This window comes from Pandoraea morbifera (assembly GCF_902459575.1).
Taxonomy (GTDB): domain Bacteria; phylum Pseudomonadota; class Gammaproteobacteria; order Burkholderiales; family Burkholderiaceae; genus Pandoraea; species Pandoraea morbifera.
This window is the reverse complement of record NZ_CABPSD010000001.1, coordinates 516,505-629,970: the sequence shown is the minus strand read 5'-3', so window position 1 is coordinate 629,970 and position 113,466 is coordinate 516,505. Positions and strand designations below refer to the sequence as shown.

Genomic DNA, 113,466 nt, shown 5'->3' with positions numbered 1-113,466 from the left:
ATTTCGGCAAGACATCATCTATTTAGCAAGCGGAAATGACACGATGATTTCAAGGCCGGTACCCGGCCGGACGTTGCGCAGCGTGGCGAGGCCCTTGTAGCGGCTGGCGATGCGCTGGACGATGGCCATGCCCAGCCCCGTGCCGTCGGCTTTCGTGCGGGCGGTGTCCACGCGATAGAACGGACGGAACACCAGCCCCAGTTGTTCCTCGGGAATCCCGGGTCCGGTGTCGCGCACGCGCATTTCGACGCGCTCGCCGATTACGCGCGTGGAGATGTGGACGTTGGCGATATCGGTCTGTTCATCGCGTCCGTACTTTCGAGCGTTCTCGATCAGGTTCGTGAGCAGGCGCTTGAGGTCGGTGCGTTCGGCGAGCACGGGGGCGCTGTCGGCCAGATCGGTGGTCAGGCTCAGATCCTCGCGGCCTTCAAAGGCGGATGCCGTCTCACGGGCGATGTCGGACAAATCGAGCGACTGCATCGTGCGAGAGGCGGGGCGTGCGTAATCGAGGAAGCGGCCGATGATCTCGTCCATCTGTTCGATGTCGCTGATCATGTCTCGTTTGACGGACTCCTCGGACGGGCTCATTTCGGTTTCCAGCCGCAGTCGGGCCAGCGGCGTTCGCAGGTCGTGCGAGATGCCGGCGAGCATCAGCGCGCGATCCGCTTCCAGGCGCTCGAGCTCCTGCACCATCTGGTTGAAGCTGCGATTGGCCTCGGCGGCCTCGCCCATGCCGCGCTCGGGCAGCGGGTCCGGACGGTGTCCCTCGCCGATGGCGCGCGCCGCGTGCGCCAGTCGCGCGAACGGACGGTTCACGAGTGCCGTGATGAACGCCGCGCCAATGAGCGAAAGCGCAAGCGCAAAGGTGCCCCAACTGAAGAGTTGAAGTCCGGTGGCCGTGTCGATCCGGTCTTGCTCGATGGCGACCCAATAGTCATCCTCGTCGATCTTGAAGCTGATCCACATGGCGGGGATTTCATTGACCGACGCGGCGATGACCGTGTCGGTGCCCAGGCGTCGCTGAACGTCGCGCACGATCAGGTCCTGCACCACGCCGCCGGGCTGCTTCTCGATCTTGTCGGCGGGCTCGCGCGGATATACGCGAATGCCCTCATTGCTCTCGAGATCCTGTAGAAGCGCCCGGCGCAAATCGGGCTCGGAGTAGAGGAGGGCGGTGCGCGTGAGTTTGACGATCGACACGAGCTGTTGCGCGACGCGCTGCGCGCGAGGCTCGCGCTCGATCACGCGAAAGCTCTGATACCAGGCGGCGAGGCTCACGCCGATGAGCAGGGCGATGAGAAAAAAGGTACGCCAGAACAGACCGCCGAACAGCCCGCGTACCATCCGGATCGGATGCATGGGGTTGCTCCGCTAATGCGTGATTCGGACCTGTCGACAGTTCCCGGGGGCGCGACGGCACAAGTGCGTGCGCGCGCCCGGGAGAGACGGATGCGGCATGTCATCGGCCGGCATTGGACCATGCACAACGCCGGTGCGCGCGAGACTCGCGACCGGCGTTGTTTTACGGCGCGAGACGTGAGCGGGGACGATCACGCGCCGCCGTCCGGAATGAACACGTACCCGAGACCCCAAACGGTCTGAATGAAGCGCGGGCTGCCCGGGTCCGGCTCGATGAGTTTGCGCAGACGGGAAATCTGCACGTCGAGGCTGCGATCAAAGACTTCGTATTCGCGTCCGCGGGCGAGCTCCATGAGTTTTTCGCGCGAGAGCGGCTGGCGCGGATGACGCGCAAAAACCTTCAGCACCGAGAATTCGCCGGTCGTGAGGGCGATTTCCTGTCCGTTCTTGGTGAGCGTGCGTGTGGCCAGGTTCAGGGCGAAGTCGCCGAACTCGAACGTCTCCATGGTTTCGCTGGGCGCACCGGGGAGTTCGGGCGGCGCCTGGCGGCGCAGCACGGCGTGGATACGGGCGACGAGTTCGCGCGGGTTGAAGGGTTTGGGCAGGTAATCGTCCGCGCCCATCTCGAGTCCGACGATACGGTCGACATCCTCGCCTTTGGCCGTTAACATGATGATCGGCGTGCGGTCATTGGCGCCACGCAGACGGCGACAAATCGAAAGACCGTCTTCACCGGGGAGCATCAGGTCCAGCACGAGCAGATCGAAACGCTCGCGCACCCAAAGCTTGTTCATGGCCGTCGCATTTTCAGCCACGAAGACATTGAAACCCTGTTCCCCGAGGTAACGACGCAGCAGGTCGCGCAGGCGCGGATCGTCGTCGACAACCAGAATTTTGGGAGAGTTTTTGTTTTCCATGCCACGTATCTTAGCCCGAAATGTTGCGAACTGAGGAGGCCGCCAAAGCGGGTTACAAAGGGTTACACAATTTACCCTACGGCTTGTGCGCTGACCATAGGCAATGGGTACACTTGCACGCCTGCCAGGGCGAAAACCTGTCGTACGGCATGAAGGACACACGCACAAGATGAGATGGGCTGCTGAGTTGACGCTACTGTTCGGGGGAATCATGCTCTGGGGACACCTGGGCGTGACGTATGCCCGTCCCGTCCCCCATTTCAGTGCGCAATCCCATGGCAGCAGTGCGGCCCGGGTGCAGCACTCGGCGCCGGCCCAACGCAACGGCGGCAAGGCCGCCCCGGCGAGCGACGCCGCCGCCGAGCGCCGTGGGGATGAACTGCCCAACCCGCCGCCGGGCCGTCGCCCCAACGGCCACATGTCGGCAGATGATCGCCGTCTGCTACGCCAGCATATTCAGGACGCCGTTCGCGAGCTCTACAGTCACTAGCCGACAGACGGCGCGTGCGCCGACACATCGCCGACGACATGCGCCCATCGCTTCTTACCCAAACGCCACTGATGTCACTTTGACGCGAGCGTCCCATGAAGCCGAATCGAAATCCGCCAGCCTCTGCCGACGCTGGCTTTTTTTGTGCTCGCCGCCTGCCCCCCGGGGCGTCGATGCTGGCGCGCCGATCCGCAAGGCCCCCCGCGCCACCGCCCTCGGGATTGCCGACGCATCGCCGGATGCCGCGCCGCGTCCCGCGCCGCCTTGCCTTGCTTGCAGGACTGGTGGCCACCGCGCTGAGCACGACGCCGGTGGCGTTTGCCGCCGGGGCGAAGCATGGCGCCGCCGCGCATGCGCCGCGCGCCAGTGCGCGCAACGTCGATGTGTCGACGCGCCCGCTTACCGAAGGCGACGCCCGCTACCTGCTCACGCGTACAGGGTATTCCCCGGATGCCCGTGAGCTTGCCCCGTTCGTCGGGCTCACGCGGGCGCAGGCCGTCGACCGATTGCTCGATGAAACGCGGCGTACCGCTGTGACTGAGCCGCCGCCGTGGACTGCGGATCCGCCGCTCTACGACGCGCGCGTCAAGCGCATGAGCGCCGAGCAGAAGCGCGACCTGAACCAGCGGCGCAACCGGATGCAGGCGTCGCTTGCCGCCTGGTGGGCACAGGAGATGGCGACCACGCCGTCGCCGTTGACCGAGCGCATGACGATGTTCTGGCACAACCACTTCGTGTCGAGCAGCGACAAGGTGCGCGAACCTGTCGTGCTGTACCGGCAGAACGTGCTGCTGCGCGCGAATGCGCTGGGTAACTTCGGCACCTTGCTGCATGCCGTCTCGAAAGATCCCGCGATGCTGATTTATCTCGACGGTGCGGGAAGTCGGAAGGGGCGTCCCAATGAGAATTTTGCGCGCGAGGTGATGGAGCTGTTCACGCTCGGGGAAGGTCACTATACGGAGCAGGATGTGCGCGAGGCCGCACGCGCCTATACCGGATGGAGCATCGACCGTCCGACGATGACCTATGTCTGGCGTGCCAACTTGCACGATACCGGCACGAAGACCGTGCTGGGTCGGACCGGCGATTTCGATGGCGACCAGGTGCTCGACATTTTGCTGGCGCGTCCTGAGACGGCCGCGTTCATCACGGGCAAGTTATGGCGGGAGTTCGTGTCGCCCACACCCGATCCACAGCAGGCGGCGCGCGTGGCGGACGCATTTCGGGCGAGTGGCTACGATATCCGTGTCGCCCTGCGTGCCTTGCTGCTCACGCCGTCGTTCTGGGATCGTGGTACGCGTGGCATGCTCGTGAAGTCGCCTTCCGAGTTCGTGACGGACACGGTGCGAGCGTTCGATATCGGCTACGACGATCCGCAGATGCTCGCGCGGCAGATGGGCGTGCTCGGCCAGGCCCTGTTTCGTCCACCGAATGTGAAAGGGTGGCCCGGCGGCGACGCCTGGATCGACAGCAGCACCTTGCTTGCGCGCAAGCAATTCGTCGAGCGCATGTTCCGGGCAACGGAGAAGGCGAACGCCGGCGCCGCGTCGATGGTGCCGTCGATGTCCATGCGTGCCGACGTGCGCCGCACGGCGTTGACGATGGCCCCGTCGATGCCGAGGACGGTGGCGGGCGTGCGTTTCGATCTGGCGCGTTGGCTGCAACCGTACGCGTTGGGGCCGGTGGATGTACCGGACGCGCGTGCCCGAGAGGCACTGCAACGGGCGGTGTTGCCGATGGCTCCCGCTGCGCCGCAGACGCCCGGTGACAACAGCGCGGCGTACCTACAGGCGCTGTTGATGGATCCGGCGTATCAATTGAAGTGAGACGACGGGCCTGGCGGCAAGACGTCGGGCGCGGGGGTAACGGCGATGGCTGATGACCGATGGCAGATCGCCAGTGGGCGATGCCGACAGCCGAATGGATGGCACGCAATGCGAGGTGTGAAATGCGTCGACGCGATTTTCTGAGTTTCGCCGGGGGGCTTGGGGCGGCATGGCTCGCGCCGTGGCCGGCACATGCTGCGGCACGTGATCTCTCCGGGATGATGCCGGGCGGCGGGGCAGGCGCAGGCGGCGCAGGCGGCGATTACGGCAATCTATTGATCCTCATTGAACTCAAGGGCGGCAATGACGGCTTGAATACCGTCATTCCCTATGCCGATCCGTTATACGCGAGTCTTCGCCCGAACATTGGCGTCAAGCGTGACCAGGTGGTGCAACTCGACGCGCATAGCGGCCTGCATCCCGAGCTGCGCGCGCTGCTGCCGATGTGGCAGGCGAAAGAATTGGCGGTGGTGCAGGGCGTGGGGTATCCGGAGCCGAATCTCTCGCATTTTCGTTCCATCGAGATCTGGAACACGGCGTCGCGCGCCGACGAATACTTGCGTGACGGTTGGTTGTCGCGCGCGTTCGCCGAGCGGCCCGTGCCGACCGGGTTCGATGCGGACGGGGTCATCGTCGGCAGCGCGGAGCTCGGACCGCTGGGGGGGGGCGCGCGTGCGGTGACGCTGACGAATCCGGTGCAATTCCTGAGGGAGGCGGGGCTCGCGTCGGCGAATGCGGCGCGGGTGAGCAATCCGGCGCTAGCGCATGTACTGCGGGTGGAGAACGACATCGTGAAGGCGGCGGATGGGTTGCGTCCTCGTCAGGGCCAGTACATCTTGCGCACCCCTATGCCTGCGGGGGCATTCGGCAATGTGGTGAAGACAGCGTTACAGGTCGTGGCTGCCGCCGACTCATCGTCAGGCATGCCGCAGTCGGGGCGCGGGGTGGCTGTGCTCAGGTTGACGCTCAACGGATTCGACACGCACCAGAATCAACCGGGGCAGCAGGCAAATCTGTTGCGTCAGTTGTCGCAGGGGATGATGGCATTGCGCTCGGGGCTGATGGAGCTGAATCGTTGGCAATCGACGATGATCGTGACGTATGCCGAGTTCGGGCGTCGGCCGCGCGAGAATCAGAGCAACGGTACGGATCACGGCACGGTGGCGCCGCACTTTATCGCGGGCGGTCGTGTTCGTGGTGGTCTTTACGGCGAAGCGCCGCGACTGGATCGACTCGACGGCAACGGCAATTTGCCGTTCGCCGTCGATTTCCGCGACGTGTACGCGACGGTGTTGCAGCGCTGGTGGGGGTTGAATCCTCAGCCAGTGTTGGGAGGGGTGTTCCGGCCGTTGGACGTATTGCGAGCCTGAGCGACATGCGCACCTGGCGGATTCAGCGTGCGCGCCAGGCGCGCCAGAATTTGCGCAAGGGTGTGAGGTCGATGCGCTGGTGCAGTATCTGGTAGTCGCTGGTGGCGACTTCATCCATGAGGGCCAGTTGCAGGGATGCGAGTGCCAGCAGGGGCTTTTGCTTGCGGCGATCCGTTTGGGGAATGGCGCGGGCGGCGTTGGTGATCGCCTGAGTGGCGCGCTCGTGCTGGAACTTCATCAGTTCGACGAATGCCGGGGAGTACCTGCCGTTTTGCAGGTCGGCGGCGGTAACGCCGAAGCGCTGCAGTTCGTCGATGGGGAAGTAGACGTAGCCGGCACGGGCGTCGACACCTGCGTCGGTCACGCGTCGGCCGAGCGTGATGGCGTGGCCGAGTGCGCGGGCGAGGGCGGGGGTGCTGTCGTCGTCGAAACCGTAGATGTGCGACGCGAGTTCGGCCGGGGCGCCGCCTGCCGCATCGCAATAGTGCGACAGGCCGGCGAAGTCGAGGTAGCGCATCTGCGAGAGATCCATTTCGGCGCCATGCAGGACGGCCTCGAACTGGGCGCGGTTGAGCCCTGCGTTGTCGATGACGGGGGCGAGTGCGCGTGCGACCGGATGGGCGGGGGCACCGGAGAAGAGGCGGGCGAGTTCCTGGCGCCACCAGTCGAGCTTGGCGTGAGCGACGCCGGGGTCGTGCACGGCGGCATGAATGTCGGCGATTTCCTGGCAGAAGGCGTGGACGGCGTAGGCGGCATCGCGCTTGGACGGCGGGAGCTGAAGGAGCGCGTAGTAGAGCGCGGAGCCTGGCGGGCCGGCTTTCTGCCGGCAGTAATCGTTGGCCTGAGCGGGGCTGGCAGGGGTGCCGGTGCTTTGGTTGGCGTTCTCGGCGTTGTCGTGGGGTTGCATGCGAATGGGGTATCGGTTTGGTCAGGTGCCCGGATGCCGGTGCGCGGGCGCGCAGTCGGGGCAACTGCCATGAATTGGTGCGAATTTTAGCATTGCGCGACGAGAAGACGGGCCGGGTGCGCGGGCAGGCTCGGGTTGCCGGGGAATTTGCCGGTGAAAATCACTTCGTGTAGAATGCTCGCCTGCTTTGACGCGTGCAACGGGGCGACAAGTCGCCCCTTTTCATGTCCGACAGGATGCACGACGTCAACCCGATGCCGGGATGCCGTACCTTACCCAGGTCACGGCACCCACGGGCTGCGAGGATGGCGAAATTGGTAGACGCACCAGGTTTAGGTTCCAAATCGTCTGCTTTTTGCCACATTTTCGCCAAGCCGCCTGCGGTGAGGGTTTTGACGGAAAACGCCTGAAAATCAAGTGCTTGCGGCTTGCAGTAGTAGCCCTCGTAGTTCAGCGTAGTTCATCCTGTTTCCTGCAATTTCACGTCATCAGTTTGGGGCGAGTTTGGGAAGGTTTGGGATGGGACGCGCCGGACTTTGGGGACAAAACACGGCTTTGCCGTGGTAGAATTTGTGGTTCCGCGAGGGTGGCGAAATTGGTAGACGCACCTGGTTTAGGTCCAGACGCCAGTAATGGCGTAGGGGTTCAAGTCCCCTCCCTCGCACCATTTTCCCATGCCTTTTAACGCGAAAAGTGCAACGCTTTTTGTGGCGTGGAGGTAGCATAGCAGCGACCTAAAAATAAGCTTGCTATGTCCGCTCATCTTCCCATTCTCACGTCTATGTTTCCGAGCAAAGTCTTGCTCGATGTGGACGACATTGCAAGTCTTCTGCATGTCAGCAAGAAGCACATTTACAACCTCTCTTCCGCCAAGAAGCTGCCTTTTCGGCTCGTAGAGACTTCGGACAAAATTTTGGTGTCTGTGGTTGAAATGGCGCGCTATCTGGATGGTGAGATAACCCCTAAGCAGGAAGTCAAGAAAGACCCGCTTGAAGGTGCCGTGGTGGTGCCGAAGAAGCGCGGGCGTCCGCGTGGTGCTGGTCTTGCAAAAATCACTCTCGCGTTTCAATCTGCTCTTTCTATCGCAATCATCAAGGAAGAAGCTCGCAAGGCTTTCACTGCTCTTTTTGAAGGCATTGACGGCGTTGAGAGCGAACAAGCTGGTCAAGAGGATAAGCAAGCTGCGAACTATGATGAAATGCGCGACTTGGCAGATCAAGCTCGGGTGAGGCTGGAAAGGTCTTTCATGGACGTTGGATTGAACGTCAAGAAGACAAGTGGATGGCGCGGCAAGATATGAATAAAGCCCCTTGATTGGGGCTTTTTCTTTACTGCTTTTGGTTTGCAACGTAGAGGTAAGGCGTGCTGAGTTTTGTTATATGCATGAATAGCTCGTCAAGCGATATTTCACCTTTACGAAACTTCAAGCAGATCCCTTCGATTGCGGCAAGCGTAATTTGCTCGTATTTGACGCGATTTGCTTTATCGTTAAGCGATGACTTAACATGACTTGCAGCGTTGATGAAGTCCTTGACCTCCGCTTTTTCAAGCTTGATTGTGAAAAGGTTGATGTCTGTGCTCATAGTGTCTCCGTTATTGTTGTAGTTGTTGAGCGTTTGTGTAGAACTTGAAGGCTTCGCTTGCATTGTCGAGCATGCCGTTTGTCATCTTCTCTGTGAAGCTGTGCGCTGCTGTTCTCGCAAGATTGGCAAAACACTGTTCACGGTCTTTTAAAAGCGTTTGAACGCGCTTGTGCTCGCCCTTACTGAACTCCAAAAATAAAACCTTAGGCGGGCTTTGGTTCGAAAATTTCTTGACGTGGTGCTTCGCGGAATACAAGCCGAGTTCGTAGGCAACAATCAGTTGTATCGCCTTCGTGTTGGAGATAGAGTAAACCTGCGCTACGCCAGAGATAGCCTTGGCGGTTTTTGGGTGATGTGTAAGTCGAATTGATAATCTCATAGTGCTCCTTTCAGATTGACTTCTTTGCTGTTGAAAGGAACTGGTCGATAGCGAATCTGCTGCCGTTGCCTTTGTCGACTTCCTCGCTTACTACGCTTTGCCAGTCGCTATCATCTAACGGGGTCATCAAAACCGATTGAATAGCTTCAAGCTCACTCTTCGCCTCTACCGTCTGCGTCGTCTCTTCCAAGACAACTCGGATACGTCTTATCGTTATTGTGTGTTGTTTCATGGTGTCTCCTTGTTGTAGTTATTGTTGATACTGCGTGTCTTATATGCCTATTGGGTTCGTCACAAAATTAAATGATGATAATGGCAAGTTAAGGGTATTCCAAAATGCGGCATAAATTGCTTGCACAAGCCAAGTGCTGGTATTTATCACGCTATCTTGTGGAAATAAGAGCCAAGTAGCCATTGAGAGGATGACGGCGAGCAATACGTAGGGGAACTTGCTTATAGTGTGGTTCATTTGCACGTTGCCTTGCTCAACGAGAAGGAAGGTTCGAATATAGCCAAAGACCATATTAAATATGTGATATTGAATGTAGAGTGCACCCCAAGGTGGCAGCGCACAAAGAATTGCCGTTTTATCTAATGTTGCGAAAGTTGGAAAGCCCGCTTTTTGTTTTTCTGTTGTCATGTTGTCTCCGTTTTTGTTCTGATACTAAAAGCGTATCAAAATAAAATTGTTTTGCAAGCAAAAAGCACTGTTTTATCTTGACATTTAAACTGCAATATGCAAATATGATATTAAATCGCTAATCAAGGAGCCAAAAATGAAGATAATTCCAAGCATTCAATTAACCATCCCTGTTGTTCAAATGACGCCTAAGACTATGGGGCGTTTCATTGCTCTCGGGATGGGTTGCATCTTCGGTGGCATCTTCGCTTTGGCTACTCACGGTTTGCTCGTTGAGAACAACCCCGAAATGTGGGCGGTGGCTCCCTATACCCCTTACATGACTGGCGCTCTTTCTGTAGCGTCATTCGGCGGTGCATTCGCTGCGTTACGTGGTCTATTCAAGACTGCAACGGGAAAAGACACTGCTAAGCACGAAGCAAAGACATTACTGAAATCCGCTAACAAGGGACGTGCCATATAATCCTTTTACTTGCCTCGTTAGTGATTGAAGCCTCGCCCTGTGCGGGGCTTTTTCTTTTGTGCTCCTGCTTTTGACATGCCGCCGTTTTTTGGTATCGTATTTAGATAACAACAACAATAGGAGATACCTATGGCAGCAGAAGAAAAAGAAGACTTATATACGAAACAAACGAAACTCGTCATCCTTCGCATGGAAGAGGCTCAGAAATGGAATAAGCCTTGGATTAGTCCCGACATGCCTCCTCCATACAATCCAGAAACAGGCACGTTTTACAAGGGCATAAACTACGTCTCACTTGCGAGCGCTGGCTTCGATGACCCTCGCTTTTATACGTTCAACAACATTAAAGCACTTGCTGAGCGCACTGGCTTACCCTTGAAGCTGCGCAAAGGCTCTAAGGGCAATGCAGTCTACAAAGCGGTTCAGATTGAACTCAAAGAGAAGGACGCGAGCGGCGCACTCGTGCCGGTGATGGATGGCGATGAGCCAAAGAAGATATGGGTTCAGGCATACGCAGGCACGGTCTTTAACGGCTCTCAGATAGAAGGCTTGGAGCCATACGTCAAGAAGACCCTGACACCTATCGGACTCAACGAGCAAGGCGAAATGATGCTCGATGTAGCGCGCAAGCAAATGGGCATCCCGATTGAGCACGGTGGCAATAGAGCCTATTACAGTCCTTCGCAAGACCGTATCCAGCTTCCCCATGCGCAAGGCTTCCGCTCTATCGAAGACTACTACTCAACGGCGCTGCATGAAGTGGGACATGCAACGGGGCATTCCTCACGTCTTGGGAGAAAGATGGAAGGCACGTTTGGCACGCCGAGCTATGCTTATGAAGAGCTTGTTGCCGAGCTTTCGAGCATTTATACCGGCGCGCACCTCGGGATGCCGTATAACCCTGCAACGCACGACAACAACGCGGCATATCTCAAAAGCTGGATTAAGGTCTTGCAAAACGACAAGAAGTTCATCTTCAAAGCTGCATCCGATGCTCAAAGAGCTACTGAATATCAACTGCAAGCAAGAGCGGAATACATAAAGATGTTAGAGAAAGAAAAATCGGTGAAGAAAGTAGCAGAAAAAGAGCAAGCGAAAACGAAATCGAAAGGTAAGGCGAGCGAGAAAGAAGCCGTTCTTGCGATGTAAAATAAAAGCCCCGTCGTGGGGCTTTTTCATTACTTGTGCTTCGCGTTCGTCTCTATGTTGACTGGCTGAATTGCCGCGAACCCGTGGGCGTGTAGCAAATCGCGTTGCTCTCTTGCAAGATGTGTTATTTCTGCACTTAAAATCTGCTGATTAAAAGCCAAGTGTTCAAACTGCTGACGCATACTTGTTGCTTCGTTCATCGCTGCAATGTTCGAGAACGTGTATGCGATAAAAAGCCCTGCCAAAAATCCAAGAACAATGTGAGCGTTGCGGCGGTTCTTTACTTCATCATGTCTATCAAAACTGTTCCTCATAGGTTTTCCTTTTATTTTTGTGGTTGTTCTTATACCGTAACCTAAAATCGAGCTTTGTCAATCTGATAGCAGGTGAATATAACAACGGCCTTGCGGAAAAAGAAAAAGCCCTAATTAAAGGGCTTCTGTGTCAGAGTGTTTTTTCTCGCTCTGACGTTCTCTCCTGCATTTTGACCTTCGCACGTTCTTGAAGCTTCTGAGCGTATGTGTCGCGCTGTCTCTGTTCCGCTTCAAGCGTGTTTTCTTTTTGGGGCTGCGGTGCCTGCTTGGGTTGATAGTCGGTGAGCTTGCTCAGCTTGTATTTGCTATCAAATCCGAGGAATTTCATAACCCCCACAGGAAAGCGCTCTTTGATGAGTTCTGCACGGTTACGCAACTCTTTAGCTTCCAAGAGGTTTTGCGTTGGAATGGCGCGAAAGTAGCGCACGTCATCACGATTTCGGGCGTCACCCATGAGCACATAGAACTCAGTCGCCTTGACCACTTCGCCCGCAACAAATGAAGGCTTTACTTTGGCCTTACCGTTTTCCATGACGGCTGCGCCGTTGGCATCACGTAGCTTTTCGACTGGCACACCCCAATTAAAGAAAGTCGAGAAGAGCTGACCGTCTCTATCCCATGACTTTTGATGAGATACGTCATCTGCGTATTTCTTCAACTCCTCAAACTCACGCTGCTTGTTCGTGTGTCTGCTGAGCATTTCTCTGAATAGCTGATTGAACTTGGTTGTATTTGCAGGCTCGTTCAATTCGCTTAGAGGCTGATTGATGGCGAAAGTAATAGTGTTTTTGTCTTGCGCAATCTTCGTTGCATAGTTGATGTTGTTCGCTCTATCGAGCTTGAAGTAAAGTGAATTGAACACGTCATAGTCGTTGGGTGTCGTCACAATCACGCGGTCGGCCGCTTTATCAATTTTTACTGAAAATCCTTGGTCATTGTTGAATTCTCTTATCATGATGCCTCCATTTTTATTGTTGTTATATTCAAAGCATACAAGACGAAATCATTAAGTCAAATGGCCTCCCCGTGGTGAAGCCTTGCTTTTGGTTTTAATTGTCTTATAGTAAAGAGATATAACAACAATAGGAGTGTTTATGGAGGACTTGACATTTTATGAATTAGATAGTGCGGGGGCTTCTACCGTCACGGCGCAAGACGATGGCTTTGAGCCTGAGGTGGATACCTCGCAAGGACTGGTTGTCTTCACGTCGAACAACGAAAAACTAACGACAGAAGACTTGATGGAAGAAATGCGCCAGCGCCTTCATCGCGTGTTGACCTTTTTGCCCGCGAGCAACGGCAACATGCTTTTGAATATCCTCGCTATGGTCGAGGACGACAAGCGCGAACGCTTGATGTATTACCTTGAACGTGAAGAAATCTTGAGCAACAAGACTGTGCTCATGACGTTTCTCGGAATGATGGCAAGCGTCAATGTGCTTGAGGACGCGATAAGCGCCGGTGACAAGATGGAAGCGCACTTAACTACGCGCTTTCGTGCTGTGTCAAACTTGCTTGTCGATGAGTTCGAAACGCGACTCATCAAGGCACTCATAGATGCCAGTCAGCATGTCGATAATCTGGCATTCAAGATAAAAGATGAACTGAAAAACGCACACAACACATTCAAAGATAGCGTTGCAATGTTTGCCAAGACGTATGAAGTGGAAGCGGACAAGAGCTTGGAAGCGCTAAACAACAAAGTCATTGAAATGATGACGGGCATCGAAGTAAAACGCTTGCAAGCGGAAAAGAAGATTTTGCAATCTCAAAGCGCTGACCTGAAAGCGTATATCAGGCATGCGCTTACGATGGCGTTCTTTGCCACAATGGGCGGTGTCACATTGCTGCTGATAGCCTTCAAACTTTTCTTCTAATCGAAGCCCCGTAATGGGGCTTTTCATGTCCTCAACTTAAAAGGCTTAGAGCCAGTGTTTTCGACTTATCTCGTCCGATAGGACAAGCCTTGCTTCGTCAAGGCACTCTTTCAAGTAAGGTTTTCGATTGCAAAGGTGGCTGGCCTTATCGTCATTGCTATTGCAAAGTCGAGATATTTTGATACGCTTTTGATATAAGAACAAAAATAGGAGGCGTATGAGTGGTAGAAAACCGAAAATAAGATGGCCAGGGTCAAAAGTCTTGATTGATGGTCCCTATATAGATGTGGGGAATGTGCTGTGGACATTCGTTAGCGTCTTCTTCTTGGCGCAAGCGGTCTTTTTCCTGCTGCTGTGGCATCAGGTGACTGTGGCGGGGCATGTGCTCTTTCCTCTACCAAACACGGCGGATAACAACCCTCTGACGCACCTTGTCTACTTCTACAAGATGGCGCTCGGCGCGCTGGTGCCGTTCCTGCAAGGCAATGACTATCACCTCTACCTTAGACACATGTATTGGCTCCAAAGCGTCGGTGAGTTCTCCCGTTTAGGTGTTCGCTGGGTATTCTCAATCGTGTTCGGCTTGCTCTCTGCGCTCTATCTCGCAAGAGAGACATGGAAGCGTCCAATCAACAACGAAGAGCAAGTGCGCGGTGTCGTGCTGCATGAAGGCGAAGAGGCATATCACAAGTTGAGCGCGGACTTTCGTAACCAAGTGAAGATGAGTGGTGCGGACTTCGTGCTTGCAAGTATTTTTGGGCTGCATCCTGACAAGCCTGAAACGTATGCCGAAGTGGAGAGTCAAGACACGCTCGCTTTCCCAAACTCTCAACGCAAGCTGCACTTTCAAATTGTCGCTGGCACACGTCGCGGCAAGACCATGCTCATCATGCTCATTGTGGAGCAACTTCTAAACCGTATGCGCTGGTGTCGTGATGGCGGCATGAAGGGCATCCTTGGCAAGCTCGTAAGCAAGCTCGCCGTATGGTTCAAAAGGCTGCTGCACAAGCCCGTGAAGATGCTCATTATCGACACGCCTAAGGGCGATTACTCGCGCTATGTCGAGCCTGAGCTATCACACACAATCGGACCTCAAACCGAGGGCACGAGTGCATGGGCAATCGCACGCGATCTGAATAGCAAGCAAGCTGCTTTCCAGTATTGGAGCGGTAAGGTTGTCGTGAACGAGAAAGACCCCTTTTGGGGTGAGAGCGCACGCGGCATCGGCACTGCCTGCACGGCTGAACTCATCGCAACATGCGGTGACGACTGGAGCTTTAACAACCTTGTTGGCAACTTGAAGCTGACCGCGAAAGAGTTGGAACCCATCGTGCGCAAGTATTACATCGAGAGCTTGCAATCTATCCAGATGGGCGAGAACGCCGTTACCTCGGTGCTTGGCACGTTAGAGTCAAACACGGCTGATATTGTGTTTCTCGCGGAGAAATGGGACGGCTTTGAATACAAGACGGGCATCGCGCAAATGTCCTCACGTCTGCTCAAAACGAAATACAAAGACAATCATGAGAAGTTCGCAACGGCGCTCTTTCCGCTGCTCGACTACGAGAACCTGACAAAAGACGGCAAGCCTGCTGTCATCCCTCAAAACATCGTGCCGCATGCGCTCATCAAGGCGCTGGTGCTCGGCATGAATGCGAAGTTCGCAACAACGGACAACGGCATTTGGACGTGGGCAGAGTTCGAAGCGCAGCTACGCAAGCCGTTCAATGAAACCCTCGCGCTCATGGGGCAATACATCGAATGGGAAGTGCTCAGCGAGCAAGTCTTGGTGCCAGAAGTCAGAAAGCCTATTGCGGACTTCGCAGCGCTCATGGCTGACGCTGGCGTTAGCTTCGATGATGACGCGGCCATGTGTGAGTATCTGAGCGAGCACGAAAGCCTCAAAGACCGCACGGTGGCGCAACTGATGCTGCGTGCGTTGCTACGTCGCATAGGCTTCAAAACACCTTGGAAAAAGCTCTATAAGCTCGTTGCTGATGTGGTTGATAACGGCGAGAAAGCCAAGCAAGTGTTTGGTGTGTTCGTGAAGCACGCCATGCACGATGAAGCATGCAACCTGAGCAAAGACCTGCATATTGATTTCATCTTTGGCTGCAAACCCATCTTCGAGAACTTTGAAATTTGGGATAGATTTGAGAGCAAGCATCGTATTTCGTTCAAAGAATGGCTCATTGACGAAGACCCTGATAAGCCCGTCTTCATCATCAAAAACGACACTGAGTTTGGCGCTTACATCGCACCATTGATACGCGGTATGTTGTATTACGCAAAGGGCGTCATTGGCAACGACAACTTTGTGGACAAAGAGCGTCACTTCTATATGCTCATGGATGAGTTTCAGGCGCTCGGCAACGTCAAAGAGTTCGTCTCTGCCGGTATGGAAATGTTCGCCTCGAAACAAGTCACGCTGATGATTGCCTATCAAGACCTCTCGCAGATGGTGGCGTTATACGGGCAAGACTTCTTGAACTTCCTCATGTCGAACACGGGCAACAACTTTTTTGTCGGGTTCAACGGTGGCGAGTCCTCCAAGAAAATTTCCGAACTACTCGGCAAGAAATACATCTCCAAGCTGCATACGTCAGTCAGTCGAAGCGAGAGCGGTCTATCGTCGTCTCAAAACTTCCAAGAGCATGAGGGTGTCGTGATAACGGAGGACGAAGTGAACAGCAAGCTCGGTCTGGACGTGAACAAGGAAATTGAGCAAAGCTGGTTCGACAAACTCATGCGCAATCCTAAGAAGATGCCCATGATGCGCTTTCTGTATCGCGGCTCAAACATGAAGGACGCGTATATCCTTCACACCCCTCTTTGCACCTATGAAATCAAGCGCAAGTCCGTTGCGGCGAAGTGGGTCAATGACCCAAGACCTGAGAAGTCCCGCGTGTTCGATTTGGAGGCAATCATTGGGTCAGCAAACGGCGGCAAGAAGTATGTGCCCGGTGTTGCGACATGGGACGAAGACGGCGATACGAGCGAAGAAGCTGTGCCAGACTTCATGACCGGCGATGACGCACCAGACGCCACAAAAACGCACCATAGCGAGCCTGAGACGCACGATGAGGGCAAAGAGTTAGCTGAGGTGCTTGACGCACTGGAAACGCCTCAAAGCGATGTAGCCGATGACTTCACTGCGAAGCTGCAAAGAGCGATGCAGGAAAGAAAAGATAACTGACCAAGAAGCCCCGTGGGTGGGGCTTTTTTATTTCATGATGAGTGGTTGACTTGCCAGACAAAGGACTGCCTTTCTCTATTGCCTTTTATCATTTCGGTTGTAGAGTAAGAGCATGAACAGCAAGATTGGAGTCGCTAAGCTCAGCATAAGACAGGTTTCCACTCAAAGACGCTTGCACGCTCACAGGCATCAGATTGCGCTCAGGTGTCGACTCTATGCGAAGCGTGAAGCCCTGCGTTTTCTTGTAAAGTGCGTATGCGAAGTGCAGCGTATTTAAGTCAGCTTCTTCATCCATCCAATCCGCTTTGCTCATTTCGAATATTTCGCGCTCTAAGGCGTGCTTCGCTTCGACCTTACGCACTATCTCATCGTCGCACGATGCAATGGCACCAATGCGCTCTTGTTCATGGACGTGCTCCATCGAGAACAATGCTTGCGTCATCACGTTTTCGACTTCTGGCTTCCAGAATTGCCAGCAATCTTGATAGAGGTTGAGCACCCCAATAGCGAGGTCATTGCTGGTTGGGTTACTCTTCACAACAGCGTAATGAAAAAAGTTTCGAAGGCGTGAGCCTGTTAGCTCTATGTTACCTTCGCACTCTTGTTGAATAGTGTTGAGGGCATCGACTGAGAATTCGTCAAGGTTCAATTCGCATTCAATCTTGACGTTGTGCTTCATGGCATAAATGTTGACTTGCATACCCGTCGCCTTGGCGGCGTCGCCCACGATGACGCAAACCAAGAGCACGCCAAGCGTGAAGAGAACTTGCATATCCCTCGCTCGGGCATGGCTATCTCAGGCTCTTATGAGAGTGTGCGAAGTCGCGGGATGATTAAGTCAAGTGACGGCAAGCGAGACATTGACGTGCGCAACGTCTTCTTTGATAGCGGCGATAAAGGCATGTCCTTGCTCGGCAGGGGCGGCAAGTTCAAGTAAGACTTAGATGCGCTTTATTAACTCGGCAGGGTCAACGTTGCAGGCTTCGCACCATTCAACAAAGTCCATGAGGCTCAGGTAGCGCTCGCCAAGCTCGATCTTCGAGACATAGGCTTGCCGCTTGCCCAATTTTTGGGCAAGAGCGTCTTGCGTGAGTTCGGCTTCTACGCGTGCTTCACGTATCGCTTTCTTCACGCGCTCATAACGTTGACCATAGACCATCGCCCCATGCTATATTCCAAACCGGATTACTCCATTTCGGATTACTCCATTCTGGAATAATCCAAATCGGATTATTTTTCAAGCCTTTTTGGAGCCTTTGCTATGATCCTGAACCGACACCTTGTAGTTGCCGCCGTTCTGACGCTCTCGGCGCTGAGCGCTGCTGCTGCCCCTCAGCCCGACCTCAAAACCCCGCTGGAACGCTACGAACCCCTGCAAAGTGGCAATCAAGTGATGTTCCAGTATTACGCACTCTCGGGCGTGCCGCTCGATTACCGCACGGTGGCTGGCTACATGTCGAGCGACTACCGGCTGACTTCGGACGGGTTTCGTCAACAAGACATACTCAACGGCTTGCGTCCTCGCATAGATGCTGCCTTTGCAAGCGCCAAGGCAAACCATTACTTGCGGCTGGATGTTGACTTGTCAGGTAGTAGCAGGCTCTCAGGGTATGACTTCCAAAAGAAAGGCTTTACGATTGATACGGTCTTTGATGAAGGCTCAACACGCTTTTTTAGCGACAACCAGCACTATCAGATTTCATTTACGAATGGCACGCGTTATCAGTTCATCCCTGTCCCGAACGAAGCGGCGGCAAGAGCTATCGAAACGGCGCGCTCAAACCGGCAAAACATTGCGTTGCGCGTGTATGCATACGCCAATGAGGTGAATAGCTTCAATGAGCAAACCAAGGTCGTCGTCACGCGTGTTGAGTTCATCGGGCAAGGTGGCAAGGTCTTGGGTAGCTATTCCGGTGCGCTTGCACCTGAGGTAAAGAAGAAGGAAACCGGCATCGGGGCGTCACACGGCTTCTTCTAACTGCTCGCTGCAAGGGATAAAAAAAGGGGCGTAGCTTGATGGCTACGCCCTTTTTCTTTCAAGCTCCTGCCTTAGTCGTCGTCGCATGAGTCTAAGTCTAACCAATCCAAAATAATTTGCTGAAGCGAGGATATGAACAAGCAAGCAAGATAAACTTGAAGAGACAGTGTCAAATAAAAGAAAATTTCAGACAGTGCGTAAGCTTGGCTATCGCCCTGTAGTGCGTTCATCATAGAAAAAAGACTATCTGCAAGCGTGTTTGCGCCAATGTAAATCGCTCCGAAGGAAAGAAGCAGGCATACCATCTTCTTATAAGGTAGATGTCGCATTCGCTGCCACATTGAAGGCTTGGCGGGCGCTGGTATGCGGGACCTGAAGAAATCGAAGTCAGGCGCTTCGTTAAGTTGCGCTCCTTCTGACTTTGGAAAAAAGTTAAATTGCTTTTCTTGTGTGTTATTGTTCATCGTTGCTCCTTGTCATCTAAGATTAACTTACGAGCAACGTGATAAAACGCAATAGAAAAAAGCAATCTATTTGACGCGATGTTGACTTAGCCGATAAACGGCAGAAGAAAAGACGGGGTGGGAATGAACGCCGTGACGCCTCATGGCTTTGCCCGCTGCGGTGCGTTTATCATCAAGTAGATGCTTGAGCGTCCGTCAGGACAAGAAGCCCCGTAGGGATACCCTCAAAAAGAGCCTTCACGGCGATTGAGTGCGTAGATGAGGGGGTAAGGTCTGCGGACAAAGAAAAAGCCCCTCGCGGGGCTTATCGTCAAAGTTGTTTTTCCGTCTCTTTGGTTTTTGACTTGTCGATGGCGGTTTGTATCTGTTGCTGCTGCTCTCGCACCTTCTTGCGCACTGCTGCCTCTTTGAGCTTGTCGCGTGCTCGTAGCTGCTGCTGTTGCTCTGCGCTCATCTGTTTCTGAGCCTGCGCGGCTTTGGTCTTCGTCTTGGACTTGACGGGTTTCTTCACCTTTGGCTGTTTGACAACCGGCGCTGGACTCTCGATTTCGGCACGGCGCGCTGCTTTGGCTGCTGCGTATAGGTGCTGCTGCGTGTTGTCGATGAAGTTAAAGTCAAATGTCGATTTCTTGAAACGCGCCTGACTCATGCGCTTGATGACGTGCATGAAGCGGTCCAGTGGGTGCGGTGGTGCCTTGGCGTCCGTCTCAATGTAGTTCGCATGCTCGTTGAGGTATGCGCGCACGTGTTTGAATGACTCAACGTTAGGCATGTCGCCCTTGACCTTGGCATTGATGCGCTCGGCAAGCGCAAGCATTCTCTCGGTGGGTTGGCCGTCTGGCTCCTGACGCTCCAGCTCCGCTGCCATTTCGTCACTGAGATAGACCTTGACGTGCTCCTTGTGTCGAGACATGGCGACATACGCTGTGTGCATGCTTTCAAGGCTCGCGCTTGGCACGAAGTAGTTGTTCACGTAGGTCGCCCCTTGGGACTTGTGAACAGTGCCTGCGTAGCCGTATTTGATGGGCTGCGGGCGGTTCGTATTCACCCATACCTGCTTGCCGTTGTCGAGTTGCACGCGCATTGCAACGATGCTGGTTTTCTTGGTGAGCCTGTTGAGTTGGCTCTTGAACTCAATGATGGTGCCGGTATCTGAGTTGAAAACGCGCTGCTGCTCAACGTCATCGCTGTTGAACTTTTTGGAAAAGAGCACACGATCTCCGATTTGGAAGCGACGTGTGAAGCCCTTGTTGTCCTGCAGCGTGATTTCGTCCTCAGGTTTGTCCGAGAGTTTGCCTTGGCGTTTTAGCTCTTCGCGCACGGCGTTGTTGATGTCTTCAACTTCCTTGTTGGTGCCTGCAACGATGAACTTTTGCGCCATGCTGGTAGGGTCTTCAAGGTAGTCTTTGGCAACTCGGGCGGTCTTCTGGTTGTCCGTCTTCTCGATGGATACACTGCCTTCTTCGTAATAGAAATACATGCTTTCTTTGGCGTTGCCGCACGCGAAGTTCTCAACCATCTCGCGATGCTTGGCGTGCTTCTGACGATTGATTTCAGTGATGCGCTCGGCGTGAAAATGTTCAGTGAGCACGCGAAAGGTCGCGCCGTGGCTCACGCTCTGGATTTGCTCGGCTTCGCCAACACTGATTAGCTTTGCGCCTGCGGCGTTTACATGGGCTACAAGGCGGTGGTAGTCATCAAGACACGCCATGCCCATTTCATCAGCGAGAATGACCATATCGGGGGTGAGCTTGCGCTTGCCAAGGTCTAAATCCAGAAGTAGTTGTGAAAGGCTCGAAACGTCCTTCTCTTCAAAGAGTGCGTCCTTGCCCAAGCCGTGTGCTGCCTTGTTCGTCGGTGCCGTTGCAATGACCTGAAAGCCGCGTGCCTCGTAAGCTTCCTTGATGCCACGTAGGGCGAATGATTTGCCACTGCCAGCACGCCCTAAAATAGCTGCATGCGCGCCGTTTTTGGATAGGCTCATCATCATGGCACGGCGCTGTCCTTCGGATAACTTCACTTCCTTGCCCATCAAAGCGCTCATGCGAGCTTCGTAGGCAAGAACCATGTCCTTCGCTTCGTTCTCTGAGAAAGCAAAGTGCGCGTCGTTTTCGCGGGATTTGAAGCCTTCGAAGATTTCGCGCTCTTGCTGCAACACACGGCGAGTTGTGAAACGCACTTCGCGCAAGTAGCGGATTTGCGCCTGACGCTCTTCGTGTGGGTTCTCAATCGAGCCTGCCAAGAAGCCTTCGAACTCGGCTGATTTCTCTTTGGATAGCATCTGCAAGCACTCTTTTTCAAAGATGCGTGCCGCTTCACGCTCGGCTAACTCGGGGTCGTGCGTGTGCAAAAGCTGCTTGATGATGTGTGCGCGAAACTGGCTTTCTGTAAAGCAAACCTCCTTGTGCTTACGCATAAACTTGTCGACCAAAGCTTGGTCTGCCTTGTCCTGTTCAATCTTCGCTGCGATGCTTTTGGGGTCGAGCACGGTAGAGAGCAACGCTTTCACATGAGGGTCAGTGATGCCGGCCGCCGCGTCCTCTTTGGTGATTGGCTCCGGTGAGATATAGAGAACTTGACCACGTTTAGCAATCTGCTGCTCTTGGTGCTTGCGCACGAAGTTATCGGCTAACTGCTCGTCGCTGATGCTCTTCGTGTTGGGCTTTGTCTGATTGAAGTTCAGACGCTTTTTGATGCTCTCAACGGTGAAGCCGAACGCATCCATTTTTGTCTTCCACAAAGCGAAAAGCGCCTTGGGTGAAAAGTCGGTTTTGTCCTCGCGCTGGGAGAAGCGTTGAAGCTCGCGTGCATCCGCTCCAAGCCCGCCTGCAGCGTCTAATATTTCTTGACGGCGTTGCCCAAAGTGCTCGCGCACGTTCTCAGGTATCCATGAGTCGGGCAAGTCGTAAGAGCAAATGTTGCGCTGCTCGTCTGTGAGGTATTCATTGTGCTTGTCCTCTTCAAGATAGACGGGCGCGAACTCGAAGCCAAATTTGTTTTCGAGCACGGGCATGAAGTGGCGTTGAAAGAGCGCTGTGTATTCGTCTTTCTTCGCGCAAATGTCGCCCGCGTATAGCGCGTAGAGCTTGCCGTCATTGCCAAGGGCGGTGTTCATGAGGTCAAGGTGAAAGTGGACGTATGGCGCTGGCTCGCTCGTCTCCGTGCCTCTGTTTTCGATGTGCATGAAGCACGCTGCAAAAATCTCGCGTGCGCCTTGGATATTCACGCCATTGGTGCCGGTGCGGATCTGGGCGTCTTCGAGCATGGCGGGGATGATGTGCTCTTCGAAAACGCGCATCGCCTCGTTGCGTATGTCGGTCAACACTTGTGGGTCTTCGGACGCTAAACGCGCCACGGTGTTGCTGAAATTTTCACCCATGCCAAAGACAAACTCGGTGCCGATCGCTCGGTCTTTCTCAGGCTTCTTGTAGGTGCCGTCCTCGTTGATGCTGCTGACGTTTTTCGTGAGCGCAATCATCTTGCCTCGGGGCGTGTCGAGCACTTCAAAGTCGTTCGCCTGCATCGCGGCGTCGGACACGAAGCTTGCGGGCACATAGCCGTTGGTAATGTCCTGCCAAACGTCTAGGCTGAAATATTGGTCTTTCAAGCCAAGCGTCTGCGAGAGCGTGCCCATGAGGGCTGCGGTGAACGGGTTGTTCTCGATGATGTGGCGATACTTGGGGTCGCCCAGGTCAGGCTCTACATCATCGGGAAAGGCTTCTTTGATGGCAAGTTTGATAGCGGTCTGGTTGTATTCAAACTGCATTTCGTGATACTCGCCATCTTTCATCGTCATAAAGTCAATGCACATCATGGTTGCGCTCTCCTGTGTTTTTGTTCTTGTTGTTCTCAAAGCGCAACTGCTTGATTTCGCCGTGCTGGCGCTCGATGAGCTTGTGAAGGCGTTCAAACTCGGCTGCAAAGACCTTGTTCGCGTCTTCCTGCGTGCGATATTTACGATAGAGGCGCAAGGCTTCTGTGTAGATGGTTGAGCGCTTGACTTCCTTCTTGCTGGCGCGTTGGCGCTCGGCAATTACGCCGTCTATGTCCTCTTGTATGTCCTCGGGTTCGCGGTAGGTGGTTCTCATGCTGTCCACCTCAATGACACACGGGCATGACGGCAACGGAGCCAAGTCTCATGCCAACAAAAAATAGACCGATGGCGATAGCAAACCAAAGATAGTTGAAGCCGGTTGTCTGCTTTTCGCGCTTTTCGCTCTGTGTGATTTCGTCAATCAGGCAATCGTTCTTACGCTCTAAAAGTTCGTTGCGTTTAGCGTAGTTTTTGACTGTCTCTTGGCAGTATTGAAAAAACTCTGGACTCATGATGCGCTCCTTTTTATTGTTCTTATTCTTCTAAGGTAGCACTAAAACACGCCTTGTCAATTGTCTGACATTAGCTTTTGGTCAAAAAAGCCAGAAAGCCGCATCAATAAAGGCGTAGCCGGTAGTTGACCACCAAACCACATTTTAATGTAATGGGTGCTCTGAAAAATAAAACCTTGAAAAAAGACACGGTTTTAGTGGAAAGTCGGCGTATGTCGGCTTAGGTCGTTCAAAGACGTTCAAAGACGTTCAAAGTCGATGAAAGTCGGCTTTAGGCGTCAAAAGACGGCGCAAGTCGTCGCGCTTTTCAGGTCCTTGGCGTTTTCTGTTGCGATGGCATCGCATAACGAAAACGTAGAGAAAGCAAGGCATTGATTTCGATGGCTTAATGACTTTTAGGTTTGATTAGTTGACTTTTGCGAGGCTTTTGATTTAATAAATAAGTGCGATAAGAGTTTTTTATTTGAGGCGCGCATCATCGCTGCAAGAGGTGGTGGCGCAATAAGGTTTTGCGTAGCTTGTTGGCGCTCAGGTCGTAGACACCGAACCGCAAGCTATAAGGTTGTGATAGCGAGTAGATAGAACAACCCAATGACGAAAAACGTGAGGCTCCCATATCGGACATAACTACAACAATAGATAGGAGAATCCTCATGGATGAAATCAGGCAACTCTCAAACGAAGCAATAGCAACAACAAAGGAAAAGTATGCCTCCACCATTGCCGAGCTTCCACTTCGCCAAATTTTCAGACAAGAACTTGTGCATTGGGAAACGAACTTGAAACCGTTTTGCCCCCTAAATGAATACTACGGCATCATTCAAGAAATACTTCACAAATCGGGCAAAGGTAAAGTCTCTCATACAAGCATCGGCTACCACTTGTCGAGCGTGGCAAAGGAATTAGGCTTTGACCGCTCAGGCAAAAAGAGTAAGTGAGAGGTCACGCTATGTATGATGATATTAGACAAGCTACGGAGAACTCGATTGCTCGCATGCGTGCGCTACCCATCAAGAGCGCTCGTCATATTGTCGATAGCGAATTAGATTACTGGGAAAAAGAGGTTTTCCCCGTTCTCGAAGCGCTTGGGGAAAACTGCTATGACTATTTATTGAATAACGTGCTGCTCGTGCTCGATGCTCAGAAGTATCGGGAACTGACAAGCAAGAAGCTCAAAGATACGGTCTACCGTGTGCGCCAGTCCAGACACAAGCAAGGCATCGTGTCGGCAAAGCCTGCAAGAGATAGCCAAATTCTGCTGCGCCGCCCCGTTGAACCTGTGGCAACCCCTATGGCGTCCACACCATCAAAACAAGCTCCTATGGCGCTCAAAAAAACCGTAGGTGTGGTCGAGATAGATTGGAACTACTATGACGTGTTAAATCGCCTAAAAACGCGAGAAGATGCTGAGCAATGGACTGAGCAAGATGAGCGAATTTTTACGTTCATGAAGCAAAAGGCGGCTGAGAACTTCGTGGACATTGCAAGCCAGTTCTATGAAGTGGAGAAGCTATTCACCTCAAGCACGTCAAAGCAAGTTGTGAGCAAGCTATATGACAAGAGAAAGCGACTGTGCTCGAACGTATGACGGCGCTCCTGTGCCGTGCTTGGCGCGATATAATGCTCATCGTTGGCAATCAAACCATAACCTACGGGGATTTGCACGCGTGAGCAACATCTATTGGCCGGTCTTTCGCAATCTCGAAAAGAGCGTTGATGATTTGGCGTTCGCTATCCATATTGATGATGCACAATTGAATGTGTATTCATCGCGCATTACTGACCTTATCCTTCGTGCGGCGGCTGAAATTGAGTCGCTTGCAAAAGAGCTTTATCGAGCGCATGGTGGCACGAAAGCGAATGATAGTATCAAGTTTGATGATGACGCTATCAAGCTTTTGAAAACACAATGGTTGCTGGAAGAAAAGAAAGTCATCCTTAGTTCATCTCATTGCTTTCAGTCTAACCGCGTGCTCATGCCGTTTGTAAAGAACGAAGCCCGCACGTCTTCTGCTACGGGGAAGATGACTTATAGCTGGAACAATGCCTATCAGAACTTGAAGCATGACCGTGGCAACTCCATGACGTTCGGCAGTGTTCGTTACCTGTTCGACATCATGGCAGCGCTCTTTGTGTTGAACGTTTATCACCGCAACGAAACGATTAAGCTTGGTAAAGACCAAGCAGGATTGAGCTTTCCGCTCAACTTGGGTTCTTCTCTGTTTAGTATCGAGCTATCAAACAATCCAAGCCATGGACCTCAGGGCGAGTTTATCAAGAAACCGGATTTCGCTTCGTCAATCTACTACGTCGACAGAACGCCCGAAAGCGGGAAGATATTTCAAGACTCGATTGCCGCCTTTAACGTGGCGCAAAGCGAGGTCTTTTCGAGGCATCCTAAGATAATCGAGTTTGTTTCAAAAAATGATGTATCAAATTATCAAGGTAATCTTGCATGGGAAGTTCTTGGACAAGACGAATGCTTGCGTATCGTGCGTCAAGTAATGAGCGCAAATCCCATTGCAGGCGACAAGCTTGAATACGTCGCTTTGCTCAACAAAAACGTAGTGTGAAAGTTAGCAATACGAGAAAGCCCCATGACGGGGCTTTTTTGTTGCTGATTTCTTAGTCGCATTCTCCGAATTCAGGGATAAGACCGAATTTGTCTGAAATCCATCGCTGTGCATCGGAACGGCTCTGCTTGTAGGCATCAAAGAACTCGTCATCGCTCAAGTAGTGCGTTGCAACGACTTTTTTGCACATCTTGGTTGATACATGACCGTTTAGGTTGATGACGCGGTATAAAGCTCCGCCTTCGTCATCCCAAACGTTATAGTCCATTCTCGTGACTTTTGCCTTGCCGTTCACATAATAGTGCTCTGTGTCAATTGCTGTGATAGTTGTCATGGCTTTCTCCTATTGTTGTTGTCCATGTTTTTAATATACGAAAAACGTGATAAAAGGCAATAGGGAAAGCCAGTTTATTTGATAGGCGGTAGACCTTCCGATAAGCGGCACAAGAAGACGGCAGTATTTTAATTTGAGGACTTTTTCCGTCTTCCTGTAAGACCAATTTTGAGATTGTTGCCATGACGCATGGCTTGCCCCTGTGGGGCGTCCTTGCTCGGTAGGTGGGTTCCGTAGGATAAGCCCTGAGGTTTCAGGGCATACCTTCAAAGAAAAGCCTTCACGGCGATTGAGTGTGTGAGTGGTGCGTAGAGTCCACCAGCAACGAAAAAGCGCCGCTATGGGGCTTTGGTTCATATCTTGCGCTGCTTGGTGTGCAGTTTTTCTTGTCCCTTGGTGGGTAGCTCGGCTTGCAAGCGTTGCTCAAGCTCCACGGTGTTTTGAGCACGTTGTAGGTCTTCCGCAATATGGTCTTTCATGAACGTCTCAATGGGTAGCTTATGTTCGTTGAGATATCTAACCATGTCGATGAGTTCAAGAGCGGGGTTTCCTGCGAGGCGAATGTTTCCGTGCTTGGCTTTGGCTACTGTGCCCTCAAAGTAGGTCGGGTGCATCTCACTTTTCAGTCTCACGCGGTCGAAGTGCTCATGCGCGACTTTGGGTATGTCGTCCATACTGGCAATGCGATTGTTTGAGCAATCGAGTTCGGCAAGCCTCGGTGGGCAACCCTTCAAGTCCGTGAGCATGTTGCCTGCGCAATACAAGAGCCAAGCGCGGTCGAGATTGGCGGGCGATTGCAAGCTGGTGAGCTTATTGCCGGTGCATGCAAGTCCCCATCCAATTTCGGTGTTCAGGTCGGCAAGCGTCGTGAGGTTGTTGTAGGCGCAATCAAAGGTCTGGCGAACGTATGCGGGCGCGCCTTTGAGGTCGACAAGCTGGTTGTGCGAGGCGAAGAAGTTGCCCGTCACTTCACGGGGCGAGCCTTCGAGTGTGGTCAATGAGTTGTTGGATACGTTGAACGTTCCGCGAACCTTGCCAAAGCGCACGGGCAGGTGCGTGAGCTTGCAGTATTCAAGGTCTACGCTGTCGCTAACGTCCACGGTCAGGTCATCGCTGATGGTGTATGCGTCAATGTCGTTGCTATCGAGCCATTGCGCGATTTCTCGCTTTGTCGTGAGCATTCTGTTTTGCATGGTGCCTCCATATCGTTGTTGTTATCTCTTCATCGTAGCGGTGCGCTGCTGTTTTGCAAGAGCGGTGGCAGGATGGCCAAAACGGAAAAAGCCCCGTATGGGGCTTTCATCTGTTGGCGGTGCGTGCGCTCAGTTGAGCGTGAAAATATCCGTCTGCGGGTCATACGTCGCCATGCCTTTGGCTACAAGCCGCTGCCACATGGCTGTTGCATGAGGCGTGCGATAGACGCCGCCTGTTCCGAGTGTCGGACTTGATTGAACGGTCACGCCAAGGTCACGGCTGACGATGGGAAGCAGCGCATCGGCAACGCCTTTTCTGATGTAGGCAGGCTCCAAATAGCTGTTAATCATCACGATACGCACAAGCGAGACCGTGAGGTGTTCGACTTCCAAATCGAAAAAAGCACCACTGGCGAGCGGCGGATTGGCGGTCACGCGAAAGGTCACGTTGTTGCCGTTGTGGATGGTCTTGTAATCGAAGTCGTGCGGGTTGCCGGTTCTGTCTACGGACTGGAAAGTGGGCATTGCTCGTGCGCTTGCTGGTTGAGAAATAGGCTCATATTTTATGCTTGGGCGTTGCTCGCTTGGTAGGAAGCTGCGAGAGCGTGGCGTGCTGCTCAATCGTTGCAAGCGAAGCGTCCAGTTCCGTGCGTTGCTCGGGCGTGAGCTTGTCCAAGAAGGTCTTTCTTGCCCTGCGATAAAGCTGGTCGCACACGGCGGCAAACTTTTCTTCGTATCGCGCTGGCATCGAATAGATGCCGCTGTGCTCGTCGCATCGGCGCGTGATGAGAGCACTTTCGTAGTCGTTCGACGTGCTCGGGTCGATGGCAAGGGCTATCTCGCGCTCCATGTTCCACCTGACAATGACGGTGTATATGAAGCCGTCCAAGACTTCGGCTGCTGCCGTGGCGTAGCTCTTCATCATGTCGCTGCGCTCGTTGTGAAGTGGTGCCGCTGGCTGGCTTTGGAGTTCGGCTAATAGGTCTGCATAGGGCTGTATCTTCATCGTATCCACCCCTGTGTTATCAAGCGGTCGTGCTTGTCATAGTCCATCAGTGCCAAGCGGGTATAGAGGCGAGGCACAAAGGCGCTTTCGGTGCAAATCGCGGTCATCAGGCATAGGTCAAAGGAAAGCCTCTCACGCATGGCATTGCGCTGCCCGATACTCGCCTTGGCAACGTCACGATGCACGCGAGCATACCGCGCGTCTGGCGTGGTCGCTCCGCTCATTCCGATGGCGTATTGCTTCCAAAAATTGATGGTCACTGATGCGGTCACGGCAACGAACGCTGCCAGCGCTATCAGGACGTATTTCATGAGTCGTGTGTTCATAATTGTCTCCGTGAAGCTGCCCCTCTGGATGCGGGGCATGCGGTGTTATTTTTTGGCTTGTGGGTTCGCTTTGAAATGGGCGGGGTCTACTCTGAGAATGTAGAAATAGAGGTCGGCGGTCTGTCTGCCAAACTCGTTTGGTGTGCACCACATCTTTGAAATGCACTCGCTCTTCTCGAACTCTGCGCGCTTTGCCCATAGCTCGGCGTCGCTCATCTTGGCGTATTTCGCTGCGAGCGCTGCGCCGTGATTTTCGATTTCCTGCGTGGTCGCATACTTGTAGGCGCTCCACAAACCAAAGGCTACGCACCAAATCAGCAATAGCACGGCGAAGATGCGAAGCATTATCTTGGGTATCTTTGGCAAGCCCTTGCGCTTGGGTGGACTGCTCTCGGGCTGCTGCTCAATGAAGCTTTCGTCTGTCGTTGTCATTGTTTGCTCCTATTCTTATGGTTGTGATTTCAGCATAACGACCAAGCGATAAAAGGCAATAGAGAAAGGCAATTTATTTGATGGGCGGTAGACCTTCCGATAAACGGCAATAGGGAAAAGAAAAAGCCCCATGAATGGGGCTTTGGTGGTACAGAAGAAGCTTTACTTTTCGTGGCTTGTCTTTATGCGCGGGGTGGCTCGCCAATGCTTTTTAGAAGAGAATTGTATTGCTCAGGATCGGTCGTATAGATTCGGTCCAAAACGAAATTAGCTACCTTTGCAATTTCTGGTATCTCTACTGGCTTGAAGCCTCTATCTGGAATTGACTCAAGGTGCGAGAACTCATTGTTCAGCCGGTTCAATAGCGCGATTGCAGTCGGGTCTTCTTCACCGAAGAACTTTCTTATGCGTTCTAACGCATCGTTCTTGTCGTCATGGTGTGGAAATTTGAAGAACAAAAATGCTTCGAGAAATTTGCGAAGATTGTTACCAAAGCCGTAAAACGGCTCGTGTCCCACTTGCACCACGTTCTGATTCTTACACTTGTAGATCTGGTGAAAGAGATAGTTGAATTCAGTGATGTAATCCCGCAGGTAAGACGGCATCAAGGATATCTTGCTTGAGCCACCATTTCTCTCGATGATGAAATTTTGGCTTCCCCCATGATTCTTGCCATTGGGAAGTGATATTTTTTTCAGATATTTCAGGAAGTCGAGGTTGTGCGTAGAAATGAATAGCTGCTTATATCGATAGCTATTCGTTCCATCTTGGTTCTTGACTGGCCTTGCAATCATGCTCTCGATAAGGCTAAACATGAAGAAAATATGATTGCCATCCAAGCTGGAGATCGGATCGTCTATGTAGATAATCAAATCTCGACCCTTGCTATTCGGCTCTTCGAGTTTGGCAATGAAATAGCAGAACGCTATGAGGCTGCATTCGCCTTCGCTGAGGTTGTAGGCTGACTTGCCTTCACGGGTAATTTCAAAACGCACGGCGGTCTTGTCGACGTTGTCTTTCGCCTCAAGCTTGATACCGTCATGACCGAAAAAGTGATTCAGCAGGGTGTTGACCCTCTCAGCACCTTTGCGCTCATCCTTCTGCTGGCTCTGTAAGGCGATGGCGTCAGATTCAAGCTTGACGATCTCGGAGTTGGCTTCGGTATGGGCGGTGTTAGCGCTAGACGCTGCGGTATCAAGTTCACCAATACGGGTCTTTTCTGCGTCGTAGGTGATGTCCGCAATGAATGAAGCCACGTCGGTTAGGCGAAGCGCCTCGCGTGCGGCAACTTTGTCCTGTTCAAGTGATGTGGTTTTGCTGTTGTTCTTCGTAATCAGCGCGTTGAGGTCATCAACACACTGCTGAATTGCTGCGGAATCGTATGTGAACGATGGCATCGCAACAGGCTGAAAGAGGCTATTTTTTCGTGCTTCCAGTGCGGCTTTGACCGCTTCCAGATTTTGCTTGTAGAGCTTGAGGTGTCCGGAAAGCGTTCTCGTGTGCTCTTCGAACAGGGCTTTTTCTTCGGCATAGAACTTGTCGCCAGTCAGATTCACGAAACCGGGGATGCGCTTCATCTCGTTGTCAACGGAGGTGATGCATGAATCAAGTGCGGATTCGAGAGCCGAGGATTCTTGGCTGAAATGAGAGTCCAAGACCTGCCAAAGGTCGTGCGGCAAACTCTGGCGGCAGAAAGCACAGGTTTCGCGCTTTTCTCGATGGAGCGGCATGCCCTGTTTTACCCACAGTTGAAGAGCGGCATCGCTAAGAAGCTCGCTAATCGCTTGTGTCGGCTTGACCTGCCTCGTCAGTAGTTCTTTCGCAACACTTGATATTGTCTCCATCTTTAAGCTGATTGAGACTGTGTCCGTTATATCGGATAAAGCTTCCTGTTTTAGCAGATTGACCTTAGCAGCTTGCTCGTCGGTCGTTAGAGGCGTAAAGCCAGCCTTCTTAACAGTCGTTATGTCTTTTTTTATACTTTCGATATTGTAGACAGCGGGACCGTAGGTGCGATTTTGCTTTATCTTGTCGTTGGCATGCGTTCTCAGCCTCGTTTCAAGCGAGTTGAAAGCAGTCTTATGGTTGTTACTGGTTCTGTCCCGTTCTTTCCGTTTTTCTTCTAATTCATGGCGAAGACCGGTCTTGTCTTCGACACTACCAAGCTTCTTTTCGATAGCGGCAATGGCATCCTCAATCTCCTTGTTTTTTTCTCCAACGATGGCGAAGGTCTTGATTTCGCCGTCCTTCGTTTGATTGACAAGGAAGCTAAGGTTGTCGCTTACGAAATCACGGTTGTAGACGCGAACGTCATAGGCATGAGTCCCAAGAGTGAGATTGGTAGCATTCCCTTTGTCGCCGTGAACGGTAAATGAAGAGCCTGTATAGCTGGATGGGAGGCGTCCTATCTCTAAGGCTCGGAAGATCCGCGATAGAGTGGTCTTACCAGAGTAGTTGCGACCATACAGGATATTCAGGCGCATAAAATTCTGCGGATTGTTTCCTGCGTCCCGAACGTGTTTTTTCCAATCAAGACCAGCGAAGCTACCGAAGCTGGCTATATCAATCCCCGTGATCATCGCGTATGCCCCTTGCATGTTGTCGTTATGCAGGAGCAGTCTACTCGAAAGCGGCGCGCTCCGGCTTCCGGTCGAAGGTGAAACGCTACGCGGTTGGGGCTTATCTATATTTTGATATTTGGCATGTAGTCTGTCAGTCCGAAGACGGCGCGAATGAAGGCGTTGCGATAGACAAAACTTGCTGGCACGTCGATGCGCTCGGCAACGTGCTTGGGCGAGAAGTGCTCACGCTCCGCTTTGAGTTCGTAGTAGGCACGCTTGATGGCCGGCTCAACGTCGATGACGCGGATGGTTTGTTGTTCGTCGTTCATGTTGTCTCCTGTTTTCGATTGTTGGTGAGATTGTTCGGTGTCACTGCTTCGCGCTCGCTACGCATGCGCTCAATGCTCTGCCTAAGCTCGTTGTCGGCAAGGTGTGTTTCATGCGCTCAGTGAGAATTGCTTTGGTCAATCCTCCAGCTGAGAAACCGGCTCTGTGCAACGGCGTGCCGCGTTTGCTCATGTGAAGCTCGGCGGATTTGTAGCGGCTGTTGCTGACTGTCACGGCAAGTTCATAGCCATGCGCGATGAGATAGAGGTAGTCGGCGTTGGTGGGCGCGTCGGTCGTGTTCAGACGCTTGGTGAGTGCGAAAGCGAACTCATGCTGATGGCGGTAAAGCGTAGGCGCTGGGATGCCGGTAAGCCGCGCCACGGCGGGCACGCTCACTACGCTGCCCTTGGCGTTGAGCTTGGCAATGGCTTTCTCGATTTGTTTTCTCTTCTCGTGCGCGAAGGGTGCGACGATTTTCTTGTAGGTGTTCATAGTAGTCTCCGATAAATGCCCGCTTCGTGCGGGGCTTGTTGTTGTGGTTGCTGCTTTACTGCATGACGCGGGCTTTCAATGCTTCTACCGTGTCGTGGGTTTCGCTTGGCACGAAGTCAGGAAATAGCTCAGGCTCTTCGTATGCGAAGGCGATGCGGCGGCTGAGTTCTTCAAGTTCGTTGAGCAAGTCATCCATCGTCGGTTCTGCAATGACGCTGACGATTTGCCCCTTGAATGAGGCAACGGCATAGATAAGCTCGTTGCTCTTGAAGACTTCCACCTCAGGCGCTTGGACATTTAGCAGGCTTGCGATTTCGTTTAAGTAGGCAATTGCGCGTTCGCGCTCAACTGCTAAATTGCTGTGGGATACAAATAGGCTTTTCATCTTTGACTCCGTTTCGTTGTTCATATCTCAATCTACAAAGCGGACGATAAAAAGCAATAGAGAAAGGCAATCTATTTGACGCACTGTTGACTTAGCCGATAAATGGAAAAAGCGAGCGAAGAAACATGGCTTTCAGGCTTTTTAGTTCAGGACATAAAAAAAGCCCCATGTGGGGCTTTGGCTATATCGACATGAGGTTAGTAACTCATCTGCCCTGCTGGTAGCTTGATTACGGGGCTGGCAGGATAGTAGGTATCAAGTAGGAATTGCACGTAGGCTTCGAGTTCTTCGTGGTGCGTATCAAATAGCTCAGGCTCGCATACGACAACTGAAAAAGCGCGATTTGGTGAGCGAGTGTCATCGTAGAGGATTTTGTCACTCATCAGGTTCACGTCTGCAATGTGGGTCAAGACGTTGCCTTGCCCGATGGCGACAAGGCGTAGGTGTGTTACTTCAAACTTGCTGAGCGTTGGGGTGGTCACGATTTCGCTACCGAGTTCAACGCGGGTAAAAAATAGTTCTTGTTCCATGTTTGGCTCCTATGTTCATAAGAGCACTGTAATAGCAATTTGCTATCACACAAGGCTTGAAAGACCAAATGCAACTTCGAGCGATAAATGAAGAAAAGCCCTTGTGTATGAGGCTTTTTTCTGCTCGGGTTGCTTCGCTTACTTCATGGACTCAACTATTGATGCCCATTCCTGCAAGAAGCCTTCGAGCGCGATTTCATGCTCCAAGGGAAGGTTGCCGCTCTGGAAGGTTTCGAGCCAATTATTCACGGCTCTTTGTTCGTCAGGCTTGATGATTTCCGCAAAGCCTTTGTTGAAAATGGTCTTCACTTCTATGACGCGAGCAATGCCTTTGCCACTCAGGAAAGTGATTGTCTCGTTGGCGTGCGCTTCGCGCAGCACTGCCTTTACGTTCTCGCAAAGGGAGTGCGCAACGACGAGGACGAATTGTAAGCTCACGTCCATCGTATTGTTGTCGTAGAACATGCGCTTAATCTTCTCGATGGACTTGATGCACTTGTCGGTGTCGACAAGGGGCATGACGAAGACTAACTTCGTGCCTGTGCTCTGGAACGCTTTTAGGAACGTTGCGGGGCTGTCGAAATACTTTGGTAGCTCGTCAATGGATGCGGCTGGCATGTCAAAGACTTTGTATTTCGATGGGCTACGAAGTTTCGAGACAAGTTGCTGTCCGTCTGTGCGAATATTGAAGTAAGACGCGCCGATGGTGGGGTTTTGCTTGGCGCTATCACTGTCTTTGTTGTCGTCGTTCTCAGACGGTAGCAACTCGCCTGAGGCGTCACGCTGCCCGAAGTATTCCATCACTTGCTGGTGGTCGGCGTCGCAGCAATAAATGTCTGTCGGTTCGCTCATTGCGCGAAGGAACGTGCCCGTTGCGATAGCGGCCGTGCTCTTGCCGCCGTCGCCTCGGTCGCTGATGTAGATGTATGCCGTGTTTTCAGGCTGTGCAACGACTTTGCGCTTGATGAGTCCTGCCATTGATGGTGCAGGCGCTGCGGGTGCGGTGCTCTGCGCTGGGTGGTTTTTGGTCGCCATGTAGTTCTCCTATTGTTGTTTTTGTCTTATTGGCTTTTTACTGATTACTGCTTGTGTCGCTTGTGAAAACTTAGCTTCTTCTCGTCGTCGTATGTGTCGCACTTATCCAAAGCTGCTCTAACAATAAACTCTTTGATAGATAGTTTGTTTGCGTTAGCGTTTTTCTTGAGGTGCTTGTGCAAGCTCTCAGGCAACTTGATTTGCAATTTACTTTGCTCTTCTTTCATGGTGTCTCCTTTTAAAGTGGTATAAATTTAATCTATCGAAAAGAAATTCTTTTGTCAAGAAAGGCAATGTCTTTTAATTGAAAAAGCCCTGTGAGGGGCTTTTGATTATCTGCCAAACGCTTTCTGTATCACGATGATTGGAACCGCTGCAGCGTAGAATGCCGCTCTGTATATGAACTCAAAAAATTGACCTTCTTTGAGTTTTTCGTAAGTGATGGCTGCGCCTACGCAAAAAATGAGAATGGCAAAGATGAAAGCTACGAATTGAATGAATTGCATGATTGTCTCCTGTTTTGTTTGTTCGTGTCTTTAATATACAGGCAGCGCGATAAAAGGCAATAGAGAAAGGTATTCTATTTGACGATTGGTAGACTTTGCGATAAACGGCACAAGGGTGCTGCGCCAGTGTAGAATGTCAATAAACTTAACGTGGAGCGGGGATATGTCTTTTGAGGGCTACGTAGAAATTGGTCAAGATGGCATGGGTATCATTGAGGCGGATGATAATGCAAGAGGTATCTTTACTGCCAATGTTCAAACATGCTATGTGGCGGTCTTTGTGTGCAAGAAGGCAACCATCCTTTTGCATGACTCAGGACAAATAAAGCTCACTAAAATACTCACGCTCATCAAGAAGTATGGAACGGTGCGTAAAGTCGTCTTTATCGTTCGTCCAGCGTATGACGGTCGGCATGATGAGCGTTTTGAAGAGATTGCCAAGGTCGCGGGCGCGTCGGGAAACCAGCTTGTCAGGGAAACGGCGAGCACTGGAACGTTTGCCGTTCTGTGTGCGGCTGATGGCAGGTATCAGGTCATCAACAATGTGGTGCCTGTCGGTGTGGCTTTGCTGCCTGAACGCGACAAGCGGCAGGCTGTGTGCGAGGTCAACAACTTTTTTTTGGAACCCAAGGCACGCACGCTTCGCCTCGATGTTCAGTATCACGCGGGTAAGCATGGCAGTGTGATAGGCGTGGACAAGTCGCTGGCTGAACTGCTGAAAACGGTCAAGGCGCAAGCGAAGTATTTCTTCCCCAATGTCGCGGTGCTCGGGGAAGCGCACAAGCAAGGGCTGCTGGAACTGCCTGAATATCTGCTCGGTTTGCATGAACGGCTGAACCTCGGGCGCTTCCGCTCAGTAGAGCTAACGCATTCGGATGCTCTTGACCAAGCGCGGGAGCATGCGCTGTATGTGCGCTCTCTGGCGTGAATGCCTGTCTTGATGGATAGAAGCCCCCATGCGGGGCTTTTTTACTGTCTGCCTGCCTTCGGGGGTGTCCCGCTGGGAATGTGCGCCATGACGCCTCATGGCACGCCGCTGGGCGGCTTCCTCTGCCTCGGTGTGCGGTTCCGTAGGACATGCCCTGCTGCGTCAGGGCATACCTTCAAAAAGGAGCCTTCACGGCGATTGAGTGCGTGAGTGGTGGGTAGACTCTACCGGCAAAGGAAAAACCCCTCTGCGGGGCTTCGGTTCTATCTTCCTGAGTGCACGGCACAGTTGGCGCATTTAAGCGGCTTGCCTCACAACTTGCATCTTGACTGTCTCTACCTTCTTGTAGACATCGACTTCGGCTGCGGGGTCTTTCATCAAGATTGACTCAATCAGTGCATCAAGCTCGGTTTCGCTCATAACACTCTGGTGCTTTCCCTTGACCACAATGAGCGCATAGATAACTTCAGGCGCTGTGGCGCGGTTAATATCCTGCGCTGCCTTAATGTATGTGTTAGGCTGAGTCAAATGCGGCACGATAATCTTGTCTTTAATGAGCAGATTGATTGCCTGTTGCAAGACGCCACTATCCGTATCGAAACGGTCATTTTTGAACGATTTGCGCACGTCATCAAGATTTTCGTGATGCTCGAAGTAGCCATCTTTCAGAGTTTCGATATAGCTATCGAGTAATGCCGCTTTCTTTCTGCTTTCGCGGCGGTTGATGTGCTGACGCATCAGTGGGTGGTTATAGACGATAGCTCGCGTCAATCCACTGTATTCTGAAACGGTGGTGGGGTTGATTTTGATTTTTTCGCCCTTGGTGATGCAATCTTGCAAGAGACTGATTGCGTCTTTGATGCGGACTGCGTGTTCTGGATTTCGTGTCATTGCCATGGTTTCTCCTAAGTAAGTTCGATGTTCATAAATTACAATCATTGTGATAAAAAGCAATAGTAAAAGTCAGTTCTTTTTCCGCTTGGCGATGGACGGTAAAAAGGCAAGACAAAAAACACTTTTTTCTATCTTCTTGATTGTTGTTGGAATTGTCTTTCTTTGCGCTGACAGTCAACAGACCATCTAAGAAGTCTGAGAAATTTGAGCTTTTCTCAGATGGTCTTGACATCATCGCTTTGCCGTGCTCTCAAATCTTGCCGCGAACTACTGCAAGCTTTCTGGCCGGCTCATTGACTGGAAGCTTGCTTGTCAAGCGGTCTTGAAGTCTTTCGGCACTATATGCACGCTCCAATTCTTCATGAACACGACCTTTTTCGGGGCTGTCGGGCTTGACTGTCATCTTGCACATGAAGTCTGCGTAATGACCCGCAAAAACGGTCTTTCCGGTTGTGTTGGTGATGGCGTGGTAGTCGCCGCTGCGGTGGTAGTTAAAGTCGCTAAATGTGAGGTCTGTCTTGTCCTTGAAAAAGCGGGTTAGTTGTGAGTCTGTGAGCATGTTTGTCTCCTGTGGTTAATGGTTGTTGCCGGTCACTTTGCAGTTCCAGCGCTCGTTATTTGTGAACTTCGTATTGAGAAAGGCGAACTCGGGGCGATTGAGGTAGGTCAAGTCAAGCTGCCAAACGCCTTTTCGTGCGCGCACCGTGTCACGGGCTTGCTCAACGTAGGTGTCTGCCTCGCCTTCGCTCAACTTGTTCACCTTCATCAAGTGGACTTTGGTTTGCTCTTCATAGCCGTCTGCCGTGGCTTTGCCGAAGTGATAGACGCGGTGGCATGCGGGGCAGATACTGAGCAAGCCAGCAAGGCGCTGTATGCGCTCTTCGGCGTCGAACTCCCAAAGCTCATGACACTCCACGGGATGAGGGCGATAAGGCTTTTGCTCGTCGCCTCGCTCGCCGCAAATCTCGCAACGGTATTGGTCGGGGTCTTTGGTGCGGGAAGCTGCTTGGTGTGTTATCTGCGCGACCTTGCGCCATTGGCTCTCAGAAATGCGAGAGCGCACGTTGTAGGCATGCATGTCATAGGGGATAAGGTCAATCTGGATGCGCTCGACCTGGCGGCCGCGGTTGCCTTCGGCAAGCTGCCACAAGCAATATGCCGCTCCGATGCCGCTGGTGGTGTAGACAAGTAGCTCAATCATCGTGCAAGCCCCTCAATCTGCTGCGCGACAAAGCGATAGTTCGCTTCGCTCAGGGCATTGCCGTTGCTGTTCATAAAACGTGTTGGGATGACATAGAGCCTGTCGACGTCGCTGCTCCTGCGCTGCTTGGCGTAGTCAACGAGTTGCGCATTGCTCTCAGGGATCGCCCAAATCACACGTTGCGCGGTGATGATGCCGCGTAGCCATTGGGCGTGATATGCGTCGGCTGGCGAGGTAAATGAGCCAAGCGAGACAATCACAATGTCGTCTATGAAGGCTGAGTTGGATTTCTCATGGGCGCGCTGGGCGTCCATGTATGGCTCAGTGAAGTGCGTGCAAGCGGCACTCAGATGACGGGCTATTCCATCCGCTGTGCGGTCGCCGATAACCGTGCAACCCGCGTGGGCTTGGGATTGCACGGCAAGCGCTATGACTGCGCTCAGTAACATTGTTTTCGTTTTCATTGTCGCTCCTTGTTGTTATTCTTATGAGAGCTTGACAAGCTGCATAAATGGCTTATAACTTGCTTGTTAGCATCAAAGATTGGTTCCTATTGTTCGTTGTAAGAAAAGGCTCGCGTAAGCGGGTCTTTTTTATTCTGCGAGTCTCACGGCTGCTGATACTCACAAGTCTCATGTCTGAGACAACCCTCATCATCAAGAGACCGTAATACGCTTGCTTACAGTCTTTTTAATAGTCGTGTAACGCTCGTCTTGCTCATTCTGTCCAATCAAAACGGTGGCATTGAATTGAGCATACTTACGATTGTTTGCGTAGGTTGTCCATGCGAGTCGTGCGTTTATCAGATATACGTTCATGTTTCCTGACTTGACAACGGAGATGAAATTGTTGTCTCTAAGGTATTTGAGCTTCCTATCGACGGTAGGAAGTGAAAAGCCAAGTAGCTCGGATAGTGTTTCGCGGGAAACGACAAGGGAATTGTTCTCCCCCATGTGCTCAGCCATAGTGAAAAGCATGCAGCATGCCTTTGGGTCTTTGGATGCCAAGGCTCGCATGCTCTTCATTTCTTCACGAAAGAACATCACAAAGTTGTGGTTCTTTGGCAATCCCTTCTCTGTCAATACTTCGCCTGTATTATTGTCAACTATCTGCCTCGTTAATTCCGCCTCGCTTCTCATGTTATTCTCCTATTTGATTGGCTAGCCTATCATTGGTGATAAAGGTCTTATCAATTAAATTAACCATTTTTTTGCGTTTGTCAATACCGCAAAAACAACTTTTCGCTGATTAAACGGTTATCAACGGCGATTGTTTAGGCTATCAAATGCGCTTCAACCTATCGCAAAACGTGCTCAAAAAATAATCAACTACCTATCACCCAGGGTGATAGGTTAGCCTATCATCTATGTGATAGGTAGTTTGAGAAAGTGCCCTTGTAAATCAAGGGTTTGCGGGCGCGCTCCTTCTTATTTCTTATTTAACTGCTCTCGCAGTATCTTCTTTTCTATTTTCATCTCTCTTCTTAATCGGTTGGGCGCTTAAAGCGCATTTAACTATTGAGATGATATGAAGGCATGCCAGTTGTGTGTGCGGTGGCAATGTCTTTTTGTCTGACGCGACGGCGCTAATGCGCTCGTAGGCGCGTCGTATGTCTTTGGGTGGGTGTTGGTAGCGTCGAGGACGCCATGAGCCTGTATGAGTGGCTTTTAGTCTGTCTTTAATGCACTCAAATGCCGTGCGGGCTGTTTCCTGGGAATGTGCGCCATGACGCCTCATGGCTATGCCCCTGTGGGGCGAAGACTTGCGAGTAGAAATTGGTTGCGTAGCTGAGCGTCCGTAGGACAAGAAGCCCCGAAGGGACCTCAAAAAGAGCCTCCACGGCGATTGAGTGCGCAAGAAGGAGAACAATTCAGAAAATCGCAAGCAATGCAAAAAACTCGATTTAAGCGAATTTTTATGGTGTTGAGCCATATCCATTAGATAATGATAGAAACGGCACAAAGCGCGAATTAAGCATGTTTTCTTGACAGTGGCTGATGTGGCGCTAAGCCACTAACCTATTAAGAGCAAGAGCAAGAGCAAGAGCAAGAGCAAGAGCAAGAGCAAGAGCAAGAGCAAGAGCAAGAGCAAGAGCAAGAGCGTAGCGGGAAGAAAAAGCCAACAAACCATTAAGGAAAGATAGCGCGAAGTACGGGATAAAGTCTACATCCGATTAAGAGTTAAAAATGGGCGCAGGGTCGATTTGACAAATGAATTGAATTTTGTTTTGCTATGAAGACATTGATAGGATGGTGACGTGGCTAAGAACAAAAACAAGAGAGGTGGCAAAGTAAAAGTGGCGCGTCCGCGCATGGATGATTTTCTTGCTTACTTCAAGGCATTTGGGGACTTTGATGAGGCAACTCCCGATTGCTTCGTAAAGCGCTACTCATGGAATGGGTATGAGCTTACCCATTCGGAATACGACATTGACAGTAGCGAGCGCGCAAGTCTGTTCAAAACAGGAAGTGCGCGTGAGCACATCGGCGGCTTCATGCGATATAACACAAGCGGCATAGAGCGCCGATTTGTCGAACAAGGTCAAGAAGAGATTTGGCAGGAAGTCGAGGTGATGGTGGGACTAAAAGCCAAACTGCAAGGAAAATTGCCCGTTAAGGGCTATCGAGTAAGCAGAATAAAGATTTGAAGCGAGCGCGCAAAAAAAATAGCCCCGAAACGGGGCTGTTCGCTTATTTTTAGCGCTTGCATTAGTTGACAAGCTTAAGCTTGCTGTATTTGTATAGAAGCTCCAGCTTTTCAAACGAGAGCTTATCATCTTCCCCCATCAATTCCTTTTGTAAGTTGTGAGCCGCAGCAGATGGTGACTTGCCCCATGCCTTGAGTTTGTACGTCTTTGAGTTCGTGTAGTCGCCCAGCGTGAGAATTATCGTAAATGGCACGTCGAATGGTTCTTCGGTCGTCATATTCATGTCTTACTCCTTCGTTGTTGTGGGACGCATCGTGTCGGCTTCTTGGTTTTGTCAACAGGGCATGTGAGAAGTCTGTAAAATCTGAGCTTTTCTTAGATGGTCTTGACAAACGCAAAAAGCGCGCTTATGTCTTGACAAGTCGAAAAATCCATGAGGCACGAAAACTGGTCGAAAGACTTGGCGTGGCTGCGCACTCGCTATTGGGCGCGGGAAGTCATGTTCGAGGCGGGGTATGGGGATAAGGCGGCGTTTCTGGCTGCGTGCCGCTCGTCCACGGGGAAGTTGGCAAGGCTCGCAATCGAACCCGATGTGTGGGCGGATTACCTCGCTGGTGAGCGTGCGCCACTGAGCAAGACGGTGGATGCCGTAGAAGCGGTGTTCGCTGGCACGGCTGAGCGCTTCTATACAGGCATTGAGGGCATCCCCCTTTGGTCGGTCTTCTCAGGGGACGCGAAGGTGTCCAAGGCGCTGTTTTATGGCTTCATTGACGCGACGTATGGGCAACCCGATTGGGACTTTGCTCAACGCGCCGTAGCGCTCTCTGTGCTGTTCGTGCCTGAAGACTTCGCGGAAGGCTTTGATAAGCCGCCTGAGGGCTTTCCTTCGCTCGATGCGCTGCCGGTCGGGCGTCGAAGTCACCAGCTATGGTTTGAGCGCGTGCTGACTATGCGTGAGGGTGCTGCAGCGATTGCCAAGGCGTATGAGGACAAGCAAGGTTTTTCGGTGCCTGCAATCTGCTCGGTGTTCGCGCTCTACATGCTGGCAAAGGCGCAAGACAATGGACACATGCGACAGTTTGCGCGCTACCTCATTGAGCGCTTGCGCGAGGTGGCGATACCTTTTGAGTTTGAAAGTATGGGAAGCGATCTGAAGGAGTTCTTGATGCGCTGGAAGTGAAGTAACAAGGGCGCGGGCGGGTAGCATCCCAGAAAGAACTTAATGACGATGATGCTGGTGGACTGTCACCAGCCAAACAGATAAGACGGATATATGCCAACACTCCATTGGGTGGGGAAAGACAAGGTGGTTAATCACCACTACGACGTACCTTTTCGCTTGCTAGACAAGAAATACAGTTTTATCGCCAAGGATGGCGCTCCTGCCAACTCCACGGGCAATCGAATCATTCATGGCGACAATCTTGAGGTGCTGAAAAGTCTGCTACCAGAGTTTGAGGGCAAGGTGAATTGCATCTACATTGACCCCCCCTACAATACTGGCAATGAAGGTTGGGCTTACAACGATGCGGTAAATGATCCGAAGATTAAGAGGTGGTTGGGGCTGGTGGTGGGTAAGGAAGGCGAAGACCTAAGTCGACACGATAAATGGCTTTGCATGATGTATCCGCGTTTGAAGCTATTGCATCGACTTTTGGCTTCTGATGGAGTAATTTTTGTTAGTCTGGACGATAACGAAATTTTTCACTTCCGCTTGATGATGAATGAGATTTTTGGTGAGTCAAATTTTTTGGCTCAGATCATCGTTCAATCCAATAAGCGCGGACAAACCTACAAGCAGATTGCCAAAACTCATGAGTATCTTCTCTGCTTTGGTAAGACAAGTCTTGCTGAACTGGGTGAGTTGTCGACCGAAGGAACTAACCTGCCTGAAAGAGATAGCTTTGGTAGCTATTCATCAAGGGAGCTTCGCAACCGAAACCCTAAATTTGGTCGATTCAATCGTCCGAATCTCTTTTATCCCATCTATGCACGCCCAAGTGAGGTTGATAAGGATGGAAACTATCTTGTTTCATTGGAAGAGCATGAAAACTCTTTTAAGATTGAGCCATATAACAGCGAAGGCGTTGAGAGTTGCTGGCGCTGGGGAAAAGATAAGTTTGTCCTAAAGACCAAAGACAAGACAACTGAATTCTTGTATGCCCGGCAGACCCGGGAGGGTGCATGGCGCGTATTTGAAAAGTACAGGAAAGAAACGGTGAAGGCGAAGTCCATTTGGACGGAAACCAAGTACATCAGCGAGCAAGGCACAACTGAGCTTGGTCGTCTCGGTCTTGCTACACGCTTTGAATTCCCTAAGCCTGTCGACCTGATTGTTGACTGTTTGGAGCTTTGTGACAACGACGAGGCAATCATTCTTGACTCCTTCGGCGGCAGTGGCACAACAGCACAAGCTGTTCTGAAGTTGAATGAACAAGACAGTGGTCGTCGCCAGTTCATCCTTTGTGAAATGATGGACTATGCGGAAGACGTGACAGCGGAGCGTGTGCGTCGGGTCATCACCGGCTACGGTGAAGAAGCGAAGTTCGTTCAAGGCACGGGCGGTGGTTTTGACTTCTTTGAGCTGGGTCCTACGCTGTTCAAGGAAGACAAGAATCTGAATGAGGATGTAGGCGAAGCGGCTATACGAGACTATGTTGCCTACACAGAGAGCATCCCGGCTTCGCAACAGTTTGCCAAAGACAACGCAATTAGCCCTTATGCTTTGGGGGCAACCGACACTGCCTTTTGGGTCTTCTACTATGAGAAAGATCGAGTCACGACACTTGATATTGATTTCCTTGCTGCTCTGAACATCAAGAGTTTGCCTTCCAGACCTGAGCAGTTCGTGATCTACGCGGACAAGTGTGCCTTGGACAAGGAGTTTCTGTACAAGCACTCGATCACGTTCAAGCGTATCCCACGTGACATCACGCGATTCTGAGAAGAAATATGGAACTCAAAGATTATCAAGCTGAAGTTCTGACAGATCTTGGCAAATATTTAGATACGCTGCTGGAATGTCAGGGGCACTTGACTAAGGCTTTTACAAAGTATTGGCAAGACCGGGGCGTTCTGAACCAGATCTATAAGAACAACGTCAAGGAAGTCCCCCACGTGTGCGTGAAGGTGCCTACTGCTGGAGGCAAGACTTTCATTGCGGTCAACGCGCTGGACAGAATCTTTTCGGCATTTGCGGAATACAACCCAACACGCTCAAAGTTTGTGGTTTGGCTGGTCCCTTCGCTGACGATCCTAGAACAGACCGTCAAGAACCTATCGAACATCGATCATCCCTACCGTCAGCGGTTGAATGACTTGTTTAATGGCCGTGTTCAAATTTATGAGAAGGCTGATGTGCTCCAAGGTGCTGGTTTCAATGCCGACACAGTGCGCGAGCAGCTTTCCATTGTCGTCATGTCGTTTGACTCACTGAAAGCTACTAATAAGGAGAACCGCAAAGCGTTTCAGGAGAATGGCTACCTTGCCTCATTTCTCAATGATGATAGTGAGGTGGTTGAGCCACTGGAAGGAACCGACCCTTCTGCTCTCATCAATGTCATGCGTAGCCTCAAGCCGGTGGTGGTGGTTGACGAGAGCCACAATGCAGAAAGCACGTTGTCCGTCGACATGCTTCGCAACTTGAATCCGAGTTTCATTTTTGACCTGACTGCGACGCCACGCGAGAACAGCAACATTATTAGCTATGTTGATGCGCTGCGCTTGAAAAAGCAGAACATGGTCAAGCTTCCCGTGATCGTAGCTAACCAGCGCACTCAGGAAGAGGTAATTATGGCGGCCCTGAACATGCGTCGTCAGTTGGAAGAATTTGCCAAGAAAGCTGAAGCTAAAGGCGGCGGCTATATTCGTCCTATTGTCTTGTTCCAAGCGGAGCCGAAGAACAAAGACGATACAACCACTTTTACGAAAGTCCGTGAAATTCTTCTGGACCTGAACATTCCTGCTGAGCAAATTGCAATTAAGACTGCCAACCTCAACGAGTTAAAAAAAGACGTAAACTTGTTGGATCGTAGCTGTGAGATTCGCTACATCATTACCGTAAATGCCCTAAAAGAAGGCTGGGATTGCCCGTTTGCATATGTGCTTGCGACGTTGGCAAACAAGTCATCGGTAGTTGACGTCACTCAGATTTTGGGGCGTGTGCTTCGTATGCCATACACGCGAAAGCACAGCACTGAATTGCTCAATCTGAGCTATGTTTTCACTTCATCCAACCACTTCCAAAACACGTTGAATCAGGTTGTAGCCGGTCTAAACAAGGCTGGTTTCTCCAAACGTGACTACCGGGAAGTGGATCTGTCGTCGCTTGCTCTGGAAGACGAGGCTGCCGTTCCAGGCACCCAGCACCAGCTTTCTCTTACGTCAACTGCTGAAACTCCAGAGGGCGGGACTGTTTCCGAGTCCTCCGCAGACACGGCGATTGAAGTAGAGAAGAGCAAGCTGAACCCAAATTGGGAAGAGCAGGCCATCCAACAAGCGGCAGGGGATGCGGCTACCAAAAGCGCGATTGACAGTGCTGGCGATACTACGGCTGTTGAGGAAATCAAGGCGCAAGCGCTCGCACAAGCTCAACAGTTTGAGCAACAAGCGAATGCCACCACTGGCGATAGTTGTCCTGACGAACTCAAATCGTATATGAACGAGCACAAAATAAAACCAATGTTCGAAGAGTCAGCAAAGGCTATTGAAATTCCTCAGTTCTTCATCAAACTTCCTTCTGATGGAGGCTTCTTCGACAGCGGCGACGAGTGGCACAAGCTTGCGAAGGAGAATTTGCTGTCCAACTTCGTCTTGGCAAATCTCGATGCGACGGTGAATTTCACCGCGATTGAGGCTGATGTGTATGCCGTGGATGCTGAAGAGATCGGAAAAGGGGAAAGTGCGCCAGCTTTTAAGGCAGTGAAGAAAGCTGAGAAGGAACGGCTCAACAATATCATCAAAAGCCAAGTACCATCAGGGCAAATCACATCTATTGTTGGGCGGCTGTTTAGTCTCATTGGAAAGAACGCCTTCTACCCTATCGAGGACAACGACGTAAAGCACTACCTCAGACGCATAGTTGAGGCGATGAGTCCTGAACAAAGGTCAGATTGCCTTGAGCGTGACTATGCCTATGTGAAGCTGATCAAGGACAAGGTTCAGAGCTTGGCCAATGAGTATGCGGAGAAGGAGTTTGGTCATTGGCTGACGACTCAAAAAATCACGCTTCGTCCTGCGTTTTCCCTCCCTGCAAGCATTGCTCCAAGCGACAACGCGCCTGCGATCAGCAAGAGTTTATATGTCACTGAAGGCGGTATTAACAACTTGGAAGCGAAGGTTATCCGGGGTGTAGCTGATTTGGAAAATGTTGTCTGGTGGCACAGAAACCTTGAGCGCGGCAAGGGATTTGTCATCAACGGCTTTCTGAATCACTACCCTGATTTCGTAGTGCTCACGAAGAACAACAACGTAATCATTGTGGAAACTAAGGGCGATGACAGGGATAACTCAGATTCGAAGGGTAAGCTGAAACTTGGGAAAATTTGGGAGTCTCAGGCGAATCAGCTATCTCATGAGACGGGCTACCGCTATCACTATATGATGGCATTTGATACGAACCGCATAGACGGCGCGTATGCAACGGGAGAGCTTCTAAAGATTATCGAAGATCTGTGATGCTTCACTCCCTAAAGAGACTGGCAATTATTTCCAGTCTCTTTATGTCGAATGATTCGTGCGCGATCTAATGAAGTTTCCGTCACACGAGCATCAGCGGGTCGCTGTACGTGTTTTTGCATTATGTTGAGGGTAAGCTCGAAAAAGCACTCGTCGCACCGATGGCAACAACGCATAACGCAATACTTAGCTCGATGCAAGACAAGCCTCTTTGTCTTGTTTTTGTTTTCATAAGGATCCTTTTTATTGTTTTTTACTCAGTATATTGATTGCCTTTTGATAGTCAACTGATATTAGATTGAATTGGCCGTCAATGAAACGCAATGCCTTTCGTTGACTTGATGGAAAAATGCGTTAATCTAATTTAAGTAGGACATAACAATAACAAGAGGAGACTACAATGAAGAAGAAAACTTCTGGCTTTACACTTATAGAATTGATGGTGACTGTCGCCATCGTCGGCGGTCTTGCTGCCATAGCGATACCTGCTTATCAGGACTATTCAATACGCTCACAACTATCTGAGGGCATCACGTTGGCGGCTGGCGCGAAGCCTGTCGTTGCCGAATATTATGCAAATCATGGTGAGTATCCTCCGAGCAATCAAGATGCGGGTTTTGCCGGTGCATCTGGCAAGTTCATCACAAGCGTTGAAATCAAAAGCGGTGGATTGATTGTTGCGACGCTTGGCAATCAGGTCAATGAGAAGATAGCGGGCAAGGTCGTCGTGCTCACACCTCAAGTCAATAGCGGCACTGACATTTCGGTTGCTGCTGCGTCCAGCATGGTCGACAAGGTCTTGGGCATCAATAGCGCAATGGCGGCTGATGTAGCTGGATGGGCTTGCTACTCGAACGCCGACGCAAAATATCTGCCTGCAAGTTGTGAGGTTCGCACAATCAGCAATGGTGCGACGGACGGAGGAAGTGGCACCCCAACAGAGCCAGAACAGCCAACTCTCGATACTTGGTCATCTACCACTGGCTCACGTTGGACTTTCGCTATATCGGGTCGTTATTCAGATATTGGCACGATCAGCTATCAAGACATAATCAGGACGCTAACAATTGACGGCGTGGACTATACACAAGCGTTTATGACCTCGGATGGCACACAAGTATTCAAGCCTGTCAATGGGTCTTCTGATTATGATTTCATCGCTCTGGGTGGCTTAACCTCTTCATTGGGTACTGGTAGCTTGATTTATGAAAAGAAGGGAACTAATCAAATGATCGTCTCATCAACTAAAAATTCTTCCGGTGTGCAGACAACACCACAAAAGACGGTGGACCCTTCCACTTATCCACAATGGATGAAGGACTATTTAGCTTCAACTCAATTCAAAAGCGGTGCAATGTAAGTGATGGAGAGAAAAGCCCTCTTGATTGGGGCTTTTTTGTTTTGGCCGTTGTGATAGCTGTTGACTATTTGAATGCTTGATGTTTAATGGAAGATAGAACAATAAGAAAAAAGGAGCTTCTATGAAAAAAATAATGATGCTGCTCATGTCACTTCTGGCATCGAGTAGCGCCTTCGCGGACGGGGTGTTGGGTGGCAATCTCTTTGACCCTGCTCCTGATAGCAAGGCACTTTGGGTATTAAAGGGAGTTTTTGGGGGATTGCTCGGTGGTGGCGGCGACCCGCTCAATACCGCAATCAGTATGTTCAATAGCTGCATCTTGATTGTAGGTGGCGTGCTTGCTGCTTACGTCATGTTTAGTGGCATCTTGAACACTGCTCATGAAGGTGAGATTTTCGGCAAAAAGTATTCAGCGGCTTGGATACCTATTCGCTATTGCACAGGAATTTCTCTCATCGTTCCTTTTCTTAATGGCTACTGCGTCATCCAAGCGATTGTGATGTGGGTTGCGGTGCAAGGCATTGGTTTAGCTGACAAGGTTTGGTCTGAGACCATGAGCGGTCAAAATCTTCAACAATACGTCTCCACCGGCTTAACGCGACCTGAGGCAATGCAGCTTGGCTTGAAGATTTACGAAAGCGAACTTTGCATGGCAATTTTGGAAAATGAGAAAACCACACCAGACGGCGCAACCTTGGGTTACAACGGCGTTCAACTCGGGATTACAACAAACGACACCGGCAACGACGTTGTTCTCAGTTTCGGCGCAACGAACGATGTGATTGCAAGACCTGACACATGCGGAACCGTCACTATTCAGAAGTTCACCGCTCCTGCTGTTCCTACGACCTCATTAGTTGGCTTTAGCGCATTAACGCTCACTGGCGACGCGCTGCAAAGAATGGTAGCCATCAACCAAGACAATATTCAGCAAGTTAGCGTCTTAATCAACGCAATCGCCCCTGTGGCAAGCAAAGACGTTGCGAACGTTTTGAGGGGCGGAAAAATTACTGATGTGTCGGGTGTGCGCACTGCGGTGGACGCATATGAAGAGCATTTGCGTCAGAAGGCATCTGAACTTGTTCTTGCAATGCAAAACAACAATGAACTGAGCCAAGCTGCGACGCAAGACGGTTTCATTACGGCTGGCTCGTTCTACACCAAGCTTTCGTCAGTCAACGACATGGTGAACCGCAGTGCGGCGAGCATCCCAAACGCAACGGGTGCGGGTGGAATGAATTTATCGGCCACGGCTGATATACAAGCAACCGTCTTCAAGCAAGTGCAAGAGGTCTACAACTCCACCAAGGGCGCGGGCACGATTACTTTCGGGGTCGGTAAGCAAGAAGGCGGTAGCGAAAGTGGATGGTGGCAGACAGTCAAAGACGCCGTTGCAGGTGGTCTTGACCCTCGCGTGCTCGCTAAAAAAGCATTTACTGATACTGCTGGCTTCGTGCTCAATGATGGCGAAAATCCCGTCATGGCTGTTCAACGCATGGGGCAATATAGTCTTGGCACGGCATCTACTGCGTCCGGTCTTTTGATGCTTGCAAACGTCACAACTGGTATTACCCCCGGTATCGCAAACACGATTTCAGACATCCTCAAAATCGTCATTCCTCCTATGCTGCTCGTCGGCATGACGCTGGCATATGTCATCCCCATGCTGCCAGCCTTTATCTTCTACATGGCTGCATTCGGTTGGGCGGTGTCTGTCTGTATGGCTATTGTCGCAAGTCCCCTGTGGATTGTGGCTCATCTCTCGCCTGAGGGGCACGACATGATGGGTAAAGGCGTTGCGGGCTATCAGTTGGTCTTGTCTCTGCTGCTGCGCCCCGTGCTGATGATTTTCGGCATGCTGTGCGGCATTGTGCTTGTGAGCGTTTTTGGTCAATTGCTTAATCGCATCTTTGCCGATACGTTCATCATGAGTCAAAGCGATAGCGGTTTCTTCACGCTCATTTTTGGCGAGTTGATTGCTGCTCCGATCCTCTACGCTTGCTTTGTGGTCATCCTGCTCAGAAAGTCCTTTGGGCTTATCCACGAAGTTCCAGACCACATCTTGAAGTGGATTGGTGGGGGTGACTCATGGGGCGCATACGGTCAAGCTGGTGGTGCAGAAGGTGCGTTTGCGGCTGCGGGTGCCGGTATGCAAGCTGTAGGTGGCGTCGCAAACAAACTTGGCACGCCAAACGGCAAGCAGGACGTTAAGAACGAAGGTCAAGGCAATCCGTTCCAAGACCTCAAAGACCGTGCATTGGCAGGTGGCGTAGGCGAGAAAGATGGTCTGAATGGTGGTGGCACTGGCGAGGAACGCAGTCTGTCCGATATTCAAGGCGAGGCGCAACAAGCGCAGCAGGAAGCCAATGAGGGCTATCTGAACAACGCTGTTGAGGCGATGGGTGGAGAAGGCTCCAAAGAGGCTGAAAGCATGCTCAAAAACGTCGCTGCGTCACGCGAGAAAGACCCCTCAACGCCATTTAACAAACACGTCGACAACGCTGTCGCACGCGAGCTAAATCACAAATACGGTGCCGGTGTTGCTGCTGCGGTTCACGCGATGGGCGGCGGGTTCTCTGGCGAGAAGTTCCAAGACGCAATGAGCACGTTTGCAGGCAAAGCGAGCGAGCTTGACCAAGCGGGCTTGGGTAGTGGGGAAGTCAAGAAAGCGTTCGCTGGTGCCGTGGCTGACGCGAAGAAAGACTACACCGCACACAAAGCAGAAGCGACAGAGAAAGGCGAACAAGTGAAGCCATTCGGTCAGTTCATGCACGATAGCCTTGGGCGCATCAATACGAGCAGCGAGCGAATTGACTGAGCCAAATAGAAAAGCCCCAATCGGGGCTTTTTTTGCTCTTGGGGGTTGACAATGGTGGCGCATTTTGTAAATTGAATAATAAGTGACACTGATTACCAAGCTCTGAGTTTTCAAGCCTCCTATTTGTTCATCAAGCCTTGGTTTTCTCTCTATTTACTCTCTCAGTCACGATAAAGAAAAAGCCCCTGAAAAGGGGCTTTCTCATTTCCGCGTGCGTCGCTTTAGGCGGCTTTTTTCTTCTTCTTGTAAGCGGAGTATTCCTCAACAGTGACCTCGCCAAGCTGCTCGGGCTTCGGTGCGCCGCCATATTTCTTTTCAAGCGCATACAAGAAACTCAGCTTCTTCGCCTTATCGCTCGGGTCTGCAAGCCAAGCGTCAACGGAAGTGCCTGCCTTGTAAGTGGTGTTGCAACCTTCGGCTTCGATAAATGCGGGCGGGTGAGCGAGCCAAACGCCAGTCTTCGAGCCGTCCTTGGTCGATTTGAGCGGGTGGCTCATGGTCTTGCTGCCCGTGCCGGTGGTTGCCTTGGTCGTGCCGGTGGCAATACCAAGCTCCCTTGCGGTGAAGCCGTAGCGAGCGACGAGCGCCTTTGCCTGTTCAAGGGCGGGTTCACGCTCGGCTTGAACAAGTTCGTCTTTCTTCGCGGCTGCTGCCTTCAAGAGCGCGTCAAGGTCGTCAATGCTCAAACCATTGAGGTCGGCGGGAAGTGCTGCGGCTGCCTTATTGGAAGCCTTCGGTGCGGTCTGTTGGTCTGCCATGTTTTTCTATCCTCAAAAAAGTTCGTCTTGCTCAGTTCAGTCGCTCAAGGTCTTCCCTTGGCGGGGCGTCCCGATGGGACAAGTGCGAAAGCACACAATCTTTGCTAAGAGCCTTCACGGCGATTGAGTGCCAAGAAAGAGGGAACGTTTTTGCTGTTTCGTAGTGGGTTAGAAGTTGCGACGGGTCAACTGTAAGACATGACGATAAACTGAGTCAACAACAATCTATCAAGATGAAGGTAAGACGATGCACTTGATGATAGTGAACATGAAAAGCATGAAAAAAGCCCCGTTTTTGAGGCTTCATGGGTCACTGCAAGACTGGCGCTGCTGTCTGTTTAGTTCCAATCAGAAGCGTGTTTATGTCCTCAGTTTCCTTGACCATTATGAGAAAGCGCAACATATCTTCAAAGCCAAGCTCTCGCTTGAGAGCAAGCACGCCTCGCCCCTCAATGGTCGTTGCATCTGCAGTTGATAGCATTGCTTGCAAGTCCTCCATTGGAACTGCGTAATAACGCTCTGCGAGTGTTTTGAGGTCTTTATGCCCCGTAATCTTTGAGAGCATGATTGCGTTGGGGACTTTCTTTGATATGTTGTAAGTAGCGATTTTACGGCATGAGTGAAAAGTCAGGTTTTCAATCGGTGGTTCGGCTTCTTTGCAGCAATCTGAAAAAGCGTGCGTCACTGAATTAACCGTAGCCGAAAAAACAAGCCCTGTTTTCGTTTCTGACTTTTGATAAAGGTCGAGCAAGATTTCACGCATACGCTCGGTCATCGGAACAACTCTGCCTTTTTCCTCGGTGTTCTTCTTTTGCCAATCGTTTTTTTCTTGGAAGAGGCGAAGCGTATTACGCTCAAAGTCTACGCCTTCCCAAACCAATCCACCTTTCAAGCCTTGAGCACGCTTCTTCTTTGCCGGTTGAACAAGCTCGCCGCGCCTGAATGACATTTCAAGTGATAGCTCAATGATAGGGCGAAGCCAAGGGCTGCGCTTATCAACGATTTTGAAAAGACGCTCGCGCTCGTCGCCATTAAATTGCCGGTTTTTCGCATTTTGTGGCTTGGCAAGCTTAATACCTCGGGCGTGGTTATCAATCGGGAAAAGCCATTCGCCCTTAGCATGTTGCAATGTGCGTGAAATGACCGCAAAGAAGTTGCGAATAGAAGACGCGGAATAGGTTTCCGCTTTCAAGGTATCGCGTAAGCGCAGCATCTTTTCGCTGTTAAGCTGGCGCAATAGCGTATCTTCGCCAAGTATCTCAACAATCTTAGGGATACGGTGCAAGTTCTCATCAGCAGAAGCGCGTCCCTTGTAGTGTTCTTCCCAGCACTTATCGAGCGCTTGCTTAACTGTCATCGTCTCAAAGTCGAGATTGAACGTGCCGCCATTGACGCGCAAGCTTTTGATGGCTTCTTCTTCCTCTTTTGCCCATTTTTCTGCGGCTGCGTAGGTCGAATGCGTGGCTGAGCGCGCGACGGTGTTGCCCTTATCGTCTTTGAGCTTGATTTGGACTTCGAAGGACGTTTCAAGCTGGCGCATCTTTGCGCGTGGGTTAGCGAGGCTTGTGAGGTATGCTTGTGCCTGACTTTTGAGGCGGAATTTTTGGTCTTCCTTGCCCGATACGCTCACAACCCAAGGTGAGCGGTTTGCGATGTTTGCCATGTCGTGCCGGTGCTCTGTTCGTCGTTGTGGACGGTCTGGAGCTTAGCGCGTAACGGGGCCAGTTTGGGAAAAAGTTTGGGAAATTGGCTTTTACCGAGTTTGGGAATTTAGAAAAATGCTTTGAAAACAGTTGCTTATAATTTTTGTGTGCGATGCGAGAATTTGGGTTTAGGTCCTGACGCCCGCAAGGGTGTAGGGGTTCGAGTCCCCTTCCTCGCACCAACTCCCCGTTTTGGCATCGGTTTCGTGGATCTCACTTCTTCCTGAAATATCTCGCAAACGCTCGCCGACCTAGAGCACTCCCTCCCACAAGCGCCGCTGATCGCCTGCGGGGTCGTCCTCGACGCGGTTCTCACCGGCGGCCAGAAGCATGGTCGGGCGCTGCGTCAGTTGGAAGCGTGGCCAGGACGGCAGTGCGCTGTGCGAGGGCCGGCCGTCGCGCATGAAGGCGATCCAGGTTTCGTGAACCACTCCGGCAAACGCATCCAGTGCGGGCGTTTCGCGATACAGCATGGAGAGAAATGGCTCGTGGAAATTCTTCCAGACCATCGGCAACTCCGACGCATGCACGGCGAAGCCCCGGAAAGGGGCCTCCACTGATACCTGATCGTAGCGGTACATGTAGCTCTCGCCACCATTGCGGGCATGCGCCTCGGCCAATCTCAGCATGGGCACCCAGTATTCCTCGGCGCTCAGCAGGTCGATACGTCGCAGGAACGCATGCTGATCAGGGAAGGCGTCGCGATAGCGCTGGGCCATGCGCTCGATGGTGGGCACGTCGAGCTGCGCCATCTCGCGAGCCGCAATCGGCGCAGTGGTGGCCTCGCCTTTGCGATAGGCAGCCAGCAACTCGGGACGGAAGAAGATCAGCGATTCGTTGCGGTTGCTGCCGACGAGCAGGCGCAAGTGGCTTGCGTGGCCCTGTTCCAAGCTCAATTGCGGCGAGCGCGGCACGAAGTCGCCATCGATGACCGTGCGGAATGCGAAGTTGCGCGGATAGGCGGCAGCCGTGGCGATCTGCGCCTTGATCAACTGATCCGCCGGCAGGCTGAGCAGGCGCGCGCGAAGTGCCTCGCCGCGGCCATTCGGCTGCACCTGCTCGGCAAAGAGGTGCGCCACCTTGTACGCCTCGTCAAGCGAATGCGTGGTGAGGGCGCCGCCACTCTCGATGATTGCCTGCTGGAATGTGCCGCGCGCCGCCGGCAGCGTCAGCAGCGTGGAGACATTCTTGCCTCCGGCCGATTCGCCTCCCAGCGTGACGCGCTTGGGATCGCCTCCGAACGCCTGGATATTCCGCTGGACCCATTGCAGCCCCATCACCTGATCACGCAGGGCATTGTTGCCGGAGCCGCGATAGGACTCGCCCAGAAGGTCGCCTAGTTCGAGGAAGCCAAGCGCACCGACGCGATACCCGACGGTCACGCACACGACGCCATTGCGCGCGAACTGCGTGCCGTCGTAGATCGGCTGGCTGGTGGCACCGAACATGTTGCTACCGCCATAGATCCAGACGAACACGGGATGCGGGCCCGGCGTGTCCGGCGCCCACACGTTCAGATAAAGACAGTCTTCGCCCTGTCGCGCATCCCCGAGGAAATTGCGGCCGGTGCCGGCCTGGATGCGCACCGGCTGCATCGGCGCAGGACCGAAGGAGAATGCATTTTGCGGCTGGGTGAATCCGGGATGCGGCTGCGGTGGGCGAAAACGCAGTTCGCCCACCGGCGGCAGCGCAAACGGAATGCCCTTGAACACTCGCACCTGATCTTCCACCGCACCACGCACCGGACCTGCCGGCGCATCAATTGTGATGGCCCGACGCAACGGCTGCGGTTCTCGTGTCGACCGGGCGTGTGTAAGCAACGGTGCCAAGCTCCCCAATGCTGCCAAACTCGCGCCTTGGGCGATGAATCGTCGACGTCCTGTCTGCATGCTTCGTTCTTCCAGCGGGTTGAGGGATTGGTGTGACCTTGGGGCCAAGGTCTCCGGCACATTGTTGACGGCCGCCGCACCAGTGACCAATGACGTCTATTTGCGGCGCGGAGCCATGCGGGCCTCGGAATGCGTTACCGCCTGATTGTCGGGAGAATCCGTCAGGAATCGCACGCGGGAAGTGTAGCCGACGCTCGACGCGCAGGCCACGGGAAAGGAACCCGGCAAGACGTGTTACAGCAATGCGGGGATGGCATCGACCAGGAATTGAATGCCCTTGTAAATCTGGTACGTGCCGTAGGTGGCGCCGGCCACGAGGGCACCTTTGCCTGCCGCGACAATATATGGAATGGCGGGGATGAACATCATTTTGGCCTCCGTTCGTCAGCGCATTTATGCCCGGAAATTGGTGTTGCCCGAGCGGTGACGCCAGAGTATCAACGCGAGCCGTCGCGGTCACCTGTGATAAATCGCAGCCACATCCGCGCCGCGCCCCCAGTAAGACTGTGCCGCGGACGCGGGCCGATTACCCATCCGACGTGCCGATCCGACGCGCCTCGAAATGCCTCCCCATGGTCAGGTGAAGATCTCCATACGCCGATGCCACGCTGTAGCGTCGAGCCCCCGCGTTAATCGACGTCGCTTGCATCGCGCCCGTCGGCGCGCGGGAGGTTCCACTGGTAGCGCAGCGACAGGTAACGAAGTGCGAAGCATGCCGCAAGCGCGAACCAGGTCCTGCCGCTCGAAACCCACCCCATGCGTTCGCCGACAACCTCGATGCCCGCGCCGACAAGTGCCGCGGACGCATAGATCTCGCGCTGCAGTATGACGGGGACACGATTGAGAAGCACGTCGCGCGCCACGCCGCCGCCAACCGCGGTGGCAACGCCCAGCAGCACCGCCACCTCGGCATTGTGGCCATAAATCATGGCTTTCTGCGCACCCGTCACGGCAAACAGCCCCAGTCCGATGGAGTCGAACAGGATCACCGGGTGGGCAAGGCGCACCACCAACGGGTTCGCCGCGATCGCCATGAATGCCGCAGCCATCGAAACCGCAAGGTAGCGCCAGTCGGTCAACCCGCCCGGCGGCACCGCGCCGATGCACAGGTCGCGCAGAACGCCACCGCCACACGCGACCGTAAACGCGATAACCATCACACCGAACCAGTCGAGACCCCGGCCTCGGGCCGCGACCGCACCGCTGATCGCGAACGCGAACGTGCCCGCCAGGTCAAGCGTTGTGAAGAGTCGATGGTCGTTCAGGCCGGCTAGCGCCAATTCATGAACGTTCATGGATTCGATTCAGACGGCGACATCGGGGGGACACAGCCAGGCAGCGGCGGCAGTCAGCATGGCTTGCAAGCCCGTCTCAAGCGTGGGGTGAATCTGTGGCGCGAATTTCGGCGAGTGATTGCTGGGAATTCTGTTGACAGCCCTTTCCCGCTGCGCCGTGGCAAACACCGTGGGGTCGGTGCCGCCGACGAACCAAAACACGTACGGCACACGCCAGGTACGTCCGAAGACGCTGAAATCCTCACTGGCCGACGCCGGGCCTGGCGCCAGCGTAGCGTTCTCGCCAAATTGCCGGTTGAATGCCTGTGCCACCCATTCCGTCGCCACGCGATCGTTTTCGGTCAGCGGATAGCTGTTGATGGTGGTGAACTCCGGGGGGCGCTCGGCTCCAGACGCATCGCACTCTGCGCAGCATATGCGACGGATGGACTTGAGCATATAGTCGCGCGTATCTTCGCTGAACGTGCGCATGTTCAACTTGATGGTGGCATCGTCGGGAATGATGTTTTCCTTGGTGCCGGCCTGCAGGGAACCGATCGTAAGCACAGCCGGCTCGTTCGGCGCGATCTCCCGCGACACGACGGTCTGGAGCCGCAGCGTGGTCGCCGCAGCCATGATGACCGGATCGATCGAGGTCTGCGGCTGTGAACCATGCGAGCCGCGCCCGAAAAGCTTGATCTTCAGGCTGTCGCCGGCAGACAACGTGACACCGGGACGGTAATTGACGGTGCCGGCGGGCCCGACCATCACATGCTGTCCGAGGATGATGTCGGGCTTCGGAAAGCGGCCCTCGCCCCAGTCCCGCACCATGGCGTTCGCGCCCTCGGCGGTCTCCTCGCCGGGCTGGAACACGATCATGAGCGTGCCCCGCCAGGCGGCGCGATTCGTGGACAGGACGCGCGCCGCGCCGATCATCCACGTGACGTGCATGTCGTGGCCGCACGAGTGCGCCACCCCAACCTCGACGCCGTCCGCATCGCGCGCTTTGACGCTGCTGGCATAGGGCAGCCCCGTGTTCTCGGCCATGGGCAGCGCATCCATGTCCGCACGCAGCATCACGGTCGGACCGTCGCCGTTCTTCATGACGCACACCACGCCGGTCACGCCGACCTCGCGTGTTACCTCGTAGCCAAGGTCCTGCATCGTGTCGGCAACGATTTTCGCCGTACGCACTTCCTGCATCGATAACTCGGGATGCTGGTGAAGGTCCTTATAGAGCGCTTCAAGGTCGGCCATCAGGGCGGGTGCGGCGGAGTCGAGCGCTTGGGTGAGGGCATTCATGGTAGCTCCAGAGGGGCCAAATCACGTTGAGCGAGATCGGACGGAGCGCTCGCGAGGCAAGGGTCTCCGCAGCGTTCGGTTGACGTGCATCCATGCCGACTTTGCAGCGCACGGCTGCCGACATGTTGCGTTCTACCCGCCGAGCGCCCGGAAAGCGATGGCGTCCACAACAATGCCGATTCTGAGTCGGCGATGGCATCCGTGAGCCGCATCGCGATGAGGCGTCCGGAGCAAGACGGAGGAGAGCGTCGGCCATGGGAGAGCGCTTGGAATGCGGCCTGATCCGGGCCGTCGAAACACCATACGCCTCTCGCAATCGCCGATCAATGAGGGGATTGCTGATGCAATAGCCAAGTTTGGCGGGGCGGGCTGAAGTGAACCTTCCGATGGGTTTCGTGCCGCCCGATGCACGGCGCATGGTCGAGCGCCTCGCAACGCGTGCGGCCGCCGCGGCGTTGCCGCGCGCCTGCACGACGGTGGCGCGCCCCCAGGCGCCGACGCGCAGGCGCCTGCTCTGCTTCCAAGTCCCGGGACGGTCGGCAAAGCAGCGTCGCGTCGCCGGAACATCTCATTTCCTTTCGATATGGTTAGGATGCCAATACATCAAGCGCTGAGATCAGGCATGCCCTCTGCGGCCATCGTGGGTTCCCACGCGATGATCTGGTAGCTTGCCACTCCGGCCTGACGAAAGGGGTCTTCCGAAATCCATTGCGTGACGTCGTCGAGCGTGTTGGCTTTGGCGAGAATCACGCCGCCGGTTCGCGGCGACTTCCGGCCCGAGAGCAGGAAGTGCCCCGCTGCGTAATGGCGATTCAAAAAAGCGCGGTGCGCTTCCATGTGGGTATCCACTTCGGATAGCGGACGAAGGTAGTCGAGAAGGATGAGAAACAACATGAGGGTCCTCGTTGGGTTGGCTCAGGGGCGCAGCAGCATGGCACCTGCGGTTTGCCCGGCTTCCAGCCGGCGATGTGCCTGTGCCGCCTCGCTCAATGGCAGGATATCGCCGATCGTCGGTCGCAGCCCCGCCTGAAGTTGCCGGATCGTGGCAAGTGCGCCTTCGCGGTAACGGGCCCCATCCGTCATGAAGCGGAACACCCCCGGCCGGGAGAGCGCCACGGAGCGCGTCGGGCCCAGCAGCGACAAATCGAGCGGTCCGGAGTCGCCAGCCACCTGACCGACGTTGGCGACCATCCCGTAGGGGCGCACGCAGCCGAGGGTGTCGACCAGGGTCTGTCCGCCGATGCCGTCGACAGCGTAATCGACGCCTCGGCCGTCGGTCAGCCGCATGACCTCCGTCACGAAATCCGTCTCGCGGTAGTTGATCGCATGGTCGAGGCCGTGTTCCATGGCAAGCACTGCCTTGGCCGGCGAGCTGACGGTGCCGATGACGCGGGCGCCCAAAGCCTTCGCCCACTGCAGCAGCACCAATCCCAGACCGCCGGCCGCCGCGTGCACGAGCACGGTATCGCCTGCCTTGAGCGGGTAGACGTACGAGAACAACATGTGCGTGGTGATACCCCGCAGCAGCAGGCTGGCCACCGCGTCGTCGGATACGTCGTCGGGCAGCACGATGGCCCGGTCGGCCGGCAAGTTGCGGGCGCTGGCATAGCCGCCGGTGGGCGGGCCGGCATACGCGATGCGCTGCCCCGCACGCACCGAGTCGACGCCCGGCCCGAGCGCCTCGACGACTCCGGCCGCCTCGACCCCAAGCACCGCGGGAAGCGACGGCAACCGGTAGAGACCGGTGCGGTGATAGATGTCGACGTAGTTCACGCCGATCGCGGTGTGCCGCACGCGTATTTCACCGGCCGCCGGCGCGGGCAACGTGTCTTCCAGGACGGTCAATGCCGAAGCATCGCCATATTGGCCGATGACGATCCGGGAAACGGCGGATGTGTCGGGAAAGGATTCGCGCTGGGTCATGATGTTCTCCTGAGGAATGAGCTTGCAAGCGCAGCTTACGTTGAGCAAAATGACTCAACAATTCTCAAGAATTTGACATTTATTGTGCAAAAAAACACAGATGGCGATGCGGCCCGTGCCGCCGGGAAGCGTGCGCTGCAATGGGATGACATCCGCTACTTCCTCGAACTGGCGCGCACAGGCAGCCTGTCTGGCGCGGCACGGCGACTCAGGGTCGAGCATTCGACCGTGGCAAGGCGTGTCGAGGCACTGGAGCAGTCGCTGGGGATTCGGCTTTTCGACCGATTACCCAAAGCCTGGTCGTTGACGGCGGAAGGCGAGACGCTGGTGGCTCAGGCGGGGCGACTCGACGATGAGGCGCAGGCGTTCTCGCGAGTGGCGCTAGGTGTCTCATCCTTGCAGGGGACGGTCCGGCTCTCGGCGCCGCCAGCGTTCGCCGGTCATTTTCTCGCACCCCGGCTTGCCGCCATGCGCGGCAGATGGCAGAACATCGACCTCGAGGTAATCGGGGAAACGCGCGACGCCAATCTGGCGCGGGGCGAGGCGGATCTGGCGATCCGAATGTCCCGGCCCACCGCGGCGGGCCTGGTGGCCCGTGCCATTGCGGACATGGGGTATGGACTTTACGCAGCCCATGGCTATACCCGCCGACCGGCCGACGCGTGGGAGTTTCTCGGTTACGACGACAGCCTCGACCAGGTGCCGCAGCAGCGCTGGCTGGCCGAGGTCGCAGGCCATCGACGCTTCGTGTTCAGGAGCAATGACCTCACGGCATTGCTCAATGCCACACGCGTCGGCCTCGGCATTGCGGTCCTGCCCCATTTCCTGGCCGCCAACGACGACGCACTGGCATGGGTTCCCGACCCCGTGTGTCCCACCGTACGGAAGCTATGGCTGGTAATGCATCCCGACGTCAAACGCTCGCCACGTGTGCGGTTGATCGCCGATCTTCTTGCGGAAGTGGTCGTCGAGGCGCAAGGGCTGATACCGGGCAATGTCGCGGGATGATGCCGCCGCGCCGCCGCCATTCGGCAATCGCTCGCCATGGCGTCCGGCGTTGTCCTGTCGCCAGCCTGCCGGTTATCCACGACGACGGGCGAGACAATTGGCGATCAAACTGCTAATATACGTTCCGTAGCTATTTCGTATATATGGAGCCCGCCACATGGGTATCGTGAAGATTTCGGAGCAAATGCACGAGGCGCTGCGCAACACCAGCGGCGCGCTGAGTCGCTCCATCAACGCGCAGGCCGAGCACTGGCTGCGCGTGGGCATGCTCGCCGAGCTCAACCCGACGTTGAGCTATGGCGAAATCTGCCGCCGTCTCATCGAATCCGATGGCGCCACGGTCAGCGAGACCGCGGCAGCCGTTCCTCCCGCAACCGGTGCACCCGTCACCGCATTGAACAAGGTGGCCTAATGGTGCGCGAACGCGTTGTCATCCGCTCGAAAGAAGAAATCGCGCTGTCGCGCCACGCGGGGGAGTTGGCCGCACAGGTGCTCGCAATGATCGGCGAGTACGTCAGGCCTGGCGTCACCACCGACGAACTCGACCGGATCTGCCACGACTTCATCGTCAATGACCTCAAGGCGATTCCGGCCAACATCGGCTACCACGGGTACCCGAAGACAGTCTGCGCGTCGGTGAACCACGTCGTGTGCCACGGCATTCCCGGCGACAAGAAGCTGCATGACGGCGACATCGTGAACATCGACGTCGCGCTGATCAAGGACGGTTGGTTTGGCGATACCAGTCGCATGTACTATGCGGGCAAGCCTAGCATTCTCGCCAAACGCCTGGTCGACACGACCTACGAGGCGATGCTCGCCGGCATTCGTGCCGTACGCCCCGGTGCCACGCTGGGCGACGTGGGCTACGCCATCCAGTCGGTGGCGCATCGCGAGGGTTTCAGTGTTGTGCGCGCCTACTGCGGACACGGCATCGGCACCACGTATCACGATGATCCGCAAGTGCTGCACTACGGTCGTCCGAGCACCGGTCTCACGCTGCGCCCGGGCATGATCTTCACGATCGAGCCGATGATCAACGCCGGCAAGCCCGACACGCGACAACTCGCTGACGGTTGGACGGTCGTCACGCGCGATCGCTCGCTGTCCGCTCAATGGGAACACATGGTCGCTGTGACGGAAACGGGATTCCAGGTGCTAACGCAGTGGCCCGATGGCCTCGGCGAGTTCGCCCGGTATGGGGCGGTCGACGGCAGCATCGCTGTCACCGCGACCACGGCCGGCATCGCGAACGTCAACGCTGCCTGAGCGGCGGACGAATCGAAACGCCCCCCCGACCCCGAGCCGCGAAGTCCGCGCCTCAGACGTCGTCCGGGGCGTCTTCCAGCGTGAGCAGGCGATCGGCAAAGCGCCGGTAAATCCAGGCCGAAACGCTCGACGCGAGTGCCACCCAGGCAATGGAAATCACGGTCTGTAGGACCAGCGTGCCAAGCACCACCGTCGTGGCGCCAGGCAAGTAATGCAGCGCGGCCGCGAAGAGCATCGTCAGCACCAGACCCGCAACAATCAGCGGCAGGATGGTGGCCAACGTTGTCCCGAACATCACCCAGAAGTGCCCGCGAGAATCCTGCCATGCCGCCTGCCACCGCTTGCTGCGTCCCGCTGCGATTTGCGGGTAGATAAGCGACACGCGTACCAGCACATACATCAGTGCGCAGAACAGGAGCGCGAGCAGCGTGCCGATGATGGCGAAGGAATTGCCGTGCCCCGACAGGCGCAGCGCCAATGCCAGGCCGAAGGCGATCACGAACCATACGATGGCGAGCCCAACGACAATCTGGATCGACGCCCACAGATAACGCCAAAGATCGCGCCCGTACCACGATGTCTGCCGCGAGGCCTGCGCCCCAAGCACCGTGTATCGCATGACGTGAATGGCAAGCACGCAGAAGGCGACGAGATTGACGATCACCACGCCGAACGACATGAGGGCGATGCGCACCCGATAGGCGAGTGGTTCGCCGTTTTGGGCGGCTTGCATGGTTAGCTCCTTGAGCGAAATGCTCAGCGCCGAGGTCACCAGAATCACCACCGCGATACTCAGGCACAGCACGGGACGATTGCGCAGCGCACGGAGGCCGTCGCGCCATGCCCCCGTAAAACACTGCTTGAACGTGATCGGTTCCATGTTTCTCCCTGAGCGAATTTTGCTTCGGTCATCGAAGCTGTCTGGCGCCGGTGTGGCGCGCCGCCGCCATTCTTGCAGATCGGCCAGGGGCTGACAATTGCGCTGCGCTGGCCGACGTCGCCGGCAAACGCGGAGGGCGAAGGGGCGGCGACGGGACGTGCGGGAAGTGCGCGACGCGGGGAACGCATGGGGGGCGAAGAGAGCGGGGAAAGCGGGGAGAAGGTAGCACGCGAGGAAGGGGCGAGCGCCCGCGAACGCGTCAGGGGGGCGACGCTCGCGATGCGGAAGTCGCGTCGCGAGCGTGCAAGGAATTCAAGCGGAATTCAAGCGGCCATGAACTTGCGTAGCACTTCGGCATGGGTGACGACGCCCACCAGCCGGGCGGCGTCGTCGAGGACCGGTAGCGTGCCGTGCCGCTGCGTCATGAGCAGCGGCACCAGCTCCGAAATCGGCATGCCGGTCGTGGCGGTTTGCAGATTGCCTTGCATGAGGTCACGCACCGCAGGCCGCTGCCGCCCACCGATCGACACGCCGAATCGCGGCCAGTGCTGACGGCGGGCGCGCCGCGTGTGCAGGTCGTGACGCGTCACAAGTCCGATCACGCGATCTCCATCGACGACCGGCAATGCGTCCAGTCCATGCCGTTGCAACAGGCGCCAGGCGGCTGGCGCTTCGTCGTGCGGTTGGACCTTTGCCAGTGGGGGCCCCATGACGTCGGCGGCCGTCAATTCGCGGGCCCGGCGCGCGAACGCCTCCCGCTGGGTATCGCGCAGCAGGCTGGCCAGATCGTCGGCGGAGATGTCGAGCAATTCGCTGCGACGCGCCAGTGCTTTTTCCGCATCGGCCGTGGTCACGGGGATTGCCTGCGCGTTGACCGGCCGGGCCGGGGCCTGTGCGCGCATGGCGTGCGGATAACGATGGCCCGTCAGCGCGTGATACCCGATCGCGGCGCCGAGCAGCACGACCGACTGCACCGCAATGGGCTCCAGTACGAAACCGTAGCCGAGTGCATGAACGGCCGGCCCACCCAGCACGGCAGTCAGCGCCACGGCACCCGAAGGCGGATGCACGCAGCGGAACGTGAACATCAAGGCGATGGCTACGCCAACGGCCGTCGCGGCCGCGACGACCGGCGACGCAATGTACGTTGCGCAGGTCACCCCGACAACGGCCGCCACCAAATTGCCACCGAGAATCGACCAGGGTTGGGCGAGGGGACTGGCTGGCACACCAAACAACAGCACAGCCGACGCCCCCATCGGAGCCACCAGCCAGGGAATGTACCCCTGCGGGCCAAGCATCCAGAGCATGAGGCCGCCGGTCACGCCGATGCCGCACAGCGCTCCGAACCCCGCACGCAATCGCTCGCGCCAGTGCACGGCGACCACGGCAGGGAGGAAGCCCACGGCCCAGTCGCGCAAATCACGTCGTGTCATTGCCATTTCGTCCCTCTCCACGCGCACCGGTTTGGAGCGTCTGCTTGATATTTTGTGCATGATATATCGTATATCGATGAATTGGGAGGGCATGAGCGCGTGATTTTAATGCTGCGGCGCAGCGAAATCTCGACCTCGGTCTGCGCGCGGGTCGGGCGATGCACCAAATCAAGGAAAACGAGACGAGGCGGGGCGGCGGACCGGAAAATCGGCGAGAACCTTGCTAGCGCGGGAGGGGGACGTCCGCGACGCGGCGCGCCGCAGAGTGACGTCTGGCAAACCGGCGAGACGAGGAGACGACGGGCCTTCGCGACGCCCGCGAAGGGTAAATGCGGTCAGTGCATCGACGGTTCCGCCCGGCACAGTTCAAGCGGCCTCTGGGAGACGCGTTCATCAGCACCGATCGGCTTCAGTCTGGCGAGGCAATGGGGACTGGCGGCGCTCGCGAACGATGGAAGCGGGGGCACCGCAGCGACGGCGCCACCCGGCGAAGGCCATGCGGCTCCCGGGTGGGGCGTCGGGTAGCGCCGGTCAGCGACCGTTGCCGAGGACGATCTGCGAGATCACGCCCGTGGTGATTGCGACGAGAAGGAAGTCACCGCCAACGCCGACCCAGTGATAGCCGCGCGGCGGCGGGTTCAGGCGGTACTGGCGATAGTCGTCGACCACGTACTGCCGGTCGCGATATTGCTGTGGCACGCGATCGCCGCGGCGCCAGTTGGGGTGCTGCCATGAGTCCTGGTCCGGCGCCGGACCCGGCTGTGCGCGCGGTGGCGGGCCGCCGTGAGGTCCATTCATATGTCCTTTCTGAGGGCCATGCCCCGGAGGACCGCCGTGCGGACCGCCAGGACGCTGCCCCGGAGGACCGCCGCGATCGCCCGGCCCCCCCTTGGGCGGCGGGCCGCCTTGCGCGAGGGCAAGGGTGGAGGAAACCGCCAGACCGGCGGCGAGGCAAAGTGACACCATCTTGCGCATCTTCATTGTTTGCACTCCTTATCGTACGGCCGAAGGGCCTGACGCGGGGGAAGCATCCGAGATGACTAGCCAGCGACGATCGTCGCATTCTCGCGCTTCGTCGTCCACACGACGCGCGGCGGAAGCGAAAATCGTGCAACCATCCTACCATTGCCGAGCGAAAAAAGGCCCGGACCTGCCGAATGTCGTGCGACGTCAGGCAGTGCCGGGCAAGCAGGGACGCGGGGAAGAAACGCTTTCCAGAACCTTTCCGACGCTTACGAGATACCGTCGGGCGGGTGCATCGGAACCGGCGGCGCCATGGGCGCACATCGGGGGCGGGTCAGTGCGCCACTCGCCTTGGGGGACACGAGCGCGTCCGCCGGTTCGATGCATCCGTTTGACGTGGGGGCGCACGGCCGTGCGTCCCCACTTCGACGCGAAGCCCGTTGCAGAGCGTCGCGCCGTCCTGCCAGACTCGATTCAGCGAATTAGCGCGCTGCCACGGTTGCGCCCGAGGTGGGCGCCTCGGCCGTCGGCGTTGCTTGCGTCGTCGGCTTGGCCGGCGCGTTGGCGTCGGTGGTATCGCCCCAGCCGCCACCAAGCGCGCGAATGAGATTCACGGTCGACACTGCCTGCGCGCCGGCCAACTGCACCGCGCTGCGCTGCGATTGCAGCACGGTCCGCTCGGCGTCGATGACGTCGAGATAGGCGATCGAGCCTTCCTGATATTGCACACGCGAGAGTTGCGCCGCGCGGTTCGATGCCTTGACCGCGTCGTCCTGGGCGCGGGTCTGCTGCGCGAGCAGACGCAGGTTCGACAGGTTGTCTTCGACCTCCTGGAACGCCACGAGAACCTGCTGACGATAATTGGCGACGTCCTCTTCGTATTTCGCGCGGGCGCGCGACAGATTGCCGCTGCGCGCGCCGCCATCGAAGATCGGCATGGAGAGCAGGCCACCCACGACCGGGCCGAGCAGGAACGTACGGCTCGACCAGTTGAACAGGTCGCCCAGCGTGGCCGCTTCGAACCCGCCGGAACCGGTGAGCGAGAGCGACGGGAAGAACGCGGCCTTCGCCACGCCGATACGCGCGTTGGCCGCGGCCATGGCCCGCTCGGCTGCGGCGATGTCCGGGCGTCGTTCGAGCAGCGCGGAGGGCAGTCCCGCCGGAATCTGCACGGTGACGGGCACGAGCGGCGACGGCGCGAAGGTGAATTCCGCTGGCGTCTTGCCCAGGAGAATCGCCAGGCTGTGCTCGGACGCCGCACGCAAGCGCGCCACCGCCAGCGCATCGGACTGCGCCGTGGCAAGCTCCGCCTTCGCACGCGCCACGTCGAGCTCGCCGATGTCGCCCTCGGTGAAGCGTCGCTGCACCAGTTTGAGCGCTTCCTCGCGCAGCTTCACGGTCTGTGTGTACAGCGCCTGCTCGGCGTCGAGTTCGCGCAGGCTGAAGTAGTTCTGCGCAACGTCGGCCTGCAAGGCGAGTTGCACCGAGCGGTACAGCGCTTCGCTTTGTTCCGCGTCGGCACGGGCCGCAGCCACGTTGTCCGACACGCGACCGAAAAGGTCGACTTCGTAGCCGACGCTCGCTTGCGCGCGCCACAGCGTAAATGGTGCGATGTTCGTGCCGTCCGGCTGCATCTGCGAGGCGGGCGAAATCTTCTGGCGCGTCGGCCCGAACCCTGCATCGAGTGTGGGGAACAGGGCGGCGCGTGCCTGCCGCTGCACGCCGCGCGCTTCCTGCACGCGGGCGGCGGCTGCCTTCAGATTCTGGTTGGCCACGAGCGCGTCCTGCTCGAGCTTGTCGAGCGTGGCGTCGCCGAATACTTTCCACCATTCGCCGCGAGCCATCGCCTCGGCGGGCTCGGCGGTTTTCCACGTGCCGGCCTCGCCCGCCGGCAGCGTGACGGGCGAGGCCTCCTTGAATGCCGTGGGCGTCCCCTTGTCGGTCACCGACGGTACCTCATACGTGGGGGCCATCGAGCAGCCCGCCACCACCAGCAAGGCGGCGAGCAGCGTCGAGACGCCCAGACTTCGTTTGATCCATTGCGATTGCATGATTGGCATCCTTCAGACTTCGGCCTTGACGTTGTTGGGCATGGTCGATGCGTGGGCGCTGTGCAGCGGCTTCTTGCCCGCCAGCGTGCGCAGCAGCACGTAGAACACCGGCGTCAGGATCAGGCCGAAACCGGTCACGCCGATCATGCCGAAGAACACGGCCACACCCATGGCATGACGCATTTCCGAACCGGCGCCGGTCGACATCACCAGCGGCACCACACCCATGATGAACGCGATGGACGTCATCAGAATCGGGCGCAGACGCAGGCGGCTGGCCTCGATGGCCGCGGCCACGGCCGTGCGACCCTGCATTTCCAGCTCCCGGGCGAATTCCACGATCAGGATTGCGTTCTTCGCGGACAACCCCACCAGCACCATCAAACCGATTTGCGTGAAGATGTTGTTGTCCCCCCGCGTGAGCCACACCCCGAACAGCGCCGACATGATGCTCATCGGCACGATCATGATCACGGCCAGCGGCAGCGTCAGGCTCTCGTACTGCGCGGCGAGCACCAGGAACACCAGCAGCACGGAGATCGGGAATACCCAAAGCGCCGAGTCGCCCGCCAGAATCTGCTGATACGTCAGGTCCGTCCATTCGAACTTCACGCCGCGCGGCAGCGTCTCGGCGGCAATGCGCTCGACGGCCGCCTGCGCCTGACCCGACGAATAGCCCGGTGCCGGGCCGCCGTTGATGTCGGCGGCGGTGTATCCGTTGTAACGCACCACCATTTCCGGACCGTAGGTCGGCGTGACCTTCACCAGCGAGGAGAGCGGCACCATGTCACCACTGCTGTTGCGTGTCTTGAGCAGCCCGATGTCCTCGGCATGGGCGCGGAACGGCGCATCGGCCTGCACGCGGACCTGGTACACCCGGCCAAACTTGTTGAAGTCGTTCACGTACAGCGAGCCGAGATAGATCTGCATGGTGTCGAACACGTCGGTGATCGGTACGCCGAGCTGCTTGGCCTTGACGCGGTCGAGGTCCACGTTCAGCTGCGGCACGTTGATCTGATACGACGAGAACGTCGGGCCCAGTTCCTTCGTCTGCGACGCCTTCTTGATGAACGCCTGCGTCGCATTGTTGAGCGCCTCGTAACCCAGCGCGCCGCGGTCTTCGATCTGCAGCTTGAAGCCGCCGAGCGTGCCCAGACCCATCACCGGCGGGGGCGGGAACACGGCAATGAACGAATCCTTGTTCTTCGAATACTCGGCGTTGAGCTTCGCGGCGATGGCGGCAGCCGACATCGACTTGTCCTTGCGCTCGGCAAAGGGCTTGAGCGTGATGAAGGCGATACCTGCCGACGACGAGTTGGTGAAGCCGTTGACCGACAGGCCCGGGAATGCCACGGAGCTCTTCACGCCGGGGATCTTCAGCGCAATGTCGGTCATGTCGCGGATCACCTTCTCGGTGCGATCGAGCGATGCGCCGTTGGGCAACTGCGCGAACGCCACCAGGTACTCCTTGTCCTGCGCGGGCACGAATCCGCCCGGCACCACCTTGCCCAGCAGGATCGTCGCGCCGATGAGCACGGCGAAGATCGCCATCATGAGCGCCTTGCGACCGATCACGCGCGTCACGCCCTGGCCGTACTTTTCCGAGCCGCGATGGAATACACGGTTGAACGCCCGGAAGAAGCCGCCGAGATAGCGATTCATCTGGCGGGTGAGCCAATCGGGTTCGGCGTGATGGTCCTTGAGCAGCAGGGCAGCCATGGCCGGCGAGAGCGTGAGCGAATTGAACGCCGAAATCACCGTCGAGATGGCGATGGTCATCGCGAACTGCTTGTAGAACTGCCCCGTGAGGCCCGACATGAACGCGAGCGGCACGAATACGGCCACGAGCGTGAGCGCGATCGCGATGATCGGGCCGCTCACTTCGCGCATGGCCTGGTACGTCGCCTCCTTCGGCGAGAGCCCGGCCGCGATGTTGCGCTCCACGTTCTCGACGACCACGATGGCGTCGTCGACCACGATCCCGATGGCGAGCACCATCCCGAACAACGACAACGCATTGATCGAGTAGCCAAATCCGAGCAGCAGCGCGAAGGTGCCCACGATCGACACCGGTACGGCAAGCAGCGGAATGATCGATGCACGCCACGTCTGCAGGAAGACGATCACCACGATCACCACGAGGGCGATGGCTTCGAGCAGCGTGTGAATCACGGCCTTGATCGATGAGCGCACGAACTGCGTCGGGTCGTACTCGATGCGGTACTCGACGCCCGGCGGCATGTCTTTTTGCAGGTCGGCCATCGCCGCGCGAACCTCGTCGGAGATTTGCAGCGAGTTCGCCCCCGGCGACTGGTTGATACCGAGACCCACGGCCGGCTTGTTGTCGAGCAACGAGCGCAGGCTGTAGGACGACGCGTCGAGTTGCACGCGCGCCACGTCGCCCAGATGCGTGACCGCACCGTCCGGCGAGGTCTTCAGGATGATGTCGCGGAACTCCTCTTCCGTGTTCAGGCGACCGCGCGCATTCACGTTCAGCTGCAGCGGCGTGTTCGGGCCGGCCGGCGTCGCGCCGATCACCCCGGCCGCGACCTGTACGTTCTGCTCGCGAATGGCCTTGACGACGTCGGACGCCGTGAGGCCGCGCTGCGCGACCTTGGCCGGATCGAGCCACACGCGCATCGAGTAATCGCCCGCGCCCCACAACTGAACTTCACCCACGCCCTGAATGCGCGAGAGCCGATCCTTGACGTTGATCAGCGCGTAGTTGCGCAGGTACGTCATGTCGTAGCGATTGTTCGGCGAAATCAGGTGCACCACCATCGTGAGTGTCGGCGACGACTTGATGGTCGTGACCCCGAGGCGTTGCACGTCGTCCGGCAGGCGCGGCAACGCTTGCGCCACACGGTTCTGCACGAGCTGCTGCGCTTTGTCGGGGTCGGTGCCCAGACGGAAGGTCACGGTCGTGGTGAGGTTGCCGTCGCTATTCGCCTGCGACTGCATGTACAACATGTTTTCCACGCCGTTGATCTGCTCTTCGAGCGGCGATGCAACGGTTTCGGCGATGACTTTCGGGTTCGCGCCGGGGTACTGGGCGTGCACGACGACCGACGGCGGGACCACTTCCGGGTACTCCGAAATCGGCAACTGGAACACGGCGATCAGGCCGGCCAGCAGCGTGACGACCGAAAGAACCCCCGCGAAGATGGGCCGGTCGATAAAGAATTTTGAGATGTTCATGACGAAACTCTGGGGTGTCGTTCAGGGCGTCGCATCGATTACGAGCGCGACGCCGTTGCCGCGGTGGCCGTGGCCGCCTGGGCAGGTTTGACCGGCTTGGCCGCCGGTGCCGGCGGTGCAGCGTCCGCCACGGCAATGTCGTGACCGTCGCCGGTGTCGCCGGCCATCTTCACGGTCTTTGGCGTCACCGGGTCGCCGGGACGCACGCGCTGCAGACCGTTGACCACGATGCGCTCGCCTTCCTTCAGGCCGCCGGCGATTTCCACCAGCCCCCCATGGCGCTCGCCAAGCTGGACTTCGCGGTACTGCACCTTGTTGGCCGGATCGACCACGAGCACGAACTTCTTGCTCTGGTCGGTGCCGATGGCGGCCTCGTCCACGAGCAGGGCGGGGTGCGGCTCGCCGCCGCCAACCCGAATACGCGCGTACAGCCCCGGCACGAGTGCGCCGTCGGCGTTGTCGAAGCGCGCGCGCACGCGGATGGTTCCGGACGTGGTGTCGAAGCGGTTGTCCACCGAATACACGGTGCCCTTGCGCGAATAGCCCGATTCGTTGGCCAGGCCCAGATCCACTGGAACACCGCTCTTTCCGGTATCCCGCGCGAGGTAGCGCAGATACGTTTGTTCGTCCACATCGAACGCGGCGTACATCGGCGAGACCGAGACGACCGTGGTCAGCGCGGGCGACTGGGCACCGGCCGAGACCGTGTTGCCAACGGTGATTTCCGCGCGCGACACGCGTCCGGCCACCGGCGCCACGATTTGCGTGTAGCCGAGATTGATGCGCGCCGTCTCGAGCGCCGCACGCGCAGCCTTCACGTTGGCCGCCGCTTCGCGTGCGGCGTTTTCCTTCTGATCGAAGTCCTTCTTCGCGATGGCGTTGTCGGCGATCAGGCGCTGCGCGCGCGCGAGGTCGGTGCTGGTAAAGACCTCACGCGCCTGCGCCGACGCGAGTTGTGCGGCCGCGCGGTCGACTTCCGCCGCATACGGGCGCGGGTCGATCGTGAAGAGCGGGTCGCCCTTTTTCACGAGTTGCCCGTCCTTGAAGTGCACGGCGGTGATGGTGCCCGACACGAGCGGCTTGATGTCGACGCGGTCCACGGCGTCGAGCCTGCCCGAGTAGCTTTGCCAGTCCGTCACGGTGCGCGAGATGACGTTGGCCACATCGACCTCCACGGTCGGCATGACCTGCGCGGCGGGGGGCGTGCTGGCGTCGACGCGCACGACGGTCAACGTGCCGATGGCCACGAGCGCGGCGGTCGCGGCGGCGGCAATGAGTACGGGTTTGCGAGCGAGGGTAGTCATTATTGGATATCTCCGGGATCGGATGGACTCACTGGGTGGGGCCGGCGGCGGGCGGCGCCAGCCGGCGTGTCAGGAACGCGGCCACCTCCCGCAGTGCGGCGGGAAGCGCGGCCAGACCGTGATGGGAGGCGCTGCGATGGCGCGTGACCTGCGTCGGCACGCCCGCGGCGATGAGTTCGGCGGCGTACTTTTCAGCTTCGACGTGAAGCAGGTCGTGTTCCGCGGACGCGATCAGCGTGGCCGGCAAACCGGCCAGCCGCCGAGATTCGAGCGGCGCGGCGTAGGGATGCAGGCGCTGCGTCGCATGCGGCAGATACTTGCGGTAGCACTGCGCGCACTCGCTCGCTTCGATGTCGCTGGGCGTGCGGCCGTCGGCCAGGCGCGTCATGCTCGGATCGAGCAGCGGGGCGAGCAGCGCTTGCGCCGAGATGAGGATCTCGCCGCGATCCCGGGCGATCATCGTGAGCGCGGTGGCGATGTTCCCGCCGGCATCGTGACCGGCGACCGCCAGGCGGCGCGGGCTGGCGCCGTACCGGCGGGCATGGCGTTGCAGCCAAAGCGCGGCGTTCCAGGCGTCTTCCGGCGCGGCCGGGAACGGATGCTCGGGCGCGAGCGAGTAGCCGACCGAGACGATGAGCGCCGGCACGTGCGTGGCGAGATATCGCGCCGCTGCGTCGCCGTCGTCGAGCGAACCGGCGCAGAAGCCGCCGCCGTGGAAGTACAGGACCGCGGGCAGATGCGCTTCGAGCGGCACGACCACGCCCGGTTGTCCCGCATGCGCGTGGGCCGCGCGCACCGATGCGGACGGCCCCGTCGGACGGTACAGCCGCAACGTGACCGGACCGACGTGGCCGGCGATGTTCACTTCCTCGATACGCAGCCCGTCGTCGTTGCCGGGGCGACCGGTATCCGTCGTCGCTCCCTTGCTTCCCGATTGCGGCTTGGCGTTGCTGGACATATGGCTTTGGGTTCGCGCGAGCGATACCCCTCTGATGACATTCGATGGAACGAAGTCTAGAGGCCACGGACATCCGGATAAACGCCTATAATTTGGCAACACTGTTCGGCCAGCTCGACTAATCGACCTGAGCCTTACGGGCATTGGCTTATGCCGTCGACCAATAAGCTCAGGGGGTCGGCGTTGCCGCGACATTCGCGGATCGGTCAGTGCAACCGCGTTTTCATTGGGGAAATATCATGGATCGCTTGCAAGCGATGCAGGTCTTCACGCGAGTGGTCGAGGCGAACAGCTTTTCGCGCGCGGCCGACAATCTCGGGTTGCCACGCACCTCGGTGACCACGATCATCCAGAACCTCGAGTCGCATCTGGGTACGCGCCTGTTGCAGCGCACGACCCGACGGCTCAATCTAACGCCCGACGGCGCTGCGTATTACGAGCGATGCCTGCGCATTCTCGCGGACATCGAAGAGACGGAATCGTCGTTTCGCGAGAGCAGCCAGCGCGTGCGCGGCAAACTGCGCATCGACATGCCGGGCTCGCTCGGCAAGCTGGTGGTGCTGCCGTCGCTATGCGAATTTCACGACCGTTACCCGGAAATCGAGCTCATGGTCGGCATGGGCGACAAGCCTGTCGACCTGATCCAGGAAGGCGTCGATTGCGTGCTGCGTGTGGGCACCTTGCAGGATTCGAGCCTCGTGGCGCGCCGTGTCGGGCTGTTCCAGAGCCTGACGTGCGCGTCGCCCGCGTATCTCGAGCGCATGGGCATGCCGCATACGCTGGAGGATCTGCAGCGGCACACCGCGGTGCATTACTTCTCGAGCCGTACGGGCCGCGTGATCGACGAGCAGTTCCTCGTCGACGGCAAGGAGGTCGAAATCCACATGCAGGGCTCGGTTGCCGTGAACGACGCCGAGGCCTATCTCCAACTTGGGCTGGCGGGCTTCGGCACGGTGCAGCTGGCGCGCTTCATGGCGCTGCCGTACCTCCAGTCGGGGCAACTGGTCGAGATCCTGCATCAGTGGAAGCCGCCGCCCATGCCGATTTCCGCCGTCTACCCCCATAACCGCCATCTGTCGCCAAAGGTGCGCGTATTTGTCGACTTCATCGCCGAACTCTTCGAGCGATGCCCGTTGTTGCAGGGGCTCGACGAGACGGCGGGGCAGTGCAAGCCCACGGTCGCGGCGGCCGACGCGGACGGCAAGGCCAACGATCGCTGGACGGCTTACGGTACCGAGATGGCGCCGCAGGAGGTTGTGGTTTGACTCGGCAGGGGGCGGCGCGGGTTCGGCTCGCGACGCCGGAGGATGCGCCTGCGATGGCGGCCGTCGAGCGCAGCGCGGCGGCCCGCTTTCGATCGTTGCCCGAGCTGGCCTGGCTGGCCGATGGCGAGCCGATCTCGGCAGCGGACCAGCTTGCGTGGATTGCCGGTGGCACCGCGTGGGTCGCGACCGACGCCGACGATGCCCCGGTCGGATTGCTCGACGCCGAAGCCTTCGGCAGTGCGCTCCATGTCTGGGAGCTGTCGGTGCATCGGTCGTGGCAGGGCAGGGGGATCGGGCGCGCGCTGCTCGACGCGGCGATCGGGCACGCGCGCGACGCCGGATTTCGTGCCGTGACCCTGACCACGTTCCGGGACGTCGCGTGGAACGCGCCGTTCTACGCCCGTGCAGGCTTCGAGACTATCGACGAGCACGCCCTGTGCGCGCGTTTGCGCGCGGTACTGGAACGCGAGCGCGTTGCAGGACTCCCACCCGCACGGCGCTGCGCCATGCGGCGCTCACTGATCGCCGGATAGGCCGCTCGCGCTTCCTGCTGAACGGCCGCCTTCGCCGCATTTCCTGGCGCTCCACCTGCCCCCACCGCTCCCGCGTTTCCCGCCTTTTCGCTGTTGGCTCGCGTCACTTTTTGCGGCATGCGGCCCGTCACGTGTGGGCGATTCGTGCATGCCGCGACAGAGTCGCAATGCGACACTAAGTCCCTCTTTTCCAAAACACCGGGGGACGCCATGCGGGGTGCCGCCGCAACCGTCGCATCACATCATTGGCCATGTGCCGACATAGCGCCCGCGTCGTCGCGGCCCGGGCTCGCGGCGCGTGTCAACGCACTCGATATCGCGCTAGGCCGGATCGAACCGGCCGACGCCGTCGCGCGGGACAGGGCGATGCACGCGTTTCTCGCGAGCGGCCGGAACACGTGCGACGCGCCGTGGCTCACGCAATTCAGCACGACGGAACACGACAGCCAGTCGCTGGCGAAGGCGTTGCACGTTTGTCACGTGGCCGCGCAGCCCCATGGACTGGCGTTCGTGCGGGACACCTTTGGCCAGGCCCGCGTCGACGCCTGTGTGGGCGAAGTGCTGTCGCAACTGCATGCCGACGCGCGAGGCGCATTGTTCCTTTGGCGGCCGCGTCCGGGGACCGATGCCGATTTGCCGCGCGTGCTGCCGTCGGGTGTGGTTACGCTCGCCGTGCCGGGAACGCCGGGCTGTCGCGTGCCGTTGGTGGCGCAGTGCATGCGGGACGCGCGCCTCGACCTGACGCCGGACGAGATGGCGCAGTTGCTCACCACGCCATGCGTTCCTCATGGCGGGGGCACCGTGATGTACGCCCTGACGCAGGCGGTTCTGGACGAAGACGGCAAGGCCGCGGTGGCCGGCCTCGTGGACCTCGTGCAGGCGTTCGACGGCAGTCTTCCGTGTGCGCTGCACGACCTCGAGTCGCGCGGGCTGTTAAGGGAGTTGCGATGTCTCGCATTCAATACGCAGTCGACCAAGGAGAGCCTGCATGGTGGTCAATGAGGTAACCAAGCTACCGGCCAGTCCGTACGTCAACAAGCATTTCGACGAGTCCGGGATCGAGGACATCCGGCGCAGCATCGCCGCGTTCGACGCCGAAATGCGTCCCGAGCGCGGCGCACTCGAGGGCCAACGGCAGGTCATCGGGCAGTTTCGCGACGCAATGACGCAAACTTCGTCGGTCGGTCGATTCCGGCAGCTTTTCGGGATGAGCGGGAGTCAATGGCGTCGCAGCGATGCCGTGACCTGTCACATTGCGTCGTATTACGTCGGACTGCGCGTCGAGCTCGCACGCATCGGGCAACCGGCCTTCGATGATGCCTGCCGCCGGCAACTGCACTCGCTCACGCCCGAGGCACGAACGGAAATGCTCGCCCACCCGATGCTGGGCGACCTCGGCGCGATTGTGCTCACCACGCCCGGCGTCGGATTGCGCTGTCCGCTCACGACGGCGGGCATGGGCGACGCCGGCATCCATCTCACGCAGGCCGAGGCGGTATCGCTGCTCGGCGCGTCAGTGCGGCCCGACGAATCCCGCACCATCCTGCAGGCACTGAGTGAGCTGACGCTGAGCGACCTGTCCATGAATGCCACCTACGCGCTGCTGAATCTCGCACTCGACGCCGACGGTAAGGTGCCCGAGTCGCTCGACGGCAACGCGTTTCGAAAGCTGTTCTGTGACCTGTTCGATGCGCTCTGGCGCGACAAGCATGCCGAGAGTGCGACGCTTGCCGCATCGAACTTCTTTGCGCAGGAGGGCGACAACCTTCGGCTCGGGCATATCGACTGGGTATCCGCCAAAGCGGCGGACGCGCAGGTACAGCGGGTGCGCGGCATGTCGCTGCTTTGCCTGGGCGGCGAGCGCTCGCGCGTGCGGCAGGAGTTGCGCCTGGCGAGCGCGTTGCACGCGGAACTGGCCGCGGGACGGTATGAGGGGGTGAGGCGTTACGACATCGCGGCGACGACTTATCTGGCGGCGGCGTCGAAGCACGAGGCGCTGAGCCATCTCGATGCCGCTGCGTTCGCGTACGGCTTCGCGGCGAAGAATTTTGCGCGTTGCCCGGGCAAGGCGGCGAGCATGCGTGCGGCACTGGAGCAAGCCGTTCAGTGTCATGGCAAGGGCAGCGCGACGTCCGCCGCGCACCTCGTCGTCGAGTGCGCCGATATTTACGCGGTGCGCGGCGCCAGCGAGGAGGCGGTCGCCCTGTACGAGGAGGCGGCGAAACAATTCATCCGGCTGGGAAATCGGGATGAGGCGCAGCGCAATACCGCGCGGGCGAAGGATCACAGGATCCACGTCGATATTCGCGTCATCAACCATGTGCTGGACAGCCGGCGCGTCATGGCGCATCGCCTGCGCGGGACGGGGATGGAGACCGTGGCGGCAATGCGGCCCGACGAGCGCGCGCCAGATGCACCGGATCCGGTGGCGCCGACCTGAGTCGGGGATGCCCGCGACACCCGATAGGGTGTCGTTGGGCGCCGGGCGCGCCCAACGACACGGCAACGCTCAGTGCGCCGCCGCCTCGGCGACGCGTTGGCCGATGTGCGCGAGTGCCTCGTCGACCTGGTCGATGAGAATCAGGCACAGGTCGCCCGGTTGCAGACGCCCCAGTGCCGTATCGATGGCGAGAAACTCGCCATGGATCTCGTCGACGTGGCTGGCGCGGCGTGCCCCGGCGAGCCCCTCGCGCAGAAGCCTGAGCACTTCGCCGTCCTCGCGGCCGCGCTGGCACTGATCCTGGTAGAGCAACACGTCGTCGAAGGCGTCGCCGAGGATTTCGGTCTGGCGGCGGATGTCTTCGTCACGACGGTCGCCCGCGCCCGAAATCACCACTGAACGGCGACGCGCCGGCATCGTCTCGACGGCCTGCGTGAGCGCGGCGATCGCGTCGGGATTGTGACCGTAGTCGGCAATGACCGTTGCGCCCTTGTAGTCGAACACGTTGAAGCGACCCGGGGCGGTGCCCGCATCGTTGACGAACGTGGCCAGACCGGCGCGGATCGTCGTCGCATCGATGTGCAGCGCCCAGGCCGCGCCGATCGCCGCCATCGCATTTTCGACCTGGAAGCCGATGGCGCCGCCGCGCGTGAGCGGGATCGCCGACAGGGCGTAGCGCGTCTGCTCGGCGCCGTGGGCCGTGACGATGCTGTCACCGTCGACATACACCACCCGTTTGCCTTTGGCGCGATGCGTAGCCAGGACCGGGTGCGTGGCATCCGTTGCGAAGTACGTCACGTCGCCCGGGCAGGCGTCGGCCATGCGCGCCACCATCGGATCGGCGGCATTGAGCACGGCCATGCCGCTCGGGGACACATTGCGCACGATCACGCTCTTGAGCACGGCGAGGTCTTCGACCGTATTGATGTACGACAGGCCCAGATGGTCGCCCATGCCGATATTGGTCACCACGGCCACGTCACAGCGGTCGTAGGCCAGACCCTCGCGCAGCAGGCCGCCGCGCGCGGTTTCGAACACGGCCGCATCCACATCCGGGTGCATCAGCACATTGCGCGCGCTGCGCGGGCCACTGCAATCGCCCGTGTCGATACGCTGGCCGCTGATGTAGATACCGTCGGTGCCGGTCATGCCCACGCGCAGTCCCTGCTGGGCGATCAGGTGAGCGATCAGGCGCACCGTCGTGGTCTTGCCGTTCGTGCCCGACACGGCCACGAGCGGAATGCGTCCGTCGTCGCCGTCTTGGAACATCGTGGAGACGATCGCTTCGCCCACTGCGCGACCCTTGCCGTACGACGGCTGGAGGTGCATGCGCAGTCCCGGCGCGGCATTGACTTCCACAATGCCGCCGGCCTGCTCCTCGAAGGGCTTGGTCACGGTTTCGCACACGGCGTCGACCCCGGCGATGTCGAGCCCAACCTGCAGCGCCGCGGCCACCGCGCGCGCGGCGATTTCCGGATGGACGTCGTCGGTCACGTCGGTGGCGGTGCCGCCGGTCGACAGGTTGGCGTTATTGCGCAGCACGACACGCGCGCCGGCCTCCGGCACGGAGTCCGCGCTCAGCCCCTGCTTGGCCAGTGTGGCGAGGGCGATATCGTCGAAGCGAATCTTGGTCAGCGACGTGGCATGCCCTTCGCCCCGGCGCGGGTCGGCGTTCACCGCGTCGACGAGCTGACGCACGGTGTGTACGCCGTCGCCGGTCACTTGCGGCGGGTCGCGACGCGCCGCGGCCACCAGCTTGTTGCCGATCACGAGCAGGCGGAAATCGTGGCCCGGGATGTAGCGCTCGATGATCACGTCGCGGCAGATGTCCTGCGCGACCTCGAAGGCCTTTTCGATCTCCTCGCGCGTGCGCAGGCGCACGGCCACGCCCTTGCCCTGGTTGCCGTCGCGCGGTTTGACGACGACGGGCGCATCGATTTCCTGCACCAGCTTCCACGCCGCTTCGATGTCGCGCACGGTACCGCCAAGCGGCACTGGCACGCCGGCCGCGTGCAGCAGCGTCTTGGTCAGGTCCTTGTCCTGGGCGATCGACTCGGCCACCGCTGACGTCCGGTCGGTTTCTGCGGCCTGAATGCGGCGCTGCTTGCTGCCCCAGCCGAACTGCACCATCGAGCCTTCGGTCAGGCGGCGATAGGGAATGCCCCGGGCGACGGCGGCGTACACGATCGAGCCGGTCGACGGGCCGAGACGCACGTCTTCGTCGAGATCGCGCAGGCGGTACAGGGCGTCGGGCAGATCGAACGGCGTGTCTTCGAGTGCGGCGTGGATAAGTTGCTGCGCCAGATCGAATGCGAGGCGACCGACAGGCTCCTCGCTGTACTGCACCACCACCTGAAACGTGCCGGGCTCGATGGTTTGCGTCGTCTGGCTGAACGTGACCGGACAGCCGGCGGCGGCTTGCAGGTGCAGCGCCGTGGTGGCGAGCGCGTCGGCGAGCGACACCGGACGCTCCTCGGCGTCCGGCGTGAGCGCGGGCAGCTCGGGGAAGCGGGCGCGCAGGCGGGCCTCGAAACCGGCCAGATTGCCGATCGAGTATTCCAGATCGGTGCAGGTCACGATCGCCTCGATGGCGGTGTGACGGCTCCAGAGGTTCGGACCGCGCAGCGCGCGGATACGGGAGACTTCCATAAATTGCAATCCCTGTCTGTCCACTTCGCGTCCCTGTATACCGGTTGGTTGGCGAGAAAAAACGACTGTGGCTTGGGTGTTCGGTAACAAACTAACAGGCGCCTCGGAGACGGCGGCGCGGGACGCGCCCGCGAACCGCCGCTCAGGCGCGGCAACGACTCGGGGGCTTCAGGCGGCCATGGCCCGCATCGGTTGACCCATCCACAGATGCACGAGATCGAGCATCGCGGCAGCACCGCCTTCGTCGGCCTGCAGCAAAAGCAAATCGCCGCTCGCCAGTTCGGCCAGCGCCGCTTCGGCCGCCGTGCGGCGGGTGCCGGCGTCGACCACTTGCACCTTGCGCTCCACCGCTTCGATGCCGGCGCGAAGCTGGGCGCGCGATTGCGCCAGCCCATGCTTGCGGGAAACGCTCAAGTCGTCGCACAGCACTACGCGCTCGAAGGTCTGGCCGAGCAGGCGGCCTTCGGCTTGCAGGTCTTCGTCCATGCGGTCCAGACCCGGGCCGTAGACTGCGATGCGGCGCTCGGCGGGCAGGGTGGCCAGGGCGTCGGCCAGTGCCTTGAGCGCCGGCGCGTTGTGTGCGTCGTCTACCACGACCGTGGCGCCCTGCTTCTCGAATAACGTAAAGCGGCCCGGTGCATCGACCTGGCCGACGTCGAACGTCGTCACACCGGCGCGCAGCACTTCGAGCGCCACGCCCATCGACCAGGCGGCAGCCACTGCGGCGAGCACGTTCTCGACCTGGAAACCGACCCGGCCGGCATACGTCAGCGGCATGTTCGCCGTGGCGCCCACGCCGACTTCCTCCGTTCCCGTCGCGAGCACCACCTGGCCATCACGCACGAACACGGTGCGCTTGCCGGCGGCACGGTGCTCGGCGATGGCCGGCAGATGCTCGTCAAGCCCGAAAAAGATCACATCGCCGTCGCACAGTTCGGCCATTTCCACGACCAGCGGATCGCGGGCATTGAGCACGGCCACGCCGTCGGGCAGCACGACATCGACCTGGGTGCGCATTACGCTGAACATTCGGTCGACGTCTTCGACGAAATACTGACCCAGATGGTCGGGGCGGTCGATGTTCGTCACGATGCCGACCTGGCAGCGGTCGTAGGCGAGGCCTTCCGAGAGAATGGCGGTGTTGTCGTTCTCGAAGACGGCAGCGGTCACGCTGGCGTTCATCAGCACGCGATTCGCGGCGTCCCAGTTGGCGCGGTCGCCACTCTGGACAAGGCGCTTGTCGAGGAACAGGCCGTCGCTGCATGCCAGACCGGTGTGCTCGCCCGCCAGTTGCAGCAGGTGCGTGAGCAGACGGGCCGTCACGGTCTTGCCGTTGGTGCCCGTAATGCCGACGACCGGAATGCGGCCGCTGTCGCCGTCGGGGAAGAGGTGGTCGACGATGGCGCGGCCCACGGGGCGCGGCGAACCGTCGGCCGGCTTCAGATGCATGAGCAGGCCCGGCCCGGCGTTGACTTCGACGATGGCGCCGCGCTGCTCGGCGAGCGGGCGGGAGATGTCTTCGGCCACCAGGTCGACGCCGGCGATGTCCAGCCCGACGACACGTGCGGCGAGCGAGGCGTGCGCGGCCACGCTCGGATGCACGCGGTCGGTGACATCGAACGCAACGTTGCCGTTGCGCTGGATCAGCACGTTCCTGCCCTCGGGCGGCACCGAGTCGGCGTCGAAGCCCTGACGCCGGAGTTCGAGCCGCGCGGACGAATCGATGCGCACGCGATTGAGCGGCTGGTCCTCGGCGCTGCCGCGACGCGGATCACTGTTGATCTGGCGCTCGATGAGTTCCAGGATGGTGTGCTGGCCGTCGCCGACGACCGACGCCGTTTCGCCCATGGCAGCCGCCACGACGCGTCCGCCCACCACCAGCAGGCGGTGCTCGAGACCCGGCACGAAGCGCTCGACGATGACGCCGTTGCCTTCTTCGAGTGCCACCTCGAACGCTGTGGTGACCTCTTCTCGCGTGGTGAGATTGATGAACACGCCGCGACCGTGGTTGCCATCGTAAGGCTTCACGACGACCGGCAGGCCGATGTCTTCGGCCGCTTCCCACGCGTCGTCGGCGCTGTCGACGAGCCGGCCTTCCGGCACGGGCACGCCGCACGATTCGAGCAGTTGCTTGGTGAGGTCCTTGTCGCGCGAGATGCTCTCGGCGATGGCCGGGGTGCGGTCGGTCTCGGCCGTCCAGATGCGGCGCGCGGCGGCGCCGTAGCCCAGTTGCACGAGATTGCCGTCCGACAGTCGCAGATGCGGAATGTCGCGGTCGTCGGCCGCATCGACGATGCACGCCGTGCTCGGGCCAAGGCAGTGCTTGTCGACCAGGCCGCGCAGGTGCTCCACGGCGGCCTCCACGTCGTAGGGGCGGTCCTCGATCGCCGCCATGACGAGGTCGCGCGCCGAGAACAGCGCCGCGCGGGTCACATCTTCATGCCAGGCGCGAACGATGACCTTGTAGACGCCCCGGATCGGTGTCTCGCGTGCCTTGCCGAAGCCGCCGGGCATGCCGGCGAGGTTCTGGAGTTCGAGCGTGACGTGTTCGAGGATATGGCCCGGCCAGGTGCCTTCGCGCAGGCGCTGAAGAAACCCGCCGCGCTCGCCAATGCTGCAACGATGCTCGATGAGCGTGGGCAGCCACTCGGAGAGCCGCTCGGGGAACCCCGGGATCTTGTTGGACGGGAAGTCCTCGAGTTCGCCGATATCGACCCATGCCTCAAGCACCGGCCGATATGTCCACATATTCGGGCCGCGCAGCGACAGGACATCGAAAATCTCAATGTCTTTCTTTTTCATCTAAGGCTAATTACGCGTGAGGGCGGGTTTGGGAGAGGTCGGCAAGGCCGGTTTCAGACGGCACGGCCAGTCGCGCTCTTACAGTTAACTGGTTACTTAACGCAAAAATTCACATTCGGTTGACCGTCGCAACAATATTTCCATGTTGCACCGTGTCATGCGGGAACTCCGCGCCGCAAAAGGCGTCGCTGTGGTTATACTTGCGGCAATTTCGCGGACTGACAGGGAAAGTTCGCCTCGTTTTCGACCCCGTTTGCCGATGTCCGCCCCTTGAGGACACGTCTGCCGCAGCAATGACCGACACCTCCGCTCCGGCGGCTTCTTCCGCCGCCACCCCGACCGCATCCTCCGAGAGCCGCCCCGCCGGCGCCTCGACTTCCGTGTCGTTCGCATCCACCCGAAACGCCGCCGCCGAGCCGTGGTATCCGTCGCTTGCGGCCCGGTTGGCCGACGGCGAAACCGTGCTGGCGTGGCTATCGCTCGATCTGGACGCCCGGCTTCACTTCGCGCAGGGTGTCGCCGTGGCGACGGACCGGCGCATTCTGGCGTGCGAGGCGCAAAGCGGCCGGCCGACGCCCGCGACCCACGTTTGGCAATCGTGGCCGTATCGCGCAGACTTGTCGATCACGCATACCGACCACGCCGGCGTGGGCTCGCTCGAGCTCTGCGACGCCCGCGAGAAACTGGCCACCTGGCGCTACACCCTGGGACACAACCCGGCAGCGCTGGCGTTGATGGACACCATCGTGCGTGAGCGCGACGCGCTCGTCGCCGGTCATGCCGCCCGCCACGAGCCCGAAGCACCGGGCGTCTGCCCGATCTGCCAGGCCGAACTGCCACCGGGCGACGACGAGTGCGCACAGTGCAACCCGGAAGCGGAGGCCCCGCCTTCGACATGGGCGTTGCTGCGATTGTGGCGTTTCGCCAGGCCGTATCGCTTCCAGCTTTTGGCGGGCTTCCTGCTCACGCTTTGCGCCACGGGTGCCACGCTGATCCCGCCGTATCTGACGATGCCGCTCATGGACAACGTGCTGATTCCGTTCCAGAACGGCAAGCCGATCGATTACATGCTGGTCGGCAAGTATCTGTCGGGGCTGCTGGGGGCGGGGTTGGTGGCCTGGGTGCTCGGCTGGGCGCGCACTTACCTGCTCGCGAAAGTGTCGGAGCGCATCGGTGCCGATCTGCGTACGGCCACGTATTCGCATCTGCTGCGTCTCTCGCTGGAATATTTCGGTGGGAAGCGCACCGGCGACCTGATGGCGCGCATCGGCTCGGAAAGCGACCGCATCTGCGTGTTCCTGTCGCTGCACCTGCTCGACTTCGCGACCGACGTGCTGATGATCGTCATGACGGCGGTCATTCTGGTATCGATCAATCCGTGGCTGGCGCTGGTCACGCTCGTGCCGCTGCCGTTCATTGCGTGGCTGATTCATCTGGTGCGCGACCGGCTGCGTCACGGCTTCGAGAAGGTCGACCGGATCTGGTCCGAAATCACCAACGTGCTGGCCGACACCATTCCGGGCATTCGCGTGGTCAAGGCCTTCGCGCAGGAAAATCGCGAGGTGGCGCGTTTCAAGGAGGCCAACCGCCACAACCTCGTGGTCAATGATCGTGTGAACCGGGTGTGGTCGCTGTTCTCGCCGACGGTCACGTTCCTGACGGAAATCGGCCTGCTTGTCGTGTGGATCTTCGGCATCTGGCAGGTTTCGAAGCATGAGATTACCGTCGGCGTGCTGACGGCCTTCCTTACCTATATCAGCCGTTTCTATACCCGTCTCGATTCGATGAGCCGCATCGTGTCGGTCACGCAAAAGGCCGCCGCGGGCGCAAAGCGCATCTTCGACATCCTCGATCACGTCTCGAACGTGCCCGAGCCGGTCAATCCGGTGCACCTCAAGGAAGTGAAGGGGGCCATCGATCTGCGCGACATCGGCTTCCGTTACGGCAACCGGGCGGTGATCCGGGGCATGGATCTGCGCATCGCGCCGGGCGAGATGATCGGTCTGGTCGGACACAGCGGCTCGGGCAAGAGCACGCTGGTCAACCTGATTTGCCGTTTCTACGATGTGGCGGAGGGGGCAATCCAGATCGACGGTGTGGATATCCGCGCGCTGCCGGTCTCCGACTTCCGCCGCAATGTGGGCCTGGTGTTGCAGGAGCCATTCCTGTTCTTCGGCACGATCGCGGACAACATCGCTTACGGCAAGCCCGACGCAACGCGTGCCGAGATCGTCGCCGCAGCGCGTGCCGCGCACGCGCATGAATTCATCCTGCGTCTGCCGCATGGTTACGATTCGCTCGTGGGCGAGCGCGGCCAGGCGCTCTCGGGCGGCGAGCGTCAGCGAATTTCCATTGCGCGCGCGCTGCTGATCGATCCGCGGATCCTGATTCTCGACGAGGCAACGTCGTCGGTCGACACTGCTACCGAAAAAGAAATTCAGAAGGCGCTCGACAACCTCGTCAAGGGGCGCACGACGATCGCCATCGCGCACCGTCTCTCGACATTGCGCAAGGCCGATCGCCTGGTGGTGCTCGATCGCGGCAAGATCGTCGAAGTGGGCAACCACGACGAACTGATCGCGCGCGAGGGCGCCTATTACAAGCTCTACCAGGCGCAGCAGCGCAACGTCGACACGGACACCGACGAGGCCGTGGCATCGGCCGAGGCCGCCGCGAGCGTGGCCGCGGTGACTGCCGCCCCGGCCCAGCCGCTGTCCGTCAACTGAACCGTTCGCGAAGACTCCCATGCAGATCGATTTCACCCTGTCGCGCAACGCCTTTGGCCGTCTGGTGCTCACCGATGCCGCCGGCATCGCCCACGAAGGCGTGGTGCCGGTGCGCGCCTTCCCTATTGCCGCGCCTGGCGAAGGCCTGGCGCTCGTGAGTCTCGAAGGCCGCGAACTCGTCTGGCTCGACTCGCTCGACACGCTGCCTGCCGGCATGCGTGCGCTGGTGCAGGAAGAACTCGCCGCACGCGAGTTCATGCCCGAGGTGCTGCGCATCAAAGGGGTGTCGACGTACGCGACGCCCAGTACCTGGACGGTCGAGACCAACCGCGGCGAGGCCAGGTTCGTGTTGCGCGGCGAGGAAGACATTCGCCGGCTCGGCGCGCAGACGCTGCTCATCACCGACAGCCACGGCATCCACTTCCTGATTCGCGATTCGTCCAGGCTCGACAAGGCCAGCCGCAAGATCCTCGACCGCTTCCTCTGATCCGACTTGGGCGTTTCACGCGCGTGCATTTCGCGCGATCGCGCGGCACTGGTAAAATCGCGCTTTTGCTTTTTGCGGTGATGCCGATGTGGTTCAAGAATCTTCAGTTGCACCGAATTCCTGCCGGTTGGTCCATGAGCGTCGCGCAAATGGAGGAGGCGCTCGAGAAGCACGCCTTCCGCGAGGGCGGCAGCCTCGAAATGCAGGTGCAGGGTTGGGCGCCGCCGCGAGACGGCGGGGAGCTCGTGCATAGCGTCAACCGCCAGTTCCTGTTGGCGTACCGCGCCGAGAAGAAGCTGCTGCCGACGACCGTCGTCAATCAGGTTACGCGCGCGAGGGCGGCCGAGCTCGAGGAGCAGCAGGGCTTCAAGCCGGGGCGCAAGCAGATGCGCGAGCTCAAGGAGCAGGTCACCGACGAGTTGCTGCCACGCGCGTTCGGCATCCGTCGCGACACGCGCGTGTGGATCGATCCAGTCAACCGCTGGCTGGTGATCGACGCCGCTTCGCCCGCCAAGGCCGATGAAGTGCGCAGCCTGTTGCTCAAGACGCTCGACATCACGCTCGAGAGCGTGGAACTCAACGAGGCGCCGGTGGCGGTGATGACGTCGTGGCTGGCGGGCAACGACGCGCCGGCTGGGTTCACCGTCGACCAGGACGTGGAACTGCGCTCGAATACCGACGAGAAGGCCGCCGTGCGCTACGTGGCGCACCCGCTCGACGGCGCCGACGTTCGTCAGCACATCGAGGCGGGCAAGCGTTGCACCAAGCTGGCGATGACGTGGAACGACCGCATCTCGTTCGTGCTCACCGATGCGTTCATCATCAAGCGTGTGACGCCGCTCGACATCATCAAGGACGCCGCCGATCCGACGGCCGAGGGGGAGGCCGAGAAGTTCGACGCCGACGTGGCCCTCATGACCGGCGAACTCGCCCGCATGCTCGACGATCTCGTCGAGGCCGTGGGCGGCGAGCGTCAGATGGACAAGGCCGCCTGAGGTCGTTCGACGCGTCCGACATGTGCCGAACCACGGACGCGGGCGGACGGTGAGCCGCATGTGCGTCGCGCCTGTGGGTCAGGCGTCATCCGGCATGAAAACGCCGCGATGCCCGAAAGGGCGTCGCGGCGTTTGTTTTGCGGTGTGCGGATCAGGCGCGTGCCGGCGCCGTCGAACGCGCCGGTGAGGCGTAGGGGGGCGACGTTGCCGGGCGTCAACGCGCCGGCCAGCGCCATGCGGCGCGCAACCGGTCCCGCATGAAGTCCACGAACGCGCGCGTGCGAGGCGCCAGGTGCTGGCTGTGCGGATACACGGCATGCAGCGGTGAGGCCGGAATCGTCAGCTCGGGCAGCACGCGCACGAGGCGTCCCGCTTCGATATCGTCGCCGACGTCCCAGATCGACTTCTGGACGATTCCCGCGCCGTGCAGCGCGAGCTCGTGAGCCGTGTCGCCGTCGTCGACGACATACGTATCGCGAACCTGTACCCGAACCGTTTCGGACTGCCATATGAATCGCCAGTCGCCATGCGGGGAGTTGCCGAACAGAATGCAATCGTGTTGTTGCAGGTCGCCTGCGTCGCGCGGCGTGCCGCGCCGTGCGAGATAGTCGGGCGAGGCGATGAGCACGCGATAGTTGGGCGCGAGTTCCTGAGCGACGAGGCTGGAGTCGGGCAAGGTCCCCACGCGGATCGCGACATCGATGCCGTGCGCCACCAGATCGACCCACAGATCGCTCAGCGACAGATGCACTTTCAAGTCCGGATGCCGTTCGCGAAACGCCACCAGCAGTGGGGCGAGCTGGCGGCGGCCGAACGCGCGCGGCGCGCTGATGCGAAGCACGCCGCCGACGGTGTCCGACTGCTGCGTCATCAGTCGCTCCGCCTCGGCAATTTCCGCAAGGATCCGCCGACAACACGTGTGAAACACCTGACCTTCCTCGGTCAATGCCTGCTTGCGCGTGGTGCGATTGAGCAGTCGCACACCGAGCCGCTGCTCAAGGAGTCCGAGCCGCTTGCTCACGACCGCGAGCGATAACCCCATCTCGCGCGCGGCCGCCGACAGGCTGCCCGTGGCAACGATGCGGTCGAACAGGGCGAGGTCGAGCGTGTGGTCGATCATCCGGCAATGATTCTCAAAAAAATGGAGAGAGTGATTCCGATTTTCGAGGGATTATCGCTTTTTGCAATAGGGATCACAATAGCCGCATGACATCGCGACACCTTTTGCGCTGCGGCGCGCGGCAGGCGTCGATGTCGCATTTCCGCCAGGGTTACTTTTGCTCATTCAGGAGTCTCAGCATGTTCAATTTCGAAGGTCAGCGCGTGTTGGTCATCGGCGGCAGTTCAGGCATCGGTCGCGCGGCGGCGCAAGCGTTTGCAAAGGCAGGCGCGGCCGTGACGATCGCCTCGCGCAGTCAGGCGAAGCTCGACGACGCACTTGCCACGATTGGCGGCACTGCCCGTGCGGTGGTGCTCGATACCGGCGACGCCGACGCCGTGGAACGATTTTTTGCGGCGCACGCCCCGTGGCAGCACGTCGTGGTTTCCGCGGCCCAGACGCCCACGGGGCAGGTGCGCAAACTCTCGCTCGAAGACGCTCACGCGGCATTCGACAGCAAGTTCTGGGGGACTTATCACGTGGCGAGGTATGCGCGTATCGAGGACGGTGGTTCGCTCACGCTCACGTCGGGCTACCTGAGTGTGCGTCCGAGCACGGCGTCGGTGGTGCAGGGTGCGATCAATGCCGCCGTGGAGGCGCTCGGCCGCGGGCTCGCGCTCGAACTCTCGCCCGTTCGCGTGAACACCGTGTCGCCGGGGCTGACGGTCACACCGCTTTGGAACAAACTGACCGAGGCCGACCGCGAGACGATGTATCGAAACGCGAGCGAGCGCCTGCCGGCGCGTCGCGTCGTGGCCGCCGACGATGTGGCCAACTCGATTCTCTATCTCGCGGGCACGCCGAGCGCCACGGGTTCGACCGTGCTCATCGACGCGGGCGGCGCGATCGCCTGACATTCGGAATTTTCAGGAGTTCAAGCATGCATATCGATCTGAAGGACAAGCTCGCGCTCGTGAGCGCGTCGACAGCGGGCATCGGGTTCGCGATTGCTCACGGACTGGCGAGTGCCGGTGCGACGACGATCGTCAACGGGCGTTCGGCCGCGAGCGTCGACGCGGCGGTTGACAGGTTGCGCGAAGCACTGCCGCATGCACAGGTACGTGGCGTGGCGGCCGATCTGTCGACCTCCGCGGGGTGCGACGCACTCGTGGCGGCCGTGCCGGATGTCGACATTCTGGTGAACAACGCGGGCGTGTTCGGGCCCCTGGATTTCTTTGACATCCCGGACAGCGAGTGGGAGCGGTTCTACGACATCAACGTGATGAGCGGCGTGCGCCTGTCGCGGGCCTACCTGCCCGGCATGGCGCAGCGAGGTTGGGGGCGCGTGATCTTCATCTCCTCTGAGTCCGCCCTGAACATCCCCGAGGACATGATTCACTACGGCATGACGAAAACGGCGCAATTGGCCGTGTCGCGCGGCCTGGCCAAGCGCATGCGCGGCACGGGCGTTACGGTCAACGCGGTGTTGCCGGGGCCGACGCTGTCCGACGGCATGGCCGACATGCTGCGGCAGGCAGGCGTTTCCGAGAGCGCCGACATGGCACTGGCCGCGGCGGAGTTCGTGCGAGCGCACCGCCCGTCGTCGATCATCGGTCGGGCGGCCAGCACGACCGAGGTCGCGAATATGGTGGTGTATGTTGCGTCGCCGCAAGCGTCGGCCACCACTGGCGCTGCCTTGCGCGTGGACGGTGGTGTGATCGACTCACTATGAGCATTCTTCCCGTATGACACGATGGCCGTCCGGCGAACCGGTCTCGACGGACGGGCATGGCGGCGTCGGGCCGGAGATTGCTGCGCCGCGACAGGCGTGCGATATCCATGCGGCGCATTTTGACCTGACGCAAAACGCGGTATACCCGAATGACTTTCGAGTACCCATTTCGATAGCGATTGCCTAGAATGAAAGCGTGCCATCCCGCCATGTCGAAGTTAGGAGGCCGCCATGCTTACAGGGAGCTTGATAGCAATGTTGGTGATCGTGCTGGTCGTCGGCGCGGCCGTCGCCTGGCTCGTGGACCGCAACTGGTGCCGCGAGCACCCGAGTGCGCGGCACACGTGGCGGCGCACCCGTCGTGGCGACGTACGGCACGGTTGAATCGCGCCGCAATATCGGGGCCATGCGCCCCGAACAATGAAAAGCCCGCCTTCCGGCGGGCTTTTTTGTTGCGGCTGACACCTCAACAGCAGGCTGGGCGCTCAGGCGACGGCCTGGAGGACGTACTTGCCCTGGACAGTCAGGCGCGGGGACTTCACACCCGGCTCCAACTCTTCCCATTCGATCAGTTTGCTCTCGAGCAACGATTCGAGGTCCGGGCGATTGAGCTCCACTTGCTCCGGAGCGTCCTTCACCAGCATCAGGGTGGCAAATTCATGATGACTCAGCATCTTCGTCTCCCGGTTTGCGGTTCCACTAGGGGTCCCTCGTCAGGGACTTTAAGGATAGGTCACGAATATGGCACTTGCGCGACAAAATTCGCACTTTCGTTGCTGCTGTGCAGCAATCGTTTTCACGGACTTTTCCACCGCCAGAGTAGCCTTTTGCCATGACAGGAACGTGTCAATCCACGCTCGGCAGCTACTGTCCGATGGCATGCGAAATGCCGATGTATGCTGCGGTGCAATAAGGGTGATATTTGGGTAAATCGTAGGGGTGCCCTGCTGATTTGCGGTTTGCTCGCACGCAAGGAACGGTAGAATGGCCCAATTTGCCAGCAATTCGCGCACACCCACCTGACATGCCGCAAAAGAAAACGCCGTACTTCGAGTTACGCAGTGGAGCCGTCGATACCCTGCACTTCGTTGTCAAGACGCCGCAATTGGACACTCTGCGCTCGGAGCTGGCGCAACGTTTCGAGGCGACCCCGGAGTTTTTTGCAGGCGACACGGTCGCCATCGACGTTCGCCGGCTGGCGGGCGACGAGCGCGTTGCCGTGCCCGCGTTGGCCGAAATGCTGGCCGAATTCCGCATGAAACCCATCGGCGTGGTCGCCAATGCCGAACAGGCCGAGTGGGCAGTCGTCGACGGTCTTCCGCGACTGGACAGCCACGAGCGCCGAGTGCCGCGTGCGGCCCGCGAAAGCGCGGGCGAGGCTGACGCCGAGGCGAGTGTGGCCGAGGCGGTGGCGCCCGCCGCGCCGACGCCCTCCGAGGCGTCGGCGATTCCTTCGACCATCATCGACCGTCCGCTTCGCTCGGGTCAGCAGATCTATGCGAAGGGCGATCTGATCATTCTCGATCTCGTGAGTTATGGGGCCGAGGTGATCGCGGAAGGTAATATTCACATTTACGCGCCGCTGCGGGGGCGGGCACTGGCAGGTGTGAAGGGCAAGCTCGATGCGCGCATCTTCTGCACCTGTCTGGAACCCGAGCTGATTTCCATCGCCGGCATATACCGGACCGGCGAGTATGCGCTGCCGCCTGAAGTTCAGGGGCGGTCGGTGCAGGTGCGGCTGGTAGACGACAAACTGATTTTCGAGCCCCTCGGGCTCAAATGATTTGTAGCTAATTTCATCCTCAAGTTTGGGAAGGCATCGACAGATGGCAAAAGTGATTGTGGTGACCTCTGGCAAGGGTGGCGTCGGCAAGACGACGACCAGTGCCAGCTTTTCCGCCGGCCTCGCCTTGCAGGGGCACAAGACGGCAGTCATCGATTTCGACGTGGGTCTGCGCAATCTCGACCTCATCATGGGGTGCGAGCGCCGCGTGGTGTATGACCTCATCAACGTGATTCAGGGCGAGGCGAACCTCAACCAGGCGCTGATCAAGGACAAGTCCTGCGAGAACCTCTTCATCCTGCCCGCCTCGCAGACGCGCGACAAGGAAGCGCTCACGCAAGCCGGCGTCGAGAAGGTCATCAAGGACCTGAGCGACATGGGCTTCGAGTACATCGTGTGCGATTCGCCGGCCGGTATCGAATCGGGCGCGCTGCTCGCCATGCATTTCGCGGACGAAGCCCTCGTGGTGACGAACCCGGAAGTGTCCTCGGTACGCGACTCTGACCGCATTCTGGGCATTCTGTCGTCGAAGACGAAGCGCGCCATCGAAGGCAGCGAGCCGATCAAGGAGCACCTGCTCATCACGCGTTACAACCCCAAGCGGGTCAATGACGGCCAGATGCTGTCGCTCGAGGACATTCAGGAAATCCTGCGGATCAAACTGATCGGCGTGATTCCCGAGTCGGAATCGGTCCTGCATGCCTCCAACCAGGGCACGCCGGCGATTCATCTGGACGGCACCGACGTGGCCGACGCCTACCGTGACGTGGTGAGCCGATTCAAGGGCGAGGACAAGCCCATGCGCTTTACCGACTATCAAAAGCCGGGGTTGTTGCAGCGCATTTTCGGCTCGAAGTAAGGAGCGCCCATGTCCTTCCTGTCTTTCCTCCTGGGGGAGAAGAAAAAGACCGCCGCCGTGGCGAAAGAGCGCCTGCAGATCATTCTGGCGCACGAACGCGCGGGCTCGTCGCCGCCGGCGGATTATCTGCCGGCCCTGCAGCGCGAGCTGGTTGCCGTCATCTCCAAATACGTCAAAATCGGACAAGACGACATCAAGGTCAGTGTCGAGCACCAGGACAACCTGGAAGTGCTCGAAGTGAAGATCGAACTGCCGCAGACCTGAGCGTGCGTCGCTGACCGGCCAGCGTTAGCCGGTCACGAACGTCCGGTCGGACGAAAGCCCGCCACCCGTTGGTACGGATGGCGGGCTTTCGTCTTGCCTGCGCCGTCCGTGCGGCGCCGATGGCGCGAGATTGCGCCGGATCGTGCCCCTGGGACGGCTGCCGATCAGAACTTGTAGTCCGGGTTCCTGGGATCGAACGTGGCGTCTGTCCACTGCATTTTGCGCACCTTCTCGAAGCGCATCTCCTCGATCTTCTGTCCTGAGGCATCCCACGCCTCGATGCCGCGCGGCAACCCCGTTTTCAGATCGATCAGCACGCGTGACTTCCTGGCGTAGTGCTGCGGCGGCCCGGACGGCGCTTCCCATTCCAGTGCTGCCACGCGCACGCCATTCAATTCGGATACCGAAATTCGTGCGGGCTTGTCGGAGAGACCTTCGGCACGGAAGCTTCGGCCGTCGTGCGCGATCCGTTCGGCGATGAATGCGAAGCCGAGATCGCGCACGGTGTGGTTCGATTGCGAGCGGGCGAGGGGGCCGTCGATGCTGCTCCAGATCGACGTGAAGCCGAGAATGCCGCCGAGGTGGCCGTACATTTCCTTCGGGTTCTTCGTCTCGTCGTAGATGATCTCCTGCCCCGCATGCGCGCCGCCGGGTAACCACTTTGCGTAGATCTGCAAGGGCTTTTCGCGAATCTTGACGAGCATGCGATCGGGCGTGGTCTGCCATTGGTCGTTGATGCGCTCGTGGCGCGTGAGATCGTACTGGTATTCCGGCAGCGCGGCGGATTCCGCCTTGAGCACGCGAACCAGCGCGTCGGCCTGTAGCGCCTGCAGGCGGGCGACGACCGCTTCGTCGGGCATTTTGGCCAACTCGCCGCGCTTGATCGCTTGCGCGAGCCACTGGGCCTGCGCGGCGATGGGCATCGCCGCGAGCTTCGGCGCTTCGGCGTCAGGTGTGCCGGTCTCCGGGGCGACGGCGCTCGTCGGCGTGGCATCGGGCTGCGGCTGCGCTTGCGCGCGCACATCGGCGACGTGCAGCACGGCCAGGAGCAGCGGTAGCGAGATCGCGAGCCGCTTCGTGCGCGGTGTGCGCGGCGTGCGGCGAGCGGCTCGGCTGGCGCGTTGCGCCGGCACGTCGGGCGCGTCGGGCATGGCGGGCATGGCGGGCATGGCGGGCATGGCGGGCATGGCGGGCATGAAGGTTCGATGGATCATGTCATTTGTCTCCCTGGTTCGCGGGTGTCGGCGCGTGTGAGTCGCGCCCGCCGCGCGTTGCCGTCGTGGCGTCCGCGGCGCGCGAATGACTTTCGTCATGCGTGCCGCGCAGTTCGCGCCGCAGAATCTTTCCCACGGTCGTCTTGGGCAGTTCGCCCTGGCGGAATTCGACGATGCGCGGCACCTTGTAGGCGGTCAGGTGTGCGCGGCAGTGCGCGAGGATCGCGTCGGCATCGAGCTGCGGATCGCGAGCCACGAGCACGAGCTTCACGCGCTCTCCCGCGATCGGGTCGGGCACGCCCACGACTGCCGCTTCGCGCACCCCGGGGTGGAGCATGACGACGTCTTCGATCTCGTTCGGATAGACGTTGAAGCCCGACACGAGGATCATGTCTTTCTTGCGATCGATGAGCCGCACATAGCCGCGCTCGTCCATCACGCCGATGTCGCCGGTCATCAGCCAGCCGTCGGCATCGATGGTGCAGGCGGTCTCCTCGGGGCGCTGCCAGTAGCCGCGCATGACCTGCGGGCCGCGCACGCAGAGCTCGCCCGGCTCGCCGAGATCGGCCCAAGTGCCGTCTTCGCGCCGAAACCGAACTTCGGTGGACGGCGCGGGCAGTCCGATGGAGCCGGTGAATTCGAACGTGTCCATATGGGCGAGATCGACCGGGTTCATCGTGACGATCGGCGAGCATTCGGTCAGCCCGTAGCCCTCGATGATCGGCTTGCCGGTCACCTGACGCCAGCGTTCGGCGATGGCACGCTGCGTGGCCATGCCGCCTGCGAGCGAGAGCTTGAGCTTCGAGAAGTCCCGCGCGCAGAAGTCGGCGTTCTCGAGCAAGCCGTTGAAGAGCGTGTTCACGCCAGTCACGCCGGTGAAGGTCTCGTTGCGAATGATGTACACGACCTTCTTCACGTCGCGTGGATTCGCGATGAGAATGTTGCGCCCGCCCAGGCTCATGAAGATGAGACAGTTCACCGTGAGCGAGAGGATGTGATACATGGGCAACAGCGAGAGGTTCACCTCGATGTCGCCGTCGAGCTGATCGGCAGCCCACGCTTCGGTTTGCAGCAGGTTGGCGAGCACATTGCCGTGGGTGAGCATTGCCCCCTTGGCCACGCCCGTCGTCCCGCCGGTGTACTGGAGAAATGCCAGATCGTCGCGCATGAGCGGCACGGGCGCGGGCGCCTGTTGCGCGCCTTGCGCGAGCGCGCGGCGCAACGGGATCGCCTGTGGCAGATCGTAAGCGGGGACCTGCCTGCCGATGTGTCGCATGAGGAAGTTGACGGCGCGTCCCTTCAGATTGGCGCCGGGGGCGAGCAGATCGCCGATCTGTGTCACGAGGACCTGCTGCACGTCGGTGCCGGCAATCGCGTCCTGAGCGGTCTTCGCGAAGTTCTCGAACACGACGAGGGTGCGCGCGCCGCTGTCGACCAGCTGATGCTTCAGTTCGCGAACCGTGTACAGCGGGTTGACGTTGACGACGACGCCGCCCGCGATGAGCGTGCCGAAAAGGCAGATGGGGTATTGAAAGCAGTTGGGCATCATCAAGGCGACGCGCTCGCCTTTTTGCACGCCCCGCGATTGCAGCCACGCCGCGAACGCACGCGCCTGACGCGCCACTTCCGCGTATGTCATTTCGCTGCCGAGGCTCACGAACGCCACGCGTTCGCGGTACTTGTCGATCCACTCGTCGAACGCCTGCACGAGCGACGTGTAGCGAGTCACGTCGATATCGGCGGGCACGCCGGGTGGGTAGGCGCGCAACCAGACGCGCGCCTGCGCTACGGCTTGATCCATCATCGTCTCCCTGTATCGTTCACCGACCCGGCGGCGCGGTGCGGCTGCTCTGACGGCAACTCGACATTCGCGCCCGGTCCGGCGATACCTATTGCCCCTTCATTGGCGTTACCTCATTCGCGCTCCAGCATGGCAACGACGCCTTGACCACCGGCGGCGCAAATCGAGATGAGGCCGCGTCCGCCGCCGCGCTCGGCGAGCAGTTTGGCGAGCGTGGCAAGAATTCGCCCGCCGGTGGCGGCGAACGGGTGACCGCAGGCCAGCGAACTGCCGTTCACGTTCAAACGACGGCGATCGATGGCGCCCAGCGGCGCCGCAAGCCCCAACTGGTCGCGGCAATACTGCGGGTCCTCCCATGCCTTGAGCGTACACAGCACCTGGGCCGCGAACGCTTCGTGGATTTCATAGAAGTCGAAGTCCTGCAACGTGAGACCGGCCTGCGCGAGCATGCGGGGAACGGCATAAGCGGGCGCCATGAGCAGGCCCTCACGCTTCGCGTCGTCGGGATTGAAAAAGTCCACGGCGGCCGTTTGCGAGTAGGTCAGGTAGGCGAGCACCGGATGGTTGTGCGCGCGCGCCCAGTCCTCGCTCGCGAGTAGCACGCAGGATGCGCCGTCGGTCAGTGGCGTGGAATTCCCCGCGGTGAGGGTGCCGGCGGCGCTGCGGTCGAACACCGGTTTGAGGCCGGCGAGTGCCTCGAGCGAGACGTCGGGCCGCAGATTGTTGTCGCGCTGCAAGCCGCGAAACGGCGTCATCAGGTCAAGGAAGAAGCCGCGCTCGTACGCCACGGCCAAATGTCGATGGCTCGCGAGCGTGAGTTCGTCCTGCGCCGCGCGCTCGATTTGCCACCGTTTTGCCATCAGCTCGCAATGCTCTCCCATCGACAGGCCGGTGCGCGGCTCGCCATTGCGCGGCAGCGCCGGGCGGAACAACATCCCCGGGCGCACCTTGGACAGCGCGCCGAGCTTGCCGCCGGTACTGCGTTGACGGTTGGCCTCGAGCAGGATCTTGCGCAGATGCTCGTTCACGCCGATCGGGGCGTCCGATGCCGTATCCACACCGCCAGCGATGGCAACGTCGATCTGACCCAGCGCGATCTTGTTGCCGGTGAGTATCGCCGTCTCCAGGCCGGTGCCGCAGGCCTGCTGGACATCGTAAGCGGGCGTTTGCGGGGCCAGTGTCGTGGACAGTACCGATTCGCGCGTGAGGTTGAAGTCGCGCGCGTGCTTGAGCACGGCGCCCGCGGCCACTTCGCCAAGGCGCTCGCCGTGCAGGTCGAAGCGGTCGACTAGGCCTTGCAAGGCAGCCGTGAGCATGTCCTGATTCGACGCGGTGGCGTAGGCCGTGTTCGCGCGCGCGAACGGAATGCGGTTGCCGCCGAGGATCGCCACGCGCCGTAAGGCGGGCGCCGGTGCGGTCGGTTTGAAGGCGCTCATGACTGGGGTTCCGTGTGGAAAGAAGAGGAAGAGGGCGCCGGCGCCTGCCAGCGCCCGCGCAGGTGGGGCACCGCGCCCGCCGCATCGCGCAACTCGAAGACCCCGCCGTGTGCCGCGCGCCAGAAAGTGACTTCGCCGGGCAGCAGCACGGGGGTCTTGAACTCGACGAGAAGATCGAGATCGTCGGCGTGGGGGGGCAGGACCTCGGCGAGCACGCGCGCGAAACTCCACATGCCGTGGATGATCGGACGGCGAAAGCCGAACAGCCTCGCCGTGACGGGCCAAAGATGGATCGGGTTGTAGTCGCCCGACAGCCGCGCATACCGGCGGCCGAGGTCAGCCGGCACTTGCCATGTGCGCGACGCTTCCAGCGCGGCGCCGGCGCTCAGTTCAGCTCGATAGGGCGTGCCGAGCGCATCGTGCACCCCGGTGCGCAGGTACAGGCTCTCGCCGGTCCACACGACCGCGCCGTCGCGGCGCGCCGTGGTGACGACGGTGAAAGCCTGTCCCTTGTCGTGGGCATGCAGCGCGCCGCTTCGCACGTCGAGATCGATCCGATCACCCGGCGAGAGCGTGGCGTGCGAACGAATCCGATTGGCCAGATGCACCATGCCGAGCATGGCGAACGGAAACGCGCGATCCGTCATCAACAGCATGTGTAGCGGGAAAGCCAGCAGATGCGGCCACGTCGGCGGTACTGCGTTCGCGTCGCGAAATCCGCACAGCTGTGCGTAACGGGCGATGGCCGACGCGTCGAGCGCGACATTGCGCCTCGCGAACGCCAGCGTCGGGAGCGCGCGCGCCTCGGCCGGCTTGCGTGAGGTCAGCAGCGCGCGCAGGTAGAGATGCAGCGGCGAGGGCAGGTGCGTGACGTCCACTGCGGGCAACGGGGCACGCACGTCGTCGCGGGGGCGGTCGTTGGGCATGGTGTTGTGCTCCACGCGGACGACTCAGGCGCCGAGCAGGCTTTGCCCGCACACACGCACGACCTGCCCGGTCAGGGCCCCGGAGGCCGGGTGGGCCAGCCACGCGATCGCTTCGGCCACGTCGACGGGCTGGCCGCCCTGGCCGAGCGAATTCATGCGTCGTCCGGCTTCGCGGATCGCGAACGGCACCGCCGCGGTCATCTGCGTCTCGATGAAACCCGGCGCCACGGCGTTAATGCTGATCCGGCGCTCGGCCAGGCGCGGTGCCCACGCTTGCACCATGCCAATGACCGCGGCCTTCGAGGCGGCGTAGTTCGTCTGCCCGCGATTGCCGGCGATCCCGCTGATCGACGCCACGCCCACGACGCGGCTCGCCGCGCGGAGCACCCCCGCGTCGAGCAACGCGGCATTGAGTCGTTGCGGCGCGCCGACGTTGATGTCGAGCACGCTTTGCCATTGCGCCTCGCTCATGCGAACGAGCGTCTTGTCGCGGGTGATGCCGGCGTTGTGCACCAGCATGTCGAGTCCGTTCGGCGCGTGCGTGGCCAGATGCGCGAGCAACGTGGCACCCGCCTCGGGCGCGGCGATGTCGCAGGCGAGGGCGCTGCCGTTCAGGCGCGTGGCGACCGTCTCCAGCGCGTTTCGCGCGGACGCGATATCGACGCAGACGACGTGGGCGCCATCGCGAGCAAGCACGGTGGCAATGGCTTCGCCGATGCCCCGTGCCGCGCCGGTGACGACGGCGACCTGACCGGCCAGTGGGCGTTGATCCCGCATCGGCGGTGCAGCGAACACGGGGGCCTGCAGCGTCACGGCCTGGCCGCTGACATAGGCCGCCCGAGGCGACAGGAAGAACCGGAGCGTGGAGTGAAGCGCCTCGCGCGCCTGCGGCGCAACGTATAGCAATTGTGCCGTCGCGCCGCGCTTGACCTCCTTGGCCAGCGAACGCACGAACCCTTCGAGCGCGCGTTGCGCAACGCTGGCCTGCGGTGTCGGCGCGAGCGCGGGCGGCAAGCCGAACACGAGCACGCGAGCGCATCGATCGAGCGTGGCCAGGGTGTCGTGGAAGAATTCGTAGAGCGCGTTCAGCGCGTCAGTGTCGTCGATGGCGCTCGCGTCGAACAGGAGTGCTTTCGGCCGCACGCCTTCGACCGGATTGAAACGACCGCTCATCGTGCCGGCCTGGTTGGCGTACGAGATCCAGTCCAGGCGCTGGGCATGCGCAAGACTTGGCACCCCGAGCCAATGTAGCTCACGGGCCAGTCCGGGCAACAGCGGTGCGTCGCCGGCGCCGCCCACGACGGCCAGCGGCGCGGGCACGGCGCTGGCGGTGCCGGCGCTGCCGGCGGCGCGATCGTCGCCGTCAGTTGGCATGCGCTCCAGGGGTACGGGACGCGGCAGGCCCAGCGCATTGGCCAGGCGGCTGCCGACGGGGGAGTTGGCGAAGGCCAGATATCGGTCGGACGTCGTCACGGCGCGTTCATCCTCGGGGTCGCGAAAAGAAAGGCATCGATGTCGGCGCTCGCCGCACTCATGAGGTGAGCGCGGCGTCGGCCGGTTCCTGCCGTTGCGCGCGCTGCACGTCCGCGAGGCGGCCGAAGTCGGCCGGGAAATCGTCGACGGCGACCGCACGTGCCGCGTAATCGGCATATTGATGCAGCACCTGGCGCTCGTCGTCGCTCACCAGTTGCAGCCGCGCGGCATGCGCCACCCATTGTGTGAATTCGGGCAGGCTTTGCGGCATCGTCGGCAGACGCCCTTCCTTGACGGCGAGGCGCAGACGTTGTTCGATCGCGGCCACTTGCGGCGACATCTGGAAGACGATTTCGCCGTAGGCGAGTTCGTCGATTTCCGGACGCGGGGAATAGCTGCCCGCGATCAGGCGCTCGCGGGTGTCGCCCGGCGTCTGCATCAGGTCGGCCACGCGCGCGGCAAGCGCATCGGACGGCTTCGCGTAAGGCAGGCCGAACGGTGCGAGCTTCCAGCGCATCCACCAGGCGACCGGACGCGACGGATAGTTGGCGAGTACGCCTTCGAACGCCTCGCGAGCTTGCCACAGCGCGTCCTGTGCGGCCCAGTGCACGAGCGGCAAGTCGGCTTGCGGTCGCCCCTCGTCCTCGTAGCGCTTGAGCGTGGCCGTGAGCAGGAACAACTGCGACAGGATGTCGCCCAACCGGCCGGTGATGCTTTCGCGGCGCTTGAGCGAGCCACCGAGCACGGCCATCGAGACATCCGCCGCAATCGCGAGCAGTGTCGAAAAGCGGTTTGCCGCGCGGTAATACGCGTGCAGCTCGGGCGCCGCGTTCGACGGCACGGTCGAGAATCTCGCGTGCGTGACGCCTTGCAGTGCGCCGCGCACGATGTTGCTCGTCACAAAGCTCAGGTGGCCGAAGAGGGCGTCGTCGAAGGCGCGCACGGCAGCGGCGTGATCGGTCGTCTGTGCGGCGGCGAGTTCCTTGAGGACATAGGGGTGGCAGCGGATGGCGCCCTGGCCGAAGATCATCAGGCAGCGCGTCATGATGTTCGCGCCCTCGACGGTGATCGAGACCGGTACCTGCTGGTAGGCGCGCGCGAGGAAGTTGTTGGGCCCCATGCAGATACCCTTGCCCGCGACGACGTCCATCCCGTCGTTCACGACTTTGCGTGCGCGCTCCGTGACGTGGTACTTCGCGATGGCGGAGATCACCGAGGGCTTCTCGCCGAGATCGACGGCGAGCGCGGCCAAGCGGCGAGCGGCGTCCATGGCATAGAGATTGCCGGCCATGCGCGCGAGCGCTTCCTGCACGCCCTCGAATTTGCCGATGGGCGTGCGAAACTGCCGGCGTACGGCAGCGTAAGCGCCCGTGGCGCGCACGGCGATCTTCGAATAGCCGACGTTCGACGACGGCAGCGAGATCGCCCGCCCCGCGGCCAGACACTCCATCAGCATGCGCCATCCCTTGCCGACCTGCGCCTGACCGCCGATGACCCAGTCGAGCGGAATGAAGACGTCCTTGCCCGAGTTGGGGCCGTTCTGGAACACGGCGTTGAGCGGCCAGTGGCGCCGACCGATGACCACGCCCGGATGGTTCGTCGGAATGAGTGCGCAGGTAATGCCCGGCTCGTCATCGCTGCCCAGCAGATGGTCGGGATCGAGCGCGCGGAAGGCCAGACCCAATACGGTCGCGATGGGGCCGAGCGTGATGTAGCGCTTGCTCCACGTCACGCGAAAGCCCAGCGTCTCGCGGCCTTCGTGCACGCCCCGACAGACGACGCCGACGTCGGGAATGGCGGCGGCGTCGGAGCCGGCGTAGGGGCTGGTCAGCGCGAAGCAGGGAATTTCCTGTCCCCTCGCCAGACGGGGCAGGTAATAGTTCTTCTGCTCCTCGGTGCCATAGTGCAGCAGTAACTCCGCCGGACCCAGGGAGTTCGGCACCATCACCGAGACCGCGGCTGCGGAACAGCGCGACGCGAGTTTCATCACCACCTGGGAGTGCGCGTAGGCGGAGAATTCGAGGCCGCCGTAACGTTTGGGAATGATCATGCCGAGAAAGCCCGCGTCCTTGGCATACTGCCACGCCCTGGGCGGCAGGTCTTGCCAGACCTGCGTGCTTTCCCAGTCATTGGACAGGTCGCACAGGTGCTCGACCTCGTTGTCCATGAACGCCTGCTCTTCAGCGCTGAGCCTTGGGGCGGGAAGCGCCATGAACTTGCCCCAGTCGGGACGTCCCGAAAAGAGGTCGGCGTCCCACCAGACAGTGCCGGCTTCGATGGCGTCTTTTTCCGTCTCGGACATCTCCGGCATGATCGTGCGGAACCTGGCGAGCGCCGGCGCGGTAATCCACGCCCGACGCAGCGGGCCGATGCTCAACACGAGCGGGGGCAGCACGAAGACGACGGCGAGGACTGCGGTCGCGACCGTCCCGATCAATCCGGTCGCAATGCCCGCACCGAGCCACAGCACCGTGGCAACGAGCCATTGCCATGCGCGCGCCCGGTACAGGAGCAGCGTACTCACACCCACGACAAACGCGAGAATCCATACCGCCATGATGTATTCCTCCCTTTGGGTTCGGTCCCGCCGGCCGCTGGCGCAAATGTCGGCACTCGGCCCGATCGCCGTTGCCGGCTGACGGACGGCCGCTGGCGGGACTGTCTTTCTCGTGCCGTCTGCCGGTGTGTCAGGTCACGGGGGCGTTGCCCTGTGCCGGACTGGCTCCGCGGCGGCGTTATTGTTCGATCGCCCGGCGGTGTGTTGGTGCGCCGGGAATTTGCACGTTCGGGTGATCCTCCGACCTGGCAGCGGCAGAGCGCGTGTCCGGTCAGCGTCCTCTTGGCGCAGGCCTTGCGGCGTGTCGATGTCTTCAGGCGCTCGCCAGCGAGCGGCCGTGGCCGTCGGGCATTGCGTCGGCGGTGCCTGGCGCGACGTTGCCGTCACCGGATACCGCAACTTGGTCCTCTCCGTGAGCAGCGCCTGTTTCGCGCGGCGGCGTGATGTCGGCGTCCCTCGCAAGTGCAAACACGGCGGCAAAACTGGCGATCTGCGCTTCGCCCGGCATCGGTGCCTTGAGCGCGGCGACCATCAGTGCGGTCAGGCGGGCGACGACCTGCAGGTCGCCCATGGGCTGGCCTTGCGCGAAGGTGTCGATCAGACGCGACGTGTCGCTGCTGGCGAGTACGCCGGAGAGGGCCTGCAACGCGAAGTGAAGGCGCCACCCCAGTTCCTGTCGCGGAAGCTCCGGCAACGCCCGCGCGAAGGCTTCGAAGAACCGCTCGAACACCGGTGCGTAATGCTGTTGCAGATACTCGCGGATGAACGGCGACGGATCCGCGTAGACTCGCCCGAGCAGGCGCAGGAACGCAGGGCCACCAATTTCGCGATGGTGCGAGATGGCAAGCGCCGGGATGAACATCGCCCCTAGCACGTGCTCGCAGGTGAGCCGCCCATCGGGCCATTCGGCCTCGGCCCGGGTGAGCAGTGCCAGCCGTTCGTCGTTCAGACGATCGAGACGTCGCGCCAGCATCGCCTGGAGCAAGGTTTCCTTGCTGCCGAAGTGATAATTGACGGCGGCCAGGTTGACCTCCGCGCGCGATGTGATCTGGCGCAGCGACATGGCTTCGTAGCCGTACTCGATGAACAGGTCTTCCGCGGCGTCGAGTATCCGCAATTTCGTGTCGCCGGCTTGTCGGCCGGCTGCAAGGCGTGGGCTCACGGCGATTTCTCCTCGGCGACGCGGCGCCATGCCGCATCCATCCAGTCTCAATGAACCGATGTTTCATTCAAACGTTCGATTGAATCCTAGGTGGTTCGCACGTCCGCCCCAAGATCTTTTTCTGGGTGGGACCCTCTAATATGCAATTCCGGTCCGTCGCGGCGCGGTTCGCGGGTGACACTCGCGACGCGGTCGATCACCGGCGTAAAGGCCCGATTTCGTGGATTTCCGGCCGGAAAGTCTGGAGGCGGGACAATAGTTTGCTAAAATGTTCCGCTTTGTGTGCAAAACCGTTTTGGCGCGACCCCGATTCGCTCGGGGACGGAGGGAAGCCGGCGTCGCATCGTCGGTACCGGCCCAAGGTTGATTAACTGACAGGGTCCGCTTGCGGCCATCCCTCGCCGTAACACAGAACGACCCTCTGGAAGGACGAATATCCTCATGACTATCGCTGTTGAAAACCTCGGCAAGCTCGAGCGTCGCTTTACCATCGCCCTGCTCAAGCAGGACGTCGAAAAAGAAGTTGCTACGCGCATCCAGAAGCTGTCGAAGACGGTTCGCATGCCGGGCTTCCGCCCGGGCAAGGTGCCCCTGAAGATGGTCACCCAGCAGTATGGTGGTCAGGTCGAAGCCGAAGTCGTGAGCGACAAGGTCGGCCAGCAATTCTTCGAAATCACGAAGGAGCAGGATCTGCGCGTGGCGGGTCAGCCGCGCTTCGCGCCGAAGGCCGACGCGGCCGAGACCGAATATGCATTCGACGCCACTTTCGAGATCTACCCGGAAGTGAAGATCGGTGACCTGGCCAGCGCCGAGGTCACGCGCACCACGACCGACGTCTCGGAAGCCGAGATCGATCGCACCATCGATATCCTGCGCAAGCAGCGCGTGCACTACCACGTGCGCGGTGAAGCCGGCGAGCACGGCGACGGCGGCTCGGTCGAAGCCAAGGACGGCGACCGCGTGACGGTCGATTTCGTCGGCAAGATCGACGGCGAGGCATTCGCCGGCGGCAGTGCGGAAGACTTCGTGTTCGTGCTCGGCGAAGGCCGTATGCTGCCCGAGTTCGAGAAGGCGACGCTGGGCCTGAAGGTTGGCGAGTCGAAGGAGTTCGAGCTCAAGTTCCCGGACGAGTACCACGGCAAGGAAGTGGCCGGCAAGACCGCCACGTTCACCGTGACGCTCAAGAAGGTCGAGTGGGCCCATCTGCCGGAAGTCAATGCCGAGTTCGCCAAGTCGCTCGGTATCGCCGACGGCAGCCTCGAGAAGATGCGCGCCGACATCAAGGAAAACCTGTCGCGCGAAGTCAAGCGTCGCACGCAGGCGCTGCTCAAGGATCAGGTGATGAACGCCCTGATTTCGGTGGCGGAGCTCGAGGTGCCGAACGCGCTGGTCGAACAGGATCAGGAGCGTCTGGTCGCGATGGCCCGCCAGGACCTCGCGCAGCGCGGTGTGCCCAACGCCGCCAACGTGCCCATCCCCGCCGAGATGTTCAAGGAGCAAGCCGAGCGCCGCGTCAAGCTGGGCCTGATCCTGGCCGAGCTCGTCAAGCAAAACGACCTGCAGGCCAAGCCGGAACAGATCAAGGCGGAAGTCGAGGAATTCGCGAAGAGCTACGAAGACCCGCAGGAAGTCGTCCGCTGGTACTATGGCGATCAGCAGCGCATGGCGGAAATGGAAGGTTTCGTCGTCGAGAACAACGTTGTCGAGTTCGTCCTGGGCAAGGCCAAGGTCACCGACAAGCAAGTTAGCTTCGAAGAGCTGGCTGGCAACACGCAAGCGTAATCGACCACGTACGACCGACTGAACCGCCGCGGCCGCAAGGCCGTGGCGGTTCTTTTCCAAATGGCCCCCGGGCCTCCTCCCTGCGGCGCGCAAAACCATCTCGATAGAAGGGTCGAACCGATATGCTTACCCGTTCCGAATTGCTCGCCCAACTCGCCTCCCAACCCCAGAGCTCCGCCCTCGAGACGCAAGGCCTTGGCCTCGTGCCGATGGTCGTCGAGCAAAGTGGGCGCGGTGAGCGCGCTTACGATATCTATTCGCGACTCCTCAAGGAGCGCATCATTTTCCTGGTGGGCGAGGTCAACGACCAGAGCGCCAACCTCGTCGTCGCCCAGTTGCTGTTCCTCGAGAGCGAGAATCCTGACAAGGAAATCTCGATGTACATCAACTCGCCGGGCGGTTCCGTCTCGGCCGGGCTGGCGATCTATGACACGATGAAGTTCGTCAAGCCGCCGGTCTCGACCCTGTGCCTGGGCATGGCGGCGAGCATGGGCGCGTTCCTGCTGGCGGCCGGCGAGAAGGGCAAGCGCTTCGCGCTGCCGAACGCTCGCATCATGATTCACCAGCCGCTGGGTGGCGCGCGCGGTCAGGCGTCGGACATCGAAATCCACGCCCGCGAAATCCTGTTGCTCAAGGATCGCCTGAACCGTCTGCTCGCCGAGAACACCGGGCAGTCGCTCGAAGTCATCGCGCGCGACACCGATCGCGACAACTTTAAGTCGGCTGCGGACGCGGTCGAGTACGGCTTGATCGATCGCGTGCTGGAAAAGCGTCCCTGATCGCGGCCCGACTTCGGGGCGATCGACGGTAAAAGTGGCGGCGCGACATCCGGTATTTTCGTCTCGAAAATACGGATGCTCTCGCCAAGTCTTTGTCGTAGAAGGGAATTTGTTGCTGTCGCGGGTGGGCCACACGCTCGCGCGGCATGGCGTTACAATGGGATTCACGTATGCCGCGTTTGCCGCCCCCGACGGGGGACGACCGGGGCGCAAATTGCTAGCAGGCTGACACAGATATGGTGGATAAAAAAAGCACTTCCAACGGCGAAAAGCTGCTCTACTGCTCGTTCTGCGGAAAGAGTCAGCACGAGGTCAAGAAGCTCATCGCGGGGCCGTCCGTGTTCATCTGCGACGAGTGTATTGATCTGTGCAACGAGATCATCCGTGACGAGGCTGCGGCGGCCGAGGACGAAAGCGGCAGCGGTGGCAAGTCCGATCTGCCCTCGCCGCAGGAGATCCGCGAGAGCCTCGATCAGTACGTGATCGGTCAGGACCGCGCCAAGAAGATTCTGGCGGTGGCGGTCTACAACCATTACAAGCGATTGAAGCACCTCGGCGACAAGCGCGACGAGGTGGAACTGTCCAAGAGCAACATCCTGCTCATCGGGCCGACCGGCTCGGGCAAGACGCTGCTCGCGCAGACGCTCGCGCGTTTGCTCAACGTGCCGTTCGTGATTGCCGACGCCACCACGTTGACCGAAGCCGGTTACGTGGGCGAAGACGTCGAGAACATCATCCAGAAGCTTCTGCAGAACTGCAATTACGAGATCGAGCAAGCGCAGAAGGGCATTGTTTACATTGACGAAATCGACAAGATCAGCCGCAAGTCGGACAATCCGTCGATTACGCGCGACGTGTCGGGCGAGGGGGTGCAGCAGGCGCTGCTCAAGCTCGTCGAGGGCACGATGGCTTCGGTGCCCCCGCAAGGCGGTCGCAAGCATCCGAACCAGGATTTCATTCAGGTCGACACGACGAACATCCTGTTCATCTGCGGCGGTGCCTTCGACGGTCTCGAGAAGATCATCATGAACCGCACGGAGAAGACGGGTATCGGTTTCGGTGCGACGGTCAAGACCGGCGAAGAGCGTGATGCGGGCGAGTTGCTGCGCGACGTCGAGCCTGAAGACCTGATCAAGTTCGGCCTGATTCCGGAACTGATCGGCCGCCTGCCCGTGGTTGCCACGTTGGGCAAGCTTGACGAGGACGCCCTGGTGACGATTCTCATCGAGCCGAAGAACGCGCTGGTCAAGCAGTATCAGCGTCTCTTCATGATGGAGGGCGTGGAGCTGGAAATCCGCCCGGCGGCGCTGCATGCCGTGGCCCGCAAGGCCATCAAGCGCAAGACCGGGGCGCGGGGCCTGCGTTCGATCATCGAACAGGCGCTACTCGAGGTCATGTACGAGCTGCCCTCGCTCAAGGGCGTGACCAAGGTGATTCTGGACGAGAACGCCATCAGCGGCGACGGAAAGCCGCTCTTGATCTACCAGGAGCCGCCCAAGGTTGCCGGCTCCAATTGAACGGTCAACTCAATGCCACCGTAAGCCGTTCATGGAAACATGGGCGGCTTTTTTTCCTTCATACTAGTGCCACGGGCAATGAAACCCCGAGTGGTGCACCTTGTCGGCGAAAGGGCCTCTACCGGCCTCTTGTAATTCTCGCCGGCGGCCTCAATTAGCAGGAACACAACGGTATCGTTAAATATGGGGAACGAGATGTCAGGCACCCAAATCCTCCCGCCCGAAGCGATTCAACTGCCCCTGTTGCCTTTGCGCGACGTGGTCGTGTTTCCGCACATGGTGATTCCCCTTTTCGTGGGGCGTCCGAAATCGATCAAAGCGCTTGAAACCGCCATGGAAGGCGGCAAGCACATCATGCTGGTCGCCCAGAAAGCGGCCGCGAAGGATGAGCCCACGGCCAAGGATCTCTATGAGATCGGCTGCGTCGCGAACATCCTGCAAATGCTCAAACTGCCCGACGGCACCGTCAAGGTGCTGGTCGAGGGGATTCAACGCGCCCGCACGCTGAGTGTGGACGAAGAGGAGACCCAGTTTACGTCGGAAGTCATGCCGCTCGAGCCGGATGACGGCAACTCGCCGGAATCCGAGGCGCTGCGTCGTGCCATCGTCGCGCAGTTCGATCAGTACGTGAAGCTCAACAAGAAGATTCCGCCGGAGATCCTGACGTCGCTGTCTGGCATCGACGAAGCGGGTCGTCTGGCTGATACGATTGCGGCCCATCTGCCGCTCAAGCTCGAGCAGAAGCAGAAGATTCTGGAGATGTTCCCGGTTATCGAACGACTCGAGCATCTGCTCGCGCAACTCGAGAGCGAGATCGACATTCTTCAGGTGGAAAAGCGCATCCGCGGCCGCGTAAAGCGCCAGATGGAGAAGAGCCAGCGCGAGTACTACCTCAACGAACAGGTCAAGGCCATCCAGAAGGAGTTGGGCGAAGGCGAAGAAGGCGCCGATCTCGAGGAACTCGAGAAGCGCATCAAGGCCGCGCATCTGCCGAAGGAAGCCAAGAAGAAGGCCGACGCCGAACTCAAGAAACTCAAGCTGATGTCGCCGATGTCGGCCGAGGCGACGGTCGTGCGTAACTACATCGACACGCTCGTCGGTTTGCCGTGGCGCAAGAAGAGCAAGGTGAACAACGATCTGTCGAATGCCGAGAAGGTGCTCGACGAGGACCACTTCGGCCTGGAGAAGGTCAAGGAACGCATTCTCGAATATCTTGCCGTGCAACAGCGCGTGGACAAGGTCAAGGCACCGATCCTGTGCCTGGTTGGGCCCCCTGGCGTGGGCAAGACCTCGCTCGGCCAGTCGATCGCGCGTGCCACGAATCGCAAGTTCGTGCGCATGGCATTGGGTGGCGTGCGTGACGAGGCTGAAATCCGCGGTCACCGTCGTACGTACATCGGTTCGATGCCCGGCAAGATTCTGCAGAGCCTGTCGAAGGTCGCCGTGCGTAACCCGCTGTTCCTGCTCGACGAAGTGGACAAGATGGGCATGGACTTCCGTGGCGATCCGAGTTCGGCGCTGCTCGAAGTGCTCGATCCGGAACAGAACCACACGTTCTCGGACCACTATGTCGAGGTCGACTTCGATCTGTCGGATGTGATGTTCGTGGCCACCTCGAACTCGCTGAACATTCCGGCACCGTTGCTCGACCGTATGGAAGTGATTCGTCTGTCGGGCTATACGGAAGACGAGAAGGTCAACATCGCCCAGCGTTATCTTCTGCCGAAGCAGAAGAAGAACAACGGCCTGAAGGAAGGCGAGATCGATCTGACCGAAGCGGCGATCCGCGACATCATTCGTTACTACACGCGTGAAGCGGGGGTGCGCTCGCTCGAGCGCGAGATCTCGAAGATCTGCCGCAAGGTCGTGAAGATGCTCCTGCTCAAGAAGGTCGAAGGCACCTCGATCAAGGTCGATGCGAGCAATCTCGACAACTTCCTGGGCGTGCGCAAGTTCGACTTCGGGCTGGCCATGAAGGAGAACCAGATCGGCCAGGTCACGGGGCTGGCGTGGACGGAAGTGGGCGGCGATCTGCTGACCATCGAAGCGGCGGTGATGCCGGGCAAGGGCAACATCATTCGTACGGGCTCGCTCGGCGACGTGATGAAGGAGTCGGTCGAGGCTGCGCGATCCGTGGTGCGTTCGCGGGCGCGGCGCCTTGGTGTGACAGACGAGCAGTTCGAGAAGCGCGACATCCACATTCACGTGCCGGAAGGTGCGACGCCGAAGGACGGTCCGTCCGCCGGTATCGCCATGACGACCGCGCTCGTGTCGGTGCTCACCGGTATTCCGGTGCGCGCGGATGTGGCGATGACCGGCGAGATCACGCTGCGCGGTGAAGTCTTGCCGATCGGCGGTCTCAAGGAGAAGCTGCTGGCAGCGCATCGCGGCGGCATCAAGCTCGTGTTGATTCCGGAAGAGAACGTAAAGGATCTCGCCGAGATTCCCGATACGGTCAAGAACGCGCTGGAAATCGTGCCGGTGCGCTGGATCGACAAGGTGCTCGAACTTGCGCTCGAACATGCGCCGGAGCCGCTGCCGGAAGATGAAGCCAAGGCGGCGCCTGTCACGCCCACGGCGGATGCCAGCGGCAAGCAGGATGTCATCAAGCACTGACAGTCGTTGATCGTCGAACGTTGCTGGCGGAGCGATGGGTTCCGCGAGCGATCGCCCGATGTGAAAGCACGGAAAAAAGCTCGGGGTTTTCCCCGGGCTTTTTTTTTGTTGACGCAAAGTGCTCGAAAATAGCCTCCGGAAAGTTCAGATTCAGGAGTGCTTTCTATGCTGCCGGAACGCTGCAAAACGGCTTGACATCAGGGTTTCCGGCTTGTCTAATGGCAAAGCCAGCGGACCTCGCAGATCAATGTCAAGGCGCGCAAAGAGCGCCTCCGCGGCTCAATCGCCTACTATCCTTGCAAGGGGGTTACAGTGAACAAGACGGAACTGATCGAACATATCGCGGGAGAGGCCGACATTTCGAAAGCGGCCGCGGGTCGAGCACTTGACGCAATGGTGGGAGCAGTAAAGAAGGCGCTGAAGAAGGGTGACGATGTGACGATGGTGGGCTTCGGCACGTTCTACGTGGCCAAGCGCGCGGCGCGCGCAGGACGCAATCCTCGCACCGGCGACGTCATCAAGATCAAGGCAGCGAAGGTTCCGAAATTTCGCCCTGGCAAAGATTTGAAAGATACGATAAACTAACAAGCTTTCCTGCTTCGGCGGGAGACAGCATCAAGAACAACACTTGAATCGGGAACGGGTGCTTAGCTCAGCTGGTAGAGCGGCGCCCTTACAAGGCGTAGGTCGGGGGTTCGAACCCCTCAGCACCCACCAGTTCCAGATCTTGGGGAGCGGTAGTTCAGTTGGTTAGAATACCGGCCTGTCACGCCGGGGGTCGCGGGTTCGAGCCCCGTCCGCTCCGCCAAATTGTGAAAAGGCGAACTTCGGTTCGCCTTTTTTGCCATATGACGTCCTAAGACGCTTCCAGACGACTTTTCCGATTTCGTATGTTCGACTTCATCCGCCGTCATCAACGACTGGTCCTCATCTTCCTGACGGTGCTGATCGTGCCGTCGTTCGTGGTGTTCGGCGTGCACGGCTGGCAGGAATATGCCTCGGATGCCGGCACGATTGCCAAGGTCGGCGATCAGACGGTGACACGTCAGGAGTACGACAGCGTGCTGCGCGCGCAGACCGAGCGCATGCAGCAGATGTTCGGCGGTGCGGTCGACGCGAGCCAGATCAATACCCCTGAAATGCGCAGTGCCGTGCTGGATAACCTGATCCAGCAGAAGCTGCTCACGCAGGAAACACTCAAGAAAAATCTGTCGGTACCGGATACGCAAGTGCGTGATGCGCTGCTCGCGATTCCGGCGATTGCACAGTTGCGCCGTGCGGACGGCTCGATCGATCAGGCCGCATACGAGCAACTGCTTTCGGCGCAGAACATGACGCCGCAACGTCTCGAGGCGCAGATCCGTTTCGAGCTCGCGTCGAATCAACTGCCCACGAGTGTGCAGGCAAGCGCGATGCTGCCGAAGACGGTTCTCGATCGATTTGCGCAATTGCGCGCCCAGCAGCGCGAAGTGTCTGCACTGAACTTCCCCGTGTCGGACTTCGCCAGCAAGATCACCCCCACGCAAGCGCAGATCCAGGCGTACTACGACGCCCACAAGGCCGCGTTCCAGACGCCTGAGTCCGCCGAGATCCAGTACGTGGTGCTCGATCCTAAGGCAATGCCGGCGTCGGCGCAGGCCGCGCCGAGCGACGACGCGCTGCGCAAGATGTACAACGACAACCTGAAGCAGTACACCACGCAGGAAGAGCGTCGTGCATCGCACATTCTGATCGCATCGCCGGCCGACGCGTCGCCGGCCGACCATGCAAAGGCGAAGGCGAAGGCCGATGCCTTGCTCGCGCAACTCCGCAAGAACCCCAACGACTTCGCCAAGCTGGCGAGCGAAAACTCGGAAGATCCGGGCTCGAAGGCCAAGGGTGGCGATCTGGGATTCTTCACGCGTGACGCGATGGTCAAGCCGTTTGCCGATGCCGCTTTCGCCCTGAAGAGCGAAGGGGACATCAGCGATGTGGTGAAGAGCGATTTCGGCTATCACATCATCAAGCTCACCGGTATCAAGCCCGCGCAGACGAAGTCGTTCGACGACGTGAAGTCGCAATTGGCCGAGCAATATCGTCAGCAGGAATCGGCCAAGGCGTATGCCAAGCTTGCCGACCAGTTCACCAACGCGGTGTACGAGCAACCTGACAGCCTGCAGCCGGCCGCCGACAAGTTGAACCTGAAAGTGCAGACGGCGACCGTCACGCGCAAGCCGGATCCGTCGCAGGCGCAGGGGCCGCTCGGCAACGAGAAACTGCTCAAAGCCGTGTTCGGCGACGAGTCGCTCAAGAACAAACGCAATACCGAAGCCGTGGATGTGGGGCAAGGCGTGCTGGTTTCGGCGCACGTGGTCAGCTATCACCCTGCCGCCACGCCGCCGCTCGCGCAGATCGCTGAGCAGGTCAAAGAGAAGACGATTGCCGATCTGGCCGAGCAGGAAGCGAAGAAGGCCGGTATGGCGAAGCTCGACGCGCTCAAGAAGGGTGGGGACGCGACCTTTGGGGCCGCGCAGACGGTATCGCGCGACAATCCGGGCAAGCTGGCGCCGGCCGCGCTCACGGCCATCTTTGGCGCCGATACCTCTAAGCTTCCTGCCTACGTGGGCGTCGAGCTGGGCGATGGGCAAGGTTACGCCGTGTACCGCATCAGCAAAGTGACGCAGCCGATCGTTCAGGATCCGCAGCGTCTTGCCGCGGAAGCACAACAGTTGAATCAACTGGCCGCACAGGCCGAGTGGAACGCCTGGTTGGGTGATCTGCGTGCGCGCTCGAAGGTCAAGATCGTCAATGACGTAACCAAGGCGTCGAGCAACTGAGCGCCTGCGCGACAAGACGACGACACAACGAAAAACGCGGCCCGGCGGCCGCGTTTTTTTATGTCTGGATCATGCGCCCGATTTCGGTGCCCGGGTATCTGCCGCCTTTCCCGATGGCTTGCCGCCCGGTTTGAGCAGCGGTTTCACCGTCGGCCATACGTTCTGCAAGATCTGGGGATGGGCTTTGGCAAGCGGATGGATCTGATCCTGCTGGAACCAGTCCGGGTGCTCCACAACGCCGGCCAACAGAAACGGCACGTAGCCCGTCTTCTCCTGTTTGGCGAGCACGGAAAACATGTTGAAGAACTGTTCGCTGTAGTCGGGGCCGTAGTTCGGCGGAATGCGCATGCCGACGACGATCACACGGCTGCCTGCCTTGCGAGCGGCGGCAATCATCTCGCGCAGGTTCGTGCGTGTGAGATCGAGTGGAATGCCGCGCAAGGCGTCGTTGCCGCCCAGCTCCAGAATGGTGATGGCGGGGTGGTAGCGCTCGAGCAGAGGCGCGAGGCGGGCGCGTCCGCCGCTCGTCGTGTCGCCACTGATACTCGCATTGACGACGCTATAATCGAATCCGCTTTGCGTGATCGTCTGTTGCAACAGATTCACCCAGCCCGCGCCGCGAGCGATGCCATATTCCGCCGAGAGGCTGTCGCCCACGACCAGGATCGTGGGCGGTCCCGAACTTGCCGCGTGCGCCGCGGTCCCTGAGAGCATGCACCAGCCAACGAAGGCTGAGGCGGCCAATTTCAAGAACTCTCTTCTTGCCATGTCGTTTTCCGAAAACGTAATTGAAGTGCGGGGCCTGGGGAAGCGGTTGCGTGACGCCACCGGTGAACTGGTCATTTTGCAGGATATCGATTTCTCCGTCGCGAAGGGCCAGAGCGTTGCCATCGTCGGCGCGTCGGGATCGGGCAAGTCGACGCTGCTCGGGCTGATGGCGGGCCTCGACACGGCGACCGACGGCAGCATCACGCTACTGGGCAAATCGCTGGGCGAACTCGACGAAGAAGGGCGCGCGGCATTGCGGCGCGGTGCCGTTGGATTCGTCTTTCAATCGTTTCAGTTGATGCCGCATCTGACCGCACTCGAGAACGTAATGCTGCCACTGGAATTATTGGGTGAGACATGCGACGTGCGCGATCGTGCCGTCGAATTGCTTGAGCAGGTGGGGTTGGGGTCGCGCCTCACGCATTACCCGAAGCAGCTCTCCGGCGGCGAACAGCAACGCGTGGCGCTCGCACGTGCATTCGTGACCCAGCCGGCCGTGCTGTTTGCCGACGAACCGACGGGAAGTCTCGATACGGCGACCGGCGAACGTGTCATCGACCTGATGTTTTCGCTCAACAAGGCGAGCGGGGCCACCCTGGTATTGGTC

Annotated in this window: 104 protein-coding genes and 4 tRNA genes (1 of these 108 only partly in view); 46 read left to right on the top strand and 62 right to left on the bottom strand. The window is 58.7% G+C overall.

Annotated features, from left to right (window positions below; genetic code table 11):
* Positions 1-18: 18 nt before the first annotated feature.
* Both PMO31116_RS02705 and ompR read right to left on the bottom strand, forming a co-directional pair.
* On the bottom strand, positions 19-1,359 hold the full coding sequence (locus tag PMO31116_RS02705; RefSeq protein ID WP_150565340.1) for an ATP-binding protein: 1,341 nt from the start codon (positions 1,357-1,359) through the stop codon (positions 19-21).
* A 191-nt stretch (positions 1,360-1,550) separates the two neighbouring features.
* Positions 1,551-2,276 carry an osmolarity response regulator transcription factor OmpR gene (gene ompR / locus PMO31116_RS02700; RefSeq protein ID WP_010808867.1) on the bottom strand — a complete coding sequence of 242 codons (726 nt, stop codon included), beginning with the start codon at positions 2,274-2,276 and terminating at the stop codon, positions 1,551-1,553.
* Positions 2,277-2,445: 169 nt separating this feature from the next.
* Here ompR and PMO31116_RS02695 point away from each other — a divergent pair, with 169 nt between their 5' ends.
* From PMO31116_RS02695 to PMO31116_RS02685, 3 genes are all read left to right on the top strand, one after another.
* Positions 2,446-2,766 (top strand): hypothetical protein, encoded by a 321-nt coding sequence (locus PMO31116_RS02695; protein WP_246185107.1) that lies wholly within the window; start codon positions 2,446-2,448, stop codon positions 2,764-2,766.
* A 239-nt stretch (positions 2,767-3,005) separates the two neighbouring features.
* On the top strand, positions 3,006-4,592 hold the full coding sequence (locus PMO31116_RS02690; RefSeq protein ID WP_246185106.1) for a DUF1800 domain-containing protein: 1,587 nt from the start codon (positions 3,006-3,008) through the stop codon (positions 4,590-4,592).
* 122 nt (positions 4,593-4,714) lie between these two features.
* Positions 4,715-5,962 carry a DUF1501 domain-containing protein gene (locus PMO31116_RS02685; protein ID WP_150565338.1) on the top strand — a complete coding sequence of 416 codons (1,248 nt, stop codon included), beginning with the start codon at positions 4,715-4,717 and terminating at the stop codon, positions 5,960-5,962.
* Between the two features lie 22 nt (positions 5,963-5,984).
* Here the strand turns inward: PMO31116_RS02685 and PMO31116_RS02680 are convergent, their stop codons facing one another.
* A complete protein-coding gene (locus PMO31116_RS02680) occupies positions 5,985-6,869 on the bottom strand; it encodes a squalene/phytoene synthase family protein (RefSeq protein ID WP_150565337.1) in 885 nt (294 codons plus the stop codon).
* A gap of 580 nt (positions 6,870-7,449) precedes the next feature.
* Here PMO31116_RS02680 and PMO31116_RS02675 point away from each other — a divergent pair.
* Both PMO31116_RS02675 and PMO31116_RS02670 read left to right on the top strand, forming a co-directional pair.
* Positions 7,450-7,536: transfer RNA gene (locus tag PMO31116_RS02675), tRNA-Leu, on the top strand.
* Between the two features lie 84 nt (positions 7,537-7,620).
* Entirely contained in the window at positions 7,621-8,169 is a 549-nt protein-coding gene (locus tag PMO31116_RS02670; protein WP_150565336.1) for a helix-turn-helix domain-containing protein, read from the top strand.
* 28 nt (positions 8,170-8,197) lie between these two features.
* Here the strand turns inward: PMO31116_RS02670 and PMO31116_RS02665 are convergent, their stop codons facing one another.
* Genes PMO31116_RS02665 through PMO31116_RS02650 form a run of 4 tightly spaced genes read right to left on the bottom strand, consistent with a single transcriptional unit; the run spans position 8,198 to position 9,471 of the window.
* On the bottom strand, positions 8,198-8,452 hold the full coding sequence (locus tag PMO31116_RS02665) for a hypothetical protein (protein ID WP_150565335.1): 255 nt from the start codon (positions 8,450-8,452) through the stop codon (positions 8,198-8,200).
* A gap of 10 nt (positions 8,453-8,462) precedes the next feature.
* Positions 8,463-8,831 carry a hypothetical protein gene (locus tag PMO31116_RS02660; protein ID WP_150565334.1) on the bottom strand — a complete coding sequence of 123 codons (369 nt, stop codon included), beginning with the start codon at positions 8,829-8,831 and terminating at the stop codon, positions 8,463-8,465.
* A gap of 10 nt (positions 8,832-8,841) precedes the next feature.
* Complete coding sequence (locus tag PMO31116_RS02655) at positions 8,842-9,063, bottom strand: hypothetical protein (RefSeq protein WP_150565333.1); 222 nt, start codon at positions 9,061-9,063, stop codon at positions 8,842-8,844.
* Positions 9,064-9,102: 39 nt separating this feature from the next.
* Complete coding sequence (locus PMO31116_RS02650) at positions 9,103-9,471, bottom strand: hypothetical protein (protein WP_150565332.1); 369 nt, start codon at positions 9,469-9,471, stop codon at positions 9,103-9,105.
* Positions 9,472-9,607: 136 nt separating this feature from the next.
* Here PMO31116_RS02650 and PMO31116_RS02645 point away from each other — a divergent pair, with 136 nt between their 5' ends.
* Entirely contained in the window at positions 9,608-9,934 is a 327-nt protein-coding gene (locus tag PMO31116_RS02645) for a hypothetical protein (protein WP_150565331.1), read from the top strand.
* Positions 9,935-10,063: 129 nt separating this feature from the next.
* On the top strand, positions 10,064-11,083 hold the full coding sequence (locus PMO31116_RS02640) for an ArdC family protein (protein WP_150565330.1): 1,020 nt from the start codon (positions 10,064-10,066) through the stop codon (positions 11,081-11,083).
* 29 nt (positions 11,084-11,112) lie between these two features.
* Here PMO31116_RS02640 and PMO31116_RS02635 read toward each other — a convergent pair whose 3' ends face one another.
* The gene (locus PMO31116_RS02635) at positions 11,113-11,397 is read right to left on the bottom strand and encodes a hypothetical protein (RefSeq protein ID WP_150565329.1); all 285 of its coding nucleotides are present in this window, start codon (positions 11,395-11,397) and stop codon (positions 11,113-11,115) included.
* 130 nt (positions 11,398-11,527) lie between these two features.
* Positions 11,528-12,352: a hypothetical protein gene (locus PMO31116_RS02630; protein ID WP_150565328.1), complete on the bottom strand. Its 825-nt coding sequence runs from the start codon at positions 12,350-12,352 to the stop codon at positions 11,528-11,530.
* A gap of 139 nt (positions 12,353-12,491) precedes the next feature.
* On the opposite strand from PMO31116_RS02630, the gene PMO31116_RS02625 reads away from it, so the two are divergent.
* Both PMO31116_RS02625 and PMO31116_RS02620 read left to right on the top strand, forming a co-directional pair.
* Positions 12,492-13,274 carry a hypothetical protein gene (locus tag PMO31116_RS02625; RefSeq protein ID WP_150565327.1) on the top strand — a complete coding sequence of 261 codons (783 nt, stop codon included), beginning with the start codon at positions 12,492-12,494 and terminating at the stop codon, positions 13,272-13,274.
* A 217-nt stretch (positions 13,275-13,491) separates the two neighbouring features.
* Positions 13,492-16,470, top strand: a complete 2,979-nt coding sequence (locus PMO31116_RS02620; RefSeq protein ID WP_150565326.1) for a type IV secretion system DNA-binding domain-containing protein — start codon at positions 13,492-13,494, stop codon at positions 16,468-16,470.
* 88 nt (positions 16,471-16,558) lie between these two features.
* Here the strand turns inward: PMO31116_RS02620 and PMO31116_RS02615 are convergent, their stop codons facing one another.
* Positions 16,559-17,242 (bottom strand): hypothetical protein, encoded by a 684-nt coding sequence (locus PMO31116_RS02615; RefSeq protein ID WP_150565325.1) that lies wholly within the window; start codon positions 17,240-17,242, stop codon positions 16,559-16,561.
* Between the two features lie 168 nt (positions 17,243-17,410).
* Entirely contained in the window at positions 17,411-17,629 is a 219-nt protein-coding gene (locus PMO31116_RS02610) for a helix-turn-helix domain-containing protein (RefSeq protein WP_150565324.1), read from the bottom strand.
* 102 nt (positions 17,630-17,731) lie between these two features.
* Here PMO31116_RS02610 and PMO31116_RS02605 point away from each other — a divergent pair, with 102 nt between their 5' ends.
* On the top strand, positions 17,732-18,448 hold the full coding sequence (locus tag PMO31116_RS02605; RefSeq protein ID WP_150565323.1) for a hypothetical protein: 717 nt from the start codon (positions 17,732-17,734) through the stop codon (positions 18,446-18,448).
* Between the two features lie 71 nt (positions 18,449-18,519).
* Here PMO31116_RS02605 and PMO31116_RS02600 read toward each other — a convergent pair whose 3' ends face one another.
* The 4 genes from PMO31116_RS02600 to PMO31116_RS02585 form a co-directional block, all read right to left on the bottom strand.
* Positions 18,520-18,912 (bottom strand): hypothetical protein, encoded by a 393-nt coding sequence (locus PMO31116_RS02600; RefSeq protein WP_150565322.1) that lies wholly within the window; start codon positions 18,910-18,912, stop codon positions 18,520-18,522.
* 310 nt (positions 18,913-19,222) lie between these two features.
* On the bottom strand, positions 19,223-22,726 hold the full coding sequence (locus PMO31116_RS02595; protein WP_150565321.1) for an AAA family ATPase: 3,504 nt from the start codon (positions 22,724-22,726) through the stop codon (positions 19,223-19,225).
* Positions 22,713-23,000 carry a hypothetical protein gene (locus tag PMO31116_RS02590; protein WP_150565320.1) on the bottom strand — a complete coding sequence of 96 codons (288 nt, stop codon included), beginning with the start codon at positions 22,998-23,000 and terminating at the stop codon, positions 22,713-22,715. Before PMO31116_RS02590 ends, PMO31116_RS02595 begins: the two co-directional genes overlap by 14 nt.
* A 10-nt stretch (positions 23,001-23,010) precedes the next feature.
* Positions 23,011-23,238, bottom strand: a complete 228-nt coding sequence (locus PMO31116_RS02585) for a hypothetical protein (RefSeq protein ID WP_150565319.1) — start codon at positions 23,236-23,238, stop codon at positions 23,011-23,013.
* A 653-nt stretch (positions 23,239-23,891) separates the two neighbouring features.
* On the opposite strand from PMO31116_RS02585, the gene PMO31116_RS02580 reads away from it, so the two are divergent.
* From PMO31116_RS02580 to PMO31116_RS02570, 3 genes are all read left to right on the top strand, one after another.
* Entirely contained in the window at positions 23,892-24,176 is a 285-nt protein-coding gene (locus PMO31116_RS02580) for a hypothetical protein (protein WP_150565318.1), read from the top strand.
* A 56-nt stretch (positions 24,177-24,232) separates the two neighbouring features.
* Positions 24,233-24,826, top strand: coding sequence for a hypothetical protein (locus PMO31116_RS02575; RefSeq protein WP_174970767.1), 594 nt, complete (start codon positions 24,233-24,235; stop codon positions 24,824-24,826).
* Positions 24,827-24,905: 79 nt separating this feature from the next.
* On the top strand, positions 24,906-25,811 hold the full coding sequence (locus PMO31116_RS02570) for a hypothetical protein (RefSeq protein WP_150565316.1): 906 nt from the start codon (positions 24,906-24,908) through the stop codon (positions 25,809-25,811).
* A 52-nt stretch (positions 25,812-25,863) separates the two neighbouring features.
* Here PMO31116_RS02570 and PMO31116_RS02565 read toward each other — a convergent pair whose 3' ends face one another.
* The 14 genes from PMO31116_RS02565 to PMO31116_RS23590 form a co-directional block, all read right to left on the bottom strand.
* Positions 25,864-26,145, bottom strand: coding sequence for a hypothetical protein (locus PMO31116_RS02565; protein ID WP_150565315.1), 282 nt, complete (start codon positions 26,143-26,145; stop codon positions 25,864-25,866).
* A gap of 353 nt (positions 26,146-26,498) precedes the next feature.
* On the bottom strand, positions 26,499-27,338 hold the full coding sequence (locus tag PMO31116_RS02560) for a hypothetical protein (RefSeq protein WP_150565314.1): 840 nt from the start codon (positions 27,336-27,338) through the stop codon (positions 26,499-26,501).
* A gap of 129 nt (positions 27,339-27,467) precedes the next feature.
* On the bottom strand, positions 27,468-27,863 hold the full coding sequence (locus PMO31116_RS02555) for a hypothetical protein (protein WP_150565313.1): 396 nt from the start codon (positions 27,861-27,863) through the stop codon (positions 27,468-27,470).
* A 31-nt stretch (positions 27,864-27,894) separates the two neighbouring features.
* Positions 27,895-28,344: a hypothetical protein gene (locus PMO31116_RS02550; protein ID WP_150565312.1), complete on the bottom strand. Its 450-nt coding sequence runs from the start codon at positions 28,342-28,344 to the stop codon at positions 27,895-27,897.
* Entirely contained in the window at positions 28,341-28,670 is a 330-nt protein-coding gene (locus PMO31116_RS02545; protein WP_150565311.1) for a hypothetical protein, read from the bottom strand. The genes PMO31116_RS02550 and PMO31116_RS02545 overlap by 4 nt, the downstream gene beginning before the upstream one ends.
* Before the next feature lie 45 nt (positions 28,671-28,715).
* Positions 28,716-29,102 carry a hypothetical protein gene (locus PMO31116_RS02540; protein ID WP_150565310.1) on the bottom strand — a complete coding sequence of 129 codons (387 nt, stop codon included), beginning with the start codon at positions 29,100-29,102 and terminating at the stop codon, positions 28,716-28,718.
* Between the two features lie 182 nt (positions 29,103-29,284).
* Positions 29,285-31,699, bottom strand: coding sequence for an AAA family ATPase (locus PMO31116_RS02535; RefSeq protein WP_150565309.1), 2,415 nt, complete (start codon positions 31,697-31,699; stop codon positions 29,285-29,287).
* A gap of 86 nt (positions 31,700-31,785) precedes the next feature.
* Positions 31,786-31,992: a hypothetical protein gene (locus PMO31116_RS02530; protein WP_150565308.1), complete on the bottom strand. Its 207-nt coding sequence runs from the start codon at positions 31,990-31,992 to the stop codon at positions 31,786-31,788.
* Positions 31,993-32,032: 40 nt separating this feature from the next.
* Positions 32,033-32,482 (bottom strand): hypothetical protein, encoded by a 450-nt coding sequence (locus PMO31116_RS02525; RefSeq protein WP_150565307.1) that lies wholly within the window; start codon positions 32,480-32,482, stop codon positions 32,033-32,035.
* A gap of 55 nt (positions 32,483-32,537) precedes the next feature.
* Positions 32,538-32,867, bottom strand: coding sequence for a ubiquitin family protein (locus tag PMO31116_RS02520; protein ID WP_150565306.1), 330 nt, complete (start codon positions 32,865-32,867; stop codon positions 32,538-32,540).
* A gap of 197 nt (positions 32,868-33,064) precedes the next feature.
* On the bottom strand, positions 33,065-33,397 hold the full coding sequence (locus tag PMO31116_RS02515) for a hypothetical protein (protein ID WP_150565305.1): 333 nt from the start codon (positions 33,395-33,397) through the stop codon (positions 33,065-33,067).
* A gap of 138 nt (positions 33,398-33,535) precedes the next feature.
* Complete coding sequence (locus tag PMO31116_RS02510) at positions 33,536-34,432, bottom strand: hypothetical protein (protein WP_150565304.1); 897 nt, start codon at positions 34,430-34,432, stop codon at positions 33,536-33,538.
* A 44-nt stretch (positions 34,433-34,476) separates the two neighbouring features.
* Positions 34,477-34,659, bottom strand: coding sequence for a hypothetical protein (locus PMO31116_RS02505; RefSeq protein WP_150565303.1), 183 nt, complete (start codon positions 34,657-34,659; stop codon positions 34,477-34,479).
* A 105-nt stretch (positions 34,660-34,764) separates the two neighbouring features.
* On the bottom strand, positions 34,765-34,938 hold the full coding sequence (locus tag PMO31116_RS23590; protein ID WP_174970764.1) for a hypothetical protein: 174 nt from the start codon (positions 34,936-34,938) through the stop codon (positions 34,765-34,767).
* A gap of 163 nt (positions 34,939-35,101) precedes the next feature.
* Between PMO31116_RS23590 and PMO31116_RS02500 the strand changes: the two genes are divergently transcribed.
* Positions 35,102-35,866, top strand: coding sequence for a hypothetical protein (locus tag PMO31116_RS02500; RefSeq protein ID WP_150565302.1), 765 nt, complete (start codon positions 35,102-35,104; stop codon positions 35,864-35,866).
* A 297-nt stretch (positions 35,867-36,163) separates the two neighbouring features.
* On the opposite strand, the gene PMO31116_RS02495 is transcribed toward PMO31116_RS02500, so the two are convergent.
* From PMO31116_RS02495 to PMO31116_RS02475, 5 genes are all read right to left on the bottom strand, one after another.
* Positions 36,164-36,763, bottom strand: a complete 600-nt coding sequence (locus tag PMO31116_RS02495; RefSeq protein WP_150565301.1) for a hypothetical protein — start codon at positions 36,761-36,763, stop codon at positions 36,164-36,166.
* A 247-nt stretch (positions 36,764-37,010) separates the two neighbouring features.
* Entirely contained in the window at positions 37,011-37,319 is a 309-nt protein-coding gene (locus tag PMO31116_RS02490) for a hypothetical protein (RefSeq protein WP_150565300.1), read from the bottom strand.
* A 15-nt stretch (positions 37,320-37,334) separates the two neighbouring features.
* Entirely contained in the window at positions 37,335-37,961 is a 627-nt protein-coding gene (locus PMO31116_RS02485) for a hypothetical protein (RefSeq protein ID WP_150565299.1), read from the bottom strand.
* Positions 37,958-38,425, bottom strand: coding sequence for a hypothetical protein (locus PMO31116_RS02480; protein WP_150565298.1), 468 nt, complete (start codon positions 38,423-38,425; stop codon positions 37,958-37,960). Before PMO31116_RS02480 ends, PMO31116_RS02485 begins: the two co-directional genes overlap by 4 nt.
* A gap of 192 nt (positions 38,426-38,617) precedes the next feature.
* The gene (locus tag PMO31116_RS02475; RefSeq protein ID WP_150565297.1) at positions 38,618-39,100 is read right to left on the bottom strand and encodes a replication/maintenance protein RepL; all 483 of its coding nucleotides are present in this window, start codon (positions 39,098-39,100) and stop codon (positions 38,618-38,620) included.
* A 1,118-nt stretch (positions 39,101-40,218) separates the two neighbouring features.
* Between PMO31116_RS02475 and PMO31116_RS02470 the strand changes: the two genes are divergently transcribed.
* A complete protein-coding gene (locus PMO31116_RS02470; RefSeq protein WP_150565296.1) occupies positions 40,219-40,608 on the top strand; it encodes a hypothetical protein in 390 nt (129 codons plus the stop codon).
* Between the two features lie 61 nt (positions 40,609-40,669).
* Here the strand turns inward: PMO31116_RS02470 and PMO31116_RS02465 are convergent, their stop codons facing one another.
* Positions 40,670-40,891 (bottom strand): hypothetical protein, encoded by a 222-nt coding sequence (locus tag PMO31116_RS02465; RefSeq protein WP_150565295.1) that lies wholly within the window; start codon positions 40,889-40,891, stop codon positions 40,670-40,672.
* Positions 40,892-41,041: 150 nt separating this feature from the next.
* On the opposite strand from PMO31116_RS02465, the gene PMO31116_RS02460 reads away from it, so the two are divergent.
* The 5 genes from PMO31116_RS02460 (at position 41,042) to PMO31116_RS02440 (ending at position 50,462) form a co-directional block, all read left to right on the top strand.
* Positions 41,042-41,788 (top strand): hypothetical protein, encoded by a 747-nt coding sequence (locus PMO31116_RS02460; RefSeq protein WP_150565294.1) that lies wholly within the window; start codon positions 41,042-41,044, stop codon positions 41,786-41,788.
* A gap of 93 nt (positions 41,789-41,881) precedes the next feature.
* Positions 41,882-43,552: a site-specific DNA-methyltransferase gene (locus PMO31116_RS02455; protein WP_150565293.1), complete on the top strand. Its 1,671-nt coding sequence runs from the start codon at positions 41,882-41,884 to the stop codon at positions 43,550-43,552.
* Between the two features lie 8 nt (positions 43,553-43,560).
* Positions 43,561-46,284: a DEAD/DEAH box helicase gene (locus PMO31116_RS02450; protein WP_150565292.1), complete on the top strand. Its 2,724-nt coding sequence runs from the start codon at positions 43,561-43,563 to the stop codon at positions 46,282-46,284.
* Positions 46,285-46,684: 400 nt separating this feature from the next.
* Entirely contained in the window at positions 46,685-47,644 is a 960-nt protein-coding gene (locus PMO31116_RS02445; RefSeq protein ID WP_150565291.1) for a pilin, read from the top strand.
* A gap of 133 nt (positions 47,645-47,777) precedes the next feature.
* Entirely contained in the window at positions 47,778-50,462 is a 2,685-nt protein-coding gene (locus PMO31116_RS02440; protein ID WP_174970761.1) for a DotA/TraY family protein, read from the top strand.
* A 221-nt stretch (positions 50,463-50,683) separates the two neighbouring features.
* Here the strand turns inward: PMO31116_RS02440 and PMO31116_RS02435 are convergent, their stop codons facing one another.
* Both PMO31116_RS02435 and PMO31116_RS02430 read right to left on the bottom strand, forming a co-directional pair.
* Entirely contained in the window at positions 50,684-51,220 is a 537-nt protein-coding gene (locus PMO31116_RS02435; protein ID WP_150565289.1) for an H-NS histone family protein, read from the bottom strand.
* A gap of 310 nt (positions 51,221-51,530) precedes the next feature.
* Complete coding sequence (locus tag PMO31116_RS02430; protein WP_150565288.1) at positions 51,531-52,883, bottom strand: tyrosine-type recombinase/integrase; 1,353 nt, start codon at positions 52,881-52,883, stop codon at positions 51,531-51,533.
* Positions 52,884-53,037: 154 nt separating this feature from the next.
* Here PMO31116_RS02430 and PMO31116_RS02425 point away from each other — a divergent pair.
* Positions 53,038-53,105, top strand: a tRNA-OTHER gene (locus tag PMO31116_RS02425).
* A gap of 69 nt (positions 53,106-53,174) precedes the next feature.
* On the opposite strand, the gene PMO31116_RS02420 is transcribed toward PMO31116_RS02425, so the two are convergent.
* From PMO31116_RS02420 to PMO31116_RS02400, 6 genes are all read right to left on the bottom strand, one after another.
* Complete coding sequence (locus tag PMO31116_RS02420; RefSeq protein WP_150565287.1) at positions 53,175-54,902, bottom strand: carboxylesterase/lipase family protein; 1,728 nt, start codon at positions 54,900-54,902, stop codon at positions 53,175-53,177.
* 144 nt (positions 54,903-55,046) lie between these two features.
* Positions 55,047-55,181: a hypothetical protein gene (locus PMO31116_RS24230; RefSeq protein ID WP_281350074.1), complete on the bottom strand. Its 135-nt coding sequence runs from the start codon at positions 55,179-55,181 to the stop codon at positions 55,047-55,049.
* A gap of 260 nt (positions 55,182-55,441) precedes the next feature.
* A complete protein-coding gene (locus PMO31116_RS02415; RefSeq protein WP_150565504.1) occupies positions 55,442-56,077 on the bottom strand; it encodes a trimeric intracellular cation channel family protein in 636 nt (211 codons plus the stop codon).
* Positions 56,078-56,116: 39 nt separating this feature from the next.
* Complete coding sequence (locus tag PMO31116_RS02410; RefSeq protein WP_150565286.1) at positions 56,117-57,388, bottom strand: M20 family metallopeptidase; 1,272 nt, start codon at positions 57,386-57,388, stop codon at positions 56,117-56,119.
* A gap of 603 nt (positions 57,389-57,991) precedes the next feature.
* Positions 57,992-58,282 carry a YciI family protein gene (locus tag PMO31116_RS02405; protein ID WP_217424709.1) on the bottom strand — a complete coding sequence of 97 codons (291 nt, stop codon included), beginning with the start codon at positions 58,280-58,282 and terminating at the stop codon, positions 57,992-57,994.
* Positions 58,283-58,303: 21 nt separating this feature from the next.
* Positions 58,304-59,311: a quinone oxidoreductase family protein gene (locus PMO31116_RS02400; protein ID WP_150565285.1), complete on the bottom strand. Its 1,008-nt coding sequence runs from the start codon at positions 59,309-59,311 to the stop codon at positions 58,304-58,306.
* An 84-nt stretch (positions 59,312-59,395) separates the two neighbouring features.
* On the opposite strand from PMO31116_RS02400, the gene PMO31116_RS02395 reads away from it, so the two are divergent.
* From PMO31116_RS02395 to map, 3 genes are all read left to right on the top strand, one after another.
* Positions 59,396-60,319 (top strand): LysR family transcriptional regulator, encoded by a 924-nt coding sequence (locus tag PMO31116_RS02395; RefSeq protein WP_425494753.1) that lies wholly within the window; start codon positions 59,396-59,398, stop codon positions 60,317-60,319.
* A 157-nt stretch (positions 60,320-60,476) separates the two neighbouring features.
* Positions 60,477-60,731: a ParD-like family protein gene (locus PMO31116_RS02390; protein WP_023874549.1), complete on the top strand. Its 255-nt coding sequence runs from the start codon at positions 60,477-60,479 to the stop codon at positions 60,729-60,731.
* Entirely contained in the window at positions 60,731-61,588 is an 858-nt protein-coding gene (map, locus tag PMO31116_RS02385; protein WP_174970758.1) for a type I methionyl aminopeptidase, read from the top strand. The genes PMO31116_RS02390 and map overlap by 1 nt, the downstream gene beginning before the upstream one ends.
* Positions 61,589-61,640: 52 nt before the next feature.
* On the opposite strand, the gene PMO31116_RS02380 is transcribed toward map, so the two are convergent.
* The 7 genes from PMO31116_RS02380 to PMO31116_RS02350 all read right to left on the bottom strand — a co-directional run bounded on the left by PMO31116_RS02380 (position 61,641) and on the right by PMO31116_RS02350 (position 72,378).
* Positions 61,641-62,468, bottom strand: a complete 828-nt coding sequence (locus PMO31116_RS02380; protein WP_150565284.1) for a hypothetical protein — start codon at positions 62,466-62,468, stop codon at positions 61,641-61,643.
* Positions 62,469-62,791: 323 nt separating this feature from the next.
* A complete protein-coding gene (locus tag PMO31116_RS02375; RefSeq protein WP_343038589.1) occupies positions 62,792-63,904 on the bottom strand; it encodes an HPP family protein in 1,113 nt (370 codons plus the stop codon).
* A 531-nt stretch (positions 63,905-64,435) separates the two neighbouring features.
* Entirely contained in the window at positions 64,436-64,885 is a 450-nt protein-coding gene (locus tag PMO31116_RS02370) for an RcnB family protein (protein ID WP_150565282.1), read from the bottom strand.
* A 464-nt stretch (positions 64,886-65,349) separates the two neighbouring features.
* Entirely contained in the window at positions 65,350-66,918 is a 1,569-nt protein-coding gene (locus tag PMO31116_RS02365) for an efflux transporter outer membrane subunit (protein WP_150565281.1), read from the bottom strand.
* A 12-nt stretch (positions 66,919-66,930) separates the two neighbouring features.
* Entirely contained in the window at positions 66,931-70,116 is a 3,186-nt protein-coding gene (locus PMO31116_RS02360) for an efflux RND transporter permease subunit (protein WP_150565280.1), read from the bottom strand.
* Between the two features lie 38 nt (positions 70,117-70,154).
* A complete protein-coding gene (locus PMO31116_RS02355) occupies positions 70,155-71,420 on the bottom strand; it encodes an efflux RND transporter periplasmic adaptor subunit (RefSeq protein WP_150565279.1) in 1,266 nt (421 codons plus the stop codon).
* Between the two features lie 28 nt (positions 71,421-71,448).
* Positions 71,449-72,378: an alpha/beta hydrolase gene (locus PMO31116_RS02350; protein WP_150565278.1), complete on the bottom strand. Its 930-nt coding sequence runs from the start codon at positions 72,376-72,378 to the stop codon at positions 71,449-71,451.
* A gap of 239 nt (positions 72,379-72,617) precedes the next feature.
* On the opposite strand from PMO31116_RS02350, the gene PMO31116_RS02345 reads away from it, so the two are divergent.
* The 4 genes from PMO31116_RS02345 to PMO31116_RS02330 all read left to right on the top strand — a co-directional run bounded on the left by PMO31116_RS02345 (position 72,618) and on the right by PMO31116_RS02330 (position 76,616).
* Positions 72,618-73,643, top strand: coding sequence for a LysR family transcriptional regulator (locus PMO31116_RS02345; RefSeq protein ID WP_150565277.1), 1,026 nt, complete (start codon positions 72,618-72,620; stop codon positions 73,641-73,643).
* 53 nt (positions 73,644-73,696) lie between these two features.
* Positions 73,697-74,176, top strand: coding sequence for a GNAT family N-acetyltransferase (locus PMO31116_RS02340; RefSeq protein WP_150565276.1), 480 nt, complete (start codon positions 73,697-73,699; stop codon positions 74,174-74,176).
* A gap of 366 nt (positions 74,177-74,542) precedes the next feature.
* Positions 74,543-75,178, top strand: a complete 636-nt coding sequence (locus PMO31116_RS02335) for a hypothetical protein (RefSeq protein WP_150565275.1) — start codon at positions 74,543-74,545, stop codon at positions 75,176-75,178.
* Positions 75,165-76,616, top strand: a complete 1,452-nt coding sequence (locus tag PMO31116_RS02330) for a hypothetical protein (RefSeq protein ID WP_150565274.1) — start codon at positions 75,165-75,167, stop codon at positions 76,614-76,616. The genes PMO31116_RS02335 and PMO31116_RS02330 overlap by 14 nt, the downstream gene beginning before the upstream one ends.
* Before the next feature lie 69 nt (positions 76,617-76,685).
* Here PMO31116_RS02330 and cphA (PMO31116_RS02325) read toward each other — a convergent pair whose 3' ends face one another.
* Together cphA (PMO31116_RS02325) and cphA (PMO31116_RS02320) are read right to left on the bottom strand one after the other, a co-directional pair.
* The gene (gene cphA / locus PMO31116_RS02325) at positions 76,686-79,265 is read right to left on the bottom strand and encodes a cyanophycin synthetase (RefSeq protein ID WP_150565273.1); all 2,580 of its coding nucleotides are present in this window, start codon (positions 79,263-79,265) and stop codon (positions 76,686-76,688) included.
* A gap of 168 nt (positions 79,266-79,433) precedes the next feature.
* Positions 79,434-82,067 carry a cyanophycin synthetase gene (gene cphA, locus PMO31116_RS02320; protein WP_150565272.1) on the bottom strand — a complete coding sequence of 878 codons (2,634 nt, stop codon included), beginning with the start codon at positions 82,065-82,067 and terminating at the stop codon, positions 79,434-79,436.
* A gap of 293 nt (positions 82,068-82,360) precedes the next feature.
* On the opposite strand from cphA (PMO31116_RS02320), the gene PMO31116_RS02315 reads away from it, so the two are divergent.
* The 3 genes from PMO31116_RS02315 (at position 82,361) to PMO31116_RS02305 (ending at position 86,275) form a co-directional block, all read left to right on the top strand.
* Positions 82,361-84,793 (top strand): cyanophycin metabolism-associated ABC transporter, encoded by a 2,433-nt coding sequence (locus tag PMO31116_RS02315; protein WP_150565271.1) that lies wholly within the window; start codon positions 82,361-82,363, stop codon positions 84,791-84,793.
* A 19-nt stretch (positions 84,794-84,812) separates the two neighbouring features.
* The gene (locus PMO31116_RS02310) at positions 84,813-85,280 is read left to right on the top strand and encodes a cyanophycin metabolism-associated DUF1854 family protein (protein WP_150565270.1); all 468 of its coding nucleotides are present in this window, start codon (positions 84,813-84,815) and stop codon (positions 85,278-85,280) included.
* A gap of 86 nt (positions 85,281-85,366) precedes the next feature.
* Positions 85,367-86,275 (top strand): recombination-associated protein RdgC, encoded by a 909-nt coding sequence (locus PMO31116_RS02305; protein WP_150565269.1) that lies wholly within the window; start codon positions 85,367-85,369, stop codon positions 86,273-86,275.
* A gap of 214 nt (positions 86,276-86,489) precedes the next feature.
* On the opposite strand, the gene PMO31116_RS02300 is transcribed toward PMO31116_RS02305, so the two are convergent.
* Positions 86,490-87,395 (bottom strand): LysR family transcriptional regulator, encoded by a 906-nt coding sequence (locus PMO31116_RS02300; protein ID WP_150565268.1) that lies wholly within the window; start codon positions 87,393-87,395, stop codon positions 86,490-86,492.
* A gap of 179 nt (positions 87,396-87,574) precedes the next feature.
* Here PMO31116_RS02300 and PMO31116_RS02295 point away from each other — a divergent pair, with 179 nt between their 5' ends.
* From PMO31116_RS02295 to PMO31116_RS23585, 3 genes are all read left to right on the top strand, one after another.
* Positions 87,575-88,288, top strand: a complete 714-nt coding sequence (locus PMO31116_RS02295) for an SDR family oxidoreductase (protein ID WP_150565267.1) — start codon at positions 87,575-87,577, stop codon at positions 88,286-88,288.
* Between the two features lie 26 nt (positions 88,289-88,314).
* Complete coding sequence (locus tag PMO31116_RS02290) at positions 88,315-89,106, top strand: SDR family NAD(P)-dependent oxidoreductase (protein WP_150565266.1); 792 nt, start codon at positions 88,315-88,317, stop codon at positions 89,104-89,106.
* A 231-nt stretch (positions 89,107-89,337) separates the two neighbouring features.
* Positions 89,338-89,490, top strand: a complete 153-nt coding sequence (locus PMO31116_RS23585; protein WP_174970755.1) for a hypothetical protein — start codon at positions 89,338-89,340, stop codon at positions 89,488-89,490.
* A gap of 101 nt (positions 89,491-89,591) precedes the next feature.
* Here PMO31116_RS23585 and PMO31116_RS02285 read toward each other — a convergent pair whose 3' ends face one another.
* Positions 89,592-89,780 (bottom strand): hypothetical protein, encoded by a 189-nt coding sequence (locus PMO31116_RS02285; RefSeq protein ID WP_023595727.1) that lies wholly within the window; start codon positions 89,778-89,780, stop codon positions 89,592-89,594.
* A gap of 350 nt (positions 89,781-90,130) precedes the next feature.
* Here PMO31116_RS02285 and minC point away from each other — a divergent pair, with 350 nt between their 5' ends.
* From minC to minE, 3 genes are read left to right on the top strand one after another with little or no spacing between them, the layout of a single operon-like run.
* The gene (gene minC / locus PMO31116_RS02280) at positions 90,131-90,889 is read left to right on the top strand and encodes a septum site-determining protein MinC (RefSeq protein ID WP_150565265.1); all 759 of its coding nucleotides are present in this window, start codon (positions 90,131-90,133) and stop codon (positions 90,887-90,889) included.
* 43 nt (positions 90,890-90,932) lie between these two features.
* A complete protein-coding gene (gene minD, locus PMO31116_RS02275) occupies positions 90,933-91,748 on the top strand; it encodes a septum site-determining protein MinD (protein WP_023595729.1) in 816 nt (271 codons plus the stop codon).
* A gap of 9 nt (positions 91,749-91,757) precedes the next feature.
* A complete protein-coding gene (gene minE / locus PMO31116_RS02270; RefSeq protein ID WP_023595730.1) occupies positions 91,758-92,012 on the top strand; it encodes a cell division topological specificity factor MinE in 255 nt (84 codons plus the stop codon).
* 164 nt (positions 92,013-92,176) lie between these two features.
* On the opposite strand, the gene PMO31116_RS02265 is transcribed toward minE, so the two are convergent.
* From PMO31116_RS02265 to PMO31116_RS02235, 7 genes are all read right to left on the bottom strand, one after another.
* On the bottom strand, positions 92,177-93,226 hold the full coding sequence (locus PMO31116_RS02265) for a DUF1571 domain-containing protein (protein ID WP_246185104.1): 1,050 nt from the start codon (positions 93,224-93,226) through the stop codon (positions 92,177-92,179).
* 1 nt (position 93,227) lies between these two features.
* Positions 93,228-95,027 carry an AMP-binding protein gene (locus tag PMO31116_RS02260; protein WP_150565264.1) on the bottom strand — a complete coding sequence of 600 codons (1,800 nt, stop codon included), beginning with the start codon at positions 95,025-95,027 and terminating at the stop codon, positions 93,228-93,230.
* Positions 95,028-95,140: 113 nt separating this feature from the next.
* Complete coding sequence (locus PMO31116_RS02255) at positions 95,141-96,463, bottom strand: acetyl-CoA C-acetyltransferase (protein WP_150565263.1); 1,323 nt, start codon at positions 96,461-96,463, stop codon at positions 95,141-95,143.
* On the bottom strand, positions 96,460-97,389 hold the full coding sequence (locus tag PMO31116_RS02250) for a MaoC family dehydratase (RefSeq protein ID WP_150565262.1): 930 nt from the start codon (positions 97,387-97,389) through the stop codon (positions 96,460-96,462). The genes PMO31116_RS02255 and PMO31116_RS02250 overlap by 4 nt, the downstream gene beginning before the upstream one ends.
* 24 nt (positions 97,390-97,413) lie before the next feature.
* Positions 97,414-98,862, bottom strand: coding sequence for a 3-oxoacyl-ACP reductase (locus PMO31116_RS02245; protein WP_150565261.1), 1,449 nt, complete (start codon positions 98,860-98,862; stop codon positions 97,414-97,416).
* A 58-nt stretch (positions 98,863-98,920) separates the two neighbouring features.
* Positions 98,921-101,419 (bottom strand): acyl-CoA dehydrogenase, encoded by a 2,499-nt coding sequence (locus tag PMO31116_RS02240; protein ID WP_150565260.1) that lies wholly within the window; start codon positions 101,417-101,419, stop codon positions 98,921-98,923.
* Between the two features lie 313 nt (positions 101,420-101,732).
* Positions 101,733-102,581 (bottom strand): TetR/AcrR family transcriptional regulator, encoded by an 849-nt coding sequence (locus PMO31116_RS02235; protein WP_246185103.1) that lies wholly within the window; start codon positions 102,579-102,581, stop codon positions 101,733-101,735.
* A gap of 441 nt (positions 102,582-103,022) precedes the next feature.
* Between PMO31116_RS02235 and tig the strand changes: the two genes are divergently transcribed.
* From tig to PMO31116_RS02195, 8 genes are all read left to right on the top strand, one after another.
* Positions 103,023-104,363 carry a trigger factor gene (gene tig, locus PMO31116_RS02230; RefSeq protein WP_150565259.1) on the top strand — a complete coding sequence of 447 codons (1,341 nt, stop codon included), beginning with the start codon at positions 103,023-103,025 and terminating at the stop codon, positions 104,361-104,363.
* A gap of 122 nt (positions 104,364-104,485) precedes the next feature.
* Positions 104,486-105,142 carry an ATP-dependent Clp endopeptidase proteolytic subunit ClpP gene (clpP, locus tag PMO31116_RS02225; protein ID WP_150565258.1) on the top strand — a complete coding sequence of 219 codons (657 nt, stop codon included), beginning with the start codon at positions 104,486-104,488 and terminating at the stop codon, positions 105,140-105,142.
* Between the two features lie 236 nt (positions 105,143-105,378).
* The gene (gene clpX / locus PMO31116_RS02220) at positions 105,379-106,659 is read left to right on the top strand and encodes an ATP-dependent Clp protease ATP-binding subunit ClpX (protein WP_023595740.1); all 1,281 of its coding nucleotides are present in this window, start codon (positions 105,379-105,381) and stop codon (positions 106,657-106,659) included.
* Between the two features lie 195 nt (positions 106,660-106,854).
* Positions 106,855-109,275 (top strand): endopeptidase La, encoded by a 2,421-nt coding sequence (gene lon, locus PMO31116_RS02215; RefSeq protein ID WP_023874528.1) that lies wholly within the window; start codon positions 106,855-106,857, stop codon positions 109,273-109,275.
* Positions 109,276-109,557: 282 nt separating this feature from the next.
* Positions 109,558-109,860: an HU family DNA-binding protein gene (locus PMO31116_RS02210; RefSeq protein WP_470381988.1), complete on the top strand. Its 303-nt coding sequence runs from the start codon at positions 109,558-109,560 to the stop codon at positions 109,858-109,860.
* A 56-nt stretch (positions 109,861-109,916) separates the two neighbouring features.
* Positions 109,917-109,992 (top strand) — tRNA-Val (locus PMO31116_RS02205).
* Positions 109,993-110,006: 14 nt separating this feature from the next.
* Positions 110,007-110,083 (top strand) — tRNA-Asp (locus PMO31116_RS02200).
* 82 nt (positions 110,084-110,165) lie between these two features.
* The gene (locus tag PMO31116_RS02195; RefSeq protein ID WP_150565257.1) at positions 110,166-112,091 is read left to right on the top strand and encodes a SurA N-terminal domain-containing protein; all 1,926 of its coding nucleotides are present in this window, start codon (positions 110,166-110,168) and stop codon (positions 112,089-112,091) included.
* Between the two features lie 69 nt (positions 112,092-112,160).
* Here PMO31116_RS02195 and PMO31116_RS02190 read toward each other — a convergent pair whose 3' ends face one another.
* Positions 112,161-112,859: an arylesterase gene (locus PMO31116_RS02190; RefSeq protein ID WP_150565256.1), complete on the bottom strand. Its 699-nt coding sequence runs from the start codon at positions 112,857-112,859 to the stop codon at positions 112,161-112,163.
* On the opposite strand from PMO31116_RS02190, the gene PMO31116_RS02185 reads away from it, so the two are divergent.
* Positions 112,858-113,466, top strand: the 5' portion of a protein-coding gene (locus PMO31116_RS02185) for an ABC transporter ATP-binding protein (protein WP_150565255.1). The gene runs 84 nt beyond the window's last position; only the first 609 of its 693 coding nucleotides appear in the window; its start codon is at positions 112,858-112,860; its stop codon lies beyond the right edge, outside the window. The genes PMO31116_RS02190 and PMO31116_RS02185 overlap by 2 nt on opposite strands.

Excerpts from the sequence above, each read along its gene's own strand:
- PMO31116_RS02460 (WP_150565294.1), top strand. The coding sequence starts at position 41,042 with ATGAGGCACGAAAACTGGTCGAAAGACTTGGCGTGGCTGCGCACTCGC.
- ompR (WP_010808867.1), bottom strand. The coding sequence starts at position 2,276 with ATGGAAAACAAAAACTCTCCCAAAATTCTGGTTGTCGACGACGATCCG.
- PMO31116_RS02405 (WP_217424709.1), bottom strand. The coding sequence starts at position 58,282 with ATGTTGTTTCTCATCCTTCTCGACTACCTTCGTCCGCTATCCGAAGTG.
- PMO31116_RS02295 (WP_150565267.1), top strand. The coding sequence starts at position 87,575 with ATGTTCAATTTCGAAGGTCAGCGCGTGTTGGTCATCGGCGGCAGTTCA.
- PMO31116_RS02240 (WP_150565260.1), bottom strand. The coding sequence starts at position 101,419 with ATGGCGGTATGGATTCTCGCGTTTGTCGTGGGTGTGAGTACGCTGCTC.
- PMO31116_RS02620 (WP_150565326.1), top strand. The coding sequence starts at position 13,492 with ATGAGTGGTAGAAAACCGAAAATAAGATGGCCAGGGTCAAAAGTCTTG.
- minD (WP_023595729.1), top strand. The coding sequence starts at position 90,933 with ATGGCAAAAGTGATTGTGGTGACCTCTGGCAAGGGTGGCGTCGGCAAG.
- PMO31116_RS02705 (WP_150565340.1), bottom strand. The coding sequence starts at position 1,359 with ATGCATCCGATCCGGATGGTACGCGGGCTGTTCGGCGGTCTGTTCTGG.
- PMO31116_RS02610 (WP_150565324.1), bottom strand. The coding sequence starts at position 17,629 with ATGGTCTATGGTCAACGTTATGAGCGCGTGAAGAAAGCGATACGTGAA.
- PMO31116_RS02495 (WP_150565301.1), bottom strand. The coding sequence starts at position 36,763 with ATGGCAATGACACGAAATCCAGAACACGCAGTCCGCATCAAAGACGCA.
- PMO31116_RS02430 (WP_150565288.1), bottom strand. The coding sequence starts at position 52,883 with ATGGCAAACATCGCAAACCGCTCACCTTGGGTTGTGAGCGTATCGGGC.
- PMO31116_RS02600 (WP_150565322.1), bottom strand. The coding sequence starts at position 18,912 with ATGAACAATAACACACAAGAAAAGCAATTTAACTTTTTTCCAAAGTCA.
- PMO31116_RS02535 (WP_150565309.1), bottom strand. The coding sequence starts at position 31,699 with ATGCAAGGGGCATACGCGATGATCACGGGGATTGATATAGCCAGCTTC.
- PMO31116_RS02445 (WP_150565291.1), top strand. The coding sequence starts at position 46,685 with ATGAAGAAGAAAACTTCTGGCTTTACACTTATAGAATTGATGGTGACT.
- PMO31116_RS02335 (WP_150565275.1), top strand. The coding sequence starts at position 74,543 with ATGCACGCGTTTCTCGCGAGCGGCCGGAACACGTGCGACGCGCCGTGG.
- PMO31116_RS02465 (WP_150565295.1), bottom strand. The coding sequence starts at position 40,891 with ATGAATATGACGACCGAAGAACCATTCGACGTGCCATTTACGATAATT.
- lon (WP_023874528.1), top strand. The coding sequence starts at position 106,855 with ATGTCAGGCACCCAAATCCTCCCGCCCGAAGCGATTCAACTGCCCCTG.
- PMO31116_RS02695 (WP_246185107.1), top strand. The coding sequence starts at position 2,446 with ATGAGATGGGCTGCTGAGTTGACGCTACTGTTCGGGGGAATCATGCTC.
- PMO31116_RS02605 (WP_150565323.1), top strand. The coding sequence starts at position 17,732 with ATGATCCTGAACCGACACCTTGTAGTTGCCGCCGTTCTGACGCTCTCG.
- PMO31116_RS02525 (WP_150565307.1), bottom strand. The coding sequence starts at position 32,482 with ATGAACACCTACAAGAAAATCGTCGCACCCTTCGCGCACGAGAAGAGA.
- PMO31116_RS02665 (WP_150565335.1), bottom strand. The coding sequence starts at position 8,452 with ATGAGCACAGACATCAACCTTTTCACAATCAAGCTTGAAAAAGCGGAG.
- PMO31116_RS02260 (WP_150565264.1), bottom strand. The coding sequence starts at position 95,027 with ATGGATCAAGCCGTAGCGCAGGCGCGCGTCTGGTTGCGCGCCTACCCA.
- PMO31116_RS02510 (WP_150565304.1), bottom strand. The coding sequence starts at position 34,432 with ATGGCGACCAAAAACCACCCAGCGCAGAGCACCGCACCCGCAGCGCCT.
- PMO31116_RS02580 (WP_150565318.1), top strand. The coding sequence starts at position 23,892 with ATGGATGAAATCAGGCAACTCTCAAACGAAGCAATAGCAACAACAAAG.
- PMO31116_RS02480 (WP_150565298.1), bottom strand. The coding sequence starts at position 38,425 with ATGAAAACGAAAACAATGTTACTGAGCGCAGTCATAGCGCTTGCCGTG.
- PMO31116_RS02255 (WP_150565263.1), bottom strand. The coding sequence starts at position 96,463 with ATGAGCGCCTTCAAACCGACCGCACCGGCGCCCGCCTTACGGCGCGTG.
- PMO31116_RS02550 (WP_150565312.1), bottom strand. The coding sequence starts at position 28,344 with ATGAAGATACAGCCCTATGCAGACCTATTAGCCGAACTCCAAAGCCAG.
- PMO31116_RS02520 (WP_150565306.1), bottom strand. The coding sequence starts at position 32,867 with ATGAAAAGCCTATTTGTATCCCACAGCAATTTAGCAGTTGAGCGCGAA.
- PMO31116_RS02565 (WP_150565315.1), bottom strand. The coding sequence starts at position 26,145 with ATGACAACTATCACAGCAATTGACACAGAGCACTATTATGTGAACGGC.
- PMO31116_RS02655 (WP_150565333.1), bottom strand. The coding sequence starts at position 9,063 with ATGAAACAACACACAATAACGATAAGACGTATCCGAGTTGTCTTGGAA.
- PMO31116_RS02305 (WP_150565269.1), top strand. The coding sequence starts at position 85,367 with ATGTGGTTCAAGAATCTTCAGTTGCACCGAATTCCTGCCGGTTGGTCC.
- cphA (WP_150565272.1), bottom strand. The coding sequence starts at position 82,067 with ATGAAAAAGAAAGACATTGAGATTTTCGATGTCCTGTCGCTGCGCGGC.
- PMO31116_RS02435 (WP_150565289.1), bottom strand. The coding sequence starts at position 51,220 with ATGGCAGACCAACAGACCGCACCGAAGGCTTCCAATAAGGCAGCCGCA.
- PMO31116_RS02660 (WP_150565334.1), bottom strand. The coding sequence starts at position 8,831 with ATGAGATTATCAATTCGACTTACACATCACCCAAAAACCGCCAAGGCT.
- map (WP_174970758.1), top strand. The coding sequence starts at position 60,731 with ATGGTGCGCGAACGCGTTGTCATCCGCTCGAAAGAAGAAATCGCGCTG.
- PMO31116_RS02285 (WP_023595727.1), bottom strand. The coding sequence starts at position 89,780 with ATGCTGAGTCATCATGAATTTGCCACCCTGATGCTGGTGAAGGACGCT.
- tig (WP_150565259.1), top strand. The coding sequence starts at position 103,023 with ATGACTATCGCTGTTGAAAACCTCGGCAAGCTCGAGCGTCGCTTTACC.
- PMO31116_RS02575 (WP_174970767.1), top strand. The coding sequence starts at position 24,233 with ATGCGTGCGCTACCCATCAAGAGCGCTCGTCATATTGTCGATAGCGAA.
- PMO31116_RS02690 (WP_246185106.1), top strand. The coding sequence starts at position 3,006 with ATGCCGCGCCGCGTCCCGCGCCGCCTTGCCTTGCTTGCAGGACTGGTG.
- PMO31116_RS02345 (WP_150565277.1), top strand. The coding sequence starts at position 72,618 with ATGGATCGCTTGCAAGCGATGCAGGTCTTCACGCGAGTGGTCGAGGCG.
- PMO31116_RS02650 (WP_150565332.1), bottom strand. The coding sequence starts at position 9,471 with ATGACAACAGAAAAACAAAAAGCGGGCTTTCCAACTTTCGCAACATTA.
- PMO31116_RS02680 (WP_150565337.1), bottom strand. The coding sequence starts at position 6,869 with ATGCAACCCCACGACAACGCCGAGAACGCCAACCAAAGCACCGGCACC.
- minC (WP_150565265.1), top strand. The coding sequence starts at position 90,131 with ATGCCGCAAAAGAAAACGCCGTACTTCGAGTTACGCAGTGGAGCCGTC.
- clpX (WP_023595740.1), top strand. The coding sequence starts at position 105,379 with ATGGTGGATAAAAAAAGCACTTCCAACGGCGAAAAGCTGCTCTACTGC.
- clpP (WP_150565258.1), top strand. The coding sequence starts at position 104,486 with ATGCTTACCCGTTCCGAATTGCTCGCCCAACTCGCCTCCCAACCCCAG.
- PMO31116_RS02475 (WP_150565297.1), bottom strand. The coding sequence starts at position 39,100 with ATGAGAAGCGAGGCGGAATTAACGAGGCAGATAGTTGACAATAATACA.
- PMO31116_RS02530 (WP_150565308.1), bottom strand. The coding sequence starts at position 31,992 with ATGAACGACGAACAACAAACCATCCGCGTCATCGACGTTGAGCCGGCC.
- PMO31116_RS02440 (WP_174970761.1), top strand. The coding sequence starts at position 47,778 with ATGATGCTGCTCATGTCACTTCTGGCATCGAGTAGCGCCTTCGCGGAC.
- PMO31116_RS02360 (WP_150565280.1), bottom strand. The coding sequence starts at position 70,116 with ATGAACATCTCAAAATTCTTTATCGACCGGCCCATCTTCGCGGGGGTT.
- PMO31116_RS02540 (WP_150565310.1), bottom strand. The coding sequence starts at position 29,102 with ATGACAACGACAGACGAAAGCTTCATTGAGCAGCAGCCCGAGAGCAGT.
- PMO31116_RS02640 (WP_150565330.1), top strand. The coding sequence starts at position 10,064 with ATGGCAGCAGAAGAAAAAGAAGACTTATATACGAAACAAACGAAACTC.
- PMO31116_RS02410 (WP_150565286.1), bottom strand. The coding sequence starts at position 57,388 with ATGAATGCCCTCACCCAAGCGCTCGACTCCGCCGCACCCGCCCTGATG.
- PMO31116_RS02400 (WP_150565285.1), bottom strand. The coding sequence starts at position 59,311 with ATGACCCAGCGCGAATCCTTTCCCGACACATCCGCCGTTTCCCGGATC.
- PMO31116_RS02685 (WP_150565338.1), top strand. The coding sequence starts at position 4,715 with ATGCGTCGACGCGATTTTCTGAGTTTCGCCGGGGGGCTTGGGGCGGCA.
- PMO31116_RS02265 (WP_246185104.1), bottom strand. The coding sequence starts at position 93,226 with ATGATCCATCGAACCTTCATGCCCGCCATGCCCGCCATGCCCGCCATG.
- PMO31116_RS23590 (WP_174970764.1), bottom strand. The coding sequence starts at position 34,938 with ATGCAATTCATTCAATTCGTAGCTTTCATCTTTGCCATTCTCATTTTT.
- PMO31116_RS02635 (WP_150565329.1), bottom strand. The coding sequence starts at position 11,397 with ATGAGGAACAGTTTTGATAGACATGATGAAGTAAAGAACCGCCGCAAC.
- PMO31116_RS02590 (WP_150565320.1), bottom strand. The coding sequence starts at position 23,000 with ATGAGAACCACCTACCGCGAACCCGAGGACATACAAGAGGACATAGAC.
- PMO31116_RS02390 (WP_023874549.1), top strand. The coding sequence starts at position 60,477 with ATGGGTATCGTGAAGATTTCGGAGCAAATGCACGAGGCGCTGCGCAAC.
- PMO31116_RS02555 (WP_150565313.1), bottom strand. The coding sequence starts at position 27,863 with ATGCCCACTTTCCAGTCCGTAGACAGAACCGGCAACCCGCACGACTTC.
- PMO31116_RS02190 (WP_150565256.1), bottom strand. The coding sequence starts at position 112,859 with ATGGCAAGAAGAGAGTTCTTGAAATTGGCCGCCTCAGCCTTCGTTGGC.
- PMO31116_RS02300 (WP_150565268.1), bottom strand. The coding sequence starts at position 87,395 with ATGATCGACCACACGCTCGACCTCGCCCTGTTCGACCGCATCGTTGCC.
- PMO31116_RS02290 (WP_150565266.1), top strand. The coding sequence starts at position 88,315 with ATGCATATCGATCTGAAGGACAAGCTCGCGCTCGTGAGCGCGTCGACA.
- cphA (WP_150565273.1), bottom strand. The coding sequence starts at position 79,265 with ATGGAAGTCTCCCGTATCCGCGCGCTGCGCGGTCCGAACCTCTGGAGC.
- PMO31116_RS02315 (WP_150565271.1), top strand. The coding sequence starts at position 82,361 with ATGACCGACACCTCCGCTCCGGCGGCTTCTTCCGCCGCCACCCCGACC.
- PMO31116_RS02630 (WP_150565328.1), bottom strand. The coding sequence starts at position 12,352 with ATGATAAGAGAATTCAACAATGACCAAGGATTTTCAGTAAAAATTGAT.
- PMO31116_RS02310 (WP_150565270.1), top strand. The coding sequence starts at position 84,813 with ATGCAGATCGATTTCACCCTGTCGCGCAACGCCTTTGGCCGTCTGGTG.
- PMO31116_RS02485 (WP_150565299.1), bottom strand. The coding sequence starts at position 37,961 with ATGATTGAGCTACTTGTCTACACCACCAGCGGCATCGGAGCGGCATAT.
- PMO31116_RS02370 (WP_150565282.1), bottom strand. The coding sequence starts at position 64,885 with ATGAAGATGCGCAAGATGGTGTCACTTTGCCTCGCCGCCGGTCTGGCG.
- PMO31116_RS02595 (WP_150565321.1), bottom strand. The coding sequence starts at position 22,726 with ATGATGTGCATTGACTTTATGACGATGAAAGATGGCGAGTATCACGAA.
- PMO31116_RS23585 (WP_174970755.1), top strand. The coding sequence starts at position 89,338 with ATGCTTACAGGGAGCTTGATAGCAATGTTGGTGATCGTGCTGGTCGTC.
- PMO31116_RS24230 (WP_281350074.1), bottom strand. The coding sequence starts at position 55,181 with ATGATGTTCATCCCCGCCATTCCATATATTGTCGCGGCAGGCAAAGGT.
- PMO31116_RS02625 (WP_150565327.1), top strand. The coding sequence starts at position 12,492 with ATGGAGGACTTGACATTTTATGAATTAGATAGTGCGGGGGCTTCTACC.
- PMO31116_RS02350 (WP_150565278.1), bottom strand. The coding sequence starts at position 72,378 with ATGTCCAGCAACGCCAAGCCGCAATCGGGAAGCAAGGGAGCGACGACG.
- PMO31116_RS02340 (WP_150565276.1), top strand. The coding sequence starts at position 73,697 with ATGGCGGCCGTCGAGCGCAGCGCGGCGGCCCGCTTTCGATCGTTGCCC.
- PMO31116_RS02615 (WP_150565325.1), bottom strand. The coding sequence starts at position 17,242 with ATGCAAGTTCTCTTCACGCTTGGCGTGCTCTTGGTTTGCGTCATCGTG.
- PMO31116_RS02195 (WP_150565257.1), top strand. The coding sequence starts at position 110,166 with ATGTTCGACTTCATCCGCCGTCATCAACGACTGGTCCTCATCTTCCTG.
- PMO31116_RS02545 (WP_150565311.1), bottom strand. The coding sequence starts at position 28,670 with ATGAACACACGACTCATGAAATACGTCCTGATAGCGCTGGCAGCGTTC.
- PMO31116_RS02515 (WP_150565305.1), bottom strand. The coding sequence starts at position 33,397 with ATGGAACAAGAACTATTTTTTACCCGCGTTGAACTCGGTAGCGAAATC.
- PMO31116_RS02250 (WP_150565262.1), bottom strand. The coding sequence starts at position 97,389 with ATGCCCAACGACCGCCCCCGCGACGACGTGCGTGCCCCGTTGCCCGCA.
- PMO31116_RS02380 (WP_150565284.1), bottom strand. The coding sequence starts at position 62,468 with ATGGAACCGATCACGTTCAAGCAGTGTTTTACGGGGGCATGGCGCGAC.
- PMO31116_RS02560 (WP_150565314.1), bottom strand. The coding sequence starts at position 27,338 with ATGCAAAACAGAATGCTCACGACAAAGCGAGAAATCGCGCAATGGCTC.
- PMO31116_RS02500 (WP_150565302.1), top strand. The coding sequence starts at position 35,102 with ATGTCTTTTGAGGGCTACGTAGAAATTGGTCAAGATGGCATGGGTATC.
- PMO31116_RS02455 (WP_150565293.1), top strand. The coding sequence starts at position 41,882 with ATGCCAACACTCCATTGGGTGGGGAAAGACAAGGTGGTTAATCACCAC.
- PMO31116_RS02670 (WP_150565336.1), top strand. The coding sequence starts at position 7,621 with ATGTCCGCTCATCTTCCCATTCTCACGTCTATGTTTCCGAGCAAAGTC.
- PMO31116_RS02375 (WP_343038589.1), bottom strand. The coding sequence starts at position 63,904 with ATGACACGACGTGATTTGCGCGACTGGGCCGTGGGCTTCCTCCCTGCC.
- PMO31116_RS02330 (WP_150565274.1), top strand. The coding sequence starts at position 75,165 with ATGGTGGTCAATGAGGTAACCAAGCTACCGGCCAGTCCGTACGTCAAC.
- PMO31116_RS02585 (WP_150565319.1), bottom strand. The coding sequence starts at position 23,238 with ATGAGTCCAGAGTTTTTTCAATACTGCCAAGAGACAGTCAAAAACTAC.
- PMO31116_RS02490 (WP_150565300.1), bottom strand. The coding sequence starts at position 37,319 with ATGCTCACAGACTCACAACTAACCCGCTTTTTCAAGGACAAGACAGAC.
- PMO31116_RS02365 (WP_150565281.1), bottom strand. The coding sequence starts at position 66,918 with ATGCAATCGCAATGGATCAAACGAAGTCTGGGCGTCTCGACGCTGCTC.
- PMO31116_RS02450 (WP_150565292.1), top strand. The coding sequence starts at position 43,561 with ATGGAACTCAAAGATTATCAAGCTGAAGTTCTGACAGATCTTGGCAAA.
- PMO31116_RS02355 (WP_150565279.1), bottom strand. The coding sequence starts at position 71,420 with ATGACTACCCTCGCTCGCAAACCCGTACTCATTGCCGCCGCCGCGACC.
- PMO31116_RS02645 (WP_150565331.1), top strand. The coding sequence starts at position 9,608 with ATGAAGATAATTCCAAGCATTCAATTAACCATCCCTGTTGTTCAAATG.
- PMO31116_RS02505 (WP_150565303.1), bottom strand. The coding sequence starts at position 34,659 with ATGAAAGAAGAGCAAAGTAAATTGCAAATCAAGTTGCCTGAGAGCTTG.
- minE (WP_023595730.1), top strand. The coding sequence starts at position 91,758 with ATGTCCTTCCTGTCTTTCCTCCTGGGGGAGAAGAAAAAGACCGCCGCC.